Here is a 114322-nt window from a genome sequence, read left to right as displayed (position 1 = left end):
ATGTTAAGTTCGTTAATCTTGACACATAAAGCCTCATCTTTTAACCTTTGACCGTTGCATCTTTCACATTTTGTATCAGATTGATATTGAGCTATTTCCTCTCTTTTCCAATCACTATCAGTCTCTAAATATCTTCTCTCTAAATTATTAACAACACCTTCAAAAGTTTTCTTGTGAGAATATTTTTCATAACCATCATCATAAGTAAATTTTATCTCCTCATCATCAGATCCAAAAAGTATTACATCTTTTATTTTTTTTGAAAGTTTTGACCATTTTTCATCAAGTGAAAATCCATAATGTTTTGCTAAAGATGCTAAAGTTTGGGCGTAATACATAGATGAAGATTTTGACCAAGGTTCAATTGCTCCATCTGCTATACTTTTTTTTTCATTAGGAACCACTAATTTTGGATCTACATTAAGTTTTACACCAATACCTTCACACTCTTCACAAGCACCGTAGGGACTATTAAATGAAAAAAGTCTAGGCTCAATTTCTTCAATGGTAAATCCACTTTCTGGACAAGCAAATTTTGTAGAAAAAATTAGTTTTTCTACTTTTCGGTATTTTTTTGGTAATGTTTCGTTTTCATATTCAACAAACAATAAACCATTTGCTAAATTAACAGCAGTTTCTACACTTTCAGCTAATCGATTTCCAAGTGATGAATTAATAACAATTCTATCTACTAGTATAGATATATCATGTTTAACTTTTTTATTTAATTCTGGTACATTGTCAATTTCATAAAGCTGGTCTTCTATTTTAATTTTTCTAAAACCTCTTTTTTTATAATTTAAAATATCTTTTTTATACTCACCCTTACGACCTCTAACGACTGGAGCATATAAGAAGATTGTAGATTTTTTTGGCAGTTCTTTAATTTTATCAACAATTTGGCTTATAGTTTGAGATGTAATTGGTTTACCAGTAAATGGCGAATAGGGCACGCCAGCTCTTGCATAAAGTACTCTCATATAATCATAAATCTCAGTTACAGTAGCAACGGTTGATCGTGGATTTTTTGATGTATTTTTTTGTTCAATTGAAATTGCTGGACTTAATCCTTCTATCAAGTCAACATTCGGTTTTTTCATTTTATCTAAAAACTGTCTTGCATATGCAGATAAACTTTCCACATATCTTCTTTGACCTTCTGCATATATAGTATCGAATGCTAGAGATGATTTTCCAGAACCAGACAGACCAGTAATAACAACAAATTTATCTTTTGGAATCTCTAGTGAGATGTTCTTTAAATTGTGCTCTTTTGCACCCTTAATAACTATCTTTTTAAGCATAATTTTTGTTGCTTTAGATTAATAAAATTAATATTCAACTTAATAAGTGATATAAATAAACATATCAGATATAAAATATTATGGCAGGTAGTTTAAATAAAGTACTTTTAATCGGTCGATTAGGCGCAGATCCAGAAGTGAAACAAATGGTAAATGGCAAAAGTGTTGCAAGATTAAGCCTTGCAACTAGTCAATCCTGGAAAGATAAAAACACAGGAGAAAAAAAAGAGAAAACAGAATGGCATAGAGTGGTTGTATTTAACGAGGGACTAGTTAGTGTCGTTCAACAGTATCTCAAAAAAGGCGCACAAGTATACGTTGAAGGACAACTTTCAACACGAAAATGGAAAGATGAACAGTCTGGTCAAGATAAGTATTCGACAGAAATTTTAATACAAGGTTATAATTCTTCTTTAACAATGTTAGGTGGTGGAAATCAAAATTCGATCCCTTCTCAAGATAATAAACAAAATTTTGAAGACAATAGCATTGCTCAAAACGATATGGACGATGATATTCCATTCTAGTTTTTATGCAAAAAAACGAGGCACCTAAAGATTTAAATATCAAACCAATTTCAATGTATGATGAAATGAGTTCGTCATACTTGTCTTACGCAATGAGCGTTATAATAAGTAGAGCTCTACCTGATGTAAGAGATGGTTTAAAACCAGTACATAGAAGAATTTTGTATGCAATGCATAAGGGAGGTTTTGATTGGTCAAAACAATTTAGAAAATCTGCAAGAATAGTCGGAGATGTAATTGGTAAATATCATCCACATGGTGATCAAGCCGTATATGACGCTTTAGTTAGAATGGTTCAAGATTTTTCAATGAGCCTTCCATTAATTGATGGTCAAGGAAATTTTGGTTCAATTGATGGTGATCCACCAGCTGCTATGAGATATACAGAAACAAGATTAGCAAAAATAGCTCAATTTTTATTAGACGACATAGAAAAAGATACAGTTTCATTCAAAAGTAATTATGATGAAACAGAACAGGAACCAGATGTCCTTCCCGCACAGTATCCAAATTTATTAGTTAATGGAGCAGGAGGAATTGCTGTCGGTATGGCAACAAGTATACCTCCTCATAATTTAGGTGAAGTTGTAGATGCTACTTTAGCTTTAATCAAAAATAAGGACATAAAATTAGGTGAATTGATGAAACATGTCCCTGGTCCAGATTTTCCAACTGGTGGTATTATTATTGGCAAAGATATTATTAAACAAGGTTATAAATCTGGCCGAGGTTCTTTTAAAATCAGAGGCGATATTAAGATTGAGCAAGCTAAAGGGGGTAGAGAAAGATTAGTAATAACCTCCATACCTTATCAAGTAAACAAATCTGTTTTAAATGAGAGAATAGCTGAATTAGTAAGAGAAAAAAAAATTGAAGGAATTAGAGATATAAGAGACGAGTCTAATAGAGAAGGAATTAGAGTTGCAATTGATTTAAGATCAAGTGTTGAACCTGAAACAATTAAAAGACAATTATATAAATATACATCCATTGAAAGTTCATTTGGTTTCAATACTTTAGCTATTGTAGATAACAAACCAAAGACTTGTAATTTAAAAGATTTTTTAGAAAATTTTTTAAAATTTAGAGAAGATGTAGTAATAAAAAAAACTAAATATGATCTAAAAAAAGCAGAAGATCGTGTTCATATTTTAATCGGATTATCGGTCAGTGTTGAAAATATAGATAAAGTAATAAAAATAATAAGACAATCCAAAAATCCTGAAGAGGCTAAGAATTCACTATTAAAAACAAAGTGGAAGATAAACAAGTCAGCAAAATTGATTAAATTAGTTGATAATAAAAATTATAAAGGAACTTATAGTTTATCTAATGAGCAAGTTGTATCTATTCTTGAGTTAAGATTACAGAAACTTACTGCTTTAGGAATAAACGAAATTGAAGTAGAAATAAAAAAATTAGCTGAATTAATAACTCAATATAAAAAAATTATTAATTCTAAAGCAGAGTTACTAAAAGTTATTAGTGCTGACTTGCAACAAATCAAAGATAAATTTTCTGAACCAAGAAGAACACAAATAATTGATGCCGTATTAAATTATGATATTGAAGAAACTATTCAAAAAGAGGCTGTAATCATTACAATTACGTTACAAGGATATATTAAACGTGGTGCATTAAGTAATGTAAAACAACAAAAAAGAGGTGGAAAAGGAAAAACAGGTATTAAAACTAGAGATGAAGACTCAGTAGTTCAAACCTTATCAGTCAATACACATACTTCAGTTCTATTTTTCTCTACAGAGGGATTGGCATACAAAATTAAAGCTTGGAAGATACCTGAAGGATCTGCATCATCAAAAGGTAAATCTTTATTCAACATTCTACCACTTAAAAATCACCAATCTATTAGCTCAATTATGCCTTTTCCAGATGAAAATGTTGATACAAAAGGAATGCATATTATTTTTGCTACAGCCAAAGGAAAAATTAGAAAAAATAATTTAGAGGATTTTAGTTCTATTAATCAATCAGGTAAAATTGCTATGAAATTAGATAGTGATGACAAAATTATCGGTGTAAAAATTTGCAAAGATGATCAAGACATTATTTTAAGCACAAAGTTTGGAAAATGCATCAGATTTGAATCTAAAAAATTGAGAGTATTTAAAGGTAGATCGTCTAAAGGCATTAAAGGTATAAATTTATCTGACAAAGATGCAATCGTATCATTATCTATAATTGATCATGATCAAAAAATTCCAAAAAAATCCTCAAAAGATGGATTATCAGAGGTAAAGGCTAAAGAAAAATTTATACTCTCAATTACAGAGAATGGTTATGGAAAAAGAACTTCCCATTATGATTTTCGAGTAACCAATAGAGGTGGAAAAGGTATAATTGGTATTGTCAACTCATCAAGAAATGGAAATGTATCATCATCTTTCCCAGTTTTTGAGGGTGATCAAATATTAATATCAACTGACAAAGGTAGAGTTATCAGAACTACTGTTAAAGAGATAAGAGTAGCAGGAAGAAACACTCAAGGAGTTAGAATTATTAAACTTTCTGGTGATGAAAAAGTAGTTTCGGCTATTAAATTAGATGATAATTTAATTTAATGAAAAATATTGCAATATATCCTGGTACTTTTGATCCTATAACCTTTGGTCATATAGATGTAATTAAAAAAGCTTTAAAATTTGTAGACAAAGTTGTTGTAGCAATTTCTGATGGAAACCAAAAAAATTTTTTATTTCCAATCGATGAGAGAGTAGATATTGTTAAGAAAGCTTTGTTCTCTGATCTTAAATTTACCAAAAAAAATATCGATGTTATTACATTTAATTCACTAACAACAGATTTGTGCAAAAAATATAAATCAAATATTATTCTAAGAGGTCTTAGAGCTGTTTCAGATTTTGAATATGAGTTTCAATTAGCTGGAATGAATAGAAAACTTTACAATAAAATAGAAACAATATTTTTAATGTCTGATGTTGAGAATCAAATTATTTCCTCAAGATTTGTAAAAGAAATCGCTCAACATAATGGAGATTTAAAAAAATTTACAACTAAGAGTACAATCAAATCTTTAAAGGAGAGATATGCTTAAATATATAAATATATTATTATTTATTTTATTAACTTTAACCTCAAAACTAAATGCAAAGGAGAATATAATGATTTTAAAATTAAAAGATGGAGATGTTAAAATAGAAATGTTTCCAGATGTTGCCCCTAATCATGTAAAAAGAATTACTGAGTTAGCTAACAGTGGTAAATATGATAATGTAGTATTTCATAGAGTTATTGATGGCTTTATGGCTCAAACAGGAGATGTAAAATTTGGAAATTCCTCATCATCCGATTTTAATCTGCAAAGAGCAGGAATGGGCGGATCTGACTTACCTGATTTAAAACAAGAATTTAATGATTTGCCCCATGAACGCGGCACTGTATCTATGGCAAGATCTTCTGATCCAAACAGTGCTAATAGTCAATTTTTTATTTGTTTTGAGTCAGCCTCTTATTTAGATAGAAACTATACAGTCTTTGGTAAAGTTATTGAAGGAATGGAGTTTGTAGATAAAATTAAAAAAGGTGATGGTCCTAATGGATCAGTTTCTGAACCAGATAAAATAATTAGTTTTAAGTCTGAATAAAAATGAATGGCATTAAAAAAATTTAATTTTAATGTTAATCATACTGAAAACCATTCACGAGTAGGAGTTATTGAAACCCATAGAGGTGATATTAATACACCTGCTTTTATGCCTGTTGGTACACAGGCGACCGTAAAAGGCGCATTCATAAAAGATGTAGTTCAAACTGGAAGCGAAATAATATTGGGAAACACCTATCACCTAATGTTAAGACCAGGTGTTGATAGAATTTCAAGCGTTGGAGGTTTGCATGAATTTATGAATTGCAACCTTCCTATATTAACTGACTCTGGTGGATTTCAAGTAATGTCATTATCAAAATTTAATAAAATTGATAGAGAGAAGGGTGCTATTTTTCAATCTCATATTGATGGTAATAAGTTTATTTTAAGTCCTGAGGAGAGTATTAGAGTTCAAAAGTGCCTCAACTCAGACATAGTAATGGTAATGGATGAATGTCCAAAAAAAACTGATGATTTTGAGAAAATTAAAAAATCAATGGATTTATCTATGTATTGGGCAAAAAGATCAAAAAATGCATTTGGCGACAATCCTCACAAAGGTTTATTTGGAATAGTTCAAGGCGGTCTGTTTAATGACTTAAGATTAAAATCACTAGAGCAGCTTATAGATATTGATTTTGATGGGTATGCGATGGGTGGTTTGGCGGTTGGAGAAACCCAGAAAGAAATGTTTGATGTATTGGATGGAGTTAAAGATTATTTACCAAAAGATAAACCTAGATATCTTATGGGCGTTGGTACTCCCTCAGACATTATTGGTGCAGTTAAAAGAGGTATTGATATGTTTGATTGTGTATTACCAACACGATCTGGCAGAACTGGTTTGGCATTCACATGGAATGGAAGAGTACAAATAAGAAATGCAAAATATCAAAACGATAATTCGCCTCTAGATTTAAATGTTTCTAAATTTGACTTAAATAAGTACTCAAAAAATTATTTGAATCACTTATTTAATACTAATGAAATGTTAGCATCTATGCTGTTAACTTTAAATAATATTAACTTTTATCAGGAGTTGATGAGTGAGATTAGAAAAAATATTAAAAATGGAACTTTTGAAGAATTTCACGATAAGTATATTAACATTCTGTAAAAATTATCCATTGATAAATGGATAAAAATCAATATAAGGACCCCCGTTGGGCCGTTAGCTCAGTTGGTAGAGCAATTCCCTTTTAAGGAATGGGTCGATGGTTCGAGTCCATCACGGCTCACCAATTTTAAGAAATTGGTGGATATTCTAAAGTTACCTCATTTATCCAAGAGGTGATGTTATTTATTCTATTGGTTGAGGAAGGATGTGTACTCATGAATTCCGGTGGTTCCTTACCTTTATTAGCTTCTCGCATTCTCTCCCAAATTTTTACTGTCTCTCTTATGTCATAGCCAGATAATGACGCAAATATTAAACCTAAGTAATCAGCTTCACTCTCTTGTTTTCTATTAAAAGGATTCATAATTCCAATTTGAGATAACAAACCAACTGTATCCATCCCAGTTGTTCTATTTACATTAGATACAGCACCTTTAGTTGCAATATCTAAAATTTTTGTACCCACATTTAATAACGTTCCTCTACTTGCTCTTTCAACTGAGTGTTTTGCTACTGCATGAGCTATTTCATGACCCATTACAGCAGCTAATCCATTATCATTTTTTGTAATATCAAGCATACCTGTATAAACCGCAATTTTTCCACCAGGCATACACCATGCGTTTTTTACTTTTTTGTTTTCTATTAAAATATACTCCCATCTAAAATTAGCTGTTGGATCCGGTTGATTACTTCTTGCAAAATATTCAGTTATTGAATTTTCAATTTTTGAGCCGATATTTTTTATTTTATTTAAAGTTGTAATATCTTTGCTAAGCTTTTCTTTTTCTTTCACTTTTTCGTATAATTGTTCTGCTTGAGCGTTAAGTTTTGCCTCAGGTATAAGTCTTAACTGTTTTCTTTCTGTTATAGGAACACTTGTACAGGCATGAAGACCAAAAGATGCACATCCACACCCCATTAAATATATGAAATTTCTTCTATTCACTTTTACTCACAATTATATTACATGTAACTAATAAACAACTATATGATTTTAAATAACAAGATTTTAGTTTTCTTATTTGTTCTTGCAGTATCATTTGTAATTTATTCAAGTTATAATTAAAATATGGCAAAATTTAAAAGAAAAAGCATATCTTTATTTGCTAAATTAAGAAATTATTTTATCACAGGAATAGTCGTATTAATTCCAATTGGTATTACACTCTATTTAACAAAATTTTTTATCTCTGTTTCTTCTAAACTAATACCTTATGAGCTAAACCCAAATACTTATTTGCCATTTGCTATCCCAGGTCTTGAAATAGTTCTTGCAATTATTTTTATAACCTTAGTTGGAAGTTTATCCTTATCATTTATAGGAAAAAAAATTTTACAATTCGTAAACGATTTATTTAAAAGAATTCCTATTCTTCGAACTATTTATTCAGCGATAGGACAGATGACAGAGTCGTTAGCTCCTAAAAAGGGAGATAGAAAAAGTGTAGTTTTAATTGAATATCCCAGAAAAGGAAGCTGGGCAGTTGGATTTGCAACTAAAGACAATGAAGGAGAAATCTCAAAAAAAACAAACAAAAATCTTGTTAATGTATTTGTTCCAACAACACCAAATCCAACTAGTGGATTTTTACTAATGTTTCCAAAAGAAGAGGTTTTATATTTAGATATGAGTTTTGAGGAGGCGTCTAAGTTTATTGTTTCTGCAGGTACCTCAAACCCTCAAGCTAAATAATATCATTTAAGATTGAAGCACGATCATAAAGTTTAAGTAATTTATAATACTCACCAATCTGTTTATCTTTTAGCTCAATTTTTTTAACCTCTTTTTCTGCTAATATAAAAAGATCTTTATGTAAAATAGGATCTGCCAATTTAAATTTTTTTAAACCACTTTGTTTAAATCCTAATACATCTCCATAACCTCTTAAAACCATATCTTGTTCTGAAATTTCAAAACCATCATTTGAGCTTTTTAAAATATTTATTCTTTTTTTTGCATTTTCACTTAAATTTGACTTAAACATTAAAATACATGTACTTTGTTTGTCACCTCTTCCAACTCTACCTCTGAGTTGATGCAATTGTGATAACCCATATTTATTTGCATTTTCAATGATGATTACATTTGCATTTGGGAAATCAATTCCTACTTCAATAACAGTTGTTGACACCAATACATCAATTTTTTTATTTAAAAAATCATCAAGAACTTTATTTTTTTCATCCTTTTCCATTGATCCATGAATTAGGCCAATTTTGTTTTTAAAATATTTTTCTAAAAATTTACTCTTTTCAACAGCAGACTGATGATCAAGTTTCTGTGATTTTTCAATAAGTGGGCAAACCCAAAATATCTGATTACCAGAGGAAATTTCTTTTTTACAAAATTTTATAATTTCATCTACTTTTGTTTCTAATTTACTATAAGTGGTTATTGCTTTTCTATTTTTTGGTTTTTCTTTAATTAAAGTAACATCCATATCTCCATAGATTGTCATTATCATAGTACGAGGTATCGGGGTTGCTGACATGACAAGTACATCGCAATTATTGCCACCTTTGTCTGACAATTCTTTTCTTTGTCTTACACCAAATTTATGTTGTTCATCGATAATAATTAAACCAAGATTTTTATAATCTACCTTTTTTTGAAAAAGGGCATGTGTGCCAATGATCAATTTTATTTTATTTTGTTTTATATTTTCTAATGTGCTTTTTTTTTGTTTATATTCAGTTTTTCCTGTTAATAGTTCAATTGATATATCTTTTCCAAATAAATCTGATGCAAAATTATAGTGTTGTTTAGCTAGTATTTCAGTAGGAACCATCAAAGCTACTTGAAAACCTGATTTTATAACATTCAACGCAGCAATTAGTGCAATTATTGTTTTTCCTGATCCTACATCACCTTGAAGTAGCCTAAACATTCTTTGTTTTGATTTGAGGTCATTATTTATTTCTTTCATTGCCTTTATTTGATCATTTGTAAGTATAAATTTGAATTTTTTTAAATATTTCTGACAAATATTTGGATCAAAAATCTTTTCTTTTTTTTTTATTTTCTTAATTTTTTTTCTTATTTCAGATGAGATTAAAAAGTTTGAGATAATTTCATCAAAAATTAATCTTCTTAGGTAATCTGAATTCTGAAGATTTTCAATTTCCTCACTGTGTATCTTTCTAATGGATTGATCCCAACTTACATTATTGAAATAGTTTAAAATTTCTGCGTTATGCCATTCTTTAAGTACAGGCATATTTTTAAATATGATTTCAATAGTTTTATTATATTTTGAAGCTGTGAGTCCTTCCGTCAGACTATAAGTATTTATATCTTTTATATTTCCATCCTCTGTCTCTGACACTAATTTTGGATTAGTTATTTGATATTTACCCTTATAAAAACCTACTTTTCCATAAATAATTATTTCTTGATCCAGAGGAAGTATTTTTTTTATGTAGCCTTCAAAACTATTAAAGAAAATACAATCTATTTTCTTTTCAGAAGATAAACAGTTAACCCTATTGGGCAAATTTCTTATTCTAGGAAAATTATACTTTTTCGGGACTAGTTGTATTGATTGAGTTTTGCCTATTTGTAATTGATCAATGTTTACTGTTTTTGAAGTTTCTATTTTTGAAATAGGTGCGTGCCACAATAGATCAAAAATATTTAATATTTTTTTTTTTAAAAATAATTGTGTTGTTTTTTTACCTATCCCTTTAATACTACTAATTTTTGATAAAAAATATTCATAATCCTGCATAAAGTATATATAAATCTTTATTATATGGATTCAAACAGGCAAAATCTTATTAATAAAATAAAATATAGAGCTCAGTATAGAGGCACTAAAGAAATGGACTTATTTGTTTATAAGTTTGTAAATGAAATTGTTGAAAATTTAAATTTAGAAGAATTAGAAGATTTGAATAAATTAATTAACCTTGGTGATGAAGAATTAATTAAAATTTCTGAGTCAAAAGATAACCAAAATTTATCTAAAGTCATAATAAAATTGCGAGAATTTAAAGAAAAATATTAATGGCGGAGAGACTGGGATTCGAACCCAGGAAAGAGTTGCCCCTTTGCCGGTTTTCAAGACCGGTGCTTTCAACCGCTCAGCCATCTCTCCGTGAGCTAGGTTTTATAAGTATTAATATATATTTCAACAATAAAATAGATAAGATATTAATCAAAATCTTTTTAATAATAATTTCATTATGGATAAAAAAAGTTTTAACCAAGGTTTGTTCTTAAGTGCAGTTGGATCTTTCTGGTGGGGCTTTTTTGGTGTTTTATATTTTAAGTATATTTCTTTTGCAGGTCATATAGAAGTTGTTGTGCATAGAAGTTTGTGGACTGCAGTTACACTTTTAGTAACAACAATTATTTTTTCAAAATGGAAGATTTTTAAGGAAATTATATCTAATAAAAAACAATTATTTATTCTATTTTTATCTGGGGTATTAATATTTTTAAATTGGGCAGTTTGGATTTATGCAGTTTCATCCAATCAAGTTATTAATGCAAGTTTTGGATATTTTATCATGCCGATATTAAGTGTTTTTTTAGGATATTTTTTTTTTAAAGAAAAATTAAATAAGAAAAGATTTGTTTCTATTTTGTTAGTTTTAGTTTCAATATTTTATATCTTTCTGATTGACTTTAAATCTATACCATGGGTTGGAATATCAGTTGCTTTAAGTTGGGGTTTTTACAACTTACTCAGAAAAAAAATATCAGTATCAACAGATATTGGTTTATTTATAGAAAGTTTATTTATCTTGCCTTTTATACTAATAGTTTTTTATTTTATTACTCAAAATAACTTTAATGACTTCTCACTATCAAATCCTATTTTGATGTTAATTCTTATGATGGCAGGCCCAATGACAGTGATTCCATTATTTTTATATGTAAGAGGTGTAGAATTGTGTGGTCTTGGACCTACAGGTATGATTTTTTATATTACACCCACATTACAATTTATTTTAGGGTATTTTTTGTTCAATGAGCCTTTCAATATTAACCAGTTAGTTAGTTTTATTTTAATATGGATTGCTGTATTCATTTATATTAGAGATTTATATGAAAATAACTAAATTATTTATAATAAATATAATCTTTTTTTTATTTAGCTTTAAATTTTTATCTGCCTCAGATTTTGAAAATTGGAAAATTGACTTTAAAAAAAAGGCTCTAGATGAAGGTATTAGTATAAAAACACTAAATAGAGTAATAGATAATACAAGATTTCTTCCTGATGTAATTAAATATGACAGATATCAACCTGAATTTTATGAGGATACTTATACTTATATATCAAAACGAACATCTCAAAAAAAAGTTGCTAAGGGCAGAAATCTTTATAATTCAAACCAAAAATTAATTGAAATTGTATCTAACGAGTTTTTAGTTGATAAAAATCTTTTATTAGCATTGATGGGTATAGAAACTAATTTTGGAACATATCTTGGAAAAATGGATATTGTTTCTTCGTTAGCTACACTAAGTTTTGATAAAAGACGTAGCAAATTTTTTACATCGGAACTCATAACTTTATTAAAATTAGTTGATGCAAATATAATTGATCCTGACACTTTATTTGGATCTTGGGCTGGAGCTTTTGGAAATTTTCAATTTATGCCATCAACAATTACTAACCACGCAATTGATTATAACAATGATAAAAAAATTGATTTAAAAAATATTGAAGATTCATTTGCATCAGCTGCTAATTATATAAAAAATTTAGGGTGGAAAAATGATATTCCATGTTTTTATAAAATAAATCTAAAAGATGATATCCCATTAGAATTTTTAAATACTTCAGCAAAAAAACTAAATAATAAAAGAAAAGTAAAGTATTTTTCAAAGTACATTGAAAATAGTGATTATTTAAAACAATTTAATAATCTTAATTCAGCAATTATTACACCTGATGTTGACATTGTTGAAAATGCAAAAAAGTTTTCACCTGCTTATATAGTTTTTGATAATTATGATTTAATATTAAAATGGAACAGGTCATTAAGATTTGCATTAGCTGTTTGTACCTTAAGAGATAAATTCAAAGATGAATTATAAAATTCCTCTTATACTTCTTTTAACTTTTTTATTTGCATGTGAACAAAGGTATACTAATTTAGAATATAACAGTAATTTTGAAAACTTTTCAAACAAAGGTTTTGCCTTAATTTTTGATGAGCAACTTTATAAAAACAAAATTGTTAATAAAAAAATAGATGAAAGATCGCTTATAATTTTTAATAATAAATTGAAATATGATACTCCAGTAAAAGTAACAAATTTATTAAATGGAAAATATATTTTAGCTAAAATAGGTAAAAAATCTAAATATCCTTTTTTTTATAATGCTGTTATATCTAAAAGAATAGCAGAAGAATTAGAAATTGATCTATCAGAGCCTTATATTGCCGTTCAAACAATAAATACCAGTGGTGCATTTGTTGCAAAGAAAGCTAAAACATTTAAAGAAGAGAAAAAAGTAGCAGATAAAGCTCCTGTAGATGGCATTACTATTGAAAATTTGGGCGATGAAACAAATAAAATAAAAAAAACAAATAAATTAAAATTAAAAAAGAAGGAGTTTAATTATATCATTAAATTTGCAGACTTATATTTTGAAGATTCGGCTCTAATTCTTAAAAAAAGATTAATTGATGAGTACAACTTAAGTAATATTTCAATAGATAAAATAAATAATAATGTTTATAGGGTTTATAAAGGACCCTTTGATAATATAAAGTCTATTAAAATTGAGTTCGATAAAATAAATCTAATGGACTTTGATAATATAGATATAATTAAATTATAAAATGCAAAATTCTATAAAACTTATTTTAATCTTATTTTCTTTAATTTTATTTTCATCCAAATCAAATGCAATAATTAGCGTAAATGCTAAAACTGCAATACTACAAGATTATTTATCTGGTGAAATTCTTTATGAAAAGGATGCAGACCTTTCAATATATCCTGCGTCTATGACAAAAATTATGACTTCAATTATTGCTTTTGATTTAATTAAAAAAGGAGAACTTACACTAGATGAAAAATTTATAGTATCTGAAAATGCTTGGAGGCTATCTACAGCAGGATATTCGTCTATGTTTATAATGGTTGGAGATGAAGTATCAGTTGAAAATCTTTTAAGAGGTATAATAGTTGCATCAGGTAATGATGCCTGCATTGCATTGGCAGAGGGTATCGCAGGTACAGAGGAGGAATTTGCAGTATTAATGACTGAAAAGGCGCTTGAGATAGGGATGGAAAATACTAACTTTTCAAATTCATCAGGTATCAATGACCCAAATAATTACTCTACAGTTCGAGATATTTTAATAATGTCTAATTACTTAATCAAAAATTACCCAGAATATTATCATTACTACAAAGAAAAAGAATTTACATGGGATAGAACTGGTGGTGATCCTATTACTCAAGGAAATAGAAATCCTTTATTGTATAAAAATATGGGAGCTGATGGAATTAAAACTGGTTATCTTGCAGTTGAAAAATATTCATTAGCATCCTCAATAAAAAAAAAGAACAGAAGATTAATTGCAGTTGGAAGTGGCTTTAATTCAAAAAATGATAGATCTAAGCAATCCGCAAAGTTGTTGACTTGGGGATTAACAAAATTTGATACAATTTTAATTGGCAAAAAAAACGATGTGATATCAGAGTTGGATGTATGGCAAGGTAGACAAAAAAAAGTTAAAGCATATATTTCATCGGATATCTATAAAACAATTCCTAAGGCAAAAAAAAAATATCTAAAAGTAACAGTTAATTATGACGGACCTCTGGAGGCACCGATAGAAAAAAATGATGTCATTGGAAAAATGAAGATTACTTATAAAGATGAGGTAGTTGGTAACTATGATTTATTTGCATCGGAAAGTGTTCAAAAACAAAATATAATTTCCCGTATCTTAAGCTCAATAAATTTTTTAATATGGGGCGATGTATAAAAAAAAATACCCTGTAATTATTTTTGAAGGAATAGAAGCCTCAGGAAAATCAACAAATATTAATAATTTTTCAAAATTTTTAAAAAAAAATAAATATCAATTTATAAAAATAAGAGAGCCCGGGGGTACAAAATTTTCAGAAAAACTAAGAAAAATAATGTTATCAAAGAGCAATAAATTAGATAAAAAAACTGATTTACTGTTAATCTTAGCCTCTAGATCTGAAAACGTTTCAAAAATTATTTACAAAAATTACCAAAAAAAAATAATCTTAATAGATAGGTTTTCAGATTCTACCATAGCTTACCAGCATTACGGTATGGGTTTAAATTTGAATATAATAAAAAATTTAAATTCCTATATAATTGGTAAATTTAAACCAGATCTTACCTTTTTATGTACTGTAAATAACAAGAATATGAATAACAGACTAAAAATAAGATCAAATAACAATAGATATGATAATTTTAAAAATAGCTTTTACAATAAAGTTCAAAAAGGTTTTCTTAAATTATCAAAAAATAAAAAAAAATATGTTTTATTAGATTCGAATAATTCGACACCTGCTGAAAATTTAAATAGAATTATCAAAGAATTTAAAAAAATAACAAAATAATTAAATGTCAAATACACTAATAGGCTTAGGCGATGTTTTGAATGATTTAATTAACTTACATAATTCAAATAGACTTCCAAATAAATTATTATTAAGTGGGACACAAGGAATAGGGAAAGGAGTATTATCCAAACACCTTCTAAATTATATTCTGTCTAAAAACGAGCCGTTTGAATATGATCTAAAAAAACTCCAAATAAATCCTAGTAATAAATCTTTTAAATTACTTGAAAGTAATGCACATCCCAATGTTTTTAAAATTCATAAAAAAAAGGATAAAAAAAATATTGATATAGGCCAGATAAGAGAAATGATTAAATTTCAAAATAGTTCATCATTTAATAATAAAACACGATTTGTATTAATTGAGGATGCAGATCTGCTTAATGTAAATTCTATAAATGCATTATTAAAATCTCTTGAAGAGCCAAATAACAATTTTTCTTTTATTTTAACATATAATTCAAATAAAACCGTCTTAGAAACTTTAAAATCAAGATGCATAGAATTCAAAGTAAATTTAAAAAATGAATTTGTAGAAAATATTGTTAACTCTTACTTTTCTGAAAATGTATATGATCAAATTTCTTTAGATTTTAAAAATTACTATCATAATCCAGTTTTTTTAATTAATTTGTCAATTTATTTTAATGAAAATAACTTAGATATTCAAAATTTTAGCATTGAAGATTTATTATATGAAATCACAATAAACCCATCACATTTAAAAGATGAATTTATATTATTAAATCTTAATCTTTTTATTGAATTATACTTTTATAAAAATATAAATGCTCAAAAAAAAAATATTTTTAAAGCAAAAGAATATTTTCTAAAAAAATTATCAAACGTCAAAAAATATAATCTTGATATCGAGACTTTTTTTTTAGAATTTAAAGATTTATTAAAATGAGTAAAAATTTCTATATAACCACACCTATTTATTACCCTTCAGCAAAACCACATATGGGACATGCTTATTCTAGTATTGTTTCAGACTTTTTTGCAAGGTTTAAAAGAAATGACGGTTATTCTGTTCAATTTTTAACTGGTACCGACGAACACGGTTTAAAAATTCAAAGAACTGCAGAAAAAAACAATATGAAACCACAAGATTTTTGTGATCAAATATCTAAAACTTTTGAAAATTTGTCTAAGACTCTAAATTTATCAAATACTGATTTTATTAGAACTACCGAACAAAGGCATATTAAATCTGTTCAACACTTATGGAAAATTCTAGAGGATCAAAATCAAATTTATATGTCTAAATATGAGGGCTGGTATTCCGTTTCTGACGAAGCATTTTATCAACCTGATGAAATAGAAAGTAAAGAAAATAAACATTTTGTAATAAGTTCTGGTTCCCCAGTTGAGTGGGTTGAGGAGGAATCCTTTTTTTTTAAATTATCTGAATGGGAAAAACCATTACTAAAATTTTATGATGAAAATCCAAAATTTATCTTACCAGAGGGAAGAAGGAATGAAGTCATTAGTTTTGTTAAAAATGGTTTAAAAGATTTGTCTGTTAGCAGAAAAACATTTTCCTGGGGTATTAAAATTCCTTCAAATAATGACCATATTATTTATGTATGGCTAGATGCACTTACCAATTATTTAAGTGCTTTAAATTATCCAAATACTAAAGACGAATTATATAAAAATTTTTGGCCTGCTGATGTTCATATAATTGGAAAAGATATATTAAGATTTCATGCAATTTATTGGCCAGCTTTTTTAATGGCAGCCAAATTACCTTTGCCTAAAAGAGTTTATGGCCATGGTTGGATATTATCTGGTGATGAAAAAATGTCTAAGTCAAAGGGGAACATACTCGATCCATTAGAAATTATAGATGTATATGGGCTAGATACACTTAGATATTATCTTTTAAAAGAGGTTTCCTTTGGCAATGATGGAAATATATCTCAAGAAAAGCTTGAAAGTTGTATAAATAGTGATTTAGCAAATAATTATGGAAATTTATGTCAAAGAGTTTTGGCTTTTTGCGAAAAAAATTGTGGTTCGAAAATCCCAACTAATGATTTTATAAATGATGATTTGGAGATTTTGAAAAATTTCGAAAATCTAGCATATTTGAGAGATTTAATAGACAATCAAAACATCAATGATTATATGAAATTTATTATAGATATGCTTTTTTCATCAAATAAATATTTTAATGATCAAGAACCTTGGAAGAAAAAAAATGATAAAAATAGATTGAATACAATTGTTTATACTGCTTTAGATCTAATTAGAAAAATTTCTATACTATTAAATCCTGTTATACCTGATACAACTTTAAAAGTTCTAAAAATATTTGACATTAATGACGACAAACTAAAATTTGAAGATATTGATAATCATAAATTTCTGGAAAGTGGAAAAAATATAGGAAAATTAAATATACTTTTTAAAAAGATAGAAAATGATTGATTCACATTGTCACTTAGATCACGAGCCTTTAATAAATAATCTAAACGATGTTTTAGAAAGATCTAAAAAGGTTGGAATAGATAAACTTTTAACTATTTCAACTAATGTTAACAGTTATAAAAATATTTTAAATTTAATAAAACAAGATCCTATGATTTATGGATCAATAGGAATTCATCCACACGAAGTTCAAACCTCAAATTTTGAGAAAAACTATATTGTTCAGGAGTTTAAAAAATATCAAAAAATAATTGGAGTAGGGGAGACGGGATTAGATTATTATTATGAAAATAGCCCAAAAGAAACTCAAATAAAAAGCTTTAAAATTCATATAGAGGCTTCAATTGAATGCAATTGTCCACTAATAGTTCATTCTAGAGATGCAGAAAATGAAACTTTTTCAATTTTAAATGATTATAAAAATAGCAATCCTAAAATACTTATGCATTGTTTTACTGGTTCAAAAGAGTTTGCAAAAAAACTTCTTGATCTTAATGCATATTTTTCAGCAAGTGGAATTATTACTTTTAAAAATAGTGTTGAATTACAAGATACATTTAAGTTTTTACCAAATGATAAAATATTAATAGAAACTGATAGTCCTTTTTTAGCACCTATTCCTATGAGAGGAAAAAAAAATGAGCCAAGTTTTATTCAATATACCCTTCAACACTTATCTAAACTAAAGGAGATTGATAAATCTAGCATGGATCATATTACTACCCAGAACTTTGAAACACTATTTTTCAATAATGAAAACTAGATTTACAATATTAGGGTCAGGTAGTTCTCTAGGTATACCAAGAATTGATGGATATTTTGGTAAATGTAATCCTAAAATAAAGCAAAATTTTAGATCAAGATGTTCTGCTTTAGTAACTCATGATAAATTCAATATATTAATTGATACATCTCCTGATCTAAAAACCCAATTACTAAAAAATAAAATTAAAAATATAGATAAAGTTTTTTACACACATCTACATGGTGATCAAACTCACGGTATTAATGAATTAAGAGTTTTTTTCTTAAAAAATAGAAAAAAATTAGATGTCTTTGCAGATAAAATGACTTCTAATTATTTATTAAAGTCTTTTAGTTATTGTTTCAAAAATAATCATGGTTATCCCGCAATTTTCAATCTTAACAAGTTAAAAAAAAAACATACTTTCAAGGTAAAAAAATCAAAGGTTCAAATTGAGTCTTTTCCTGTCAAACATGGAAAAATTAATAGTATATTGTATAAAATTAATAACTCATGCGCTTATGCTAGTGATGTAAGCAAAATCATTGAAAAAGACTACTCAAGACTTAAAAAATTAAATTACTTAATAGTCGATTGTCTAAGATACGATCCACATCCATCCCATTTTAATTTAGATCAAGTTTTAAATTTAGTTAAAATTATCAAACCAAAAAAAACAATTTTAACAAATATGAATAACGAAATTGATTATGTTAAGATACAGAAGCATCTGCCTAAATCTGTTGTTCCTGCCTATGATGGTATGAGCTTTCTAATATAATGGAAATATACTTAAAACTGTTTGAAGTAGTATTTCCCGTCTTTTTTATTGTAGGTATTGGCTACTATTTAGGTAAAAAAGACAAGAAATTTGATACTTCTTTCATTACAAATTTTGCGTCTAACATAGGTACACCTGCCATGGTAATATACGCTATTACCTCAACTGGAATAAATTTTCAGATTTTTAAAGACTATTTTTTCTTTTATCTTCTTGCAATTTTAGGTTTTATTATACTTGGAATTGTCATCTTATTTATGTTGAATACTAAGGATATAATAAGAGAACTTCCTCCTCTAATCCTACCTAACACTGGCAATATGGGTATACCTATATGTTTATTTGCTTATGGTGCACAAGGACTTGGGGTTGCGGCTGCAATATCATCTTTAATTGTATTACTCCATTTTACACTTGGAATTTTTTTAGCTGATAGAAAATTTAACTTTACTGTGTTGATTAAAAGTCCACCATTTTATGCAATTGTTATATCAGTGCTATTTTTGTATTTTGAAATTAATATGCCACAAGTAGTAATTAATTTGACTGAGTTATTAACATTTGCAACTATCTTTTTAATTCTTATGTCCTTAGGAATTGCTTTAACGAAATTAAAAGTTTTTTCTTTAAAAAATGCAATATTTGCATCAATAGGAAGAGTTATTTTAGGTCCATTAATAGGTTTTTTAATTATTATTTATTTTGATTTATCTGGTTTTGCAGCTGGAGTACTTCTAATTCAAGCATCAATGCCTAGTGCTGTCTTAAATTATCTTATAGCTGCCATTTATTCTCCAAAAACCATAACGGATAGTGTTGCAAGCACTATAGTTGTCTCAACAATAATGTCATTTATAACTTTACCTATTGTAATTTTTATATCGTTAAAATATTTTCCTCTATGAGGGGTGCAATAATAAATCTTTCAGCTTGGCTAATTCTGCCATTTATGGATGCAATTGCAAAATATCTTTCTTATTCTTTACCTGTATTGCAAGTAACGTGGTTTAGATTTTTTTTTAGTACTCTAATCACTTTGTTATTTATTTTTTTTTTTTCTAGAAATTCTTTAGTTTCTTCTAAAAATTTAAAGTCTCAAATTATAAGAGGTTTACTACTATTAACTTCAAGTGTATTATTCTTCTATTCAATATCGATAATCTCTTTAGCTAAAGCATTAACAATAGCTTTTATTTGTCCATTAATGGTCACTGCTTTATCACCTTATTTTTTAAAGGAGAGGGTGGGGCCAAGAAGATGGACAGCCGTTATAATAGGTTTTATAGGAGTTTTGATTGTAATTAGGCCAGGAATTGTAGAATTTAATTGGGCTAGTTTTGCAGCGCTAGGTACTGGTTTTTGTTACGCTCTATATTTAATTGTTACTAGAAAATTAAAAAACACAGATAATGGTTTATTAACATTACTAATCACAAGCACTGTTGGAACCCTAATTTTAAGTTTATATTTACCCTTTATTTGGGTTAAACCAACTTTTTCTGAATATTTATTTGCTATAAATATGGGCTTAATAGCTGCCTTAGCTCATGGTATGATTATCTTTTCCTACAATTATTCAGATGCAAGCAAACTGGCACCTTTGGGTTATTTTGAGATAATTACTAACATTTTAATTGGTTATATTTGGTTCTCTGATATTCCTGATAAGTACACTTTTATTGGCCTTTTAATTATCATTATTTCAGGTGTTTATGTGTTTAGAAGAGAGCAATCTAATAAAATGTAAAGTATACATTTATATAAAGTAGATTATTAATATATTATTGTAAACTATTGTAATTGTTATATTATTTTAATTACTTAAGGTAAAATATAATAAAGAAATATATCTGACCTATCATCTTGTCATTAAAATTTTAATTTATATTTGGAGATTTCATCCTGATAAATGACAAAACTTAATTAAAATCCTTAAAAATAAAGATAAATTAAACAATGTAACCCAATAATCTCATAAATTAATGGCATTAATTTGAGAAAGGCGAGAGTATACAATTTGAAAAATTAAATTTTTCTTAAATATTTAAATAAATACTAGATGAAAACTGGTAATTTCTATTAGTAATGCATTTATCGAATATGGCATTTAATGAGCCATAGAGGGGTCAATTTTAATGATTTATTGATATATAGTGCAACTTATAGGTGTAATATAAATATAACAACTATATATGGGTAAAAATAAAAAAACGTTGATTTTGCTTACTTTTAAACGAAAATTCCCTCTTTTTTTAAGAGTTTTTTCTTGGTTTTAATGCCTCCAGGACCTGAATATCCACCTAGGGACCCGTCAGATCTGATAACTCTATGACAAGGTATTTTAGGTGCATTTGGGTTTTTTCCAACCGCATTTGCTACAGCTCGAGCAGCTTTTGGCTTATTTATGGCTTTTGCGACATCTAAATAGGTTCTAACTTGTCCTTTTGGAATAGTTTTTAGATAATTCCAAACTTTTAACTGAAACTTAGTACCTTTTAGGATCATTTTAAAGGAAAACCCTGTTACCTTGTGCCTATTCAGGCACAAAGAACAGTAGTTTTTGGCACGTCGTTGTATGCGCTACCGCCATGCCTTCCACCTCGCTATTTTAGCGCTACTCAGCGAAGTTTTCTGCCCTCTAGGCTTGAATCTCTCGATTTTTCCCTAGATGGTCAGTTAAGAGTTGCCTCTTAATTCACCATGACGATAACATACGACCAATTTTGAGGGTATCACTTTATCGTTGAATTTAATGGTTTTTTAACACCTGTGAATAGCGTTAATAACTAAATTGGCTTAGCAATTATTAATATAAAATATGAAATATAAAACAGAACAGTCATGATACCTAAGAAATAAACCTCTATAGATTTGCCATTTTTCTTAAAGACCAAATAAGTAAGCAATGTTAATCCAAAAGATATAATCAAAAAATATATTGGCTCAATTGAGCCATCCATAGACACCATGATTATAGATTTTAAACTATTGACATTTAAAATCACTTAATATATTACTAGTGATAATTAATTGTTATCAATAGTAATAATATGAATGAGCTAACCACAGACCTAAAATTACTACATGAAGCAACTTTAAATAATCTTAAAAATTCAAAAGCTAATAATACTTTAAGAGCTTATAAATCTGATTTTAAGGATTTTGGAGCTTTTTGTGCAAAAAATGGATTGAATTCATTGCCAACCGAACCAAAAATAGTTTCTTTATACCTTACACACCTTTCAAAAAATTCAAAAATAAGCACTTTAAGAAGAAGGTTAGTATCAATAAGCATGGTTCATAAGATGAAAGGGCATTATCTAGATACTAAACATCCAATTATAGTTGAAAATTTAATGGGAATAAGAAGGGTTAAAGGAAGTATTCAAAGAGGTAAAAAACCATTACTAATCAATCATTTAAAATTACTTATTGATACAATAAATGAACAAAAAACTGAGGAAATAAAAAAATTTAGAGATAAATCATTGATATTAATTGGCTTTGGAGGTGGTTTTAGAAGAACAGAGCTAATTTCAATTGATCATGAAGATTTAGAATTTGTACCTGAGGGTCTTAAAATTACTATTAAAAAGTCAAAAACTGATCAATATGGTGAGGGAATGATAAAAGGAATACCCTACTTCTCCACTGAAAATTACTGCCCTGTTAAAAACCTAAATAAATGGCTTGAAATATCTAAGATCAAGTCTGGACCTATTTTTAGACGGTTTTCCAAAGGCTTATCGTTAACAGATAAAAGACTAACCGACCAATCTGTGGTATTATTGATGAAAGAATATTTAAATTTAGCAGGTATCGAAAATACAAATTTTGCAGGCCATAGTTTAAGATCAGGATTTGCAACTGTTGCAGCAGAATCGGGAGCAGATGAAAGAAGTATAATGGCTATGACAGGTCATAAAACCACTCAAATGGTAAGGAGATATATAAGAGAAGCAAATATTTTCAAAAATAATGCTTTAAACAAGGTTAAGTTTTAAAATATCTTTAGTTACCTGTTTTATATCATTTCTAAATACAGTTTTGATATTACCCATATGTCCAATCCAAAAATTAGTTGAAATTAACCTATCTTTTTGAATAAGAGCAATAGTTTTTTTGTTTAAAGAATGCGACACATGACTAATTGCACCTTCACAACAAATTAAAAATTTTGAATTAAGTACTATGTTTTCAAGATCTCTAAAAGAACTTTGTTCAATAAATCTTACAGTTTTTTTTTCAATTTTGATTTGAGGATCTTTTATATTTTTGAAATATTTAATTTTAAATTCATTCATAATTTTAACCTTTTTGAAACCTTGGGTAATAATAATGTTAAATTTAAATTTATTAATTAAAGATTTCAAAAAAAAGTAAATAGAGTCAGGTTTGAGATTCATGTAATCAAAATCGTGAAAATAATAGTCTTTAAACCATTTTTCATCTAAATGAAGATGCACATAAGGTTTATGCAATTTAAATTTATTTTTAGTAAAGTTATAATTCTTATAATAATTTATATATTTTGGAGATTTGATATCTAAGTAGTTTAAAAGTATCTGAAAATTTTTATATTGGGTGTTTGTCTCAGTATTTTTTAGATATTTAGTATAAAAAAAGGAGATTAAAAACTTTGGATAAAAATCTTTCAAGAAACAAATTTTAATTGATGAATTAATAAAAATACCACTCAGAAAAGATCTTCGTTTACCATCAAGAACAATTAAATAATCATATTTTCTATTTTTAATTTGAAGAAAAAGGTTAAAAAAATCTAAAATTTTATTTTGTGTTTTATCAAAAATAAAAATACGATTTATGTATTTAAAATTTTTAATGTATTTCGAATTGTATCTTGATGCTACAATATCAACTTGATTTTTTTTTGATACCTCCGATATTGAATTAGTAACTACTTGAGATGTGATAAAATCTCCTATTCTATCAGTCCTAAAAATTAAAAATTTAGCCATTGTGCCAGACTTGTTTATTTGTAATTTTTTCTCCTAAGGTTTTTTTCACCATAAACTCTGCTATAATTTTATTATTAAATATTTTGTGTGCTTTTTTATATCCATTTCTAGCGATTTTTTTTCTCAATTTATTATTTTTTTTATAAAATAAAATTTTTGAATTAAGGTCTCTGGCATTATCAAAAAAGATCATTTCGTTATGATTGAAAAAATCTTGATATTGATAATCTTTATGCTCAAAAGTAAGTATACCATTGCCTAATAATGTAGCCATTCTTTCGCTAGAATAGTATTTAATTGGTTTGCCTCTGGTAATATTAATACCCATATTGCATTTACTTATTTCCTCAAAATATTCAGCACCCCAAACAGGATTTTTTTTATATCCAAAAAAATTGTTTTTAGTTTTTTCAGTAATTTTTTTTATAAATTCAACACGATCGTCATAATGATTTTTTTTTAACACACCTCTATGTACCCCATGGCTTATTGCTAAAAAAACATCATATTCATTATTTTTCATATAATTTTTATATACATCAATCGATGGATCGATCGCATTTGGAATAAAATAACAATTCTTATCTGCAAAACTTAACTTAGATGGTGATGTTGTTAAAAAATTTGCATCTGCAAATTGATATTTAAGATAAAATCTTTCTTTATTCTTTTTATAATCTGGTCCTTGTTTTACCAAAGGATCAATAAACCATTGTGCAATCTTAATATTTTTAAAATTTTCTTTTATTTTAAGCAAATCTAAATAATTCAATCTATCAACATGCCCAAAAAAAATTATATCAGGTTTAAAATTATTTATATTTTCAATAATTTTACGAAATAAATGTCGTTTTGATCCTATATCAAATAAACTTTTTTTCTCCTTTTGTATATCTCTATCACTTATGTGCAACACAGAGTAATTGTTAAGAATAAAACCATTATTAATTTTTTTTGTTGTAGAATAATATAATCTTCCATTATGTCTAAAATGAAGATCTGAAATGTGTAATATCTTAGGTGGTCTTCTCATACTTTAATAAATAATTATTTTTAATTTTTTTTCTTTTTTTATAATCTTTTTTCAATTTATATTCTTCTTTTAACGCTTTTGATTTGCTGTCATATTTTTTTGAATAAATAACCTTCCATTTTCTACCTTTTGTAAATTTTGCACCATTTGAACTATTATGCTTTTTTAATCTATTAATTAAATTGCTTGTATAACCTACGTAGGAAATATGGTTTTTTCCAGATTTTGTTAATAACAAATAGACATAATAATTCATATCAAGATATTACATTAGAATATTTTTAGAATAAATGGCGGTCCCTAGGGGAATCGAACCCCTCTTTCATGGATGAAAACCATGTGTCCTAACCGATAGACGAAGGGACCAGAAAGAAGGTCTTTTAGTTGAAAATATTTACATAATCAAGGCTATATTATTTCCTCTTTTTTACTAATAACCTCAAAAGTATTGCTATTTTTATGTGTAACAAGTGTCTCAGAAAAATACTCCTTTCCTGTGATTTCAATACCTTTAACTAAATCTCCATCTGTAATTCCTGTGGCAGAAAAAATTGAATCACCAGATATAATTTCATTCAACTCATACTTTTTGTCTAAATCTTTTATACCCATTTGTTTGGCTCTTTTAATATCACCACTTTCTTTAAAAATAAATCGTCCTTGAAAAAAACAATTACTAGCATCAAGTGCAGATGCAGCCAATACTCCTTCTGGCCCACCACCTATTCCAATAAACATATCTACACCAAATTTACTATCTGTAACATATAAAGCGCCAGAAACATCTCCATCTGTAATTAATTTTTTATTTACTTTTAAATTATCTAAAGTATCTATTATTTTACTATGTCTCTCACGACTCAATAAGCAGACAGTTAAATCACTCAATTTTTTATTCGACGCATCAGCTAAATTTTTCAAATTTTTTTCTAAGGTAAAATCTAAGTCTACAGTTCCTTTCTCTATATTTCTACCAACAGCTATTTTTTCCATATATGTCTCTGGAGCGTGAAAAAGATTATTTTTTTCTGCTATTGCTAGAACAGATATTCCTCCAGGAAGATTTTTTGCGACAAAATTAGTACCCTCAACTGGATCAACAGCGATATCAATTTCTGCTCCGTCTTTTGTCCCCAACTTTTCACCTATATATAGCATAGGTGCTTTATCTAGTTCACCCTCGCCTATTACAACACGTCCATTAATATTAAGATCATTTAATTCAGCTCTCATAATATCAACAGCAGCTTTATCAGCTCCTATTTTATCATTTAAACCCTTGAACTTTGATGCAGCTAAAGCAGCTTTAGATGTAATTCTTCTCATTTTTTCTTTTAGTGAATTATCTAAAGCCATTAGGATTTTATTAAAATCTTCTCACTTGTCTCTATTTTTTTTTCAAATTCTCTTAGTCTTTTATAAACACTTGCAAGTTCAATAATTGTTGGCCAAGCTTTCAGGATATATTGCATTGATCCCTCCACTCTTCCAAAGGCTCTTATTATTTGCTGCATCACTCCAAGAGTTACTACACCAGCTACTATTGCAGGAGCTAAAAAAACATAAGCCGATAAGACGTTTGCTTGTAAATATGCTATTCTTCCAATATTAAAATACAAATATCTAATATAACTTAAAAAATGAATGTTTCTTACATCATCAAATAATTCTTCAATTGTTTTTGGTCTCACTGTTCCATCATCTTCTGCAATAACAAGTATTTTTCTATAAGCCGCTTCCTTTTTTTGAAGATCATATTCAACTCCAACTAATCTTAAAATCAATCCAAGTATAATTAGAAATATTGTTCCTCCAACAGACCAAATGAATGCACCAACAATTAAGCCATAATCCCAATCCCCGAAAAAAAATATTGGTATACCTATACTTAAGCCAAACAATATAGGTGTGAATTGAACCAACACCATTATTGCCTCAATAAGACTTGTACCTAAAGATTCCATAATTCTTGTGAACTTAATAGTATCCTCTTGAACACGTTGGGATGCACCTTCTATCAATCGTGCCTTTTCATATACACTGTGATACCATTCAACCATAGCTGTTCTCCATCTGAATAAATAGTGAGCTGTAAAGAAACTTATTATTACACCAAGAGATACAGCCATTGCTGCTAATTTTATAAATGACAACAGACTCATCCAATATTCGCTCATTGTGATTGAATTTGGAGCAGCCAAAGCCTTTTGTATCATGTCATAAAATTCACCGAACCACTCATTTATTTTAACATCAAGTTTTACTTGAATCCAAAGTGATGATAAAATAACAGCTGAACCAATCCATGACCAAATAAACCAATTTTTCTGTGTAAAGAATCTAAACATTTAATTATTTAGTAAAATTATCAGCATAAGATTTTTTAACTATTTTTCTTATCTTTGGTTCTATAAGTTCGAAGTTAATCTTATTTTTTTTAGCATATTCTATTGCAAGTTCTTTTGAGGAAAATTCTAATTTTAGTTCTGAGCTCGTATCTGTTGAACTTTCCCAGCCCATAAGTGGATTAATACCAGGTTTTTCTGTTATAAACTCAATGATCCATTTATCAAATTTTTTGATACCTGATTGCATGGCTGTTTTTGAGGGTTTATATATTTTAGCTTTTTTCATAAAGATGGTCGGAGTGGCAGGATTCGAACCTGCGACCCTCTGGTCCCAAACCAGATGCGCTACCAGGCTGCGCTACACTCCGAATGCAGTACTAATACAGTAGAATAATTAAATTTCAAAGTATATTAATGTCGATTATTAATAAAAAACTATTTATTTATTATATATTCTAACTTTTATGATTATAAGTTGTCCTGAATGTGCTAAGAGATTTAACATTGATCAAAATCTTATTCCCAAGCATGGAAGATTATTACAATGTAGTAATTGCATGCACAAATGGCATTTCATAATTAAAAAAAATGAGGAAATAATTAATGAACCGTTTAAATCAGAAGAAGTAATTTTAGAAAATAAAAATCAAGAAAAAAAAATTAACCCATCGAAAGAATTTATACCCATTGAAGACGAAACTGTTGAAAAAGAATTAAAAAAAGAACAAAAAGTAACTAATAAAATAAAAAAAAAAGAGCAAAAAAGAAAAAAAAAAGACAAACCAATAAAATTATTAAATATGATTATTGTTATAATTATTTCTGTAGCAGCATTAATAATTATTATAGATACTTTTAGGATTGAATTATCTAAGTATATGCCTTTTTTAAATCCAATGCTTGATAGCTTTTATACAATTATTGCTGACATAAACTCATTTATTAAAGATTTAATACGATAATGATAAACAATATAACTAAACCATTTAGATGGTTTTTTAAATTAGAGGCAGCAAGTGGTTTAGTGCTATTATTTAGTGCTATAATTGCTTTAGTAATTAGTAATTCGGAATTATCAAATTTATATTTTAAAACTTTAGAAAAGTATTTGTTTATAGGTATAAACAACTTTGGTATTAAGTTATCTGTATTACATTGGATAAATGATGCTTTGATGGCAATATTTTTCTTTTTTGTAACTTTAGAAATTAAAAGAGAATTTTTACAGGGCGAATTATCAAATATTAAGCAAGCTATGCTCCCTATAATTGGGGCTGTGGGCGGGATGTTGGTACCTGCACTTTTTTACATATTTATAAATTATGGAAATTCGGAAACAATTGTTGGGTGGGCAATACCATCTGCTACAGATATTGCATTCTCACTTGGTGTTTTATCTTTACTAGGCTCAAGGGTGCCAATATCTCTAAAAGTTTTTTTAACAGCTCTTGCAATAATAGATGATTTAGGCGCAATTGTAATTATTGCATTATTCTACTCAGGAGATTTAAGCATAAAATATTTATCTTTGATGCTTATAGCATTCATAATCTTGCTAATTTTAAATAAATTAGATGTTAAAAAATTCTTACCATACTTAATTGTAGGTTTATTTCTGTGGGAGTTTACTCATCAATCAGGAATCCATGCTACTATAGCCGGTGTTTTGTTAGCTTGCACCATACCTCATAGAAAAAAAGAGAAAGATTTTTCACTTTTGATTAAATTAGAGCATGCAATTAGCCCATATGTTGCATTTGGTATTATGCCACTTTTTGCGTTTGCAAATGCTGGAGTATCACTTGAAGGTTTAACATTTGCTTCACTTTTAAATAAAGTACCTCTTGGTATCTTATTAGGTTTATTTGTAGGAAAACAATTAGGTGTTTTTGTATTTTCTTACATCTCGATTAAACTTAAATTTGCACAAATGCCAACTAATTCAAATTGGATTAATTTTTATGCTGTTGGGGTATTAACAGGTATTGGTTTTACTATGAGTTTATTTGTTGGGAATCTAGCTTTCGTAGATAGTACGCAATATATGGATGGGGTTAAAATTGGAGTCTTGTCGGGATCTTTGCTTTCTACTGTTTTTGGTTATTTGTTACTACTTATTTTTTCAAAAAATAAATGAAAAAAAAAGTAAATTTTAAGCTAATTTTTATAATAATATTAATAAGTATGTTTAATTTAAAAAGTGTATTTGCAAAATATGATAAAGTATTTTTTGACTTTAAATTAAAGTCGATTTCAGGTGATGAAATAAATTTATCTGATTATAGAGGTAAAACTGTTCTTCTAGTAAATGTAGCTAGCAGATGTGGTTTTACAAAACAATATGATGATTTACAAAAAATTTGGGATACTTATAAAAATAAAGATTTTGTAGTTATAGGAATGCCTTCAAATCAATTTGGTTCACAAGAACCAGGCACAAATGATGAAATTAAAGAATTTTGTGAAGTTAATTTTAATATAACTTTTCCAATGATGGAAAAAACTGACGTTAAAGGAGATAATGCGCATGAAGTTTATAAATGGGCATTTAAAAATCACGGTAAATCAACTATTCCAAAATGGAATTTTCATAAAATACTAATAAATCCAAATGGTAAAATTGAAGATACATTTATGTCTTTTACAAGACCGACCTCGAAAAAAATAATAAATAGTATTGAGAATTTACTTAATTAAATAGCCTTATTAAATTAGGTTCTTTAAGTATATTTGAATCCTTTTTTAACATTTTTATACATTTGTTTGAATTTATCTCTTTGCATTTATGAGTGATAATTATGATTGAAGCAGTTTTTCTTTTATTATCTGGAATTTGTATTAGTCTTTGAACAGAAATATTATTTTTAGCTAGTATATTTGTTATGGATGAAAGTACACCTGGTTTATCTTTTACTTCAACTCTTAAATATAAAGAATTTTCATATGAATTATAATTATAACTAATTGATAAATTCCTTTTTTTATTTGATATACCAAATGGAAACTTAATATTACCTCTTAAAATTGATAATAAATCAGACATTAATGCTGATGTGGTTGGCCCTGGTCCTGCCCCCTCACCTTGCATCACACTTTCACCAACAGGTTTACCCTCTAAAATAACAGCATTCATTACATCAGTTACATTTCCAATATAAGAATCTCTTGAAACTAAACATGGGTGTACACGTTCAAAAATTTTATTATTAATTATCTCTGTAATACCTAATAGTTTAATTCTTAGATTTAATTTTTCAACAATATCAAAATCAGTAGCTTCAATTTTTTCAATTCCTTCCATCAAACTTTGTGATTTTGAAATTTTACAATTAAAAGCTAAAGCAGATAAGATTTTAACTTTTGCTAACGCATCGTAACCATTAAGGTCAAGTTTTGGATTTCCAGGTTCAGCATAACCTAATTTTTGAGCATTTTTTAAAACATTTTTAAAACTATCTTTTGTTTTCTCCATTTGAGAAAGTATGTAATTACATGTACCATTTAATATTCCATAAACCTTTGTAATTTTATTTGTCGCCAATCCCTCTTTAATAGTTCTGACAATCGGTATGCCACCTGCAACTGCAGCCTCAAATTCGAGATTAACTTTATTTTTTTCAGCTAAAAAAGATAAATAATCACCATGTTTGGAAATTAGTGCCTTGTTAGGTGTTATGACATGTATTTTATTTTTTAAAGCATTTTCAACAATTTTTTTAGACAAACCATCAGCAAAACCTATTGCTTCTATTAAAATATCAACTTTTTTATTATTAATTATATCTAAAGGATTTTTATAAAATATTTTTTTATTTATTTTGAACTTTCGTTTCTTATTTTTATTTTTAGCAGATATAGCAACTATTTGTATTCTTTTTCCTGTTTTAATCTCTATATCTTTTTTCTTTGATAAAAGTTCATTGTATAAATAATTACCAATTTGCCCTAAACCAACTATTGCAATATTAATTTGCCTCATAACTTTATTCCATTAATTTTGGATATTCGCTTTTTTTACCATAAATAATTACATTATTTTTAAATTCATCAAATGTTAAATTTTCATCAAAACTTAATGAAGATAGCTCTGTATCAGTTGATATCTCTTTTTTATTCTCCCAAATACCTGTTTTTGTATCAATAGAACAGTTAGTAACAAAAATTAAAATAATCACTAAATTTAATAGTTTAAACATTTAAAGCCTCATCTTCTTTAAATCCGTAATAGATGTTCATACTTTGCACGGCCTGACCTCCACCCCCTTTTATAAGATTATCTATTGCAGATAAAATTATTAATTTATTTTTATTCTTACTATTACAAATAGATATCAAACAATTATTAGTATTTATAACCTCATTTGTGCTTAACAAAGAATTAATTTTTTTAATTTTAACAAATTTACTTTTTTTATAAAATTTACTTAGGTATCGATGTATTTTTTTTGTATCTATTTTTTTTTTTAAATCGACATTAATAGTTGTAATAATTCCTCTAAACATTGGTGATAGATGAGGAGTAAAATCAAAATAATTTTTTTTTTTAGTATATAAATCTAATTCTTGTTGAATTTCTGAGTTGTGTCTATGATTTGCAATACCATAGGCGCTAAGAGACTCATAAAGATTTTTATTTTTATATTTTTTATGAACATTACGACCAGCTCCTGAATAGCCAGATTTAGAATCTATCACTATGTTTCTATTTGAAATAAAATTTTTTTGAATTAGTGGTGCCAAAGGCAATAAAATGGAAGTAGGATAACATCCAGGTGAAGATATTACTTTTTGATTTTTTAACTGATTTTTTTTTAATTCTGGCAATGAATAAATTGAATTTTTAATTAATTTTTGGGCACAATGTTTAATTTTATACCACTTTAAATATTCATTTTTATTTTTTAATCTAAAATCTGCTGATAAATCAATAAGTAAGTTTTTGTCTAATAAAAATTTAGAAAGTTTTTGAGCTGCGCCATTTGGCTGTGCTGAAAAAATAACATCAACTTCTTTCAATAATTTTTTTTGAAATTTTCTTATGATTGGTAATTTTTTTTTAGATAATGATTTATCATAAAATGAGATGTTTTTACCTGCAGAACTATTTCCACATAAGTATTTGATATGAATTTTTTTATGTCTTGCTAAAATTTTAACTAACTCAATTCCAATATATCCTGTAGATCCGCATACCAAAACATTTAGCTTAGACATAAAACAATATAACAGTTGTGATGTAAAAAGATATTATCTTTTAGAAAATTGAAAACTTCTTCTAGCTTTTGCTCTACCAGGTTTTTTTCTTTCCACAGATCTAGAATCTCTTGTTGTAAGTTTTTCTTTTCTTAATGTAGGTTTAAGATTTTCATCAAATTGAAGGAGTGCTCTTGATATACCATGAACCAATGCCCCTGCTTGACCAGTATGACCACCGCCTACAACTTTTGATTTAACATCGTATTCTGTGGATTGATTGATTATATCAAACGGTCTCATGATCTGCATCCTATGGGATGAGCTTGTGAAATAATCGTCTAATGTTTTCCCATTTACATAAATCTTGCCAGTACCTTTCTTTAACCAAACTTTCGCAATAGAAGTTTTTCTTCTTCCAGTCGCATATTTGCTATCTTTAAAATCTAATTTAATTTTTGGTGATTGATTGGTATTTTCCATTTTAATTTCTAACTACATTTTTAATATTTAATTTTGATAACTCAATTTTTTCAGGATTTTGAGCTTCATGAGGATGATTTGATCCTGCATAAATTTTTAATTTACCTAATTGTTTTTTTGCTAGCGCTCCACCTGGCAACATTCTTTTCACCGCTAATTTTAAAACTTCACCAGGTTTTGTATCGTGTAATTTTTCAGGGGTAGTTTCTTTGATTCCTCCAGGATGACCTGTGTGTCTAAAGTATTTTTTGTCTTGAAATTTATTACCAGTAAATTTTATTAAATCTACATTTTTTACTACTACAAAGTCACCATGGTCCATATGTGGTGTGAAAGTAGTTTTATTTTTGCCTCTAATTATCTTTGACACTACGGTAGCAATTCTTCCAACAACCGCATCTGTCGCATCTATCTCGAACCATTTTGATTGAATATCAGCTTTTTTAACAAATTTTGTCATGATGTGCGGGATTAATACTTACAAAAACGTTTATTGTCAATTTATTAGAAGGCAAAAAAGTCTATTATAATCGATATTTTATGCTAGTTTCCGAGTTTCAAAGTCTAATTAAAAAATTATAGGAGAATTAATGAGTGATAAAAAAAAAGGTGCTGAGCCCAAAACTTATAAATTTGATACTTTAAGCTTACATGCTGGATATCAGCCACATAAAAATGCTGGTTCAAGGCAGGTGCCAATTTATCAAACTACCTCATATTTATTCGATGATGTCGATCATGCTGCTGCTCTTTTTAACTTAGAGAGAGGCGGACACATATACAGTAGAATTTCAAATCCAACAGTTGCAGTTCTTGAGGAAAGAGTTGCTGCATTAGAAGGTGGTACTGCTGCACTAGCAACTTCGTCTGGCATGAGTGCTATATTTTTAACAATAATGACTTTGTGCCAAGCTGGAGACCATTTAGTAGTATCATCTCAATTATATGGAGGTACTGTAAATTTATTTAGACTTACTCTTCCTAAATTTGGTATCAAATGCACTTTTGTAAAACCAAGAGATACAGAAGGATTTAAAAAAGCTATTCAGGAAAATACCAAAGGAATATTTGGCGAATTAGTTGGTAATCCAGGTAATGAATTAATGAATATGCCTGAGATTGCTAAAATTGCTCATGAAGCTGGAATACCTTTAATGGTTGATGCTACTTATCAAACACCTTACTTATGTAAGCCAATTGTACATGGAGCTGATATAGTAGTTCATTCATTAACTAAATGGATGGCTGGGCATGGATCATCTATGGCTGGTATCTTAGTCGAAGGTGGTAAATTCGATTGGATGCAAAACGATAAATTTCCAACAATGACAACCCCATATGAGGGATATCACGGACTTTCATTTGCAGAAGAATTTGGACCCACTGCATTTACAATGAAAGCGAGAGCAGAAGGAATGAGAGATTTTGGTCCATGTTTAAGTCCTCAGAATGCTTGGAATGTTTTACAAGGAATTGAAACTTTATCTGTAAGAATGCAAAAACATTGTTCTAATGCAGAAAAAATGGTTGAATATTTATCTAATCATGAAAGTGTTGCGTGGGTTTCACATCCAAGTGTTCCTGATCATCCTGATCATGAATTAGCAAAAAAATTATTACCTAATGGGAGAGGATCAATGATAGCATTTGGTATTAAAGGAGGAAAAGAAGCTGGCGAAGCATTTATTAACAACGTAAAACTTGCTTCACATTTAGCAAATGTAGGTGATACAAGAACTTTAGTAATACATCCTGCATCTGCAACACATTCACAAATGGATGAAGCTACTTTAAAATTTGCTGGGTTGTCTCATGATATGATTAGATTATCTGTTGGTATTGAGGATATAGATGATATTAAAAATGACTTTGAAGCAGGATTTAGAGCTGCAAGAAAACCAAGATTAGTTTCAAATCAATGAAATTTGAGGTAAATGGTTCAGAGGTTTTTGCCTCTACTGGTGGAAGACCTTTTGACAAAAATAAACCTCTAATAATTTTTGTCCATGGTAGTGGTTTAACTCATATGACATGGGTTCTACAAACAAGGTATTTTGCTTTTCACGGATACAGTGTTTTAGCTCTGGATATGCCTGGACATGGCTTATCTGGTGGAGAAAGTTTAAAATCAATTGAAGATATGGCAGATTGGGTGAGCGATGTGATAGATTCAGTTGGTTATAAAGAGGCATCTTTGGTTGGTCATTCACAGGGATGCTTAGTGACAATGGAATGTGCTTCAAGATATCCTGAAAAGATTAAAACATTAAGTTTAATGGGAGGTGCTGGAGCAATACCTATGAATCCAGAATTATTGTCACTTGCTGAAAACAATAACCCAAAAGCAGTTGATTTAATGATGGATTGGGCTCATGGCCCAGCTGGACACTTTGGTGGTCATCCTGTTCCTGGACTGTATCATATTAATACAGGTGGTATGTTAGCAAAATCAAGAACAATTAAAAATACTCTTGGAGTAGATTTTAGAGCTTGTGATAATTATAAAAATGGTTTCGAAGCCGCAAAACAAATAAAAATACCTACTCTATCTATTCTTGCAACAGGAGACAAAATGTGCCCTGTTAAAGAGGGAAAAAAATTAGCCGACTTAATAGATAACAGTCGAGTAGAAATTATTGATAACTGTGGTCATATGATGCTTCTTGAGGAGGCAGATAGAGTATTAAAGGTGCTTAAACAATTCATATTAGAACATTATCCAGCAAAAAAATTAAACTAATGAAAAAAAATTTTAGATTCTTTGATAATAGGCAAAAATATCTGCTATTTGTAACAACTACTAACGAAAAAAATAAAATTTCAGACGCACTCAAACCAATAGTTCAAAATCTAAAACCAAAATTTCCTGCTCTTAAAATATTTGATGCAGGCATGGGAGATGGATCATTATTAATGAATGTTATGAGACAATGTCATCAAAAAATGCCAAACGTACCTCTTTTAGTAAATACAAAAGAAATTAGCATGGAAGATGTTAGATTAGGTCTTGAGAAACTTCCTGATAGATTTGTTGAACATAAAAATACAGTTTTTGTAATTTCAAATTTAAATTATGTCGAGTCAACATCTCTTAAATCAAATGATGTAAAAAAACAAAAAAAAATGAATTGGAAAATTGTAAAATTAAAAGGTAATTCATCTTTAGATTTCAATATACAGTTAAGAAAACTTAATCAGGAATTTTTAAGCAAAAAATGGCAAATTGAAAGAAATCCTAAGACTGGAAATCCAACATACAAAGAACCTTCTGTAATTGTAATTTATAGAAAAGATCAAGAATTTTCATTGAAAAATGTTATTCCAAAGAAAAATGATGGAAAAACATATTATGATTTTATTATTGCCTCACAACCTTACAGATCCAGAATTTCAGCTGAAAAAAAAGTAAAGTATGTAATTGATCCAATGATAAAATCTTTAGATAAAAACGGAAAATTAGTTGTTGTACACGCGTGTGGTGGAGATCCCGGAAATCAAATAGTAAAAAAAATATGGCCTAAAGAAAAGCCATTCCCATCTCTTCACGATTCTATTGTAAAATATATTAAAAATAATACTGATAAAGAATTTTTAAGAGACTTAAAATTTCATAAAAAACAAAAAATTAAATATATTTTGAGAGCTCTACCAAATGAAATATCAGGAGGTATTGCAACTTCGCTTATATTTTCTGCTTGGAATGCTGCAGTTTATGTTAACCAAATATCAGATGAACAAATTATGATAGCAGAAAGACAAAAAAATTATCAAAAAATTGTTCAACAAATTGTGAATAAGCATCAGGGAATATATTTTAACAACGAATTATTTGTTATTGAAAAAAAATAAATAACACAATTTTCTATTATTAATTGAATCTTAAAGATAGAATTTATTTTTTTTTAATAAATACTATTGTTTTTTTTCATAGTCTTTCATGTAACCCAAATTTTATCTTGATTGTAAATTCTCATTACAGTTAAATAGTCAAATTAAGGGGGAAATTATGACAAAATCAAAAAATCCAGAAACAATTGCTCTTCATGGAGGAGATTATAGAAGTGATCCAGCTACAACATCAGTAGCAGTTCCTGTTTACAGAACTACTTCATATCAATTTAATGATACAGATCATGCAGCAAATTTATTTGCACTAAAAGAATTTGGTAACATTTATACAAGAATAATGAATCCAACAAACGATGTTCTTGAAAAAAGAGTTGCAGCATTAGAAGGTGGTTTGGCTTCAGTAACTGTGGGATCAGGTCAAGCAGCATCAACATTTGCAATAATGAATGTTTGTCAATCAGGGGACAATTTCATTAGTTCAACAGATTTATATGGAGGAACTGTTAATTTATTTACTCATACTCTCAAAAAATTGGGTATTGAGTGTAGATACGCTGATCCTTCAGATCCAAAAAATTTTGAAAAACTTATAGATGAAAAAACTAGATGTTTTTATGCTGAAACATTACCAAATCCTTATTTAAGAGTTTTTCCAATTAAAGAGGTTTCAGATATTGGAAGAAAACATAACATACCATTAATTATGGATAACACGGCAGCTCCAGTTATATGTAAACCTTTAGAACATGGTGCGGCTGTTGTAGTTCACTCACTTACTAAATTTATAGGAGGCCATGGAACTGTTATTGGTGGTGCTTTGGTAGATGGAGGTAATTTCGACTGGACTGCTGATCCAAAAAGACAGCCATTATTTAATGAACCGGATGCGAGTTATGGAGGAGCTAAATGGGGTGAGGTTGTTCCTCAGTTGACTGGTGCAAATGTATCATTTGCGGTAAGAGCAAGAGTATGTTTGTTAAGAGATTTAGGCGCACCTTTAGCTCCTGATAATGCTTGGGGAATTATTCAAGGACTTGAAACTGCACCTTTACGAATGAAACAGCATTGTTCTAATGCTCAGAAGGTTGTTGATTTTTTAACAAAACATAAAAGTGTTGAAAGAGTTATTTACCCTACTCTTCATAAAGGTGAAATTGCCGAGAGATCCAAGAAGTACTTAAAGGGAGGCAATGGAGCATTAGTTGGTATTGAAGTAAAAGGTGGAGTTGAGGCTGGTAAAAAATTCATAGAAGCTCTTAAAATGTTTTATCATGTAGCAAATATTGGCGATGCAAGAAGTTTAGCAATTCATCCTGCTACAACTACACATAGTCAATTAACAGAGGAAGAATTACTAGCAGCAGGAGTAACGCCTGGATATGTTAGACTTTCAATAGGTATAGAACATCCTGATGATATTATCGCTGATTTGGATCAAGCATTAGGTGCCTCGGGCAAACCTAGTTTGAAGGCTGTAAGTTAGAATTTGTATTTATAAAATAAAAATATATACAAGCACTTACTAAGAAAATTGAACTTATTTGGTGTACAGATGCAATATATATCTGTGCACCATATATAACTGTCACAATTCCTAAAATAATCTGAAAAATAAGTAAAATACCTAATACATTTACCGATTTATATAAACCAAACATCTTTGCTTTATAAATTTTATAAACAATAAATAAATAAAAAATTACTATAACGTAAGCTAAGTTTCTGTGAATAAATTGGACTAATGATGGATCGTTAAATGCAGATAATTTAAATAAATTAATTATATTATTATCATCTGGAAAATATGAATTACCCATTAAAGGCCAAGAATTATAAATTTTACCTGCATCCATCCCTGATACAAATGCACCAATAACTATTTGAGTAAAAATTAAAATAATAAATAAAAGAGGAATTATAGGATTTAACTTGTTTAATGTGCTTTTAATTTTTATTAATTTTAAATAATTCCATAAAATTAATGATAAAATTAAAAAAGCAATCAATAAATGGGCAGATAACCTGTAATGACTTACGTCCACTCTATCGACTAAACCACTACTTACCATATACCATCCAATAAAACCTTGAAAACATATTAATAAGAATATCAAATAATAATGAAGTAGATTTATTAATTTGATTTTAAAAGAAAAATATATCAAAGGAAGTAAAAAACATAAACCAATCAATCTTCCAAAAAATCTGTGAAACCATTCCCACCAAAATATTACTTTGAACTCACTGAGAGACATGCTGAAGTTCTGTAATTGAAATTCAGGAATTTTTTTATATGCTTCAAAATATTCATTCCAAGTACTTTTACTCACTGGAGGGAAGAAACCTTTAAAAAACTCCCACTCAGTTATTGATAAACCTGAATCTGTTAACCTAGTTAAGCCACCAATAATTATCATTATAGAAACTAATAAAAACATTACTAATAACCATTGAGCAATATAGGGTCTATATTTATTATTAATTTCTATGTACATGCTTATTTAAATATAATATTTATATAGAATTCCAATTGTTGAAATGTCGCCAGAAAATAGAAAAAAATTAAATGCACTTAGAAAAAGGTTAGATATCTTAGATAATAAATTATTAAGTCTAATAAGTATAAGAAGCAATATAGTCAAAAATGTCCTTAAGCTTAAAGATCACAAAAGTGAAATAGTTGATAAAAAAAGAATCGCAAAAATCCTTAATAATATAAAAAAAAAATCACTAAAAAAAAAAATCGATCCCAAAATAACTAATCGGATATGGAAAAATATGATTTTCGCATATATCGATTACGAGAGAAGAAATTTTAAAAAAAAATAATTATTTACTGTGTGGTGGAAGTTTTTTTTCAACAAAAACTTCATGTTTTCTCGTAGCAGGATTATATTTCTTTGCCTTTAGTTTTACCTTCGCTTTTTCACCACCAGCAGGTTTTTTTACATAATAGAAAAATGGACTATCTGGTTTAGCTTCTGGAACAAGTCTAACTTTTACGTGTGTTTTTTTTGCCATTCTATTTTTTTATTTCTTTTATCAGTTTAGAAATTTTGTTTAGTTTAGTTTTTAAAATATTTTTTGTGTTTATAGATATATTAACTGTTTCGTCAAGATCTGTTTCATCATTATCTAGTCGCTTTTTAACTCCTTCAATTGTCATACCTTTGTCTTTTAATAAAAATTTTATATTTTTAATTATCTCTATAGTTTTAACATCATAGTATCTTCTATTGCCTGCTAAAATTTTCGGTTTAATTTGTTTAAATTCTTTTTCCCAATATCTTAGTGTATGTGTTGATAATGATCCATTTTTTGAATTAACTAAATTCAGAATTTCAGCTACTTCACTAATTGTTTTATATGCATCAAAAGTTTTTTTAGTCATTATTTATGTAATTTTTTAATTCTTTTGAAGGTTTGAATAAAACAACTTTTCGTGATGAAATTATTTTAACTTCTTTTGTCTTTGGATTTCTCCCAATACGTTCATTTTTATTTCTTAATGAAAACGTACCAAATTTTGCAATCTTTACTTTTTTGTTTGAAATAAGATTTTTTAATATTATTTGAAAAACATCCTCAAGTAAACTTTCTGAAATTTTTTTTGAAAACCCAATTTGCATATAAATTGAATTAACAATTTGTTTTTTTGTCAGGTTGATTCTCATTGATTAATTTATATTTTCTTTAATTTTATCAATCAATCGTCCTTTTATAACTTTTTCACTAACTTTAAGAGAATTTGCAAATCCAATTGCATCTGTTGATCCATGGCTTTTTATTACTGGCTTGTTCAATCCAAGTAATATAGCGCCATTATATAATCTGGGATCTAGTTTATTTTTGAATTTTTTAAAATTTTTTATATTTAATAAAGATGAAAATTTTCCTATGAAATTTGATGTCATAGATTTTTTAAGTTCAGATGTTATAAAATTCGCTGTGCCTTCTGCTGTTTTCAAGGCAATATTACCGGTAAAACCATCTGTTACTATTACATTTACATCTCCATCCATAATATGATTTCCTTCAATATAGCCACAAAATTCAAATAAATTATTTTTTTTATCATTTAGGGCTTGGTATGTATTTTTAATAATTGTATTTCCTTTTATTTCTTCAGAGCCAATATTAAGTAACGCCACTTTGGAGATTTCTTTTTCAAATAATGATTTATGTAAAGCTGAACCCATTACACTAAAATCAATTAAATTTTTTTCATTACATTCTATGTTTGCTCCTAAATCAAGAACCACATTCATTCCATTTTTATTTGGCCATAAAGCTGATAACGCGGGTTTGTCAATGTTTGTTATCATTTCAAGATTAAGTTTTGCTATAACAAAAAGTGCACCAGTATTACCAGCTGAAACTACACAATCGGACTCTCCTTTTTTTAAGCTTTCCATTGCGAGCCAAAGACTTGTATCTTTCCCTTTTTTAGCTGCGCCTAAAGCTGAATCTGTATCCTCTATAATTTTCTCTGTGTGAATTATTTTGTATTTATCCGAGTTTATTTTATATTTTTTAATAAGTGGGTTTATCAATTTTTCATTTCCAAAGATTAAATAAAATGAATTATCTGAGTTTTTAAGATGATGTGAAATACCTTCTATGGTTTTATCAGGTGAATTTTCACCACCCATTGCGTCAATAGCAATGGTAATATGATCTGTCATAAAAAACTACTCTTTAGGATCTAAAACTTGTCTTCCTTTGTAAAATCCAGTTTTTAAATCTAAGTGATGAGATAATCTGTACTCACCGGATTTTTTATCTTCAATTATATTTTTAGATGAAACTTTAATATGAGATCTTCTCATACCAGCTCTAGATTTTGTCGTTTTACGTTTAGGTACAGCCATATTTAAAAATTATGGTTTATTATATCTTTTGTAAAGTTATTTAAAGTATTATTTGAAAGGTATTCATTATATTTTTTATAATAATTCGCGTAAAACTTAATATTTTTATCTAAATTGAATATTTTTCTGAAAAAATTTGCAATATTTTCGTCAATTGACATATCAGTGACTTCGATTTTATCAAGTATAGCATAAAACATATTTACGTATTCTTTCATTTTTTTATTAACAGATACATCACCATAACCTATTTCTCTAATAGAAAGTTCAATTTGTCTTACAAAAAAATCGAATAATTCTTGTGATTTTTTTTTATTAATTTCTGATTTAAATTTTTTCAAGAATAATGCAAAGTGAAACATAAGAAATAATAGTCGATCAGAGAATTCATCATTTCTCTCAAGGTTTAAGTATAGATTTTTATTTCTAGTTAATTTAATTAAATTGTTGTAAATATTTAAATATTCGGAATTCATATGCGTTTTTTATTATTACTGATTGTTTTTTTTATCACCGCTTGTTCTTCAAATAAAGTATCAAAAAACCACGGTTTTATTTCTCTTGAGAATAAATTAGAAAATATAGTAATTAATAAATCAAATAAAAATGATATAATTGAAGTTATTGGACACCCCTCCTCTATTAGTAAATTCAATTCAAATAAATGGTTCTATATAGAAAGAAAGCAAACAAACCAATCTTTATTTAAGCTGGGTAAAAAAAAAATTAATAAAAATAATATTTTAGTTATTGAATTTAATAACAAAGGCTTAGTAAAAAATAAGAAATTGGTTAATCTCAATGATATGAACGATTTAAAATACGTTAAAAAAATTACTACAAAAGAATTTGAACAAGATAATACTATATATAATATATTTTCAAGCCTGCGGGAGAAAGTTAACGCCCCCGCAAGAAATAGAACTAACCAAGACTAATGACCACCGGCGATTACTGCTAGTAGCAATAAAGCAACAATATTTGTAATTTTAATCATTGGATTTACAGCTGGACCAGCTGTATCTTTGTAAGGATCTCCAACTGTGTCACCTGTGACTGCAGCTTTATGAGCCTCAGATCCTTTTCCGCCGAATTTACCATCCTCTATGTATTTCTTTGCATTATCCCAAGCTCCACCACCTGCTGTCATAGAAACAGCAACGAATAATCCAGTTATAATTACTCCAAGCAGCATTGCTCCAACTGAGGATAAAGCAGCGACTTGACCGCCTATTGGTAAAATTATTATATATAAAACAATTGGAGATAAAACTGGCAACAATGAAGGTATCACCATTTCCTTAATTGCTGCTTTAGTTAATAAATCAACAAGTCTACCATAATCTGGTTTTGCTTTACGTTTCATTATTCCGGGAATTTTTTTAAATTGTCTTCTAACCTCAATTACAACAGCACCACCTGCTCTACCAACTGCTTGCATTCCCATTGAACCAAATAAATATGGAAGCATTCCACCAATTAATAAACCAACAACTACAAATGGATTTGACAAATCAAAAGAGACAACTATTCCCTCTAGCTTTGAACCAGCCTCTTGTGAAAAATACTTAATATCCTCTGTGTATGCAGCAAATAAAACCAAAGCACCTAAACCAGCAGATCCTATAGCATATCCTTTAGTTACGGCTTTTGTTGTATTACCTACCGCATCTAATGCATCTGTTGTTTTTCTAACATTTTTTGGCAGATTAGACATTTCTGCAATTCCTCCAGCGTTATCTGTTACAGGTCCGTATGCATCAAGTGCTACAACCATTCCAGCTAATGCAAGCATTGTTGTTACAGCAATAGCAATACCAAATAAACCAGCAATTGCATTTGTTATTAGTATTCCAGCAACAATTATTAATGCTGGTACAGCTGTTGCTTCCATAGAAATAGCTAAACCCTGAATAACATTTGTACCATGACCGGTTGTTGAAGAAGCTGCTACAGTCTTAACGGGACGATAATCTGTACCTGTGTAATATTCAGTAATCCATATGAGTAATCCAGTTATAATTAAACCAACAACGCCACAATAATATAAACTCATTCCTGTAAATGTAGTATCGCCAAAGCTATAATTGGCATCTAAACCAATCACATAATCTGTAACAGGATATAATACTACTAAAGATAAAATTGCTGTTGCTATAAAACCTTTATATAAAGCATTCATAACATTTTTCGAATTTCCTAATTTAACAAAGAATGTACCGATAATTGAAGTAATTATACATGCTCCACCGATTGTTAAAGGGTATATCATCATACTAATATCTGATTGAAAAAAAATAGATGATAAAACCATTGTAGCTACTATTGTAACGGCATAAGTCTCAAATAAATCGGCAGCCATACCGGCACAATCACCAACATTATCTCCAACATTGTCTGCAATCACTGCTGGATTTCTTGGATCATCCTCAGGAATACCTGCTTCAACTTTTCCAACTAAATCAGCTCCAACATCTGCTCCTTTTGTAAAAATTCCACCGCCTAATCTTGCAAAGATAGAAATTAATGAAGCACCAAATCCTAAAGCAACTAAAGCATTAACGATTTCTCTTTCATCAACACCAGACTTTAGAAGTATGTAATAATAAACTGCAATTGATAATAAAGCTAAACCAGCAACCAACATACCAGTTATTGCACCAGACTTAAACGCTACTGACAAACCCTCTGCTAAGCCTTTTCTTGAGGCCTCCGCTGTTCTGACGTTAGCTTGTACTGATACAAGCATACCTACGTAACCTGCTATTCCAGATAAGGCTGCACCAATTAAATAACCAATCCCCACTAATATTGAAAAAGCGAAACTAATTATTACTAAAACAACTACTCCAACTATAGCTATAGTTTTATATTGTCTATTTAAATATGCTTTTGCCCCAATTTGTATAGCAGATGCAATCTCTTGCATTTTGCTATTACCTGCACTTGATTTTAAAATATTTGAACCAGTTACAAATCCATAGACTATAGAGAGTAAACCAGCAAATATTGTATAGAGTAATATTGTTTCGATAGATGAGTTCATAATTTCCTTAAAATTCTTTTGGTTTGTTTTTTAAAATGCGGACATTACAAAAATAAAGCTAAAAGGCAATATTTAACTTATTTAAACTTGTGCAAATAACCTTTATTTTTAATACTTTTTAGATAATTTCCATTAGTATTTATAATTTGATTGGGCTTATTCGTGATACTACCTATTTTTGTAATTTTTATATTGATTCTCTTTGATAATTTTTTTATTTGCTCAACTTTCTTTAAAGAAGATGTAAAAAGTACTTGGTAATCATCACCATTAGAAACAAAATTTTTCTTTTGAAAATTATTTAACCCTATTAATTTTTGAAGATTTTTAGATATTGGAACATCTTTAATTGATAAAATATATCCTAAATTTTGATTATTAATCATTCTTTCAAGATCTAAAATAAGGCCATCAGATATATCAATTGATGAAGATGCAATTGAAGGCAAATATTTGTATATTTTGAAAGCAATATCAGGGATATAATATTTTTTTATAAAATAATTTTCTAAACTTTTAGTAGATTTAATGTTTTTATTTAAAATTTTTAATCCAGCATAGGCATCACCTATATTACCAGTAACAAAAATCGCATCACCAATATCTGAATTATTTCTTTTTACAATTTTTGTTGCAAAGCCAATTACAGTAACTGTGAATGATGTGGTACTAGAATATGTTGTGTCTCCACCACTAAGTAATAGTTTATATTTTTTTAATTCTTCTTTTAAAGATTTCACAATTAATAAAAAATTAGGTTGATTAGACAACCTATTATTTATTGAAGCTGATAAAAAAATATATTTAGGTTTAACACCTTTGCAAATTAAATCGGATATAGAGGAACGAATAATTTTTTTTATTATTAAATCTGGTTTTTTAGTATTTTTAAAGTGAATTTTTTCATTATATGTATCTGTTGATACGACAAGACGTCTCTTTTTATCAAAAAAAACATCATCATTAAGCTTAAGAGAACTAGGATTATTAGCGGCTAGATATTTTAAATATTTTGATATTATTTTATCATCATCCATTAGGTGATCGCACTTTTTTAGAAATCTTATCAAGCAAAGCGTTAAGATATTTTGTTTGAGAAATATCTATAAAAAAATTTGAAGCATTTAAGTATTCCTTAATAATAATTTTAGTTGAGGTTCTTGGCTTATATAAAAATTCAAAAATTGCACTTTTTATTATTACTTGAAATACTTTGTCTAATCTAATCATATTAAGATCAGTGTTTAAATGATTATTAATCTCATCTGTAATTACTTCATCTCTTTCTAATGTACCATTCACTACGTCTTTAATAAATTTTTTAAATCTGTGTTTTGGAAAAGCTAATTTTTCTTCTTTATTAAAAAATTGACCATATAATTTTTGAATAATTATTACCCTTGGGTTATTTTTAGGACTATAAATTATTGACATTTATTTATTGGTTAACACAACTTTTACAGCTTCAGAAGCTTCTAGTCCTTTTTTCCCTCTAGCAATAGCTTGCTTTTTATTAAGGCAAGTAATAATGCCGTTTCCAATTGGTTTTTTTGAACTTATGGATAATTTCATTATCGCATCTGTTGCAGATTGAGAAATAAAATCAAAGTGTGGCGTTTGTCCTTTAATTACACAACCTAAAGCAATGAAACCATTGTATTTATTTATATTTCTTGAAATAGTTACTGGTATCTCAAATACTCCAGGCACTTTAAGAATCTTAATAGAATAATGTTTTTTGTTTAAATTATTTAAAGTGCTTTTCAACAAATCATTTGAAATATCTTTATAATAATCTGCGATAATGACTAATATTTTCTTTTTCATTTTATTATTTCTTGTTTTTGTATTCTAATTCCATATCCTTCTAAACCAACAACCTTTTTGGTTGATCTTGTTACTAAAATCATATTTTTTATTTTAAGACTTTTAATTATTTGAGCACCTATACCATAATTTTTTATGAGTTTATCAAACCCTTTTTTATAAAATTCCTTAGATTTATATTGTTTAAGAGTTTGTGAGACAGATTTTAAATTTGGATCTCTTATAAAAACCAAAACACAGTTATTATATTTTTTAAAGTAAGATAATGTTTTATTAAATGAGTTTGGTAATTTTTGATTAATTAAATAATTTTGAACTACGTTGGATGAAATAACCCTAACTCTTGGTGTAGAGTTTAAATTAATTTTTCCTTTTAATAATGCAAAATGTTCTGATCCATCTAAAACACTTTCAAATACTTTAATAATATATTTTTGATTTTGTACAACTATACTCGATGTATTTTTTAATTTAATTAACTTTTCTTTTTTCAATCTAAATGAGATCAAATCATCGATTTTTGCAATTGCAAGTTTATGCTTTTTTGCAAATTTAAATAAGTCTTCACCTTTTGCCATAGTTCCATCCTCATTCATAATTTCACATATAACTGCAGCTGGAAGTTTATTGGACAGTTTAGCTATATCTACGGATGCCTCTGTATGGCCTGCTCTTACAAGAACTCCTCCGTCTCGAGCAATAATAGGAAATACATGTCCGGGGGAAACTATTTCTTTTTTATTGGGATTTTTTTTAGTAGCAACTCTAATTGTTTTAGCGCGATCCTTTGCTGATATACCTGTTGTTATTCCTTTTTTTGCTTCAATAGAAACTGTAAAAGCAGTTTTATTTCTAGATTGATTAACAGGTGCCATATAATTAAGTCCCAATTTTTTTGCATGTATATTATTTAATGTTAAGCAGATTAATCCTCTTCCGTACTTAGCCATAAAATTTATTTTTTTGTAATCAACATCTGACGCAGAGAAAACTAAATCTCCCTCGTTCTCTCTATTTTCATCGTCAACCAAAATATACATTCCTCCCTTTTTTGAGATAGAAATAATTTTTTCAATGTTACTGAATTTATTTTTTTTCATTTAAAAATTTTTTTACATATTTTGATAGAATATCTATCTCAATATTAACTAAATCATTTTTTTTTAAATAATATAAATTAGTTAACTTTAATGTGTGAGGAATAACCCAAATTTCAAATGAATTTTTTTTTATTTTTGCAATTGTTAAAGAAACACCATTGATTAATATAGAGGCTTTTTCGACTAAAAATTTCTTCAATTTACTCTCAATTTTAAATTCATAAATTTTTGATTTATCAATTTTTCTAATCGATATTGTTTTCGAGACTGTATCAACATGACCTTGGCAAATATGACCAGATATATTTTGTTTATATTTAAGAGGAAGTTCTAAATTTATAATTGATCCTAATTTAATATTTTTAAACTTAGATTTCATAATAGTTTCATTAGAAAGATAAAATTCTAAAGTTTTATTTTTGTATGAAATTAGTGTGAGACAAACTCCATCACAAGCGACAGATATTCCAAGATTTTTATTATTAACTTTAATTGAGGATTTAATAAAAATATTAATACCTTTATCCCTTTTAACAATTTTACTTATTTTTCCTTGATTGAATATTATTCCATTAAACATATTAGTTAAAACAGGTAAGTTTATCTTTATCTATAAAAGTATTAATTTTATTTTTTTTATAATTTGTATTTAAAATTTTTAAAAGTTTTTTTACATAAATCGTATCTTTAATTTTGATGCTTTTATTTGACTTAAAAAGATAAAATTCATTTACTAGACCATTGTTAATAAAATTTTCTAAAAGAGTTGGTCCACATTCAATTAATACTTGATGTAAGTTTTTCTTGTGAAGAGTACTAAGGACATATTTCAAGTCAAATTCTTTACCTAAAGTTCTAATATTAAATATTTCTGTATTAGTATGTCTTAATTTTTTAATTTTATCTTTATTATTGCTTTTAGAAAATATTATTTTTTTTAAGTCTTTATTTTTAAATATTTTTGAAGATGATTTAACTTTTAAATCTTTATCAATAATCACAATTGTTGGTGAACATTTTTCCAAACCATTTAGTCTGCAAGTTAATTCAGGATTATCATTATTAATAGTCACATAAGATGTCAACAATGCTTGGCACCTATACCTTAAGATATGCGTGATGTCTTTTGAATAGAAATTGGATATTGGTGTTTTATCTCTATAGATTCTATTATTCTGTGAAATCGCAAGTTTTCCAATTACATAAGGGAAATTATTTTTTCTTATAAAATCATATTCAAAATACAATTTTTTGGTTTTATTATTTATAAAATTATTTTTTACATTTATTTTATGTTTTTCTAATATATTTTTAGCAGTATTTTTTGTTCTCTTATCTTCATCTGTATGTGAAAAAAAAACTTTTTTAAATTTTTTTTTAATCAAAGTATTCGTACAAGGTGGAGTTTTCCCATAGTGAGTACATGGTTCTAGTGACACATACATGGATGAATTATATAAATCTTTAGATTTATTTTTATTAATTGCATTTATTTCCGCATGAGGTCTTCCATTTTTACCTGTTACACCATATGAAATTATTTTATTGTTTCTAGTAATAACACATCCAACAGAGGGGTTTGTGCCTGTAAAATATTTTTGATTTTCAGCAAGACTAATTGCAAGCTTCATTAATTTTTTATCAGATAATTGAAAGTTATCTTTTTTTGTAGACATCAATTTTATCTACAAATTGAACAAAATCTTTTTCTTCTCTAAAATTTCTATAAACAGATGCAAATCTTACATAAGCAACTGGATCTAAATCCTTTAATCCCTCCATAACCATAGTCCCAATTGTATTGGAAGATATTTCACTCTGACCTAGTTCTTCAAGCGATCTAGATATTTTAGAAATGAATTTTTCAGCAGTTTCTGTATCTATTGGTCTTTTCTTTAAAGCTACATAAATGGATTTAGATAGTTTTTCTCTATCAAATGTAGATTTTCTTCCATTTTTTTTGACTACCGTTAACTCTCTAAATTGAACTCTTTCGAATGTTGTAAATCTCTGTCCACATATGCACAATCTTCTGCGTCTAATTGCTGTGCCGTCTTCCGTTGGTCTTGAGTCAACAACCGAGGTTTCCCCTTTTTTGCAGATCGGGCATATCATGTTTTAATTATCCTAAGTGTTTATATATAGGAAAATTCGAACATAAATCTACAACTTCTTTTCTAACCTCTTCTTCAATTTTTGAATTATCATTTGGATTATCTGATAAACCCTTAATAACTTTTGTTATTAATTCACCAACTAATTTAAATTCATTTAATCCAAATCCTCTTGTTGTTGCTGCTTGTGAGCCTAACCTTATACCAGACGTAACCATTGGACTTTCCGTATCAAAAGGTATTCCATTTTTGTTACAAGTAATATTTGCTCGAGATAAACTTTCAGCTGCAAGATTACCTTTCACATTAAATGGTCTTAGATCAACTAACATCAGATGTGTATCAGTACCACCTGAATAAATTTTAAAACCGTTATTTTTTAAAGTTTCGGCTAATATTTTAGCATTTGCTAAAACTTCTTTTATATAATCTTGGAACTCTGGTTTTAGAGCCTCTTTAAATCCTACGGCTTTAGCAGCAATAATATGCATTAATGGACCACCTTGGTAACCTGGGAAAACTGCAGTATTGAATTTTTTTGCAAGATCCTCGTGATTAGTTAAAATTATACCACCCCTCGCACTTCTAAATACCTTATGCGTGGTTGATGTAACAACATGAGCATGGTCAACTGGATTTGGATACCCTTTACCAGCAACCAAACCTGAAAAATGTGCCATATCAACCATGAAATAAGCACCAATTTTATCAGCTATTTCTCTAAATCTTTTAAAGTCAATTACTCGTGAATAAGCACTACCACCAGCAATAATCAATTTAGGTTTATGTTCTAAAGCTAATTTCTCAACATTATCATAATCAATCAATTCAGATTGTTTATCAACATCGTATCCAATTGCATTAAACCATTTTCCCGACATAGATATTTTTAATCCATGTGTAATATGTCCACCAGAATTTAAACTCATTCCCATGAACGTATCGCCTGGTTTTAGTAGAGCTAAAAATACAGCACCATTAGCCTGAGCTCCAGAGTGAGGTTGTGCATTTGCAAATTTACAATTAAAAAGTTTTTTTAATCTTTCTATTGCCAAATCCTCAGCTACATCTACATGCTCACATCCATTATAGTATCTTTTTCCTGGATAACCTTCAGCATATTTGTTTGTTAAAACAGAACCTTGTGCTTCAAGTACTGCTTGTGAAACTATATTCTCGGATGCAATTAATTCAATATGATTTTGTTGTCTTATCAATTCATCATTAATTGCTTTATAAATATCTGGATCACTTTGTTTTAAACTTTTTTCAAAAAAATCTTGGTATTGATTATTTATATATTTACTTTCACTAGACATATTAAATCCTTTTAACTCTTTTTAAGTGTCTTCCCCCTTCAAAATTAGTTTTTAAAAAGGTGTTAACACATTTCATTGCTAAACTTTTATTAGTTAGTCTTTCACCTAATGTAATAACATTTGCATCATTATGCAATCTTGATAATTTCGCATTTTTAATGGAATAACATAATGCAGCTCTGATCTTCTTATGTCTATTTGCAGCCATAGACATTCCTAATCCTGAACCACAAATCAATATACCAACATTAGATTTTTTTTTTGACACCATTTTGCTCAACTTATGTGCATATGTTGGATAATTTACTGAAACAGATTTCTTGTTAGTTCCTAAATCCATGATATCGAATTTCGTTTTAAGTTTTTCAAAAATGAAGTTTTTAAGAGAATAACCTGCATGATCTGAAGCAATATAAATTTTTTTCAAACTAATTAAATTTGTAATCTAAAACGCATGCAACTAGGTGAACTCTATTTTCTTCACCTCCGTTAAAAGCATTATGATACTTTGTATTGTTTGTAATCCAGACAGAACCATCAGCAGGCATGTGTTGAGCAACTTTATCAACAACCATAATTGCACCAGGATTAGTATATATTGGTATATGCAGTCTTGGCTCTGGGTCTCTATGCCAACTTAAAGTTGATCGAGGTTCTTTTAACAATAATCTCATTCTCCCAAGTTTGTATCTTTTGCTTAATACATCGTAAACTTCTTTGAAATAAGTGTGTTCGAAATCTTTTACAAATTCAGTATATTTTTCTTCCTCTATTGCAACATCACGGCTAACTTCTTTCCCAGTTGAATCTGGCTTTGTCCAGTATACTCCTCTAACCTTGCTTCCTTTAATTGAGTCAGGGTCGCCTGGTATTTGATTTAATGATATACCTGCAAAGTGGGGTATTCCTAAACTTGTGTCAAAGCCTTTCATGTTCAATACTTCATCACAAGCAGCTTGTAATTTTTCAATGTCAAAACTTACGTCTTGTAAGTGAAAATCACTATTAGAATTACTTTTTTTTACTTCTTTAAGATAAGATACGTTGTTCATGCGCTAAATAAATACTTTATTATTTTATATATAACATATAACTTTTGTCGCATCATACATATAATTAATAATGATTATCACAGGAAAATATCCAAATTTAAGGATGAGAAGATCAAGAAAAAATAGTTGGTCACGTAGGCTTGTACAGGAAAATAGTCTTTCTTATAACGATCTGATTCTTCCAATTTTTTTAACAGATGGCTCTAACCAAAAAATTCCTATTAAATCTATGCCTAATATTTATAGATATTCAATAGATAGACTTTCAAAGATAATAGACAAATCAATTAAAAAAAAAATTCCTATGGTTGCACTGTTTCCTCAAACAAAAATTAAGTTAAAAAATCCATTAGGCTCTGAAGCATTAAACGAAAATAATTTAGTATGTAAGGCTATTAGATACATTAAAAAAAGATATAAAAATGAAATTGGTATAATGTGTGATGTTGCTCTTGATCCATATACTTCTCACGGTCATGACGGATTGTTAAAAAATAGTAAAATTGTTAATGATGAAACAATAAATGTTTTAGTTAAACAATCACTATTACAAGCATCAATGGGCTGTGATGTAATAGCACCATCAGATATGATGGATGGAAGAATTGGAAAAATAAGAAAAGAGTTAGATAAAAACAAATTTGAAGATGTTCAGATAATTTCTTATGCTGTAAAATATGCATCAAGTTTCTATGGACCATTTAGAGATGCTGTAGGATCAAAAGGTGCTTTAAGAGGAGATAAGAAAACTTATCAAATGGACTTTAAAAATACCAATGAAGCATTAAGAGAAGTTTCAATCGATATTAAAGAAGGTGCAGATATGGTAATGGTAAAACCAGGTTTACCTTATCTAGATATAATTAAAAACGTTAAAGAACATTTTAAAATTCCAGTTTTAGCGTATCAAGTTTCAGGAGAGTACAGTCTTATAGCTAATGGTATTAAACAAGGAATAATAGACGATAACGTCATTTATGAAACCCTTATGGCATTTAAAAGAGCTGGATCAAACGCTATAATTTCATATTTTGCTGATCAAATAAACTTAGATTTTTAATAGACGTATATAGGTTAGATCTTGAACTTGGATAGTTTATGCCAATTGTTTTTAGTATAGTTTTTTCTAAATAATCACCTACAATTTTAAAGCCGATCAATAACTCATTATAGTTATCGATTTCAAAATTTTTATCAATTAGGAAGTTTGGAACATTTTTTTTTGTAGATTTTACAAAATATTTTTTGTTACCATTAGATCCAATTTCTTCACTCACATAATCTTTAAATTCAATATCATAACCAACACATTTGTAAAAACTAAGCTCCCAAAAAATAAATTCTAAAAGCCATTTGTTATGATTTAATATATTTTTTAAATTGTCAGTAAGATAAAAAACATTTTCATTTTGTTGATCCTCAACAGTTAATAATTTAATTAAACTCATTGCATAGGAAATAGATAATAATTTATTTTTATCGTCCATAAATAATGGTGTAACTACTTGGTCAATCTCTAATTTAAAGTAACCAACCTTCGAGTCATTCTTAGAATTAAAGTTCAAATGAAATTTATTACCTATTAATAAGTAGTTTTTTATTTTCTTTGATGTGGATCCGTAAATTACACCAGTAACTTTTCCATGATTTTTGGTATAAAATTCTGCTATAGAATTATTTTCACTATACTTATTTTTTGAGAGTAAAAAACCTGTATCCTGCCAATTCATTTTTTATTAAGTGATTTTAGTAATTCATTTGCAGCAGATTGCTCTGCTTTTTGTTTAGAAGATCCAGTAGAAAAAATATAATTTGTGTTACTAATTTTTACTCCAACTTTAAAAGTTGGTTTATGTCTAGGGCCTGTATTCGATATTAGTTTGTAACTAGGAAGAGTTTTGAATTTTTTAAGTGAATATTCTTGTAATTTGGTTTTTGCGTCCACAACATTATCAAAAGAAGATTTCAAATAAGTGCTCCAATTGTTTAGTATAAATTTTTTTGCTTGATCCAAATTTGAATCTAAAAAAATTGCACCTATCAATGCCTCACAACAATCTGAAATTATTTTATTTTCAATTTGTTTTCTGCTTTTATCCTTTCCAATATTTATAAAATTATCTATTTTCAATTTTTTACCAATTTCTAGACACATATTTTTATTTACTAAAGATGCAAATTTTTTATCAAGACTACCAACTTTTTCATTTGGATATAATTCAAGTAATTTTTTTGAAATTACTATTCCTAAAACTCTATCACCAAGAAATTCTAGTCTCTCGTAATTATTTTCAGAGTCTGAACTTTTATGTGTGAATGCAGTTATTAAAAAAACCTTATTTTTAAATACATAATTTATTCTATTTTCTAAATTTTTAAATTTGCTTTTCACTATTTAATTTTTTTAAATAATCTGCTGAATCTCATTATTTCGTTCCATTTCCAAATCAAAAAAATACTACCTTTTCTCGGATCAGAAGAAAAAAACAATATTTGTGCTTTACCAACTAAATTATTTTTATGCACATAACCAACTTCAGATAAAAATCGACTATCTTTTGAGCAATCTCTATTGTCACCTAAAAAAAAATAATGATCTTTTGGGACTATAAATTTGTCAGAATTTTTAAAGGATATGTCATTTCTATATGATGCAAAATATTTTTTTCCATTTGGTAATTTTTCCTCGTATGTTGAAACACTTATTTCATTGTTTCCACAAAATAAATAATCATTTTTATTCTTTATGGTTTTAACTATTTGATTATTATTTAAATACAGATCTCCATCGATAAACTGTAAAACATCACCTGGTAATCCTATTAATCTTTTAATATAGTCAGTTCTGTTATCAGCAGGAGTTTTAAAGACAACAACATCTCCTCTTTCTGGATTATCACTTAATACACGCCCATTTAATATAGGTGGGCTAAAAGGAAAAGAATGTTTACTATATCCATATGAAAATTTTGTCACAAATAATCTGTCTCCCACAAATAAATTAGGTTCCATAGAAGAAGATGGTATATAAAAAGGTTGTATAAGAATTGACCTAATAAAAACTGCAATTATTAATGCAAAAATAAGGGTTTTAGTATTATCTATTATAAATTTTTTCATTAAGTGTTTTCAAGTATTACGTAAGCAATAGAATGCTTATTTTCGTCGGATAATGAAACATAAATTTTTGGTTTATCTAATTTAAATTTTTTTTTTATAAAAGTTCTTACCTTTTTAGAAATATTTATTTTAGGTTTTCCTAATTTATTATTTATTACCTCTATATCTGAAAAATTTATATTATTTCTAAAACCAGTGCCTAAAGCTTTAACGAATGCCTCTTTAGCCGCAAATCTTTTTGCATAATAATTCGTTTTATTTTTTATATTTTTTGAAAATCTTATTTCTTTGTTTGTAAAAACTCTTTTGATAAATTTCTTATCGTCGATTAATTTATTAATTCTTTTATTTTCAACAATATCAACACCATTTCCTATGATATTCATGTTATCTTATTATTTTCTTAAAATTTTTAATTACTTTATTCATTCCAAACAAAACTGACTCCCCAATAATAAAATGACCAATATTAAATTCTTTAATAAATTTGACTTTTTTTAATATTTTTGCTGTTTTATAATCCATGCCATGACCAGCATGTACTTCAATATTAAACTTATTTGCTAATTCTGAACATTTTTTAATTTTTTTGAGTTCATTAAAATAATTTATTTTATTTTTAACTTTAAAAGATAATTTACCAGTGTGTAATTCAACACAGTGTGTGCCGATTTTTTTAGAAAACTTTATATCTTCAATATTTGGATCAATAAACAGACTTGTACGAATTTTAGAATTATTCAATTTTTGAATAATTCTCTTAATTTTTTTAAAATTTTTTTTTAGATTTAATCCACCCTCAGTCGTTATTTCTTGTCGTTTTTCAGGAACTATGCAAACAAAGTTAGGTTTTGATTTGATTGCAATTTTCAACATTTCTTCGTTTGCAGCCATTTCTAAATTAGTTGGTATTTTTTTATTTTTTGTAATTTTTTTCAAATCAATATCATTTATGTGTCTTCTATCCTCCCTCAAATGAATTGTAATTGAATCAGCTCCATATTTTAAGGCTGATAGTGCTGCCGAGTATGGATCAGGATGTTTTTCACCTCTTGCATTCCTTAAAGTTGCTACGTGATCAATATTTACACCTAATCTTATACTCATCTCAAAAATCTACTTCCTGGTTTTGTGATAGGAATTTTTTTTAGAAAATTTGGTAAATTTTTTTTACTGTATGTAGGAACATCTAATTTAATCTGTGATATGATTTTTCCTTTTTTAATTTTTAATGTTTTCTTATTTGATCTATTTATCAAACATGCATAACCTATAACTTTAGCCTTTTTTTTTTTAATAAGTTTAAAACATTCTAAACTCGATTTTCCTGTTGTTATGACATCTTCAATTATCAAAACTTTTGAATTTTTTTTTATATCAAAACCTCTTCGTAATTTGAATTTCCCCTCTACTCTCTCACAAAAAATTGTTTCCTTTTTAAGTATTCTTCCTATTTCAAATCCTATAACAATGCCACCCATAGCTGGTGCAAGTATAAGGTCAAATTTTTTAAAATTTTTTTTAATTTTTTTACTTAATGAATTACAGAAATTTTTTGATAGATGTGGATAGCTTAGAAGTTTTGCGCATTGTACATATTTTGGTGAATGAAGACCTGAAGATAATACAAAATGACCTTCTAAAAGAGCATTAGTTTTTCTTAAAACCGCTAAAGAGTCTTTTAAAGAAAGCATATTTTTTGTTCTTATGTCTTATAATTTTAAAATTGTAATCTTTCTGTTTTAGTTCACTAATAAGTTTTGTAAAGTTTTTCAAATCATGGATTATTAAATTAAATCTAAAATTAATATTTTTTTTTGTCTTCTCCACCATTTCGACACTTGAAATATTAACATTATTAATACCTATCATAGTTGTCACATCACCTAATTTACCTGGCTCATCTTCTAAGGAAATCCACAGTGTAGTATTATATCTTTTCTGTTTTAAAGGTTTTGTGTTTTCTCTATATTGCCAATATCTTCGTATTGCTGCCCTAGCCTTACCTGTTTTAGTACTAGTTAACCAATGCAATGATGGAGAAACTTTTTTAGATGTTATAATTTTAACGACATCTCCATTTCTAAGTACAGATTGCAAAGCTTGCTCATTACCATTTACTTCACAACCTACCGCTGTATCACCAACTTGAGTATGTACAGCATATGCAAAATCAATTGGTGTTGCATTTTTTGGTAGTTTAATAACAGAACCCTTTGGAGTAAAACAAAATACATTTTCTTGGAACATTTGTAGTTTTGTATATTCATAATAATGTTCTGGATTTTCATTTTTATCAATTATCTCGACAAGATCTGCTAACCAATCATACTCTTTCCATGTAAGTGAATTAAATTTTTCTGATGATTTATATTTCCAATGTGATGCTATACCTCTTTGTGCAAATTCGTGCATTTGACTTGTTCTTAATTGTATTTCAATTGGTCTTTGATTGGGACCAATGATTGCAGTATGAATAGATTTATAGTTGTTAATTTTTGGTGATGATATGTAATCTTTAAATTTACCTGGTATACAGTTCCATTTACTGTGTAAAGCTCCTAAACATCTGTAACAGTTTTCAACATCATCAAGTATAATTCTAAAACCAATAATGTCAGTTATTTGCTCTAATGAAGTTCTTTTCTTTTGAATTTTTCTCCATATTGAAAAAGGTGTTTTCTCTCTACTAAATATTTTAAATTTTAAATTATTTTCATTTAATAAATTTTCAAATTCAGACAATACATTATTATAATTAACTAAATTGCTATCTTTGATTTGGTTTAATCTATCTTTAATTAATTTTCTTGCCTCTGGATTCAAAACCTCAAAAGATAAATCCTCAAGTTCATCTCTTATTCTATTCATACCCATTCTATCTGCTAACGGTGAATAAATTTCCATAGTTTCTTTTGCTATTCTTTGACGTTTTTCAATTTTATCGATTGCTTTTAACGTTCTCATATTATGTAATCTGTCAGCGAGTTTTACTAATAAAACTCTTATATCTTTAGAAGTAGCTAGAATAAGCTTTCTGAAATTTTCAGCTTTTGAATTTGATATAGCCTGATTTTCAAACTCGGAAATCTTAGTTACACCATCAACAAGATCTGCAACTTCTTTACCAAACTCTTCCTCTATAGTTTTGTAAGTAGCATGAGTATCCTCTATGGTATCATGTAACAAACCAGTTGCTATTGTAGCACTATCAAGTTTTAAATCTGTTAATATATTAGCCACTGCAACTGGATGAATAACGTATGGATCGCCAGAATGTCTTTTTTGGTTTTTATGCGCCTTCAAGGCGAATTCATAAGCCTTTGACAATGCATCAGGATTTAGAAATTTGTTATAAGATTTAACCTTATTAATGAGATCTTCAGAATTAATCATATTTATATTATATCATTTTTTTTAGATTAATTTAATAGTTCTTAGTTCGTCTGTGGGCAAAGAAAATATTAAATCTTTAATATTTCTTTTTAAAATTGGATGAGACCAGTTTTTTGATATCTCAAATAGTGGAAATAAAACAAAATTCCTTAAATGCATTGACTTATGCGGGATTGAAAGGTTTTGATTATTTTTTTCTAAATTATAAACTTTCCCATTAAAATCAATAATATCAATATCACAAACTCTAGGATGATTTTTTATAGCTTTTTTTCTACCAATCTTTATTTCTATTGATTTAATGATGTTAAATAATTTAATAGGATTAAAAGACGTTTTCACCAATATCACTGAGTTTACATAAAAAGGAAATTTTTTGTTAGGCCAGGACTCAGTTTTATAAAGGCTTGAAGATTTCAAAATTTGAATGTTGCTCTCTATGATTAATTGTTGGGTTTTAATTAAATTGCTAATTTTATTTCCAAGATTTGAACCTAGTGCTAAATACACATAATTAGCTCGATTTTCTAAAGTACCTTGCTTTTTCACGGTTCCAATCTCTAGTTTTTTTTGTATGTCGTTTATCATGCTGTTTTTTTCCCTTTGCAACGGCAATTTCTAGCTTTGCTTTTCCCTTTTTAAAATACATTTTTGTGGGAACCAATGTAAATCCTTCTTCATTAATTCTACCAATCAATTTATTAATTTCCTTTTTATTTAATAATAATTTTCTTTCAGAATATGGGCTATGATTTGAATAACTAGCTTGTTTATAAACAGGAATATGAGAATTAATTAAATAAATTTCACCATCTTTTTCAACAGCATATGAATCTGCAATATTAACTTTACCGTCTCTTATAGATTTTATTTCAGATCCTCTTAATACAATTCCAGCCTCAAAGAGTTCTTTAAAGAAATAATTAAAAGAAGCTTTTCTATTTAATGTTATGATTTTTAAACCACTTAAGGTTTTTTTATTCATTAATTAATTTTGCGATTTTAAGTGCCTTCTCTACCTCTTGTTTGGTAGTATCCATAATTTTAACTAGTGGTAATCTTACAGCATCATCACATAAGTTTAATAGTTTAGCAGCATATTTTACAGGTGATGGATTACTTTCAATAAAAAGTGACTTGTGAAGAGGTTGTAATGAGGCATCAATTTTCTCTGCTTGACTAATTTTATCTTGATCTCCAGAAGTAGATAATGATTGCATCTCAGAACAAAGTTTAGGGGCAACATTGGCAGTGACAGAAATACATCCAACTCCTCCTCTTTTGTTGTATTCAAAAGCTAAACCATCCTCTCCTGTTAGCTGTATAAATTCAGATCCCATTTTATTTTTGTGTTGGTCTACTCTTTCAAGAATTCCAGTTGCATCTTTTACTCCAGCAATATTTTTAAGTTCAAACATTCTCGCCATAGTATCAACTGAAACATCAATTACAGATCTTCCTGGAATATTATAAACAATTATAGGTATTCCACAGTTATCGTTAATGGCTTTGTAGTGTTGATATAAACCCTCTTGAGTAGGCTTGTTATAATATGGTGTAACTACTAGTGCACCATCAGCACCAGCTTTTTCCGCGTGCTTTGTAAGATTTATTGCTTCTTCAGTTGAATTAGATCCAGTTCCTGCAATAACTGGTATTTTTCCTTTTGCTTCATTTATACAAAGTTCGATAACTTTTTCATGTTCTTTATGACTTAAGGTTGGAGATTCACCTGTTGTACCAGCAGGAACTAGTCCATGTGTACCATTTTCCAGATGAAAATTAATTAACTTTATATAACTTTCTTCATCTAATTTGTTATCCTTGAACGGTGTAACTAAAGCAACATTTGAACCTTTAAACATAATTATTTATATCATAAGTTGTCGTTTATTTTAAAAATGAAGAAAAAATCATTTAAAATCTGTACTACAATTATCTTCTTTTTGTTCAGTATTCAATCGGCATTTTGTGAGAATTTAATAATTCCAGGGCCAAAACCTAATTTAGCGAAGGAAAAAAAAGACAAATATATTTCGGGAATAATAATACCAAAATTTAAACCAGGAACATATGCATCAGAGGATCAATTAGAGCTTTTAAAAGAACTAGATAAGGAAAAAGAAATTGTTGTCAAAAGAGTTGATGGAATAATAATTCCAAAAAATAAACCTCTTATTGTTCACAAGAAAAGGTTAAGTACTACAAAAAAATCAAAATATTATAGTGATAGAGATCTTAATTACGCAAGACAAGCAATTGCTTTTATGGAGAAAAGTAACTGGAAAGATGCATTAAAAGTAGCAAAAAAAGCTAGAGCTAAGTCAATATATAATTTTATACAATGGCGACATTTGCTAACGCCAGGCAATAGAGCAACATTTTACGAGTATAAAAACTTTATTGAAAGTGTGCAAACATACCCACGATTAAGTCGTGTTAAGTACTTAGCAGAACATAAAATATCTACAAAAAATCAATCACCTAAAGAAATAATTAAATGGTTTGAAAAACATCCATACATAAGTGGTTTTGGTGAGATGGTTTTAGGAGAAAGCCTAATTAAATCAGGTAATAAGCAAAAAGGAATTCAATTAATAAAAAAAGGATTTATAAGAGCTGATTTAACAAAAAGTGATCTGATTAATTTTAGAAAAAAATTTAAAAAATATCTGACATCTGAAGATTATATAAAAAGAGCTGATCATCTTGCTTGGGAAAACAAACATTGGGACCTAAAAAGAATGTTAAGATATTTGCCAAAAGATTACCAACTTTTATACACAGCAAGACAAATACTTATGAGTAATTCATATGGTGTTGATACTGCTATATCTAAAGTACCAGCAAAATTAAAAAATGATGCAGGTTTAAATTATAACAGATTAAAATGGAGAGTAAAAAGAGGAAGACTCGATAGCTCATTAGATATTTTATTTAATATAAAAAATACTAAAGAATATATGGTTAGACCCGATAAATGGTGGGGTGAAAGATCTAAAATCGCAAGAAAATTAATCTATAAAAAAAGATATGAAGAGGCGTATAAAGTAACTAGCAAGAATGAATTATCTAAAGGACCAGAACTTGCTGAAGCTGAATGGTTAAGTGGATGGATAGCTTTAAGTTTTTTAAACGATCCAATTTTAGCAAAGGATCATTTTATTAAATTTTATGAAAATGTCAGCTACCCAATCAGTCTATCCAGAGGTGCTTATTGGTTAGGAAGAACTTATGAAAAATTAAAGGACAAAGAAAATTCAAAGAAATGGTATGTAATTGGTTCTAAATATCTAACAACATATTATGGTCAATTATCTCACATGAAAGCAAAGCCTAGAGAGAAATTTGAATTATCAGAATTAATGCAAATTGATAAAAATTATGCTGAAAGTTTTTATAGAAACAAAATTGTTGCTACTGTCCATTTATTAGATGAACTTAATAAAGATAAGTATACTAAGCATATTTTAAGGTATTTAGCTAATGACAATATTGATAAAGGTAGTGAAGTGCTTGCCGCAAAGTTAGCAACAGATATAGGTAGATTTGATTTTGCAATTCAGGTTTCTAAGATTGCATCGTATCAAAAGAGATTTCACAATAAATATAATTATCCAATTATAAGTACTCCTACAAAAGTTGGTGGAAGAAAAATACCAGAGTCAGCTTTAATACTTTCCATCATTAGACAAGAAAGTGAGTTTGATACGAGCGCAAATAGTAGAGTTGGTGCTCAAGGTTTAATGCAGTTAATGCCATACACTGCAAAAACAGTTGCTAAGCAGGCAAAACTTTCATATTCAAAATCAAGATTAACTAAAAGCCCTGAGTACAACATAAATCTTGGTTCATTTTATATAGCTGGATTAATTCTTGAATACGATGGATCCTACCCTTTCTCAATGGCTGCTTACAATGCAGGACCTAAGAGAGTAAAATATTGGAAAAGATTAAATAAGAACCCACAAAAAAAACAAACTGATTATATAGATTGGATTGAATTAATACCTTTTAAAGAGACTAGAAATTATGTCCAAAGAGTATTAGAGAATTATAATGTCTATAGATATGTATTGTCGCAAAAACCAATATATTTAAAAGATTTTTTCAAAAACAACCCATTATATTGATGGCGGAAGGAGAGGGATTCGAACCCTCGGTACACCTTTTCAAGCGTACGGCGGTTTAGCAAACCGCTGGTTTCAACCAGCTCACCCATCCTTCCAGTTAATACACCAATTAGCAGAAATTTTTAAATTTATAAAGAAAAAACAATTAATTTAATAGCAATACAAAGAGTTAAGATTTGCTTGAAACTGTAAACGTAACTTTATTATCATTAAAATCTAAACCTTTTCCAGTTACAGATCCATCTTTAATCCATTTCAGTGTGCCAGAAGCACCCATATTATTTGAACAGGAAAGCTGCCAAGTGCCTTTACCGCTTTTTTGAAGTATATAGTTGCCTTCGCAGGAACCATCATTGTTTGGTAAATCTAAATTAATGTTACCTTTATAATTTTTTTCGTCAAAATCTATAATTCCAGCAATTAAATCAGAGTAACCTTTCCAGCTTAATGCTATAGCTCTTTCACCCTTCAATGAATAAGAATTGCTTGCAGATGAGTTGTCAGTATTTTTTTTTTGTGTGGTATCTTCATTTGACGATGTAATATTAAAATTATTTTTATAAAATCCTAGCTTGTTTAGTTTGTCTCGAAATTCTTGATCTGACATTTTTTTACTAAATTTTGCTGCTTTTCCTTTTGCTGGGTTAATTCCATTTTTCCATTTAACAGTCCTTAATCTTGCAAATTTTTTACATTTTTTACCTGTTAAACTTTCACATTGTTTAATATCAGTTTTTGCACTTCCTGGAGCACAATTTGCTCCTTGTGAACAAGTCCAGTAGGTTCCATCAGTTCCATCAATTGTTACATAAAAATCGGAAGGATATTTTCTACCACCAGGATTACTTATATATTTAATAAAATAATCTACCATTCCTTCAGTTAATTGAAGTTGACCTTCTCCATACGGTGAATCGGATTTTGATATATTTGGGTTAATAATCGATACAAAAAATATAGATAAAGCAGCTATTAATTTTTTCATTTTAATAATTTAGCATATTTTAACGTGACTGTGTGTAGTATTTGAAAAGATTGAATATTCAATATTTATCAAGTATTTTCTGACAAAATGAAAAACAAATATTCAATTTTCTCTTTAATAAAAAATGCATTCTCAGACCATGAGAATTGGCAACAAGCTTGGGGTGATCCTGAGCCTAAGAAAGAATATGATGCTGTTATAGTTGGAGGCGGCGGTCATGGTCTTGCTACTGCTTATTATTTAGCAAAGAAACATAACCTAACAAATATTGCTGTAGTAGAGAAAGGTTGGATCGGTGGTGGCAACACTGGAAGAAATACTACAATCATAAGATCAAACTATTTATGGGATGCAAGCGCAGGTCTATATGATCATGCACTGAAAATTTGGGAGAATTTATCTCAAGAATTAAATTATAATGTAATGTTCAGTCAAAGAGGTGTAATGAACCTTGCTCACAATTTACAAGATGTTAGAGATTTAAAAAGAAGAACACATGCAAATAGATTAAATGGTATTGATGCTGTTTGGCTTGAAACTGATGAAGTAAAAAAATTCTGTCCAATTATAAATACATCGCAAGATATAAGATATCCTGTTTTAGGTGGAACATTACAAAGAAGAGCAGGAACAGCACGGCATGATGCTGTAGCTTGGGGATATGCACGTGGTGCGAATGAAATGGGTGTTGATATCATTCAAAATTGTGAGGTTAAAGGAATAAAAAGAAATGGTGATAAGGTTGAAGGTTTAGAAACTACAAAAGGTTTTATTAAAACAAAAAAAATTGGAGTAGTAGCGGCAGGTCATTCTAGTGTTATTGCAAATATGGCAGGTATTAAACTTCCATTAGAAAGTAAACCTTTACAAGCTTTGGTATCTGAACCAGTAAAACCAATTATTGATACGGTTGTTATGTCTAATGCAGTTCACGCTTATGTAAGTCAATCAGATAAAGGTGAGCTAGTTATTGGTGCTGGGACTGACTCGTATGTTTCATACACACAAAGAGGAAGTCACAATATTGTAGAAGATACATTAAAGGCCATTTTAGAGCTCTACCCTATTTTTAGTCGAATGAAGATGTTAAGACAATGGGGAGGAATTGTTGATATATGTCCAGATGCAAGTCCAATAATAAGCAAAACCAATATAAAAGGTTTATATTTTAATTGTGGATGGGGTACTGGAGGATTTAAAGCAACACCAGGTTCAGGGGATTTATTCGCTCACACTATTGCAAATGATGAACCACATAAATTAAATGCAGCGTTTAATTTAAATAGATTTGTAAGTGGTGATCTTGTAGATGAACACGGCGCTGCAGCAGTCGCACACTAATAATGTTTTTAATTAATTGTCCTTTTTGTGGTGAAAGAGATCAAAGTGAGTTTTCATCTGGTGGTGAAGCACATATTGTTCGTCCAAAACAGCCAACGGAATTAAGTGATGATCAATGGGCTGAATTTCTTTTCATGAGAAAGAATATTAAAGGAGTTCAATTTGAAAGATGGAACCACTCACATGGATGTAGAAAATGGTTTAATGTTGTAAGAGATACCTCGAATGACAAAATACATTCTGTATATAAAATGGGTGAAAAACCACCAGTAAAATAAATATTTATGTCAGATTTAAGAGTACATAAAACTAAATATATAAATGAGACTAAAAGAGTGTCATTTAAATATGATGGTAAAAATTATTTTGGATACGAAGGTGACACACTTGCCTCTGCTTTATTGGCAAACGGTGTTCATTTAATAGGAAGAAGTTTTAAATATCATAGACCTAGAGGTATAATGTCGTGTGGTTCTGAAGAACCTAATGCTATTTGTCAGATTAGTGACAAAAATGATTTAACAGAACCAAATGTTAGAGCTACAGAATTAGAGATATATGATGGTTTAGAGGCATTTTCACAGAATTGTTGGCCAAATGTAAAGTTTGATATTGGAGGTATAAACAATTTAATATCCCCTCTTATACCAGCAGGTTTTTATTATAAAACTTTTATGTGGCCAAAAAGTTTTTGGAAAAAAGTTTATGAACCATTAATCAGAATGTCTGCTGGACTTGGAAAATCACCAACCGAACCTGATCCAGATATATATGATCACAAATATGTTCACTATGATGTACTTGTAATTGGTGGTGGATTATCTGGAATAATATCAGCAAAAATAGCTGCAAAAAGCAATTTAAAAACCTTATTAGTAGATGATAAAAAAACACTTGGTGGTTCAACTATTTTTCAAAATAACGACAGTTTTAAAATCGATGATCAGCACTCTAGTAAATGGTTAGAAAAAGAAATTAATGAAATTTCAGAAATTGAGAATTTAACTGTTAAGACAAGAACAAGTATTGCTGCTTATCATGGATATAATTATCTTTTAGCAAGAGAAAACTTAACTGATCATTTATCAATTAAAGATAAGAAAGATAAAATCAGACAAAGATTGTGGAAAATTAGAGCAAAAAAAGTAATCATAGCGACAGGCGCAATTGAGAGACCTCTTGTTTTTAATAACAACGATAGACCTGGGATATTATTATCAAACTCTATAAATAAATATTTAGATTATTATGGTGTTGCATGTGGTAAAAATATTATTGTCTTTACAAATAATGACAGTGCATACGAAACAGCAATTTCACTTCATAAAAAGGGAATAAAAAATCTAATAGTCGATTTAAGAAAAAACTCTCAATCTGAAATAGCAAAACAAGCACAAAACCTAGGAATTAAGATTTACTTTAATCATGTTGTTACGAATACATTTGGCTATAGAAGAATAAATTCGGTAGAACTGATGGAGTTATCAGATGATGGCAATACAACCATAGGAAATAAAATTAAATTAAATTGTGATTGCTTGGGTATAAGCGGAGGTTGGACTCCAATGGTCCATATGCATACTCAATCAGGTGGTAAGCTTGATTTTAAAAATGATGATCAAGTTTTTATTCCAAAAGAAATTGATAATGATCAAATAAGTGTTGGTGCATGTAATGGTGATTTTGATTTAGAAACCATTATAGATAAAACAGTTAATAAAATAAATATTTTTTTAGAAATAAATAATCAGGATTATAAAAATACTAAGGTTGATTGTTCTATTGAAAAAGAAAAAAGAAATATTTGGTTACTGCCAAATAAAATACCATTAGGTAAAACTAAATGCTTCATTGATTTTCAAAATGACTCTACTGCCAAAGATATAAAATTAGCCCTTAAAGAAGGTTTTAGATCTATTGAACATGTTAAAAGATATACCACAACCGGTATGGCCACTGATCAAGGAAAGCTTTCAAATATGCATGCATTAGGAATTATCGCTGATACAGCTGGAGTTAAAATGGGTACATTAGGAACTACAACCTTTAGACCTCCTTTCACACCTTTGACTTTTGGAACAATAGTTGGCAGAAATGTAGGAAAATTTTTTGAGGTTGTAAGAAAAACCTCAATTCACGATTGGCATGTTGATAATAAAGCTAAATTTGAAAATGTTGGTCAATGGAAAAGGCCTTGGTACTATCCAATAAATGGCGAGACTATGCATGATGCCGTTCAAAGAGAAAGCAAAGCAGCTAGAGATAGTGCTGGTATTTTGGATGCTTCAACATTAGGAAAAATTGATATTCAGGGTACAGATGCATCAGAGTTTTTGAATAGAGTATATACAAATGCATGGTCAAAATTATCAATTGGAAAATGCAGATATGGATTGATGTTAAATGAAGATGGGATGGTTTATGATGATGGAGTTACAACTAGATTAGCTGAAAATCACTATTTAATGACCACTACTACTGGTGGCGCAGCTAATGTTCTTGGAAAACTTGAAGATTATTTGCAAACAGAATGGCCTGAACTAGACGTTTACCTGACATCAGTAACTGATCATTATTCAACAGCAAGTTTATGTGGACCTAATTCAAAAAAAATAATTAACAAAATATTTCCTGAACTAGATTTAAGCGATGAAAACTTTCCACATATGTCTTTTAAAAATACAAAACTTGATAACGTAAATTGTAGAGTGATGAGAATAAGTTTTACCGGTGAGCTTAGCTATGAGATCAATATAGAGTCAAAATATGGCAAATCTTTATGGGAAAAATGTATTTCTGTTGGTCAAGAGTTTAATATAACTCCTTATGGCACTGAAACTATGCACCTTTTAAGAGCTGAAAAAGGTTTTATAATTGTAGGGCAAGATACAGACGGAACGATGACTCCGTCTGATCTACAAATGGATTGGATTGTAAGCAAAAAAAAATATGATTTTATAGGTAAAAGATCTTTATACAGAAGTGATACTATAAGAGAGGATAGAAAACAATTAGTTGGATTATTAACGGATGATCCTAAAGAGATTTTAGAGGAAGGTGCTCAAATAGTTTCAGATACAAATACAAAACCAATCGATATGTTAGGGCATGTCACATCAAGTTACTTTAGTCCAAATCTTAACAAGTCTATAGCCTTAGCAGTAGTAAGAAGTGGTAAAAATATGAAAGGTAAAAAACTAATTATTCCGATGGAAAATAAAAATATCAACGTAACAGTTTCTGACACAATATTTTTAGATAAGGAGAATAAAAGATTAAATGCTTGATACACACTATCCACAAATTACTGATAACAAATTAAATGATGTGGAAATATCATTGCAAGAACCAATTAGCAAAATTAATTTAAGAGGAAAATCTAAAGAATTTTTTGCAAAAGCTGGAAAAGTATTATCTTTAATTTTACCAAATGAAGCTAATACAAGTTCATTTAGTGAAAATTTTAATGCAATATGGCTCAGTCCTGATGAATGGATGGTTTATTTTAAAAATGACGATGAAAAAGTAATATTTAACAAGTTATACTCTGAAATATCTAAAGTTAATTATGGATCTGTAACTGATATCTCAGATCAATGGATATGTATAAATTTAAAAGGCAGTAAGATTTATGATATTCTCTCAACTGGATGTTCGTTTAATTTTGATCAATTTTTAAAAACAGATGGTTTAACAACACAAACAATAGTTAATCATATTGATGTAATATTACATAACAAAAATACTTATAATATTAATTTATTTGTAAGAAGATCTTTCTCAGAACATTTATGTCTATGGCTAAACGACAGTGCTAAATTTGTCTAACTTAAAGTTCAAATAAAAAAAAGTATATCCTAAATAACTAAGTGAAAAAATCCAATTATATATCACCCATAGCCAAAAGAAATTTTCAAAGTTAGAGTTATAAAATACAGCTGTATAAAAAACTAGAAATGGAAATATTACATTTCTAAAAACATTTGCAATCAAAGCTTTTTCTGATTTTTTTAGTGCCATAAAAAAACCATTTGATAAGAAAAAAACTGGATAAGCTGGCAATACAAATGCTGATATTTGTAAATACAATTTTCCAAATTCAATAACGTTTAAATCAGTGGAAAAAAGACCTGTTAACAATTCAGCTAAGGAATAAACTAATAATGAAGATAAAATCATTATTACAAAAGCATATTTTATTGCGGTTAAATATGTTTGTTTAATTCTCAATAAATTTTTAGCACCAAAATTTTGTGCTATAATTGTTATAATTGCAGTGTTAATGCCAAGTATAGGTAAAAGTACAACTTGCTCAATTCTCGTGCCCGCACCATATCCAGCAGCCGCATACTCTCCTGAAAAGCCAGCATATTTAAAAACAATAGCAGATGCCACAGAGTAACCACATATAGAGATAATGATTGGCATAGATTGAAAAAAAATATTTTTTAAAAAATAAATTTTAGGAAAAAAATTATTAATAATTATATTTTTTGTAAGTTCACTTTTAATTACTTTATTGAAAATTATTATAAACGAAATTGATTGTGCAATTATTGTGGCAATACCAATGCCCTTCATGCCAAAAGCTGGAATAAATAAAAAACCAAAGATTAAAATTGGATTTAAAAATATATTTAAAAGAAAAGATATAATTAGGGCATTTCTGTATGTTTTGGTATCACCTTCTGCATGTAACAAAGAATTCATCGCAACGACTATTATAAAAAGGAAAGATCCATAGAAAATTATATTAGTATAGTCTAAACCTAAATTCATAACTTCATCTGTTGAACCCATAATCTTAAAAACATCATCAGAAAAATTAAGACCTATTAGTGTTATAAAAATTATTAAAATAATTGAAAAAAAAATTAACTGGCAAAAATAAGTTGAAGCTTTATTAAATTTTTTTTCACCTATGCTATTACCAATTAACGAAGTACCAGCAACTGTCACACCAATAGATGATGCGATTAATATAAAATATATAGGAAATGATTTGGTAAGTGCAGATAATGCCTCGGGTGAGATTTTACCTGCAAAATAAGTATCTACTATATTATATAAAGTCTGGAATAAAGTTCCTACACTTGCAGGTATTGCAAGCTTCCTAATTAATATCTTAACATCATCAGACAAAATATTCATACAAATTTATTTTCTTTTATAAATGAGGGGAATTTTTTTATTTAATAATTGTTTATGTCTTACAGTAAATCTAGTTATTTGACTTGATGTCAACTTGTCATAACACTTAGGACAAGATAATCCAATTTTGTAATATTTAGACTTTTTATCTTTTTTACTAATAGGCAATCTACAAGCGTTACAAATACCATAATTTCCAACTTTAGTATTTTTTTTAATTGTAACTCTATTGTCAAATACGAAACATTCTCCTTTCCAATTACTTTTTTTTGGATCAGTTTTATTAAAATAATTTATAATTCCACCTTTAAGCATATAAACATTTTTAAAACCATTATTATGTAAATAATTTGATGCTTTTTCACATCTAATACCACCTGTACAAAACATTCCAATTTTTTGTTTTTTATCTAAATTAGATAAATATGTTTTGAACTGTCTAAAATTATATGTATTTGGGTTAATGGCTCCTTTAAAGGTACCAACTTCATATTCAAATGGTTTTCTAGCATCTACAATTTTTACATTTTTTTGAGATAATAAATTATCCCATTTCTTTGGTGATAGATAATTTTTGGTAATTTTATTTTTAAATGAGAAGTTATAATCCATCGGTACAACCTCATTTTTAATTTTTACTTTAGCTTTAAGAAATGGAATGAATGAAGAGTATGTAATATTTTCAATATCAAATTTTTTAATATTCAGAATTAATTTTATATATTTAACAATATTTGAAATATCTTTACTATTTCCAGCTATCGTTGCATTAATACCTTCTTTGGATAAAATTACTAATCCTTTAATATTATTTTTTTGTATTTCTTTAATTATTTTGATTTTTAAAGATTTAAGATTTTTAATTCGTTCTATTTTATAAAAAGAAAATATCTTCATTATTTTTTCCAACAAATTAAAAAGCCATCTCCAATTGGAATAATATATTTATTAATTTTTAATTTCTTTATGTAGTTATTAAAATTTTTAATTAATTTGGTTAGCTTGTCATTAGCTAATGGATTAACTACTTCGCCTTTCCATAAAATATTATCAACTAATATTACTCCACCTTTGTTTAATAAAGATAATGATAAATCGAAGTAATTTATGTAATTTTCTTTATCTGCATCAATCAATATAAAATCAAATTTTTTTGCATTTTTTTTTAATTTTATCAAACTTTCTTCAGCATTTGATATATCAGTAAATATTTTTTTATTTACCCTTGCTTGCTTAAAAAATTTTTTAGCAATATTGAGTTTTTCTTCATTTTTATCTATGCAATATAACCTTCCATTTTTTGGTAAAGATAAGGCTATTGATAAAGCACTGTAACCAGTAAAAGTTCCTATCTCTAAACAAGATTTAAACTTTTTAAATTTAATTAAAAATTCAATAAAGTTAGCTTGTAATACTGAAATTTGTAATTTTTTTATATAACCAAGTTTTTCATTAAATTTGATTATTTTCTTTTGTACTGGATGAAGTTCAGAGGTGTGTGAAAATATATAGTCGATCATTTTTTGATCGATATCCATATATTTATCCATTTAGTTTTTCTTTTAATATTTTATTAATTAATTGAGGATTCCCTTTGCCCTTGCTTTCTTTCATAACCTGACCAACAAAAAAACCAAACAATTTTTCTTTACCTGACTTATATTCTTCAACTTTAGAAGTATTATTTTTAATTACTTTATTAATAAGCTCTTCAAGTGCTTTGGGATCACTTTCTTGTTTTAATCCTTTTTGATCAACAATTGTCTGTGGATCTTTATCACCATCAATCATTTCTTCAAAAACTGTTTTTGCTATTTTTCCAGATATTGTACCGTCTTTAATCAAATTTATTAGTTTTGATAAATTATAAGAACTCACAGGACTTTCTGATATTTCTAAATTTTTCTCATTTAATACTGCAAAAAGTTCACCAGTAATCCAATTAGTTGCAAGTTTAACATCTGAATTTTTAATTACTTCTTCAAAATATTTAGATGTATCAATATCTGAAACCAAGATATTAGCTTCATATGATGATAAATTAAATTTATCTATAAATCTTTTTTTCTTCTCATCTGGTAATTCAGGTATTTCATCTTTAATTTGACTTATAAACTCATCACTTATTTCTAATGGCAGTAAATCTGGATCTGGAAAATATCTATAGTCATGAGCGTCTTCTTTAGATCTCATAGATCTTGTTTCATTTTTTTTTGTGTCGAATAATCTTGTTTCTTGATCAATGCTCTTCCCTTCTTCTATAAGATCAACCTGTCTGTTAGCTTCATAAATTATAGCCATCTGCATAAATTTTATTGAATTCACATTTTTAATCTCACATCGTGTGCCAAAATTATCATCACCTTGTCTTCTTACTGAAACATTTACATCTGCTCTAAGTGATCCTTCTTGCATATTGCCATCACAAGTTCCGAGATATCTCATAATAGATCTTAATTTTTTTATATATGCATTTACCTCGTCTGGAGATCTTAAATCAGGTTTGCTAACTATTTCCATTAAAGCTACACCAGATCTATTCAAATCTACAAATGTATTTGTTGGATCTATATCATGAATACTTTTGCCAGCATCTTGTTCTAAATGAAGTCTTTCGATACCAATTTCTTTTTGGCCATCTGCCATATCTAAAATAACTTTACCTTCACCAATTATTGGATATTTATACTGAGAAATCTGATAACCCTGCGGAAGATCGGCATAAAAATAGTTTTTTCTATCAAATATAGACTTTTTATTTATTTTTGCTTTTAAACCAATTCCAGTTTTAATTGCTTGTTTGACACAAAACTCATTTATCACTGGAAGCATTCCAGGAAAAGCTGCATCTACTAAACTAACTTGAGTATTTGGTTCAGCTCCAAATTTTGTTGGTGAAGATGAAAATAATTTTGAAGCTGAAGTTACCTGCGCATGAACTTCCAGGCCAATAACAACTTCATATTTGTTTTGTTCTCTTTCAATAAAAAATTGGTTAGTTTCAGCCATCACATCCACCAATCAGTTATATTATTCTTAAAATTAATCTTTTCTTCCATTGAATAGGCAATATTTAATATTGTTTGTTCATCAAAAGGTTTGCCTATTATTTGAAGTCCTAATGGGAACCCTTTATTGTCTATTCCTGCGGGTATAGAAATACCAGGTAATCCAGCTAGATTTACAGGTACAGTAAAAATATCATTTAAATACATTGAGACTGGATCATCAGTTTTTTCCCCAATTTTAAATGCAGAACTTGGTGTTGAAGGTGTTAGTATAGCATCAACATTATTATAAACATTATCGAAATCTTTTTTAATAAGTTGTCTTACTTTTTGTGCCTTTAGGTAATATGCATCGTAATAACCTGATGATAATACATAAGTGCCAATTAAAATTCTTCTTTTAACTTCTTCTCCAAAACCTTCAGATCTTGTTTTTTCATACATATCAATCAAGTTTTCACCTTCAGATCTAAAACCATATTTTACTCCATCATACCTTGCCAAATTTGAAGAAGCCTCAGCTGGAGCAACTATATAATAAGTTGGTAATGCATACTTTGTAGTAGGTAGAGAAATATCAACAATTTCTGCTCCACAATCTTTTATAATTTCAATACCTTTTATCCAAAGATCTTCAATTTCTTTAGGCATACCTTCAACTCTATATTCATTGGGAATACCTATTTTTAGTCCTTTAATATTATTTGTAAGCTCAGATGAATATTTATTTCTTTTAAAATCTATGGAGGTTGAGTCTTTGCTATCAAATTTTGAAATAACTTCTAATAATAATGCAGCATCTTTGACATTCTGACTCATTGGACCAGCTTGATCTAAAGAAGATGCAAATGCTACAATACCATATCTAGAGCAACTTCCGTAAGTTGGTTTTAGACCAACTGTACCAGTAAAAGATGCAGGTTGTCGAATTGATCCTCCTGTATCGGTTCCAATAGTAACTGGGGTAAGATTTGCAGCAAGAGCTGCCGATGAACCGCCTGATGAGCCACCTGGTACAAGATTTTCACCAATTGGATTTTGTACATTTCCAAAAAAACTAGTTTCGTTAGAAGAACCCATTGCAAACTCATCACAATTTAATTTGCCAAGTAAAATTGCACCTTCATCCCACATACTTTGCGTTACTGTAGATTCGTAAGGTGGAATAAAATTGTTTAAAATGTTACTTCCTGCCGTCGTTCTTACTCCATTAGTACAAAATAAATCTTTTACTGCTATTGGTATACCAGGAAGTTTTAAATGCATATTAGGTTTTTCATCAAATATTTTTGCCGCTTCTAAAGCGCTTGAAAAATTATCTGTGACATAAGTATTTAATTTTTTTGATTTTTCCGATCTTTCAATAAATGAATTTGTTATTTCTGTTGAGGATAATTTTTTATTTCTAATATTTTGTATTAGTTCATTTAAAGATAGTTTTGTAATATCAGACATTATTCAACAACCTTTGGTACTACAAAATAATCTTTATTTTCATCAGGAGAGTTTTTCAGGATTTTATCTCTTATATTATTAGCTTCAAACTTGTCTTCTCTGAGCCTTAATTTTGTGTCTGCAACCGATGTCAAAGGTTCAACTTTTTCTGTATCAAGCTCATTTAATGCTTCAATGAATTTAAAAATAGAATTTAAATCATTAGCTAGTTTATTGGCTTTTTTCTCATCTGTAGAAATTCTGGCTAACTTAGATATATGTTTTACAGTTTTAAGATCTATTGTCATATGGTAATTAAAATTTGCTGCAAAGTATCATTTAAGTAAAAATTATACAATATGATCACTATTGAAGAACTAAAAAACAAACAAAGTGTTAAAACAAGATTGATTGGCTTAGATTTAGGATCAAAAAGAATAGGTGTTTCTATATGTGATGAATATCAAAAAATAGCAACCCCTTTTACAACCATAGAAAATAGGGGAATTAATTATTTGATATCGAATTTAGAAGTAATAATTAAAGAAAACAACATTAAAGGTATTATTATTGGAAATCCTTTGAACATGGATGGATCTTATGGAAAAGCGTCTCAATCAGTGAATGATATTTCAAAAAATATTTCAAAATTTATCAATGTTGATATTTGCTTATGGGATGAAAGATTATCTACTGTGGGCGCTTTTAATATTACTAGTCAATTGGATGTAAACGTTAGTAAAAGAGAAAAAAATATCGATCAAAATGCAGCAACGTTTATTCTACAGGGTGCTATTGATTTTTTGAATAATTAGTACTTGCATTGTTTATAATATATAGCTATAGAGTTGGTTTTAATGGCCATCAAATCAAAAGCTATTAAAATTTCTCAAAAACATTTATTAGGAATTCAGGATTTATCCATTTCTGATATCAATCTTATATTAGAAGAAGCTAGCAGCTTCATTAATTTAAACAAAAGTAAAAATAAAAAATTAGATATTTTAAAGGGTAAAACTCAAATTAATCTTTTTTTTGAACCATCAACAAGAACACAAAGCTCTTTTGAATTAGCAGGTAAAAGATTAGGTGCTGACGTAATGTCAATGAATATTACAAATTCAGCAATTAAAAAAGGTGAAACATTAATAGATACTGCCATGACCTTAAACGCCATGCATCCTGATATAATAGTTATAAGACATCAAGACTCAGGTGCATGTAACCTACTTTCTCAAAAGGTAAATTGTGCAGTTTTAAATGCAGGAGATGGACGAAGAGAACATCCAACACAAGCATTATTAGATGCACTTACAATACTTAATAGAAAAAAAAAAATTCAAGGTTTAAAAATTGCAATTTGTGGTGACATTCAACACTCAAGAGTAGCTAGATCAAATATTTATCTTTTAAATATGTTGGGTGCCGAAGTTAACATTGTTGCACCCTCAAATCTTATGCCAAAAGAAATTGAAAAATTTGGGGTAAATATGTTTTCAGATATGAAAAAAGGAGTAAAGGATTGTGACATTGTAATGATGTTGAGATTACAAAATGAAAGAATGACAAGTTCCTTTCTTTCCTCCAACAGAGAATATTATGAATACTATGGTTTAACACCTGACAAACTTAGATATGCTAAAGAAGATTGTATCATTATGCATCCAGGACCAATGAATAGAGGAATTGAAATTGACACAAAGTTAGCTGATGACACAAATATGAGTGTTGTAAAAGAGCAAGTTGAATTAGGTGTAGCTATTAGAATGGCATGTTTGAAAATTTTTTGTGAATAATGAAAAAACAGTACTTTATTAATGGTAATATTATAGATCCACACAATTCAATTAATGAAATTGGAGGATTAATTATTGGTGATAAAGGTCAATTAGAGGCTGTAGGCAAAAAAGTAAATACAAATAATATACCATCCCGTGAAAAAGTAATTGACCTAAAAGGAAAATATATATTTCCAGGGTTAGTTGATATGAGGGTTTTTGTTGGCGAACCTGGTTTTGAATACAAGGAGAATTTTAGAACTTTAAGTAATGCAGCATTATCAGGAGGTGTAACTTCTGTTGTAACAATGCCAAATACTGATCCAATTATTGATAATGTATCTATAGTTGATTTTTTAAAAAGACGTGGAAGAGACAAATCGAAAATTAACATATATCCAACAGCGTCATTAACAAAAGGCACAGAAGGCACCAATATGACAGAATTTGGATTACTTCAAAGTAAAGGAATAATTGGTTTTACAGATGGTACAAAAACAATACAAAATACCAGAGTAATGAGTAGAATAATGAATTCTGCCAGTGATTTAGATACTTTAATTATGCAGCATGCTGAGGACTATGAACTGGCAAAAGATGGAATGATCAACGAAGGTATTATTGCAACTAAATTAGGCCTTCAAGGAATTCCTGAAATGGCAGAATTAATAATAATTGATAGAGATCTAACATTATTAAATTATATAAATTGTAGGTATCATATTTCACAAATCTCATCTGGTAGATCTGTAGAACTTATAAAAAATAAAAAAAATAATTTAAAATTTACATGTGGAGTATCAATTAATAATTTATCATTAAACGAAAATGATATTGGAGATTTTAGAACTTTTTTAAAATTATCTCCTCCATTACGTACTGAAGAGGATAGGATTAGTTTGGTACAAGGATTGAAAGATGAAACTATTGATGTGATTGTTTCAGACCATAAGCCTGAAGATGAAGAGCAAAAAAGACTTACATTTGCTCAAGCAGCAACAGGTGCATCAGGTATTGAGACACTTTTATCTTTAAGTTTAGAATTATATCATAATGGATCGTTAAAACTTGAAACAATTATTAAGGCCCTAACATCAAATCCAGCAAAAATTTTAAAAATTAATAAAGGAAATTTAAGCATAGGAAATGATGCAGATTTTTGTATTGTTGATATTAATAAACCGTGGATAGTAAAACAGGAAAACTTAATTTCAAAATCAAAAAATACATCAATTGAAAATAAAAAACTTCAAGGAAAAGTTACAAACACGTTTGTAAAAGGTGAAGAATTATTTAAATTAAACTAATGGATTACTATTTAGTTGCATTATTTTCATATTTATTGGGATCAATTCCTTTTGGTTTTTTATTAACTAAAATTTTTTTAAAAAAAGATATTAGAGATATAGGGTCAGGTAATATTGGAGCAACAAATGTATTAAGAGGTGGAAATAAGGTAATAGGATTTGCAACACTTATATTGGATATTTCAAAAGCTATGTTACCAGTTATTTTTGTAAAATTTAATTATCCAAATTTAATATATATAGCTTCCTTATGTGCATTTTTAGGACATCTATTTCCAATTTGGTTGAAATTTAAAGGTGGAAAAGGAGTTGCAACATATGTTGGGATACTTTTTTCAATAAATATTTTATTTGGAATTATTTTTGGTTTAGTTTGGATTATTACATATTTTATATCTAAATATTCATCACTTTCATCAATATTAGGATCCTTGTCTATACCGATTTATATTTTTTATGTTAGTGGAAATAATATTATTTTTTTTATAATTATGTTTGTACTAATTTTTTATACCCATAGAGAAAATATTAAACGCCTTATAAATAAACAAGAAACTAAGACAAAAATTTATTAATTTGACACGACTATTACTATGAGTAGTTTGTGGAATAATGAATCTTGTGATTGTTGAAAGTCCTGCAAAAGCAAAAACTATTAACAAATATTTAGGTTCTGATTATACTGTTTTAGCTAGTTATGGTCATATAAGAGACCTTCCTTCAAAAAATGGATCTGTAGATCCAGAAAATGATTTTAAAATGATTTGGGAAATTGATAGTTTCTCCAAAAAATACCTTAAAGAAATAACTGACTCAGCAAAAAATTCTTCAAAAATTATTCTTGCAACCGACCCCGACCGAGAAGGAGAAGCAATAGCATGGCATGTAAGGGAATTTTTAGAGGAAAAAAAACTTTTAAAGGATAAAAAAGTAGAAAGAGTTGTTTTTAATGAAATTACTAAAAAAGCCGTCACGTCTGGTATAGACAATCCAAGACAAATAGAGCCACAACTTGTAGATGCCTACATGGCAAGAAGAGCTTTAGATTATCTTGTTGGTTTCAACATATCTCCAATATTGTGGACCAAATTACCTGGTTCAAAGTCTGCGGGTAGAGTCCAATCAGTGGCATTAAGATTACTGACTGAAAGAGAACATGAAATTGAGATATTTAAGCCAGAAGAATTTTGGACTTTAAATGTTATTTTCGAAGACAAAAATAAATCTATAATAACATCAAATTTAAATCAGTTGGATGGTAAGAAAATAGAAAAATTTACATTCAAATCAAAAGACGATGTTAATAAGGCAATAAATGAAATAAAAAAAAAAGAGTATCAAATCTCAGATATTAGTTCAAAAATTTATACAAGAAACCCATCTGGTCCATTTACAACATCTACATTACAACAAACTGCATCTAGTAAACTTGGTTTTGGTGCTTCACGTACCATGCAAATAGCACAAAGATTGTATCAAGGAATTGACATTGAAGGAGATACTATAGGTTTGATTACCTACATGAGGACAGATGGAACTAATATATCAAAAGATGCTATTGAAACATTTAGAAGCTATATAAGTGATAATTTTGGAAAGAATTATCTACCACAATCATCATTGAATTATTCTGGAAAAAAAGCAAAAAACGCTCAGGAAGCTCATGAAGCAATTAGACCAACAGAAATATCAAGAAATCCAGAAAGTTTAAAAAAGTATTTAAGTTCAGATCAATATAAACTTTATAATTTGATTTGGTCAAGGGCACTATCCTCTCAAATGGAGTCTGCTAAATTCGATAGAAAAACAATTACTATTACTTCAAAAGACACAAAAAATATTTTTAAAGCAAGTGGGTCTGTTTTAAAATTTGATGGATATTTAAAATTAACAAGTGTTGAAGGTGAAAATGAAAATGAGAAAATTTTACCTGATGTAGAAAAAGGAAATATAAATATAAATGAATTTATTGATGAGCAACATTTTACACAGCCACCACCGAGATATTCTGAAGCAAGCCTGGTTAAAAAACTTGAAGAATTAGGAATAGGAAGACCTTCTACATATGCAAGCATAATTTCTGTAATCACTAATAGAGGTTATGCAGATATTGAAAACAAAAGATTTTTTCCCACTGATAGAGGTAAATTATTATCAGCTTTTTTAGAGAAACTTTTTACAAAATATGTTGATTACGATTTCACAGCTAAATTGGAAGATCAACTCGATGATATAACTTCTGGTAAAGAAAATTGGATCAAAGTTTTAGAACAATTTTGGAAAGACTTTAATTCAAATGTTTCAAATGTGAAGGAAAAAAGAACAAGAGAAGTTTTAGATCTCTTAAATGAAAGTCTTGGAAGCTTAATTTTTGAAGTAGATAAAGAGGGAAAAATTGATAGAAAATGCCAACTTTGTGATCAAGGTCAACTAAGTCTTAAAAATAGTTTTAGAGGTGGAGCATTTATAGGGTGTTCAAATTATCCTGAATGCAAGTTTACAAGACCATTATCTAAATCAAAAGCAGCACAACAATTAACCTTAGCTGAACCAAAGTTAATAGGCCAAAATGATTTTGGCAAAGATATTTTTTTAAAAAATGGAAGATTTGGACCCTATTTGCAATTTGAAAAAGAAATAATTGAGGAAGAAAACAAAATTAAAAAAAGAAGAAAAGTTAAAAAAAAAGATGATAATATAAAAAATGTCTCAATACCAAAAGGAATTGACTATAAAGTTATAGACTTAGATAAAGCTAAATTTCTTTGCTCATTGCCTATTTCTCTAGGGAAAAATCCTGAAAACGATAAAGATATTACACTTAATGTTGGAAGATTTGGACCATATTTAAAGTGTGAAAATAAGTCAGCAAGATTAGAAAATGTAGATGAATTATTTTCAATTGGTTTAAATAGAGCAATAACATTAATAGCTGAAGCAAAACCAGGAAGAATATCCTCTGCATTAATTAAAGATTTAGGAGAACATCCTGAAGATAAGAAGCCTGTTAGAATAATGAAAGGTCAGTATGGGCCTTATATAAAATACAAGTCCTTAAATGCAACGATACCTGAAGAAAAAGATCCAACAGAATTAACTATGGAAGAAGCTTTGATTTTGATTGAGAAAAGAAAAGAATACGATAAAAACAAAAAGAAAAAAAAATAAATGTCTATAGATAATAAAATTAAAGAGCTAGGTTTTGAACTTCCAAATGCAGCTGATCCAGTTGGGTCATATGTTGCAGCAAAGATAGTCGGTAAATTACTTTATATATCTGGTCAAATTTCCATAGATAAAGATGGTAAACTTATTAAAGGTAAAATTGGAAAAGATTTAACAGTAGAAGATGGATACAAAGCTGCTGAAAGGTGTGCCCTAAGTATTGTTTCGCAGGTAAAAAAAGCTTGTGAAAATGATTTATCTAAAATTAAAGAATGTGTAAAATTAACTGGATTTGTTAATTCAACAGATGATTTTACGGACCAACCAAAAGTTATTAATGGTGCCTCTGACATAATAGCTAAAATTTTTTCAGAAAAAGGTATGCATACCAGAGCAGCCGTAAGTACTAATAGTTTGCCTTTAGGTGTAGCTGTAGAGGTTGATGCAATATTTGAATTAAATTAATTTATCTTCCAATTCCAAAATAATCGATTTTTAATTTTTTCATTATCGAAGGTGAGTACATATTTCGCATATCATATATTTTGAATTTCTTTTTTTTCGTTAATTTCTTAAAATTCAATAATTTAAAATCATTCCATTCAGTGTGTAGAATAATCAAATCAGCCTTAAAGCAAGCAGAGGAAATCGAACTACAATAATTAACATTCCTTAGTCCTTTAAAGTCAATTTTTTCACCTGAAGGATCATAATATTTGATTTTACTATTTTTTTTATTCAGATATTTGATCATTGGTATGCTTGATGCCTCACGCATATCATCAGTGTTTGGTTTAAATGTTACCCCTAAAAAAGTAATAATTTTATTACTTAAATTACCCTTCAGAATTTTTTCAACTCTTTTAATTAGTAATGTTTTTCGTTGATCATTTGAGTTAACTACAGTTTTAACAATAGATAAATCAGTTTTATATTTATTTCCAGTATCAATCAATGCACGAGTATCTTTTGGAAAACATGATCCACCATAAGCGGGTCCTGCTCTTAAAAATCTACTTCCTATTCGTTCATCTGAACCCATGCCTAAAGATATATCTTTAATGTCAATATCAGCTTTTTCACATAAATTAGCCATTTCGTTAATAAAAGAAATTTTTGTCGCTAAAAAAGCGTTTGAAGCATATTTAATAAGTTCTGCCCCTCTCCTTGATGTATTAAAATATCTGTTTGTTTTTTTAATAATTGGTAAATAAAGGGATTTTAATATTTTATTAGCTTTTTTGCTATCTGTTCCAATAATAATTCTGTCAGGATAAATAAAATCTCTTATTGCCTCACCCTCTCTTAAAAATTCAGGATTTGATACGATATCAACTAATTTTTTTTTCTTTAAATTAATTAAAATCTTCTCAATCTCATCTCCGGTTGATACGGGAACTGTAGACTTGGTTATAATAATTTTATATTGTTTTTTTATAATTTTCTTTAAATCTTTTACTACACTAAAAACATGTTTCAAATTGGCTGAGTTAGTATTTCTTTTAGTGGGTGTACCAACGCAGATAAAAATTATATCTGAATTTGTTACTGCTTTATTTAAATCTGATGTAAAAATTAACCTTTTTTGTTTAAAATTTTTTTTTAAAATTTCCTCAAGACCTGGTTCATATATAGGAACTATACCTTTATTTAATAAATCAATTTTTTTCTGATCTTTGTCTACACAGTAAACTGTATTTCCAACATCTGAAAAGCATACTCCACTTACAAGCCCAACATAGCCAGTGCCTATCATGCAAAGTTTCATAATTTTCCAATTTCAATGTTAGATTTTATAAATCCACTCATAGTACCGCAGTCTAAATATTTTCCTGCAAAGTTGTGTGCGATAAATTTTTCATTTTCATTAATTAAAGATTGTATTGCATCTGTTATGTGAATTTCACCACCTTTACCAGGTTTTTGGTGTAATAATTTTTTAAAAATTGTCTTAGGTAAAATATATCTTCCAATTACAGCTTTGTTTGAAGGCGCATTCTTGATAGATGGTTTTTCAACTACCTCTTTTATAAGAAAGTTATTTTTAGACACTTTTTTACTTAAATTATAAATACCCCACCTTGATACAGTTTTTTTGTTAACATTCATGCTCGCCATTACAGATGATTTATATTTTTTGTGGGTAGAAATCATTGATTTTGAGCAATTATATTTCATTATCAAGTCATCAGGTAACAGCATTAAAAAATATTTGTCTTTAATATATTTTTTTGTTTTAAGAACGGCATCGCCTGTTCCTTTTGGTTTATTTTGATAAACAAATTTTATCATTTTTTTATATTTAAGAATTTTTTTATATTCCTCAATAACTTTTGGATCTTTTTTCTTTTTAATAATTTTTTTGTAAAAAGTATCGCTATAAAAATATTTTTTAATCATTAGTTTTTTTTGTGAAATAATAAAAATAATTTCTTTGATACCTGCTTCAATACATTCATCCAGAATATACTCAACACCAGGTCTACCATTGATTGGTAATAATTCTTTTGCAAATACGCTTGTCAAAGGTAATAATCTTGTACCTTGACCAGCCAATGGTATTATTGCTTGTTTAATCATGTAAATGTTTTACTTATAAATCGTTTTATTACAAATGAAAATTTTAAAGACAAAAGATGATCTAAAAGAGGCAATTCTAAATTGCAAACATTTAGGTTTTGTTCCTACTATGGGTAGTTTACACAAAGGTCATATTTCGTTAATCAAAAATTCTCAAAAAAAATCTAACAAAACTATTGTAAGTATATTTATAAACCCAACACAATTTAATGATAAAGATGACTATAAGAAATACCCAAAAAATATTATTCGGGATATTCAAATATTGAAAAAGTTAAGAGTAAATTTTGTTTTTATACCCACAGTTAAAGATATCTATAAAAATAAAATAAATTCAAAATTTAAGCTGAAGAAAAGTGAAAAAATATTGTGTGCTAACAAAAGAAAGGGTCATTTTGAGGGAGTTTTAGAGGTAATGGATCGACTCTTAAATTTAGTAAAACCTAAATTTTTATATTTGGGAGAAAAGGATTTCCAACAACAATATTTAATTAACAAATATTTACATAAAAAACATAAGTTTAAACTCATTATTTGTAAGACGATAAGACATAATAAAATGGCACTATCATCAAGAAATCTTAATCTCAAAAAAAAATCATTGAAAACAGCACAACTAATTGCTGGGGAATTATCTCGTATTAAAAATAAATACAAAAATTATAATTTTAGAATAAAAAATAATAAACTTTCTTTAATTAAATATTTAGAAAATAAATATTTAATTAAAATAGAGTATTTAGATTTTAGAAATATAAAGAATTTAAGTATTTCAAAATTTAAAACTAAATTTAAATTATTTATCGCTTATTATATTGATAATGTAAGGTTAATAGATAATTTTTAGGTTATAAAAAATATGCTCCAACACCTAAAAATGAAACAAAGCCAATTACATCAGTAATAGTTGTTACAAATACACTTGAAGCAATGGCAGGATCAATGTTCATTTTCTTTAGAGTGAATGGTACTAAAATTCCAAATAAACCTGCAATAATCATTGTTAGCACCATTGAAATTGAAATAATTATCGATAGCATACTATCTTGAAACCAAATTTGTACAATAAATGCACTTATAGCTGCAAATATAACTCCATTTAAAATACCAATTGAAAATTCTTTAAAAACGTTTGATGAGAAATTATTTTGTGTTAAGTCATTTGTTGCAATTGTTCTTACTGTAACTGCTAAAGTCTGCATACCAGCATTACCACCCATAGATGCAACTATTGGCATTAAAAAAGCTAAAACAACCATTTGCTCTATCGTAGCACCAAATAGACTTATGCACCAAGTTGCTAGGAAAGCAGTAAATAGATTTAATAACAACCAATTAAATCTTCTTTTAGTTTTTTTTACAATTCCATCTGTAATTTCTTCATCACCTACTCCAGCAAGTCTTAATGCATCTTCTTCAGCTTCTTCTTTTAATACTGTTAGAACATCGTCATTCATTATCATTCCAACTAATTTATTATTTTTATCTACAACTGCTGCAGAGTTTAGATTGTAATTTTCAAATAAATTTGCAACCTCCTCTTTGTCCATTTCAACAGGAATTAATAATTGGGATTCGGACATAATAGTTTCCATTTTTGTATCTCTTGGTGTTGTTAAAACTCTTGATGATGGAACTGTTCCGATTGGTTTAAAATCTTCATTAACTATAAAAATTTCTAAAAATTCCTCTGGTAAATCTTTATTTTCTCTTAAATAATCAATAGTCTGCCCAACAGACCAATTGCTAGGAATAGCAGTAAACTCACGTTGCATTAATCTTGCTGCAGTGTCTTCTGGATAACTCAAACTTTCAAGTAGAGCAAATCGGTCTTTAGGCGGTAGAGAGCTTAAAATTGAGTTTTTGTCCTCCTCAGGAACATTCTCTAAAATAGAAATTGCATCATCTGACTCTAAACCTTTAAGTATACCAACTATAGAATCTGAGGATAAATAAGTAATAATTTCAGTTTGGATTGCCTCATTTAGCTCAACAAAAACTTCAGGATCTATATTAAAATTATTTAATTTTATTAAACTTTCTCTATCATTTTGGCTTAAATGTTCAATTATATCTGCTGCATCTGCAGGATGCATCTCATTAAATGAATTGTTTATAAATTGAGTATCGTTATTAGCAATTTTTGATGTGACAACTCTTAAATATTCTTTGTTAAATTCAAAATTAACTTTTTTATCTTTAGTTTTTTTGTTTAAAGACATAAATCTACCTTTAATTGTGATTTGCACTATTAATACATAATTAAGATAATACAAATTATAAATGAACTTAGAGATCAAAAAGTCAGCAAAACCAGTAAAATATTCTGAAGCAATTAACGTATTGGAAAATAGGTTAAAAGATTTATATGAGAATAATGGTAAAGAATTGATTTGGACTTTAGAGCACGATGAAATTTTCACTGCAGGAACGTCATATAGTGAAAATGAAATAATTGATAAATCAATAGAGATATTTCAGACAAATAGAGGTGGTAAAATAACCTATCATGGACCAGGACAATTAATTTGTTATTTCGTTTTAGATTTAAGAAAAAAAAAAGATATTAGAAAATTTATTAATGTAATTGAAAAAACTATTATTCAAACCTTGAAATTATACAATATTGAAACTTTTCCAGATAAAGAAAACATAGGTATCTGGTATAAAGTAAACAATGAAGTAAACAAAGTTGCAGCTATAGGAATTAGAGTTAGCAAATGGATTGCATATCATGGCTTTGCAATAAATATAAATAATAATTTAGAGAAATATAAAAAAATTATACCATGTGGTATTAAAGATAAAGGGATTACGAATTTAAAAAATATTATAAATCAGGATTATTCGAAACTTGGTGATAAATTAATAGAAAATTTTGTTTCTAATTTGAAAATCTAAGTCGTTTTGATTTTAACAATCTTTTAAAATAATCTGGTAATAACGCAGAATAAGTATGCTTAATATTATTAATTTTAAATTTTATTTGATAAGAATGTAACATTAAATTTTTATTTATTCCCTTATTGGAATTTGATAATTTATATTTTGTATCTCCAAATATAGGATTACCTATTGCATACAATTGTTTACGTAATTGATGCTTTCTTCCAGTGATAGGTTTTAATTCTAATAAACTAGCTTCGGAATTTTTATCTAATACTTTGTAAATTGTTTTTGCATTTTCAATAACTTTTTTATCACCGTCATATCTAATTAAATCATCTTCCCAAGTGCCTGAGTTATTAGTTATTTCACCTTGACAGATAGCCAAATAAGTTTTGTGAACTTTTCGTAACCTAAATAAAGAAGTTAACAATTGAGCACTTTCTCTGTTTTTTGCAATTATAAATACACCTGATGTGTCTTTGTCTAGTCTATGAACAGAGTATGGTTTAGATCCTTCAAAAATTTCGCTTTTAGTAAATATATCAACTAGATTTTTTTTTGATTTAGTTCCACCTTGTACAGAGATTCCTGAAGCTTTATTTAATACTATAAAGTTATCATTGTTTTCAATAATCAAATCTTCATTCTGTTTAACAATTTCTTTATTAGGATTAAATTTTGTTTTGGATTGTTTAATGTTTTGTTCAAAATTAAAGTTAAAAAAACTTATTTTATCATCTGTTATAACTTTTTGAGAACTTTTGACTTTTTTTTGATTTAACTTAATTTTTCCATTTCTTAAATTTTTTTCTATTAATCCTTGCGGTATTTTTCCTAAATAATTTCTTAAAAATCTATCTATACGCATATTATTATAAGATGCTTTGACTAATATTATTTTTTTCATAAGGATAAATAAAAGTATCAATTATTGATTTTAAAAATCAAAGATAATACTGTTGTATATTTTAATTAAGCAGTGGCTTGTTTTTTGTCTTCTGATTTAGGTGATGCTGTTGCTGCATCTTTTTTCTTTTTATCTACTCTTTTCGCCTCAACGTCTCTGTCTACAAACTCAATAACAGCCATTGGTGCATTATCACCATATCTAAAGCCAGCCTTAATTATTCTTGTATAGCCACCTTTTCTATTTTCATAACGTTTTGAAAGTGTTTTTTTTACTTTATTTGCAGATTTTGTATCTTGGAGTTTTGAAATTAGAGTTTTAGTATTTTGTAAGTTATCTTTTTTTCCTAACGTAATTATTTTATCAGCCTGAGGTTTCAGCACTTTAGCTTTTGGCAGTGTTGTTGTAATTTGTTCGTATTTAATTAATGAATTCAACATATTTTTAATTAAAGCTTTTCTATGTTCTGAAGTTCTGTTTAATTTTTTATAACCAAACTTATGTCTCATTAAATAGCTTCCTCAAGTTTTTTAGATAATTCGGCAATGTTATCTGGAGGCCAATTAGGTATTTCCATGCCCAAATAAAGTGACATCCCAGTTAATACCTCTTTAATCTCATTTAATGATTTTCTCCCAAAATTGGGTGTTCTTAACATTTCACCTTCAGATTTTTGAACTAAATCACCAATATAAATAATATTATCATTTTTAAGACAATTCATTGATCGTACAGACAATTCTAATTCATCTACCTTTCTCAATAAGTTTTTGTTAAATTCTGGTTCAGTTGGTTGTTCTCTAACTATAACTTCTTGTGGTTCATCAAAATTAACAAACATTCCTAGTTGATCTTGGAAAATTCTAGCTGAGTAAGCAACTGCATCTTCGGCAGATATAGAACCATTAGTTTCAACTTCCATCGTTAGTTTATCATAATCTAAGGCTTTTCCTTCTCTAGCGGTGCTTACAGAGTATGAAACTTTTTTAACAGGACTAAACAATGAGTCTATGGGTATTAAACCCAAAGGTGGTTCCTCAGGTTTATTCATTTCTGCTGATATGTATCCTTTTCCAGTACCTACAGTCATCTCCATATGAAAATTGGTATTTTCATCTAAATTACAAATAACTAAATCTGGGTTTAAAATTTCAATATCAGTTACAGGTGTTATATCTGAAGCTTTGATTTCACCTGGTCCTTTGGCATCTAATATAAGCTTTTTTGAAGTTTCAGAATTACTTTTAAGGGCTAAAGATTTTATATTTAATACTATATCTGTTACGTCTTCTCTCACACCTTTTATAGATGTAAACTCATGAAGAACTCCATCAATTTGGATTGCAGTAACTGCTGTCCCTCTTATAGATGATAGTAAAATTCTTCTAAGAGAATTACCCAAGGTTAAGCCATATCCTTTCTCCAAAGGTTCAGCGATTATTTTTGCGTGTGATTTATCATCACTAAGCTGAACATCCAATTTTGCAGGCTTAATCAATGATTTCCAATTTTTTGAATTTACTTCTGTTTGTTCCATTTATACTCTCCTTTTCTTTGGTGGTCGCGTACCATTATGAGGCATTGGTGTTGTATCTTTAATTGAAATAATTTTAAATCCTCTAGCTTGTAGTGCTCTAAGGGCTGTTTCTCTTCCAGATCCAGGTCCTTTTACTTCTACAGATAAAACTTTCATTCCTACCTCTAATGCTTTAGCTGCAGCTGCATCAGCAGCAACTTGAGCGGCGTAAGGTGTAGATTTTCTTGATCCTTTAAAACCTTTTTGACCTGCAGATGCCCATGAAATTACATTTCCATTTGTATCTGCAATAGATACAATAGTATTATTAAATGTAGATTGGACATAGGCAATTCCGTTTAAAATATTTTTTTTTCCTTTTTTCTTTTTTGAATACGAGCTTTTCTTACTTTTTGACGAGGAATCTTTTGATGCAGATTTATTTTCTGTTGTATCTTTTGTCATTTATTATTTTTTAAGTGGTGTTAATTTTTTACCTGCAATAGCAATAGCTTTACCTTTTCTAGTTCTAGCATTGCATCTTGTTCTTTGTCCCCTTACAGGTAATTTTTTTCTATGTCTTGATCCTCTGTAAGTAGCTAAATCTATAAGTCTTTTTATACTGAGTGAATTTTCTCTTCTTAAGTCACCTTCAACAGTAAACTTTTGATCAATGTATTCTCTTATCTTCAAAATTTGATCATCTGTTAATTCATTCACTCTTTTTGATTTTGGAATTTCTAAAGATTTACATATTTCGTTAGAAAATTTGTTACCTATCCCATAAATATAAGTTAATCCAATATGAACTAATTTATTTTGTGGTATGTTTACACCTGCAATACGAGCCATAGTTTTTGTGATAAAATTGTGCCTTTTATATAAGAGAATTAGTCAAAGTCAACGCATTAAACATTGACAAAAGTGTCTATTTTCCTTGTTATTTCAGTGATATTCTCAGATCCATCAATCTCATGAAAATTATTTTTTTTTGAGTAAAAATCTAAAACCGGTTTTGTAGTCTCCATGTATGTATCGTACCTTTTAAGGATAGTATCTAAGTTATCATCAGTTCTTTTTTCTAATAACTTTCTTTTTTCAAGTCTTTTAACAATGGTCTCTTTATTAACGTTTAAATAAAACACAAAATCAATTTTTTGTTCAGAATCATTTAATAAATTATCTAAGTTTTTTGCTTGATCTAGTGATCTAGGGTATCCATCAAATATTAATTTATTTTTTTTTTGAGGATCAAAGATAAATTTTTTGATTATTGTATTTACAATCTCATCACTTACAAACTTTCCATCATTCATATTATTTATTATTTGCTTACCTAAATCTGTATCTTTTTTGATTTCATCTCTAAGAATATCACCTGTGGAAATTTGAAAACCTTTCAATTTCTCAACTAAATATTTGGCCTGAGTACCTTTGCCAGCTCCAGGAGGGCCAAATAATATGATGTTCACTTATCTACCAAATTTTGTTTTTTTAATTAGTTGCTCATATTGAGAGCTCATTAAACGTGTCTGTATCTGAGTAACCGTATCTATAGCTACAACAACAACAATTAACACTGATGCTCCACCTAAATAAAAAGGTATTGGATAATTTGCTATTAGAAATTCAGGCATTAAACATACTAATGTAAGATATAAAGCACCTATAGTCGTTAATCTTGTAAGTATGGTATCTATGTAGATTGCTGTGCTTTCACCTGGACGAATGCCAGGAATAAATCCGCCATATTTTCTTAAATTTTCAGCTGTTTCGTTTGGATTAAATGTGATTGACGTATAAAAAAAAGTAAAAAATATTATTCCACTGGCATATAGGATCATATAGAGCGGTTGGCCTTGAGAAAAATATGAGGATATATTTAAAAAAGTTTCGTTCTGAGAAACATTAAAATTTGAAAATGTTACAGGTAAAAGTAATAAAGCTGATGCAAAAATAGCAGGTATTACTCCTGCAGAATTTATTTTAAGCGGAAGATGCGAAGAATCTCCACCATACATTTTGTTACCCATTTGTCTTTTTGGGTAATTTATTAAAATTTTACGTAAAGCTCGCTCCATAAAAACAATAAATAGTATAGTTAAAACCAATAAAACAAAAATACCTATAATCATAATTGTAGAGATCGCACCAGTACGGCCAAGTTCAAACGTAGTTACTAAAGCCCTTGGAATTTCTGCAACGATACCAGAAAAAATTATTAAGGAAATACCATTTCCAATACCTCTTTGTGTGATTTGTTCTCCTAACCACATCAAAAAAATTGTACCAGCAACAATTGTTGTTACTGTAGATATTTTAAAAAACATGCCAGGATTTATTACCAAATTTGCAGATGATTCCAATCCAACCGCTAAACCATAACCTTGAATAGTTGCTAATAAAACTGTTCCATATCTTGTAATTTGTGTAATTTTTTGTCTACCTATTTCGCCTTGGGCTTTTAAATTTTTGAAGTAGTCAGAAACTCCTGTCAATAACTGCACAATGATAGATGATGATATATATGGCATGATACCAAGTGCAAATATTGCCATTCTGCTTACAGCTCCGCCAGCAAAAACGTTAAACATACCTAATAAACCTTTTTGATTACTTTCCATCATTATTTGAAGCTGCTCTGGATCAATTCCAGGGAGTGGGACAAACGTACCTAGTCTGTAAATAGCAAGTATAAGTATTGTAAATAATATTCTATTTCTTAAATCGTGAGATTGAGTTGAAGAGCTCATTAATCTTTATTTGATTTTACTAAAATACTTCCGCCTGCTTTCTCAACTTTTTGTATTGCTGATTTAGAGGAAAAATCAGCCTCTATATTTAACTTTGAATTTAATTCACCATTTCCTAAAACTTTAAATTGAGTTACAGATTTAGATATAATTTTATTTTTCTTTAAATATTCTAGATTAATTTTCTCAGATGAACTAATTTTATTAGAATCTAACAATTTGTTTAATAAATCTAAATTTATCTTAGCAATTTTATCTCTTCTAATTGGGTTAAAACCTCTTTTTGGAAGTCTTCTATATAATGGCATTTGACCTCCTTCAAAACTTTTAATTGCTACACCTGATCTTGATTTTTGACCTTTTACACCTCTTCCTGAAGTTTTGCCTTTTCCTGAACCTATTCCTCTACCTACTCTAATCTTTTTAATTTTTACTGAGATTGTAGTATTTAAATAAGTCATTATCCTCTTTTTTCAATTATTTCTGATATTTTTTTATTTCTTAAAGTTGAAATATTCTTTGGTGAATTTTGTTTAGACAATGCTTTCATGCAGGCCCTAATAACGTTATGTGGGTTAGCTGTACCAAGAGATTTTGCTACTATATCTTTAATACCTAAAACCTCACACACAGCACGAACGGGTCCACCAGCAATTATACCTGTACCTTTCGGTGCTGCTCTAAGTTTTATTTTTCCTGCACCATCTTTACCAAAAATATCATGATGTATCGTTCTTCCTTCTCTTAATGGAACTTGAACTAAATTTCTTCTTGCAAGTTCGTTTGCTTTTTTAATAGCATCTGGAACTTGTTTTGCTTTAGCATGTGCAATGCCAATCTTGCCATTTTGATTTCCAACAACAACTAATGCTGAAAATCCAAATCTTCTTCCACCTTTAACGACTTTTGTTATTCTGTTAATGTGAACAAGTTTTTCTAAAAATTCTGTATTTTTTTCCATTTTTTAAAATTCCATCCCATTTTTTCTTAACGTTTCTGCAAATATTTTTACTCTACCATGATACTTATAGATGCCTCTGTCAAAATAAACCTTTTTTATTTTTTTATCTTGTGCTTTTTTAGCAAGAGTTTCAGCAACTAAAGTGGAAAGCTCTGATTTAGATTTTTTTTGTTCTCTAATATTTTTTTCAACTGATGAAGCGGAAACTAAAGTTATTTTATTAACATCATCAATAATTTGAGCACTTATATTTTTAGTCGAACGAGAAACGCATAGCCTAAATCTATCTTTGCTTGAAACTTTTTTTAATTTATTTCTTACTCTAAATTTTTTTCTATCTAATGTACTAATTTTCATTATTTCTTTTTACCTTCTTTTCTTAAAATATACTGACCTTGCTCTTTTATACCTTTACCTTTGTAGGGTTCTGGTGGTCTAATACTTTTGATTTGAGAAGCAACCATTCCAACTAATTGTTTATCTGGTCCACTTATTTTTAATATTGTTTGCTTTTCAACAGCAATTTTTATTCCTTCTGGAATATCAAAATTTATGTCGTGACTGAAACCTAATTGCATATTTAATTGTTTTCCCTTTAATGCGGCCCTAAATCCAACTCCAACTAATTCAAGAGTTTTTTCATAACCCTTACTTGCTCCAATTATAGCGTTATTTAATAAACTCCTGTTCATTCCCCATAATCTTTTTGAGTTTTGATCAATTTTTTTTGGTTTTATAGATACTTCTTTACCTTCGTCTATTTTCAAATCGAAAACATCTAAATCAATATTTAGTGATTTTTTACCTAATGGACCTTCAATATTCACAATATTTCCACTAAGTAAAACTTTAACTTTATCAGGAATTGGAATATTTATTTTACCTATTTTAGACATTAAAATACCTTACAAATTATTTCTCCACCAATTTTTTGCTTTCTTGCATCTATATCAGTCATAACACCTTTTGGAGTAGAGACTATTGCTATACCAAGACCATTATTTATTTTTGGAAGACTTTCTGCACTTGAAAATATCCTTCTACCTGGCTTTGATACTCTTTCTATTGTACTTATAACTGGGTTTCCTGAATTATATTTTAGGTTTATTTCTAAATTAGGTTTTTTATCCTTCTCAGTAACTTTGTAATCAATTATATAACCCTCAGATTTTAAAACTTCTGCTATTTTCACTTTAAATTTTGATGATGGAAGTTGTACTTTTTTATGATTTCTCATTTGAGAATTTTTAATTCTCGCCAACATATCTCCTATTGGATCACTTAAACTCATATTATCCTTTCTACCAACTTGACTTTACCATACCAGGAATTTTCCCCTCTAAACCTAATTGTCTAAGAGCTATTCTTGATATTTTTAATTTTCTATAAACACCATGCGGTCTGCCTGTAATTTGACATCTATTCCTTACTCTCGTTTTTGCAGAATTTCGTGGCAATTTTGATAATTTTTGCTGTGCTTTAAATCTTTCTTCTAGAGGTAATTTTTTATCCATAATTATTTTTTTAAGCATTTGCCTTTTCTTAAATAATTTGTCTGATAATTTAATTCGTTTATTATTCTTATTTACTGCACTCATTTTAGCCATATTAATTGCTCCTCTTTTGAAAAAATGGAAAATTTAGCTGTTTTAACAACTCAAAACTATGTTCCTTATCTTGGTTTTTAATCGTTATTGTAATATCTAAGCCTCTAATTTTATCAACTTTATCAAAGTTCACCTCTGGAAAAACAATATGTTCTTTTATTCCAAAAGAATAATTACCAAATTTATCAAATCCATTTGGGTTTAATCCTCTAAAGTCTTTAATTCTAGGTAATGCAATATTTACTAGTCTGTCAATAAACTCGTACATCTTATTTTTTCTTAAAGTGACCTTCAGTCCTGCATTTGTATTTTTTCTAGTTTTAAAATTTGCAATTGATTTTTTAAATTTTGTTGTGACTGGTTTTTGTCCTGTTATGTTTGCTAAATCCTCTTCACATGATTTCAAAATTTTGGCATCGTTACCGTCTAGACCTAGACCCATATTTATAACTACTTTTGAAATTTGTGGCCCCATATACAAATTCTTGTAACCAAATTTTTCTTTTAAGTTTGGTTGTATTTCTTTAACAATTAAGTCTTTTAATCTAGGTTGCATTACTTCTTAGCCTCAATTTTTTTTGATTTTTTATTATCAAGTATGGATAAATTTGAAAGATGTATAAAATTTTCCTTTGAAACAATTCCACCTTTTTTTTCTTTTGTTGTTTTTACATGTTTCTTGACCATATTAATCCCTTTTACCTTTGCACGATTATTAGAACGGTCTATTTCCATTACTTCACCATCTTTATTTTTATCTTTGCCCACTAATACTTTTACTTTAGTTCCTTTTTTGATCATTAAAGTACCTCCGGAGCTAAAGATATTATTTTCATTTGTCCTCTACTTCTTAACTCTCTTGTTACAGGACCAAAAATTCTAGTTCCAATTGGTTCACCTTTATCATCTGTTAGAACTGCAGCATTATTATCAAATCTTACTTTTGATCCATCGTTTCTATGAATGCCTTTTTTTACTCTAACCACTACTGCTTTGTGAACAGCGCCTTTTTTAACTTTACCTTTAGGTATGGCCTCTTTAACGGCTACAACAATGGTATCACCAATGCTAGCGTATCTTCTTTTTGAACCACCTAAAACTTTAATACATTCAATTTTTTTTGCACCTGTATTATCAGCTACGAATAATTCTGTTTGAACTTGTATCATTTAACGTCTCCTATAACTTCAAATTTTTTTGACTTCGAATATGGTTTGCACTCTCTTATTGATACTTTATCTCCATTTTTAAATTTGTTTTCCTCGTCATGTACACTGTATTTTTTTCTTGCCTTAATTACCTTTTTTAAAACAGGATGTTGATACTTTCTTTCAACCATCACAGTAATTGTTTTATTTGGTTTATCGCTAACAACTATTCCGTTTAGTATTTTTTTAGGCATTTTTTCCTTCTAATAATGTTTTTAAACGTGCTATGGTTTTTTTTGTTTCATTAATTTTAGCTGGGCTCTTGACTTGTCCATTTACTTTTTGAAATCTAAAATTAAATAGATCTTTTTTTAATTTCTCTAAGTCTTTAAGCGCTTGTTCTTTAGTTAATTTTTTTATGTCCTTTTGCTTCATCTTATATTCTTTTAATAAATTTACATTTAATAGGGAGTTTTGCAGAAGCTTTGTATAATGCCTCTTTTGCTATTTGCTCAGATACACCATCAACTTCAAACAAAATTCTTCCTGGTTTAACTCTACACGCCCAAAACTCTGGAGAACCTTTACCTTTTCCCATTCTCACTTCAGTAGGTTTTTTTGATACCGGTATATTAGGAAACATTCTAGTCCAAACTCTTCCTTGTCTTTTCATATGTCTTGTTAAAGCAACTCTCGCTGCCTCTATTTGCTTTGAAATCACTCTTTCAGGCTGTATAGCTTTAAGTCCGAATGATCCATAATTCATTACATTACATCTGGACGCATTACCATGTATTCTTCCTTTATGAGCTTTTCTGAATTTTGTTCTAGTTGGTTGCAACATAATTAAGCTTTATTCCTCTCCTGACTAAATTCTTTTGTGAATATTTCACCTTTATAAATCCAGACCTTAATTCCAATTATTCCATATGTAGTCAATGCTTCTGCTTCAGCGTAATCAATATCAGCTCTTAAAGTATGCGATGGAATACTACCATCCCTTAGCCACTCTGTTCTTGCAATCTCATTTCCACCAAGTCTTCCACTAACAGAAACCTTAATTCCTTTAGCACCCAATCTTAAAGCTGATTGCATAGCTCTTTTCATTGCTCTACGATATGAAACTCTTTTTACTAATTGTTGAGCAATATTTTCCGCAACTAAATAACCATTTGTCTCAGGTTTTTTTACCTCTTTGATGTTTAGGACAACTTCATTCGTTGTAAGATTTGAAAGCTTTCCTTTAATTTTTTCTATATCACTTCCTTTTTTACCGATCACAAATCCAGGTCTTGAAGTATATATTGTAACAAAACATTTCTTTGAAGTTCTCTCAATCATAACTTTAGAGACACCAGAGTTAATTACATTTTTTTTTATGTATTCTCTGATTTTAAAGTCTTCAATTAAATAGTTACCAAAATCTTTTTTCTTAGCATACCAAACAGAGTCCCATCCCCTGTTTATACCTAGTCTTAAGCCTATTGGATTAACCTTTTGCCCCATCTCTCTCCGTTTGTTTTGTTTGTTCAGTTAAAATAATTGTCACATTTGAATAAGGTTTCATAATTTCAGCAGCTCTTCCTTTTGCTCTTGCTCTAAAACGTTTCATTATTATTTGTTTTCCACAATATGCTTCCTTTACGATTAAATTATCAATATCATATTGATAATTGTTTTCCGCATTTGCAACTGCAGATGAAATGGTTTTTTTGACATCTTTAGAAATTCTTTTTTCAGAAAAAGTAAGATCTCTCATAGCTACGTCTACCTTTTTACCAACTATAGATTTTAATATTGGTTTAAGTTTTCTTACACTTGATCTCACGTTTTTATTTACAGATTTAACTGTTTTGATATCAATTTTTTTATCTTTTTTACTCATTTTATTTATTTACCAGTACCCTTTGCGCCACCCTCAACTTTTGCTTTTTTATCAGCTGGTGTATGTCCAAAAAATTGTCTTGTTGGTGCAAACTCACCAAATTTGTGACCAACCATATCCTCTGAAACTGTAATTGGGATGAATTTTTTTCCATTATAGATTAAAAAACTAAAACCCACAAAATCAGGTATAATTGTTGATTTTCTTGACCATGTTTTAATTGGTTTTCTGTTTGGATCATTTTTAACTTTTTCAACTTTTTTAATTAAACTTTCTTCTACAAATGGTCCTTTCCAAACTGATCTTGCCATAATTTATGCTCTCTTCTTCTTTCTTCTTCTTATTATAAATTTATCTGTTCTCTTATTATCTCTCGTTTTAAGGCCTTTAGCAGATTGTCCTGTAGGTGAAACTGGATGTCTACCACCAGCTGTTTTTCCTTCACCACCACCATGAGGGTGATCAACTGGATTTTTGACAACACCTCTTGTATGAGGTCTTCTTCCTAACCATCTAGATCTACCTGCTTTTCCTATTTTAATATTTTTCTGATCTGGATTTGATAAAACACCAATTGTTGCTAAAGATCTTGAGTCTATTCTTCTTACTTCACCAGAACTCATTTTTATTATTGTATAATTTCCATCAATTCCTGAAATAGTAACAGATGAACCTGCGGCTCTTGCAATTTTGCCACCTGCTCCTGGCTGTAATTCTACATTATGTATATTTATTCCTACTGGGATATCCTGAAGAGATAAACAGTTACCAACTTTTATCTCAGAATTAGGACCATTTTGTATTTTATCTCCAATCTTAACATCTTGGGGTGCTAAATAATATGCTCTCTCTCCATCTTCGAATTTTACCAACATGATATGACATGATCTATTTGGATCATATTCAATCCTCTCTATTTCTGCTGACATATCGAATTTTTTTCTATAAAAATCAATCTTTCTGTATTTATGTTTGTGACCACCTCCATGGTTTCTAGAGGTAATTCTTCCATAGTTATTTCTTCCTTTTGAAGCATTATTTGCAGAAGTAAGTGGTTTATAAGGTTTACCCTTCCATAGGCCTTCTCTGCTTACTAATACAGTGCCTCTTGTTGATTTTGTGTATGGTTTAAATGTTTTTAAGGCCATATTTTAAATTCCTGTTGTTAGGTCAATGTTTTGACCTTTTTTAAGTGTTATAATTGCTTTTTTAAATCCTCTTACTTTTACTTTTTTTCCTCGAGTAACTTTAGTTCTAGTTTTTTTATTTATAATATTAATTTTAGTTACGTTTACTTTAAAAATTTTTTCAATATTTGATTTAAGGTTTTTTTTGTTTGCCTTAGATGGAACTTTAAAAATTATTTTATTTTGCTCTGAAAGATTTGTTGATTTTTCAGTTACAATTGGAGCCAAAATTTTATCGTAAAGATGAACTTTATTCATTATTGATACCTTTTTTCTAATTCTTTAACTGAGCTTTCTGTAAAAATTATTTTTTTATATTTTACAAGATCAAATGCACTAAAGTGTCCAATGTCTGTAATCTTTACATTTGGAATATTTCTTGTAGCTTTTTCAATATTCTCTTTTGATTTTTTATCTACGATCAGAATTGAATTTTTTGCATCAAACTTCATTAAAATTTTATTTACATCTTTTGTTTTTTGAATTTTTTCATTAAAATCATTAAATACTAAAAGATTATTACTCTTATTTTTTTCAGTGATTATTGAGGCAATGCTTAATTTTTTTTCACTTTTATTTAATTTTCTAATCTTATAGTTGCTTTCACCTTTTGGACCATGTGCAACACCTCCTCCAACAAATATAGGTGCTTTTTTACTAGCATGTCTCGCATTTCCAGTGCCTTTTTGGGAATATATCTTTGCTGTAGATCCAATAATTTCATTTTTTTGTTTTGTTTTAGCTTTTCTCCCTTTGTAATTTGCATTGGTTTTATACAATACATTGCTTACAAGTTGCTTATTAATTTTAGCAGAAAATATTTTATCCAAAACTTCTATTGAAACTTTCTTTCCATCTAGGTTTAATTTATCTATTTTCATTTATTTCTTCTTTTTGTCTGCAGATTTTTTCATTTTTTCAATCTGTTCTATTTTTTCTGACATTGTTAGTTTTCTTAAATTTTTAACAGCCTTTTTAATGACTACCTCAGCATTTTTTGCGCCAGGTATAGAACCTTTTAAATACAATAAGTTATTGTCTTTATCTGATTTAATTATTTCAATATTTTGCATTGTTCTGATTTTATCACCCATGTGACCAGCCATTTTTTTTCCTTTAAAAACTTTTCCTGGATCTTGTCTTTGACCTGTCGATCCGTGTGAACGGTGAGAAATTGATACACCATGTGATGCTCTTAAGCCTCCAAAATTGTGCCTTTTCATAGCTCCAGCAAAACCTTTTCCTATTGTTTTTGATTTAACATCAACAAATTTAATATCGTTAAATATCTCAAGACCAAATTCGTTACCCTCTTTATAATTCTCTGTTGAATTTACTTTGAACTCTTTTAGTAATTTTTTTGGTTCAGTATTCTTTTTTGCAAAATAACCTTTCATAGCTTTTGATAATTTATTATTTTTAATTTTACCAAAGCCAATTTGAACTGCTTTATATCCTCTCTTATCTTGTTCAATTACCTGTATCACTCTCCCAGTTTCCATTTTAAGAACTGTTACAGGAACTGATTGACCAGTTTTATAAAACTCTCTTGTCATTCCAATTTTTTTTCCAACTAGTGCTATCTCGGACATTAAATTTTTATCTCCACATCTACACCTGATGCTAAGTCTAATTTCATCAAAGCCTCTACAGTCGCAGGTGTTGGTTCAATAATATCAATTAATCTTTTGTGAGTTCTGGTCTCAAATTGTTCTCTACTTTTTTTATCAATATGTGGCGATCTTAACACGGTATAGCGTTCAATTTTTGTTGGAAGAGGTATAGGTCCTTTTATATTTGCACCTGTTCTTTTTACAGTATTTACAATTTCTTCAGTAGATTGATCTAAAACTTTATTATCGTAAGCTCTAAGTTTAATTCTAATATTCTGTTTTTCCATTTTAACCTGTTTTCTTTGTTACTTCGTCTTGAACATTTTGTGGAACCTTGTCGTAATGATCAAAAAACATTGTGTATTGAGCTCTACCTTGTGACATTGATCTTAAATTATTTATATAACCAAACATGTTAGCTAATGGTACCATTGCTGTAATGACAGTTGCATTACCTCTTTGCTCTTGTGTATTTATTTGCCCTCTTCTACTATTTAAATCACCAATTACATCACCCATGTAATCTTCTGGAGTAACAACCTCAACTCTCATTATAGGTTCAAGTAATTTTAAAGTACCTCTAGTGCATGCTTCTTTAAAACACTGTCTAGAAGCTAATTCGAATGCAAGAACACTTGAGTCAACATCGTGATGTAGTCCATCTAAAATTGTAACTTTATAATCTATCAGTGGAAATCCAGCTAATATTCCACCATCTGCAACAGTCTCTACACCTTTTTCTACGCCAGGTATAAATTCTTTTGGAATTGCTCCACCTTTTATTTTACTTTCTACTTCTCTTCCTTTTCCTGGTTCAAGAGGCTCTACAGATAATTTAACTCTAGCAAATTGACCTGCTCCACCACTTTGTTTTTTGTGTGTATAATCAAATTCTGCTGCACTTAATATAGTTTCTCTGTATGCAACTTGTGGAGCTCCAACATTTGCCTCCACTTTAAATTCTCTTTTCATTCTATCTACAATTATGTCTAGGTGTAATTCTCCCATACCTTTAATGATGGTCTGTCCCGACTCTTCATCAGATGTAACTCTAAAAGATGGATCTTCTTTCGCTAGTCTGCCCAAAGCTTCACCCATTTTTTCTTGGTCAGCTTTAGTTTTTGGTTCAACTGCTATTTCAATTACCGGATCAGGAAATTCCATTGGCTCTAACAATACTGGAGTGTCTTTATTCGCTAAAGTATGGCCAGTAATAGTATTTTTTAGTCCAGCTAAAGCAACTATATCTCCAGCGTTTGCCTCTTTAATATCTTCTCTGGAATTAGCGTGCATTAGTAGCATTCGACCGACTCTTTCCTCTTTATCTTTTGATGTATTATAGATCCCTGTTCCAGACTTAACTGTCCCAGAATAAATTCTAATAAATGTTAAACTTCCCACAAATGGATCATTTGCAACTTTAAACGCTAGTGCTGAAAAAGGTGCACTATCTTCAAATTTCATTTCCATTTCGTCATCAGATCCTTGTTTTGTACCAGTTATAGAGCCTATATCTTTAGGGCTTGGTAAGTAATCAACAACAGCATCTAAAAGTGGTTGAACACCTTTATTTTTAAATGCAGAACCAGTAAGAACTGGAACAAAATCAAAATTTAAACATCCTTTTCTAACACATTTTATTAGATCCTCTTGGCTAATTTCCTCACCACCTAGATAAGCTTCCATTAGTTTTTCATCCTGTTCTACTGCAGTTTCAACTAGTTCTTGTCTATACTTGTCGCAAATTTCTTTTAAATCTTCTGGAATATCTTGTTCTTCCCACTCCGCACCTAAATCTTCATTTTTCCAAACGATAGCTTTCATTTTAATCAGGTCAACAACACCTTTTAAAGATGCTTCTATACCAATTGGAACCTGCATTACGAGAGGTTTGGCGCCTAATCTATCTTTTATCATTCCAACACATCTAAAAAAATCAGCACCAGTTCTATCTAATTTATTTACAAAACAAATTCTTGGTACTTTGTATTTATCAGCTTGTCTCCATACTGTTTCAGATTGAGGCTCTACTCCAGCTACACCATCAAAAACAGCAACAGCGCCATCTAAAACTTTTAATGATCTTTCTACTTCAATTGTAAAATCTACGTGACCAGGTGTATCGATAATATTAATTCTATGTTCTCTCCAAAAACAAGTCGTTGCAGCAGACGTTATTGTTATGCCTCTTTCTTGCTCTTGTTCCATCCAGTCCATTGTTGCAGCTCCGTCATGAACCTCACCTATTTTATGACTTTTTCCTGTGTAATATAAAATTCTTTCAGTTGTTGTGGTTTTGCCTGCATCTATGTGAGCCATGATGCCTATGTTTCTATATTTGTCTAATGTGTGAGTTCTTGCCATTAATTACCACCTAAAATGTGCGAATGCTTTGTTAGACTCCGCCATTTTGTGAGTGTCCTCTTTCTTTTTTATTGCTGATCCTCTGTTTTGATATGCATCAAAAATCTCATTAAACAATTTATCAGACATATTTTTATCTTTTCTTTTTCTTGATGCATCAATAATCCATCTTAAAGCTAAAGCTTGAGATCTTTTTGCTTTTACTTCAACAGGAACTTGATATGTGGCACCACCTACTCTTCTTGATCTAACTTCAACAGTTGGTCTAACATTATTTATAGCGTCGTTAAAAACAGTGATTGGTTCATCTTTAGATTTTGATTTAATTTTATCAATTGCATCGTAAACAATTTTTTCTGCTACAGTTTTTTTTCCATCATACATGATTGAATTTATTAATTTTGGAATAATTACAGATTTATATTTAGGATCTAAAACAGGAATTTTTTTAGGAGCTTTTCTCTTTCTAGACATATGTTATTTTCCTTTTTTGGTTCCGTAAAGTGATCTTCTTTGTTTTCTGTTTGCCACACCTTGCGTATCAAGATTACCTCTTAGAATATGGTATCTCACACCTGGTAAATCTTTTACTCTTCCTCCTCTGATTAGAACAACTGAGTGTTCTTGAAGATTATGTCCTTCGCCTGGGATATATGCTGTAACTTCAAAGCCATTTGAAAGCCTGACTCTTGCAACTTTTCTTAATGCTGAATTTGGTTTTTTTGGAGTTGTTGTGTAAACTTTAACACACACACCTCTTTTTAAAGGTTGTTTTTGTAAAGCTGGAACTTTGTTCCTTGCTAAAGGTCGTGTTCTACTTTTTCTTAACAACTGGTTTATTGTTGGCATAAATTTAATTTTTATTTTTGATGAAATAACTGACAGGTTATTTGTGGCAGCGTTTAGTGATCAAGTCACTACATTCCAACCAAAAACATGGCCAAAATACATTAGAAATTGTATTTGTCAAACTAAAAGCAGTTAAATTTTGCCCAATTTTATTGATTAATTTGAGCTTCTGAGGGTTCTAAGGTCTCTTGTTCAGTTAGGAATTTTTTATCATCATCTAGCGCTTTTCTATTCCAATTGTTCTTAATTGAACCTGTGCCAGCAGGAACTAGTCGTCCAACAATAACATTTTCTTTCAATCCAACTAATTTATCAACTTTACCCTTTATTGCAGCATCAGTTAATACCCTTGTTGTTTCTTGGAATGATGCAGCAGATATAAATGACTCTGTTTGTAGTGATGCTTTAGTTATTCCCATCAAAACTCTTTCACCAACCGCTGGTTTTTTATTTTCAGCTTTTAAATTTTCATTAATTTGTTCGAATCTAATTCTATCTATTACTTCTCCAGGTAACAGACTGCTATCACCTGGTTCTTTAACCTCAATTTTTTTAAGCATTTGTCTTAAAATTACTTCGATATGTTTATCGTTAATAATTACTCCTTGAAGTCTATAAACATCTTGAACTTGGTTAACAAAGTATTCAGTTAATTCCTCAATACCTAAAATTCTTAAAATATCATGGGGTAAAGGTTGACCATCTAACAGATATTCACCTTTTTTAATTTTTTCACCTTGGTTAAAATTAATATGTTTTCCTTTAGGAATTAAATAACTTGAAGTTTCACCGTTCTCAGATTCAATTGTTACTCTTTGTTTGCCTCTTACCTCTTTTCCAAAAATTACTTTTCCATCATTTTCAGCAATTATGGCACTGTCTTTCGCTTTTCTTGCTTCAAATAATTCTGCTACTCTTGGCAAACCTCCAGTAATGTCTTTTGTTTTAGTAGTTTCCTTAGGTAATCTTGCAATAACATCACCTGCTGAAATTTTCTGTCCATCCTTTACTGATAAAATTGAGTCTGGAACTAAATAATATCTAGCCTCATTATCATCTGCTTTTTTAATTACATTACCTTTTGCATCTCTAAGCGTAATTCTTGGTTTTAGATCGGTATTTTTTGATTGTGTTTTCCAATCAACAACTGCTTTTGTTGAAATCCCCGTAGCATCATCAACAGTTTCAGCAAGTGATACTCCATCGATCAAATCAACGTAATTAGCGACTCCATCTTTTTCAGCAATTACAGGTGTTGTGTATGGGTCCCATTCGCATATCTTTGCACCTTTTTTAATTTTATCGTCGTTTTGAAAAAATAGTTTTGAACCATAAGGAACTTTGTAAGAAGCAACCTGTAATCCATTTCCATCTTCTATTGAAAGCTCAGTATTTCTTCCCATAACTATTTGATTTTTCTTTGAGTCTTCTAATAGGTTAGTATTTACAATTTTCAATATTCCATCTGAACTTGATACAATTTGTGAGTCTTGTTTTACAGAGGCAGTTCCACCAACGTGAAACGTTCTCATCGTTAATTGTGTGCCTGGTTCCCCAATTGATTGAGCAGAAATCATTCCAATAGCCTCACCAACGTGTACCATTTTACCTCTAGATAGGTCTCTTCCATAGCATGTTGCGCAAACTCCTTCTTTAAGACTACAGGTCATTACTGAATAAACACTCAATGTTTTAACCCCAGCCGCATCTATTTTTTCACATGCAGCTTCATCTATCATCTGACCTTTTTTAATTATAACATCACCAGTTAAAGGATTTTTTACATCTTTTGCTGTAACACGTCCTAATGATCTTTCTGAAAGGCTTACCATAATATTTCCACCCTCCAATACTTCAGATAGCTTGATAAAACCTGGCTTATCACATTTTTGTTTTGTAATTGTTAAATCTTGGGCAACATCACATAACCTTCGTGTCAAATATCCTGAGCTTGCAGTTTTCAAAGCTGTATCAGCTAAACCTTTTCTAGCACCGTGTGTTGAATTAAAGTATTCGAGAGCTGTTAGACCTTCCTTGAAATTTGAAGTAATCGGCGACTCGATAATTTCACCTGATGGTTTCGCAATCAAACCTCTCATTCCAGCTAATTGCTTCATTTGTGCAGCAGATCCTCTTGCTCCACTATCAGCCATCATGAATACTGAGTTGATTTTAAGACCGTCTTCTGTAACTTCTGTTGCAGAAATTCTCTTCATCATCTCAGATGCAACTCTATCTGTACATTTAGACCATGCATCAATTACTTTGTTATATTTTTCACCTCTAGTGATCAATCCTTCAGCATATTGGTTTTCATAATCTGAAATTAATTTTTTTGTCTCATCAATTAATTGTTGTTTATTATCCGGTATTACCAAATCATCTTTTCCAAATGAAATTCCAGCTTTAAACGCGTGTTTAAAACCTAAATCTTTTAACTTATCACAGAATATAACCGTACTTTTTTGTCCTGAGAACCTGAACACATGATCAATAACTTCTGAAACAACTTTTTTTGGTAAAAGTCTATCTACTAATGAAAATTTGTTATTAACATTTTTTGGTATTAAATTTGACAATAAAAATCTTCCTGCTGTACTGATGTGTTTTTCAAATTTAGTATTTCCTTTCTCATCAACAGTTTCAAATCTTGAAACTATTCTTGAGTGAACTTTGATTTGACCAATTTCAAGTGCATGTTCTATTTCTGATGTGTTAACAAAATATCCTTCTACTCTGTCTTTTTGATAAGGTGGCTGAGATAAATAATAAATCCCTAAAATCATATCCTGACTAGGAACAATAATCGGTTTACCATTAGATGGACTTAAAATATTATTTGTAGACATCATCAATACTCGTGCTTCTAATTGTGCTTCTAAACTTAGTGGAACGTGTACTGCCATTTGATCACCATCAAAGTCAGCATTAAATGCAGCACAAGTTAATGGATGAAGTTCTATGGCATTTCCTTCAATAAGTTTTGGTTCAAAAGCTTGTACTCCTAATCTATGAAGTGTTGGAGCTCTATTTAAAATGACCGGATGTTCTCTAACTATTAACTCTAATGCATCCCAAACTTCATTTCTCTCTCTTTCGACTAATTTTTTTGCTTGTTTAATTGTTGATGCCAAGCCTAATTTATTTAATCTTGCGTAAAGAAATGGCTTAAATAATTCAAGAGCCATTTTTTTTGGAAGACCACATTCATGTAGTTTTAAATCTGGCCCAACGACTATCACTGATCTTCCAGAATAATCTACTCTTTTACCTAATAAATTTTGTCTAAATCTTCCCTGTTTACCTTTTAACATTTCAGCTAAAGACTTTAATGGTCTTTTGCCTGTTCCGGTAATAACTCTGCCTCTTCTTCCATTGTCAAATAATGCATCGACAGACTCTTGGAGCATTCTTTTTTCGTTTCTAACAATAATATCTGGAGCTTTGAGATCCATTAATCTCTTTAGTCTGTTATTTCGATTTATCACTCTTCTATATAGATCGTTCAAATCTGAAGTTGCAAATCTGCCACCATCTAATGGTACTAAAGGTCTTAATTCTGGAGGAATAACTGGAATTGTTGTTAAAATCATCCATTCAGGCTTATTTCCAGTTTCTATAAATGATTCAATTAACTTTAATCTTTTTATTGATCTTTCCTCTGATACTTTTGATTTAGTCTCTTTTATTGTTTTTATTAAATTATTTTTTTCCTCTTCAAGATTAATAGATTTTAAAATTTCAAGAATTGCCTCTGCGCCAATGCCTGCTGTAAAAGATTCTTCCCCATATTCATCTTGATATTTTATTAATTCCTCTTCACCAAGTAATTGATTTTTCTTTAATCCAGTTAATCCAGGCTCAATAACTATAAAATTTTCAAAATAAAGAACCCGTTCAACCTCTTTAAGTTTCATATCAATCGCCAATGATATTCTGCTAGGAAGAGATTTTAAAAACCATATATGAGCAACAGGGGTAGCAAGGTTTATGTGACCCATTCTTTCTCTTCTTACATTTGATTTTGTTACTTCAACACCACATTTCTCACATATAATTCCTCTAAATTTCATTCGTTTGTATTTTCCACACAAACATTCATAATCTTTTATTGGTCCAAAAATTCTTGCACAGAACAAACCATCTTTTTCTGGTCTAAATGTTCGATAATTTATTGTTTCTGGTTTTTTAATCTCACCATATGTCCAAGATTTAATTTTTTCAGGGCTAGCTAGTGTAATTTTAATACTATTAAAATTTTGAGCCTCTGAAATTTCAGACCCTTTAAATAAATCTGTTAATTCTTTACTCATATTAATTTAACTCCACATTTAGTGCTAAAGACTTTATTTCTTTTACTAAAACGTTAAATGATTCTGGTATTCCAGACTCAAAGTTTTCTTCACCTTTAACTATCGTTTCATAAACTTTTACTCTACCAGCAACATCATCTGATTTTACTGTCAGTATTTCTTGTAAAGTATATGAGGCACCATATGCTTCTAATGCCCAAACTTCCATTTCACCAAATCTCTGTCCACCTAATTGTGCTTTTCCGCCAAGTGGTTGTTGAGTAACTAAACTGTATGGTCCTGTTGATCTTGCATGAATTTTATCTTCAACAAGGTGATGTAACTTGAGCATATAAATTGTTCCAACAGTTACTGGTCTATCAAATTTTTCACCTGTTCTTCCATCCCATAAATGTGTTTGTCCAGAGTTTGGGAGTTCTGCTAGATCTAGCATGTTTGTTACATCTTGCTCTTTAGCGCCATCAAAAACTGGTGTCGCTATAGGAACACCATTTTGAATGTTATCACATAGATCTTTAAATTCTGTATTTGATAATTTATCAATGTTTTCTTCATAAACATCATCACCATAAACAGATTTCAAAAATGTTTTCATTTTTTCATTTTTTTCTATCTTTTTCTGATTTTCGTTGACTAAATTTTTTAATTTTTCACCAAGTTCAGTGCAAGACCATCCTAAATGAGTTTCTAAGATTTGACCTACATTCATTCTACTAGGTACTCCTAATGGATTTAAAACTATATCAACTGGTTTTCCATTTTCTCTATATGGCATATCCTCTACTGGAACAATTTTACTAACTACTCCTTTATTGCCATGTCTTCCTGACATTTTATCACCTGGTCTAAGTCTTCTTTTGATAGCTACAAAGACTTTTACCATTTTCATGACGCTTGGTAATAAATCATCACCTTGTCTGATTTTTAATACTTTATCTTCAAAACGATCCTGAATATCTTTTTTTGCACTATTATATTGATCTTTAAGCTGTAATAATAAGTCTGAATTTTTTGTATCATTTGTAGTTATTTTAAATAAATCAGAAATTAATAAACTATTGATTTTATCATCATCTAATTTAGTTCCAGCATCTAGATCTTTTATTCTTTTATCTAATGAAGAGCCCGCTAAAAATGTTGCTGCTCTTTGTTTAATACTTCTCTCTAAAATTTCTTCCTCAACTTTTTTGTCTTCTTGAACGCTTTCTATCTCAGCTCTTTCTATTGTAATTGACCTTTCATCTTTTTCTATACCATGCCTATTAAAAACTCTTACATCTACAACAATACCACCGCTTCCACTTGGCATTTTTAAAGATGTATCAGTAACATCGATTGCTTTTTCTCCAAATATTGATCTTAATAACTTTTCTTCAGGTCCTGAAGCTGAGTCTCCTTTTGGCGTTACTTTTCCAACTAGTATATCTCCTGGTTTTACTTCTGCTCCTATATAAACAATTCCGGATTCGTCTAAATTTTTCAAAGCTTCTTCATTTACATTCGGTATATCTCTTGTGATGTCTTCTTCACCTAATTTTGTATCACGAGCCATCACTTCATACTCTTCTATATGTATTGAGGTAAATACATCATCAGTTACACATCTCTCAGAAATAAGAATTGAGTCTTCAAAATTGTAACCTTGCCATGGCATAAATGCTACGGTAACATTTTTACCTAGAGCCAGTTCACCAATTTTAGTTGATGGTCCATCTGCTATAATATCTCCTGATTTAACTTTGTCACCGACTCTAACTAACGGCTTTTGATTAATACAAGTATTTTGGTTTGATCTTTTAAATTTTTGTAAATTATAGATATCAACACCTGATTGAGAATAATCTTTTTCATTGGACGCTTTAATTACAATTCTTTTTCCATCAATTTTATCAACAACTCCATCTCTTCTTGCAACAATTGTAACACCAGAGTCTAAAGCTACATCACTTTCAATACCAGTTCCAACTAGAGGCGCTTCAGGTTTTAATAAAGGCACAGCCTGTCTCATCATGTTTGATCCCATTAATGCTCTGTTGGCATCATCATTTTCTAAAAATGGAATTAAAGATGCAGCAACTGAGACTAACTGTTTTGGCGATACATCTATGTAATCAATATTTTCTGGTTTTGATAAAATAAAGTTTAGATTTTCTCTACAAGATACAAGGTCTTCTTTAAATTTACCGTTTTTATCAATAACAGAATTGGCTTGAGCAATTGTAAATTTCGTCTCTTCCATTGCAGACAGGTATTCAATTTTATCTTGAACAACTCCATTTTCTACTTTCTTGTATGGACTTTCTATAAAACCATATTTATTTATTTTTGAATAAGTAGAAAGACTATTAATTAAACCAATGTTTGGTCCCTCAGGTGTTTCAATTGGGCAGATCCTCCCATAATGTGTTGGATGAACGTCACGAACCTCAAATCCCGCTCTTTCTCTTGTAAGACCACCTGGTCCTAAAGCAGAAACTCTTCTTTTATGAGTAATTTCTGACAACGGATTTGTTTGGTCCATAAATTGAGAAAGCTGAGAAGTTGCAAAAAAATCTTTTAAAGAAATCGTTAAAGGCTTTGCATTTATAAGATCCTGGGGCATTGCAGACTCAACATCTAAAGTGGTCATTTTTTCTTTAATCGCTCTTTCCATTCTATAGACACCTATACGAGCTTGGTTTTCAACTAATTCACCAACTGACCTTACTCTTCTGTTGCCAAGATGATCGATATCGTCAATTTCGTCCTTTCCATCTCTCAAATCTAACATTTTTTGAACAATTGCAAGTATGTCATCGTTTCTAAGAATTGTTATTTTATCTGAACAATTAAGATTTAATCTTGAATTCATTTTTACCCTACCAACATCTGATAAATCATACCTGTCAGAACTAAAAAATAGGTTATTGAAAATCTGAGTAGCAATCTCAATAGTTGGTGGCTCACCTGGTCTTAAAACCTTATAAATTTCAGTGATAGCATCATTTTTAGTTTCATTTTTATCATTTAATAAAGTCAATAATAAATATGGTCCTTTAGTAATAGAATTTGTTTTAGAAATTTCGACAGATTTGATGTTTGCTTCAATTATTTTTTGAACAATAGTATCATTTAACTCCGTACCTATTTTAAATACATCTTCACCTATTTTGATATCTTTATGAAGAAACTTTCCAAATAAAGACTCGCTAGATACAAATATTTCTTTTAGTCCATCGTTTGAAAGTTTTTTTGCAGTTAAAAAATTAATTTTTTCACCTTGTTTGACAACAACTTTATTATTTTTGGCATCTATTACTTCCTCTGAAAAATTTTTGGATTTGTAATTTTCAGGATCAAATTTAGTTTTCCATTTATTTAGTTTTTCATCAAAATTGTAAATATCTCTTTCATAAAATTCGTTGACTATATCGTTCTTTGAAAATCCAAGTGCCTGAAGTAAAGTTGATACTAAAATTTTCTTCTTTCTATCAATTCTAAAATAAAGAAAGTCTTTAACATCATATTCAAAGTCTAGCCAAGAACCTCTGTTAGGTATTACTCTGCAATTAAATAACAGTTTTCCACTTGCATGAGATTTACCTTTATCATGATCAAAAAATACGCCTGGGCTTCTATGCATTTGATTTACAACAACTCTTTGAACCCCATTAGTTATAAAAGTTCCACTGTTAGTCATCATTGGAACCTCGCCCATATAAACTTCTTGTTCTTTTGCTGATAAAATATCTTTAGTATTATTTTCCTGATCTATTTCATAAACAACTAACCTTAATGTACATTTAAGAGCTGCAGAATAAGTTAAGCCTCTTGTTATACATTCCTCAACATCAAATTTTGGTTTTTCTAATTTGTATGAAACATATTCTAATGTTGCTTTATCGTTTAAATCCTCAATTGGAAAAATGCTTTTAAAAACTCTATCAAACCCTTTAATTAAATGTTGTTCAACATCTTGTTTGAATTCTGTTAATTCTTTATAAGAGTTTTTTTGAACCTCAATTAAATTTGGAATAGATAAACTCTCTTTAAGTTTACCGAAACTTTTCCTTATGTTTTTCTTTTTTGTAAAAGATAACTGCATCACACCTACTGATTTAAAAAATTTAAATCAGCAAAAAATCCTGTTTAAATTACTTAAGTTCTACTTTTGCGCCAGCTGCTTCAAGTTTTTGCTTGATTTCCTCAGCCTCTTTTTTGTTAACACCCGATTTAACTTCTTTAGGTGCTCCTTCGACTAAATCTTTAGCTTCTTTTAATCCTAGAGCAGTGATAGCTCTAACTTCTTTAATTACATTTATTTTTTTATCACCTGCTGCTGTAAGCATAATTGTAAAATCGTCTTTTTCCTCTGCTGGCGCCGCACCTGCTGCTGCCGCTGGTGCTGCTGCAACTGCTGCTGCTGCTGTTACACCCCATTTTTCTTCAAGTTGTTTTGAAAGTTCAGCTGCTTCTACAACAGTCAAACTTGATAAATCTTCTATAATTTTATTTAAGTCAGCCATATTAGTCTAATGTCCCTGGTTATTTTTTTGATTTTTCGAGCGCTAAAATAGCGATTTTTGACGCCGGCGCAAGTAAAATACTTGCAATTTTTTGTGCTGGAGACCTTAAAATACCTACTATTTTTGCTCTTGCTTCATCTAGAGATGGTAATGTCGCAACATTTTGAACTCCTGCAACATCTAAAACGTCAGAACCCATTATACCACCTAAAATTTTTAAATTCTGATTCTCTTTAGAAAATTTTGTTAGTATTTTTGCAGATGTAATTGCATCCTCAGACATTGCTACAGCTGTTGGGCCACTGAATAAATCTGACAAATCTTTACATCTAGTTTTTTCTAAAGCTAATTTTGTAATTCTATTATTAGTTATTTTAAATTTAATACCATGTTCTCTCATTTGTTTTCTTAATTCATCTAACTGAGAAACTGTTAAGCCTTGATAATGAGTAACTATTACAGCCTCCGATTTATCAAACTGAGTTGACATATCACTAATGTACTGCTTCTTTTGCTCTTTATTCATCATAATTAAATGCTCTTACCTAATTTTACTTTATAAGAAATTCCCATAGATGATGTTACAAAAGCTTGTTTAACCAAATCACCTTTAAGAGTATTGTTTGCTTTTTCTTTCTCTAATGCATCAATGATTGCATTATAATTTTTAACTAATTTTTCATCATCAAAAGATTTTTTTCCTATGCTGACACCAATATTTCCATCTTTATCGTTTCTAATCTCCACTTGTCCAGACTTTGCATCAGAAACAGCTTTTGCTAAATCATTTGTTACTGAACCAAGTTTAGGATTTGGCATTAAACCTTTTGGACCTAAAACTTTACCTAATTTCGATAGTTTTATCATCATACCAGGCGTACAGATTAATTTTTCAAAATTTAATTCACCACCTTTTATTTTTTCTACAAACTCATCTCCTCCAACAATATCTGCACCGGCGTCTTTTGCTTCCTGAGATTTATTATCCTCACACACAACTGCAACTTTTACGGTTTTTCCAGTTCCACCGGGTAGATTAACAGCAGTTCTTATATTAATTTCGCTTTTTTTTTGTTTGTTATTAATTTGAAAACTTAAATCAATTGACTCGTCAAATTTAGTTGTACAATTCTGTTTAACTAATGATACTAATTTCTCAAAACTCTCAGAAGGTAGAGTGTTAGTATTCTCTGGTAATTTTTTAAATCTTTTTGATGGCATTATTCTTTTACCTCTATTCCCATTGATCTTGCAGATCCTGCAATAATTTTTGATGCTTCTTCTAAGTCATGTGCATTCAAGTCTTCCATTTTCTTTTTAGCAATTTCTTCAAGTTGTTTCTTTGAAATTGAAGCAACTATATTTCTCCCAGGTTCTTTTGAACCGCTTTTAAGTTTTACTGCTTCTTTGATAAAATGTGAAGCTGGTGGTGACTTTAAAACAAAGTCAAATTTTTTATCTTTATATACTGTAATTATTACTGGCACTGGTTTACCTGCAAAAGATTTTGTTTTCTCATTAAATGCTTTACAGAATTCCATGATATTAATTCCTCTTTGACCCAAAGCAGGACCAACAGGTGGTGCAGGATTTGCTTGTCCACCATTAATTTGTAACTTTATGTATCCACTAATTTCTTTTTTTGCCATTAACTTGCTTTCTCTACTTGGTTAAATTCTAAATCAACAGGTGTTGGACGACCAAAAATTGAAACCGAAACTTTAAGTCTTAGCTTCTCTTCATCAATATCTTCTACAAGACCACTAAAGGATGCAAAAGGCCCATCGATCACCTGAACTTTTTCACCAACGCTGTACTCTATAGCAGATTTTGGTTGTGCTACACCATCTTTTATTTGACCTAAAATTTTCTCAATTTCTTTATCTGAAACTGGAATTGGCATTCCTTTTGAACCTAAAAATCCACTCACTCTCTTAATGCCTTTAATCATATGATAAAGTTCATTATCCATTTCACTTTTTATGAGCACATAGCCAGGAAAATACTTCTTTTTTCTTTGAATTCTTTTCCCTCTTTTAACTTCAGTAATGTCATGGGTTGGCACAATAATTTCCTCAATTTTATCGGAAA

General features: G+C 28.9%; 132 protein-coding genes and 5 tRNA genes (2 of these 137 only partly in view). 43 read left to right on the top strand and 94 right to left on the bottom strand.

Translation table 11 applies throughout. The features are described 5' to 3' along the window. Nucleotides 1-1304 carry the 5' portion of an excinuclease ABC subunit UvrA gene (uvrA, locus tag B8063_RS07040; RefSeq protein ID WP_085070771.1) on the bottom strand. Its footprint begins 1573 nt before the window's first position, so the window shows 1304 of its 2877 coding nt (coding positions 1-1304); the start codon lies at nucleotides 1302-1304; its stop codon lies off the left edge, out of view. Nucleotides 1305-1384: 80 nt separating this feature from the next. Between uvrA and ssb the strand changes: the two genes are divergently transcribed. The 6 genes from ssb to B8063_RS07010 all read left to right on the top strand — a co-directional run bounded on the left by ssb (nucleotide 1385) and on the right by B8063_RS07010 (nucleotide 6700). Then, nucleotides 1385-1831 carry a single-stranded DNA-binding protein gene (gene ssb, locus B8063_RS07035; protein WP_085070769.1) on the top strand — a complete coding sequence of 149 codons (447 nt, stop codon included), beginning with the start codon at nucleotides 1385-1387 and terminating at the stop codon, nucleotides 1829-1831. A 5-nt stretch (nucleotides 1832-1836) separates the two neighbouring features. Further along, nucleotides 1837-4413 carry a DNA gyrase subunit A gene (gene gyrA, locus B8063_RS07030; RefSeq protein WP_085070767.1) on the top strand — a complete coding sequence of 859 codons (2577 nt, stop codon included), beginning with the start codon at nucleotides 1837-1839 and terminating at the stop codon, nucleotides 4411-4413. Beyond that, a complete protein-coding gene (coaD, locus tag B8063_RS07025) occupies nucleotides 4413-4907 on the top strand; it encodes a pantetheine-phosphate adenylyltransferase (protein WP_075521452.1) in 495 nt (164 codons plus the stop codon). Before gyrA ends, coaD begins: the two co-directional genes overlap by 1 nt. Continuing rightward, nucleotides 4900-5457: a peptidylprolyl isomerase gene (locus B8063_RS07020; protein ID WP_085070765.1), complete on the top strand. Its 558-nt coding sequence runs from the start codon at nucleotides 4900-4902 to the stop codon at nucleotides 5455-5457. Before coaD ends, B8063_RS07020 begins: the two co-directional genes overlap by 8 nt. A 6-nt stretch (nucleotides 5458-5463) precedes the next feature. After that, nucleotides 5464-6576, top strand: coding sequence for a tRNA guanosine(34) transglycosylase Tgt (gene tgt / locus B8063_RS07015; protein WP_085070764.1), 1113 nt, complete (start codon nucleotides 5464-5466; stop codon nucleotides 6574-6576). A 48-nt stretch (nucleotides 6577-6624) separates the two neighbouring features. Then, nucleotides 6625-6700: transfer RNA gene (locus B8063_RS07010), tRNA-Lys, on the top strand. A gap of 3 nt (nucleotides 6701-6703) precedes the next feature. On the opposite strand, the gene B8063_RS07005 is transcribed toward B8063_RS07010, so the two are convergent. After that, a complete protein-coding gene (locus B8063_RS07005; protein ID WP_085070762.1) occupies nucleotides 6704-7525 on the bottom strand; it encodes a M48 family metallopeptidase in 822 nt (273 codons plus the stop codon). Between the two features lie 123 nt (nucleotides 7526-7648). Here B8063_RS07005 and B8063_RS07000 point away from each other — a divergent pair, with 123 nt between their 5' ends. Next, nucleotides 7649-8272, top strand: a complete 624-nt coding sequence (locus B8063_RS07000) for a DUF502 domain-containing protein (protein WP_085070760.1) — start codon at nucleotides 7649-7651, stop codon at nucleotides 8270-8272. Here the strand turns inward: B8063_RS07000 and B8063_RS06995 are convergent. Beyond that, the gene (locus tag B8063_RS06995) at nucleotides 8265-10307 is read right to left on the bottom strand and encodes an ATP-dependent DNA helicase RecG (RefSeq protein WP_085070757.1); all 2043 of its coding nucleotides are present in this window, start codon (nucleotides 10305-10307) and stop codon (nucleotides 8265-8267) included. The genes B8063_RS07000 and B8063_RS06995 overlap by 8 nt on opposite strands. 24 nt (nucleotides 10308-10331) lie before the next feature. On the opposite strand from B8063_RS06995, the gene B8063_RS06990 reads away from it, so the two are divergent. Continuing rightward, a complete protein-coding gene (locus tag B8063_RS06990; protein WP_075521458.1) occupies nucleotides 10332-10586 on the top strand; it encodes a succinate dehydrogenase assembly factor 2 in 255 nt (84 codons plus the stop codon). Here B8063_RS06990 and B8063_RS06985 read toward each other — a convergent pair. Beyond that, a tRNA-Ser gene (locus tag B8063_RS06985) sits at nucleotides 10587-10676 on the bottom strand. A gap of 88 nt (nucleotides 10677-10764) precedes the next feature. On the opposite strand from B8063_RS06985, the gene rarD reads away from it, so the two are divergent. Genes rarD through B8063_RS06930 form a run of 11 tightly spaced genes read left to right on the top strand, consistent with a single transcriptional unit; the run spans nucleotide 10765 to nucleotide 20869 of the window. After that, on the top strand, nucleotides 10765-11646 hold the full coding sequence (gene rarD / locus B8063_RS06980) for an EamA family transporter RarD (protein WP_085070755.1): 882 nt from the start codon (nucleotides 10765-10767) through the stop codon (nucleotides 11644-11646). Then, entirely contained in the window at nucleotides 11633-12631 is a 999-nt protein-coding gene (locus B8063_RS06975) for a lytic murein transglycosylase (protein WP_085070753.1), read from the top strand. Before rarD ends, B8063_RS06975 begins: the two co-directional genes overlap by 14 nt. Beyond that, nucleotides 12621-13382, top strand: a complete 762-nt coding sequence (locus B8063_RS06970) for a hypothetical protein (protein WP_085070751.1) — start codon at nucleotides 12621-12623, stop codon at nucleotides 13380-13382. Before B8063_RS06975 ends, B8063_RS06970 begins: the two co-directional genes overlap by 11 nt. A 1-nt stretch (nucleotide 13383) precedes the next feature. After that, nucleotides 13384-14541: a D-alanyl-D-alanine carboxypeptidase family protein gene (locus tag B8063_RS06965; RefSeq protein ID WP_085070749.1), complete on the top strand. Its 1158-nt coding sequence runs from the start codon at nucleotides 13384-13386 to the stop codon at nucleotides 14539-14541. After that, complete coding sequence (tmk, locus tag B8063_RS06960; protein ID WP_085070747.1) at nucleotides 14534-15157, top strand: dTMP kinase; 624 nt, start codon at nucleotides 14534-14536, stop codon at nucleotides 15155-15157. The genes B8063_RS06965 and tmk overlap by 8 nt, the downstream gene beginning before the upstream one ends. Before the next feature lie 4 nt (nucleotides 15158-15161). Next, nucleotides 15162-16070, top strand: a complete 909-nt coding sequence (locus tag B8063_RS06955) for a hypothetical protein (protein WP_085070745.1) — start codon at nucleotides 15162-15164, stop codon at nucleotides 16068-16070. Continuing rightward, entirely contained in the window at nucleotides 16067-17596 is a 1530-nt protein-coding gene (metG, locus tag B8063_RS06950) for a methionine--tRNA ligase (protein ID WP_085070743.1), read from the top strand. The genes B8063_RS06955 and metG overlap by 4 nt, the downstream gene beginning before the upstream one ends. After that, nucleotides 17589-18359: a TatD family hydrolase gene (locus B8063_RS06945; protein ID WP_085070741.1), complete on the top strand. Its 771-nt coding sequence runs from the start codon at nucleotides 17589-17591 to the stop codon at nucleotides 18357-18359. Before metG ends, B8063_RS06945 begins: the two co-directional genes overlap by 8 nt. Continuing rightward, nucleotides 18349-19122 (top strand): MBL fold metallo-hydrolase, encoded by a 774-nt coding sequence (locus tag B8063_RS06940; protein ID WP_085070739.1) that lies wholly within the window; start codon nucleotides 18349-18351, stop codon nucleotides 19120-19122. Before B8063_RS06945 ends, B8063_RS06940 begins: the two co-directional genes overlap by 11 nt. Next, the gene (locus tag B8063_RS06935; RefSeq protein WP_085070737.1) at nucleotides 19122-20027 is read left to right on the top strand and encodes an AEC family transporter; all 906 of its coding nucleotides are present in this window, start codon (nucleotides 19122-19124) and stop codon (nucleotides 20025-20027) included. The genes B8063_RS06940 and B8063_RS06935 overlap by 1 nt, the downstream gene beginning before the upstream one ends. Next, nucleotides 20024-20869, top strand: a complete 846-nt coding sequence (locus B8063_RS06930; protein WP_085070735.1) for a DMT family transporter — start codon at nucleotides 20024-20026, stop codon at nucleotides 20867-20869. Before B8063_RS06935 ends, B8063_RS06930 begins: the two co-directional genes overlap by 4 nt. Nucleotides 20870-21351: 482 nt before the next feature. On the opposite strand, the gene B8063_RS06925 is transcribed toward B8063_RS06930, so the two are convergent. After that, nucleotides 21352-21627 (bottom strand): methylated-DNA--[protein]-cysteine S-methyltransferase, encoded by a 276-nt coding sequence (locus B8063_RS06925; RefSeq protein ID WP_075521470.1) that lies wholly within the window; start codon nucleotides 21625-21627, stop codon nucleotides 21352-21354. 545 nt (nucleotides 21628-22172) lie between these two features. On the opposite strand from B8063_RS06925, the gene B8063_RS06915 reads away from it, so the two are divergent. Next, complete coding sequence (locus B8063_RS06915; RefSeq protein WP_085070731.1) at nucleotides 22173-23126, top strand: site-specific integrase; 954 nt, start codon at nucleotides 22173-22175, stop codon at nucleotides 23124-23126. Here the strand turns inward: B8063_RS06915 and B8063_RS06910 are convergent. The 8 genes from B8063_RS06910 to B8063_RS06875 form a co-directional block, all read right to left on the bottom strand. Next, on the bottom strand, nucleotides 23106-24101 hold the full coding sequence (locus B8063_RS06910; RefSeq protein ID WP_085070729.1) for a glycosyltransferase family 9 protein: 996 nt from the start codon (nucleotides 24099-24101) through the stop codon (nucleotides 23106-23108). The genes B8063_RS06915 and B8063_RS06910 overlap by 21 nt on opposite strands. Beyond that, on the bottom strand, nucleotides 24094-25134 hold the full coding sequence (locus B8063_RS06905; protein ID WP_085070727.1) for a glycosyltransferase family protein: 1041 nt from the start codon (nucleotides 25132-25134) through the stop codon (nucleotides 24094-24096). Before B8063_RS06905 ends, B8063_RS06910 begins: the two co-directional genes overlap by 8 nt. Beyond that, nucleotides 25118-25390, bottom strand: a complete 273-nt coding sequence (locus B8063_RS06900; RefSeq protein WP_085070725.1) for a GIY-YIG nuclease family protein — start codon at nucleotides 25388-25390, stop codon at nucleotides 25118-25120. The genes B8063_RS06905 and B8063_RS06900 overlap by 17 nt, the downstream gene beginning before the upstream one ends. Nucleotides 25391-25425: 35 nt before the next feature. Next, nucleotides 25426-25500, bottom strand: a tRNA-Glu gene (locus tag B8063_RS06895). Between the two features lie 42 nt (nucleotides 25501-25542). Beyond that, nucleotides 25543-26490 (bottom strand): class II fructose-bisphosphatase, encoded by a 948-nt coding sequence (gene glpX / locus B8063_RS06890; RefSeq protein ID WP_085070723.1) that lies wholly within the window; start codon nucleotides 26488-26490, stop codon nucleotides 25543-25545. Continuing rightward, nucleotides 26490-27482 (bottom strand): putative transporter, encoded by a 993-nt coding sequence (locus B8063_RS06885; RefSeq protein ID WP_085070721.1) that lies wholly within the window; start codon nucleotides 27480-27482, stop codon nucleotides 26490-26492. The genes glpX and B8063_RS06885 overlap by 1 nt, the downstream gene beginning before the upstream one ends. A gap of 4 nt (nucleotides 27483-27486) precedes the next feature. Then, nucleotides 27487-27768: an ETC complex I subunit gene (locus B8063_RS06880; RefSeq protein ID WP_085070719.1), complete on the bottom strand. Its 282-nt coding sequence runs from the start codon at nucleotides 27766-27768 to the stop codon at nucleotides 27487-27489. Nucleotides 27769-27773: 5 nt separating this feature from the next. Next, nucleotides 27774-27850, bottom strand: a tRNA-Pro gene (locus B8063_RS06875). 96 nt (nucleotides 27851-27946) lie between these two features. On the opposite strand from B8063_RS06875, the gene B8063_RS06870 reads away from it, so the two are divergent. The 3 genes from B8063_RS06870 to B8063_RS06860 are packed head-to-tail and all read left to right on the top strand — an operon-like array spanning nucleotide 27947 to nucleotide 30179. After that, a complete protein-coding gene (locus B8063_RS06870) occupies nucleotides 27947-28444 on the top strand; it encodes a zinc-ribbon domain-containing protein (RefSeq protein WP_085070717.1) in 498 nt (165 codons plus the stop codon). Continuing rightward, nucleotides 28444-29619 (top strand): Na+/H+ antiporter NhaA, encoded by a 1176-nt coding sequence (gene nhaA, locus B8063_RS06865; RefSeq protein WP_085070715.1) that lies wholly within the window; start codon nucleotides 28444-28446, stop codon nucleotides 29617-29619. Before B8063_RS06870 ends, nhaA begins: the two co-directional genes overlap by 1 nt. Further along, nucleotides 29616-30179: a glutathione peroxidase gene (locus B8063_RS06860; RefSeq protein WP_157101726.1), complete on the top strand. Its 564-nt coding sequence runs from the start codon at nucleotides 29616-29618 to the stop codon at nucleotides 30177-30179. Before nhaA ends, B8063_RS06860 begins: the two co-directional genes overlap by 4 nt. Here B8063_RS06860 and B8063_RS06855 read toward each other — a convergent pair. From B8063_RS06855 to rplM, 5 genes are read right to left on the bottom strand one after another with little or no spacing between them, the layout of a single operon-like run. Then, complete coding sequence (locus B8063_RS06855) at nucleotides 30172-31461, bottom strand: homoserine dehydrogenase (protein WP_085070713.1); 1290 nt, start codon at nucleotides 31459-31461, stop codon at nucleotides 30172-30174. The two genes, B8063_RS06860 and B8063_RS06855, sit on opposite strands and share 8 nt — an antisense overlap. Before the next feature lie 4 nt (nucleotides 31462-31465). Continuing rightward, nucleotides 31466-31678, bottom strand: a complete 213-nt coding sequence (locus B8063_RS06850) for a hypothetical protein (RefSeq protein WP_085070711.1) — start codon at nucleotides 31676-31678, stop codon at nucleotides 31466-31468. After that, nucleotides 31671-32696: an N-acetyl-gamma-glutamyl-phosphate reductase gene (gene argC, locus B8063_RS06845; protein ID WP_085070709.1), complete on the bottom strand. Its 1026-nt coding sequence runs from the start codon at nucleotides 32694-32696 to the stop codon at nucleotides 31671-31673. Before argC ends, B8063_RS06850 begins: the two co-directional genes overlap by 8 nt. Nucleotides 32697-32729: 33 nt before the next feature. Further along, nucleotides 32730-33158, bottom strand: coding sequence for a 30S ribosomal protein S9 (gene rpsI, locus B8063_RS06840; protein WP_085070707.1), 429 nt, complete (start codon nucleotides 33156-33158; stop codon nucleotides 32730-32732). Nucleotide 33159: 1 nt separating this feature from the next. After that, on the bottom strand, nucleotides 33160-33618 hold the full coding sequence (gene rplM, locus B8063_RS06835) for a 50S ribosomal protein L13 (protein WP_085070705.1): 459 nt from the start codon (nucleotides 33616-33618) through the stop codon (nucleotides 33160-33162). Between the two features lie 130 nt (nucleotides 33619-33748). On the opposite strand from rplM, the gene B8063_RS06830 reads away from it, so the two are divergent. The 4 genes from B8063_RS06830 to B8063_RS06815 all read left to right on the top strand — a co-directional run bounded on the left by B8063_RS06830 (nucleotide 33749) and on the right by B8063_RS06815 (nucleotide 38490). After that, nucleotides 33749-35080, top strand: a complete 1332-nt coding sequence (locus tag B8063_RS06830) for an O-acetylhomoserine aminocarboxypropyltransferase (protein WP_085070703.1) — start codon at nucleotides 33749-33751, stop codon at nucleotides 35078-35080. Next, nucleotides 35077-35898: an alpha/beta fold hydrolase gene (locus B8063_RS06825; RefSeq protein ID WP_075521487.1), complete on the top strand. Its 822-nt coding sequence runs from the start codon at nucleotides 35077-35079 to the stop codon at nucleotides 35896-35898. The genes B8063_RS06830 and B8063_RS06825 overlap by 4 nt, the downstream gene beginning before the upstream one ends. Next, entirely contained in the window at nucleotides 35898-37007 is a 1110-nt protein-coding gene (locus B8063_RS06820; protein ID WP_085070701.1) for a hypothetical protein, read from the top strand. Before B8063_RS06825 ends, B8063_RS06820 begins: the two co-directional genes overlap by 1 nt. Nucleotides 37008-37161: 154 nt before the next feature. Then, a complete protein-coding gene (locus tag B8063_RS06815; protein WP_075521489.1) occupies nucleotides 37162-38490 on the top strand; it encodes an O-acetylhomoserine aminocarboxypropyltransferase/cysteine synthase family protein in 1329 nt (442 codons plus the stop codon). Here the strand turns inward: B8063_RS06815 and B8063_RS06810 are convergent. After that, nucleotides 38468-39502, bottom strand: coding sequence for a COX15/CtaA family protein (locus tag B8063_RS06810; RefSeq protein WP_085070699.1), 1035 nt, complete (start codon nucleotides 39500-39502; stop codon nucleotides 38468-38470). The genes B8063_RS06815 and B8063_RS06810 overlap by 23 nt on opposite strands. A gap of 43 nt (nucleotides 39503-39545) precedes the next feature. Here B8063_RS06810 and B8063_RS06805 point away from each other — a divergent pair, with 43 nt between their 5' ends. Then, nucleotides 39546-39836: a chorismate mutase gene (locus B8063_RS06805; RefSeq protein WP_085070697.1), complete on the top strand. Its 291-nt coding sequence runs from the start codon at nucleotides 39546-39548 to the stop codon at nucleotides 39834-39836. Here the strand turns inward: B8063_RS06805 and B8063_RS06800 are convergent, their stop codons facing one another. The 6 genes from B8063_RS06800 to B8063_RS06775 are packed head-to-tail and all read right to left on the bottom strand — an operon-like array spanning nucleotide 39837 to nucleotide 42354. Continuing rightward, nucleotides 39837-40028: a 50S ribosomal protein L33 gene (locus tag B8063_RS06800; protein ID WP_075521492.1), complete on the bottom strand. Its 192-nt coding sequence runs from the start codon at nucleotides 40026-40028 to the stop codon at nucleotides 39837-39839. A 1-nt stretch (nucleotide 40029) separates the two neighbouring features. After that, complete coding sequence (locus B8063_RS06795; protein WP_085070695.1) at nucleotides 40030-40398, bottom strand: MerR family transcriptional regulator; 369 nt, start codon at nucleotides 40396-40398, stop codon at nucleotides 40030-40032. Beyond that, a complete protein-coding gene (locus B8063_RS06790) occupies nucleotides 40391-40681 on the bottom strand; it encodes an integration host factor subunit alpha (RefSeq protein WP_085070693.1) in 291 nt (96 codons plus the stop codon). Before B8063_RS06790 ends, B8063_RS06795 begins: the two co-directional genes overlap by 8 nt. A gap of 3 nt (nucleotides 40682-40684) precedes the next feature. After that, complete coding sequence (gene plsX, locus B8063_RS06785) at nucleotides 40685-41692, bottom strand: phosphate acyltransferase PlsX (RefSeq protein WP_085070690.1); 1008 nt, start codon at nucleotides 41690-41692, stop codon at nucleotides 40685-40687. 6 nt (nucleotides 41693-41698) lie between these two features. Then, on the bottom strand, nucleotides 41699-41878 hold the full coding sequence (rpmF, locus tag B8063_RS06780) for a 50S ribosomal protein L32 (RefSeq protein WP_075521496.1): 180 nt from the start codon (nucleotides 41876-41878) through the stop codon (nucleotides 41699-41701). A 2-nt stretch (nucleotides 41879-41880) separates the two neighbouring features. Next, nucleotides 41881-42354 carry a ubiquinol-cytochrome C chaperone family protein gene (locus B8063_RS06775; protein WP_085070688.1) on the bottom strand — a complete coding sequence of 158 codons (474 nt, stop codon included), beginning with the start codon at nucleotides 42352-42354 and terminating at the stop codon, nucleotides 41881-41883. On the opposite strand from B8063_RS06775, the gene bamE reads away from it, so the two are divergent. After that, the gene (bamE, locus tag B8063_RS06770) at nucleotides 42355-42816 is read left to right on the top strand and encodes an outer membrane protein assembly factor BamE domain-containing protein (RefSeq protein WP_085070683.1); all 462 of its coding nucleotides are present in this window, start codon (nucleotides 42355-42357) and stop codon (nucleotides 42814-42816) included. Here the strand turns inward: bamE and B8063_RS06765 are convergent. The 11 genes from B8063_RS06765 to B8063_RS06715 all read right to left on the bottom strand — a co-directional run bounded on the left by B8063_RS06765 (nucleotide 42813) and on the right by B8063_RS06715 (nucleotide 52336). Further along, the gene (locus tag B8063_RS06765; protein WP_085070681.1) at nucleotides 42813-44924 is read right to left on the bottom strand and encodes a sodium-translocating pyrophosphatase; all 2112 of its coding nucleotides are present in this window, start codon (nucleotides 44922-44924) and stop codon (nucleotides 42813-42815) included. The genes bamE and B8063_RS06765 overlap by 4 nt on opposite strands. A gap of 77 nt (nucleotides 44925-45001) precedes the next feature. After that, complete coding sequence (thiL, locus tag B8063_RS06760; protein WP_085070679.1) at nucleotides 45002-45961, bottom strand: thiamine-phosphate kinase; 960 nt, start codon at nucleotides 45959-45961, stop codon at nucleotides 45002-45004. After that, entirely contained in the window at nucleotides 45954-46358 is a 405-nt protein-coding gene (locus B8063_RS06755) for a transcription antitermination factor NusB (RefSeq protein ID WP_085070677.1), read from the bottom strand. The genes thiL and B8063_RS06755 overlap by 8 nt, the downstream gene beginning before the upstream one ends. Further along, on the bottom strand, nucleotides 46359-46751 hold the full coding sequence (gene ribH / locus B8063_RS06750) for a 6,7-dimethyl-8-ribityllumazine synthase (RefSeq protein ID WP_075521502.1): 393 nt from the start codon (nucleotides 46749-46751) through the stop codon (nucleotides 46359-46361). Beyond that, on the bottom strand, nucleotides 46748-47851 hold the full coding sequence (ribB, locus tag B8063_RS06745; RefSeq protein WP_085070673.1) for a 3,4-dihydroxy-2-butanone-4-phosphate synthase: 1104 nt from the start codon (nucleotides 47849-47851) through the stop codon (nucleotides 46748-46750). Before ribB ends, ribH begins: the two co-directional genes overlap by 4 nt. Next, on the bottom strand, nucleotides 47838-48431 hold the full coding sequence (locus tag B8063_RS06740) for a riboflavin synthase (RefSeq protein WP_085070671.1): 594 nt from the start codon (nucleotides 48429-48431) through the stop codon (nucleotides 47838-47840). Before B8063_RS06740 ends, ribB begins: the two co-directional genes overlap by 14 nt. A 1-nt stretch (nucleotide 48432) precedes the next feature. Next, nucleotides 48433-49527, bottom strand: a complete 1095-nt coding sequence (gene ribD / locus B8063_RS06735) for a bifunctional diaminohydroxyphosphoribosylaminopyrimidine deaminase/5-amino-6-(5-phosphoribosylamino)uracil reductase RibD (RefSeq protein WP_075521505.1) — start codon at nucleotides 49525-49527, stop codon at nucleotides 48433-48435. After that, nucleotides 49508-49966 carry a transcriptional regulator NrdR gene (gene nrdR, locus B8063_RS06730; protein ID WP_075521506.1) on the bottom strand — a complete coding sequence of 153 codons (459 nt, stop codon included), beginning with the start codon at nucleotides 49964-49966 and terminating at the stop codon, nucleotides 49508-49510. The genes ribD and nrdR overlap by 20 nt, the downstream gene beginning before the upstream one ends. A gap of 7 nt (nucleotides 49967-49973) precedes the next feature. Next, nucleotides 49974-51284, bottom strand: coding sequence for a serine hydroxymethyltransferase (gene glyA / locus B8063_RS06725; protein WP_085070669.1), 1311 nt, complete (start codon nucleotides 51282-51284; stop codon nucleotides 49974-49976). A gap of 1 nt (nucleotide 51285) precedes the next feature. Next, complete coding sequence (gene rpiB / locus B8063_RS06720; protein ID WP_085070667.1) at nucleotides 51286-51711, bottom strand: ribose 5-phosphate isomerase B; 426 nt, start codon at nucleotides 51709-51711, stop codon at nucleotides 51286-51288. Between the two features lies 1 nt (nucleotide 51712). Then, on the bottom strand, nucleotides 51713-52336 hold the full coding sequence (locus B8063_RS06715) for an aspartyl/asparaginyl beta-hydroxylase domain-containing protein (protein ID WP_075521509.1): 624 nt from the start codon (nucleotides 52334-52336) through the stop codon (nucleotides 51713-51715). 73 nt (nucleotides 52337-52409) lie between these two features. On the opposite strand from B8063_RS06715, the gene hemB reads away from it, so the two are divergent. Beyond that, entirely contained in the window at nucleotides 52410-53396 is a 987-nt protein-coding gene (gene hemB, locus B8063_RS06710) for a porphobilinogen synthase (protein ID WP_075521574.1), read from the top strand. On the opposite strand, the gene recO is transcribed toward hemB, so the two are convergent. The 10 genes from recO to dapA are packed head-to-tail and all read right to left on the bottom strand — an operon-like array spanning nucleotide 53353 to nucleotide 60717. After that, on the bottom strand, nucleotides 53353-54066 hold the full coding sequence (recO, locus tag B8063_RS06705) for a DNA repair protein RecO (RefSeq protein WP_085070664.1): 714 nt from the start codon (nucleotides 54064-54066) through the stop codon (nucleotides 53353-53355). The genes hemB and recO overlap by 44 nt on opposite strands. Further along, the gene (gene rnc, locus B8063_RS06700; RefSeq protein ID WP_085070662.1) at nucleotides 54063-54728 is read right to left on the bottom strand and encodes a ribonuclease III; all 666 of its coding nucleotides are present in this window, start codon (nucleotides 54726-54728) and stop codon (nucleotides 54063-54065) included. Before rnc ends, recO begins: the two co-directional genes overlap by 4 nt. Next, nucleotides 54728-55456: a signal peptidase I gene (lepB, locus tag B8063_RS06695; protein ID WP_085070660.1), complete on the bottom strand. Its 729-nt coding sequence runs from the start codon at nucleotides 55454-55456 to the stop codon at nucleotides 54728-54730. Before lepB ends, rnc begins: the two co-directional genes overlap by 1 nt. Next, on the bottom strand, nucleotides 55456-55842 hold the full coding sequence (acpS, locus tag B8063_RS06690) for a holo-ACP synthase (protein ID WP_085070658.1): 387 nt from the start codon (nucleotides 55840-55842) through the stop codon (nucleotides 55456-55458). The genes lepB and acpS overlap by 1 nt, the downstream gene beginning before the upstream one ends. Before the next feature lies 1 nt (nucleotide 55843). Next, nucleotides 55844-56557, bottom strand: a complete 714-nt coding sequence (locus B8063_RS06685; RefSeq protein WP_445082352.1) for a pyridoxine 5'-phosphate synthase — start codon at nucleotides 56555-56557, stop codon at nucleotides 55844-55846. 2 nt (nucleotides 56558-56559) lie between these two features. Next, on the bottom strand, nucleotides 56560-57150 hold the full coding sequence (pyrE, locus tag B8063_RS06680; RefSeq protein ID WP_085070652.1) for an orotate phosphoribosyltransferase: 591 nt from the start codon (nucleotides 57148-57150) through the stop codon (nucleotides 56560-56562). Further along, nucleotides 57107-58852: a RelA/SpoT family protein gene (locus B8063_RS06675; protein ID WP_075521516.1), complete on the bottom strand. Its 1746-nt coding sequence runs from the start codon at nucleotides 58850-58852 to the stop codon at nucleotides 57107-57109. Before B8063_RS06675 ends, pyrE begins: the two co-directional genes overlap by 44 nt. A 21-nt stretch (nucleotides 58853-58873) precedes the next feature. Further along, a complete protein-coding gene (gene folK, locus B8063_RS06670) occupies nucleotides 58874-59401 on the bottom strand; it encodes a 2-amino-4-hydroxy-6-hydroxymethyldihydropteridine diphosphokinase (protein ID WP_232311389.1) in 528 nt (175 codons plus the stop codon). After that, nucleotides 59367-59837, bottom strand: coding sequence for an SsrA-binding protein SmpB (gene smpB / locus B8063_RS06665; RefSeq protein WP_085070647.1), 471 nt, complete (start codon nucleotides 59835-59837; stop codon nucleotides 59367-59369). Before smpB ends, folK begins: the two co-directional genes overlap by 35 nt. Continuing rightward, complete coding sequence (gene dapA / locus B8063_RS06660; RefSeq protein ID WP_075521519.1) at nucleotides 59830-60717, bottom strand: 4-hydroxy-tetrahydrodipicolinate synthase; 888 nt, start codon at nucleotides 60715-60717, stop codon at nucleotides 59830-59832. Before dapA ends, smpB begins: the two co-directional genes overlap by 8 nt. A 36-nt stretch (nucleotides 60718-60753) precedes the next feature. Between dapA and B8063_RS06655 the strand changes: the two genes are divergently transcribed. Further along, entirely contained in the window at nucleotides 60754-62985 is a 2232-nt protein-coding gene (locus B8063_RS06655; protein WP_085070645.1) for a transglycosylase SLT domain-containing protein, read from the top strand. On the opposite strand, the gene B8063_RS06650 is transcribed toward B8063_RS06655, so the two are convergent. Both B8063_RS06650 and B8063_RS06645 read right to left on the bottom strand, forming a co-directional pair. After that, nucleotides 62986-63080, bottom strand: a tRNA-Ser gene (locus tag B8063_RS06650). Nucleotides 63081-63154: 74 nt separating this feature from the next. Beyond that, on the bottom strand, nucleotides 63155-63970 hold the full coding sequence (locus tag B8063_RS06645; RefSeq protein ID WP_085070643.1) for a hypothetical protein: 816 nt from the start codon (nucleotides 63968-63970) through the stop codon (nucleotides 63155-63157). Between the two features lie 87 nt (nucleotides 63971-64057). Between B8063_RS06645 and B8063_RS06640 the strand changes: the two genes are divergently transcribed. Genes B8063_RS06640 through B8063_RS06625 form a run of 4 tightly spaced genes read left to right on the top strand, consistent with a single transcriptional unit; the run spans nucleotide 64058 to nucleotide 69139 of the window. Continuing rightward, entirely contained in the window at nucleotides 64058-65311 is a 1254-nt protein-coding gene (locus B8063_RS06640; protein ID WP_075521521.1) for a sarcosine oxidase subunit beta family protein, read from the top strand. 2 nt (nucleotides 65312-65313) lie between these two features. Next, nucleotides 65314-65589: a sarcosine oxidase subunit delta gene (locus B8063_RS06635; RefSeq protein ID WP_075521522.1), complete on the top strand. Its 276-nt coding sequence runs from the start codon at nucleotides 65314-65316 to the stop codon at nucleotides 65587-65589. 6 nt (nucleotides 65590-65595) lie between these two features. Beyond that, on the top strand, nucleotides 65596-68598 hold the full coding sequence (locus tag B8063_RS06630; protein ID WP_085070641.1) for a sarcosine oxidase subunit alpha family protein: 3003 nt from the start codon (nucleotides 65596-65598) through the stop codon (nucleotides 68596-68598). After that, nucleotides 68591-69139, top strand: a complete 549-nt coding sequence (locus B8063_RS06625) for a sarcosine oxidase subunit gamma (RefSeq protein WP_085070639.1) — start codon at nucleotides 68591-68593, stop codon at nucleotides 69137-69139. Before B8063_RS06630 ends, B8063_RS06625 begins: the two co-directional genes overlap by 8 nt. On the opposite strand, the gene B8063_RS06620 is transcribed toward B8063_RS06625, so the two are convergent. The 6 genes from B8063_RS06620 to gatC are packed head-to-tail and all read right to left on the bottom strand — an operon-like array spanning nucleotide 69113 to nucleotide 75212. Continuing rightward, nucleotides 69113-70462, bottom strand: coding sequence for an MATE family efflux transporter (locus B8063_RS06620; RefSeq protein ID WP_085070637.1), 1350 nt, complete (start codon nucleotides 70460-70462; stop codon nucleotides 69113-69115). The two genes, B8063_RS06625 and B8063_RS06620, sit on opposite strands and share 27 nt — an antisense overlap. 6 nt (nucleotides 70463-70468) lie before the next feature. After that, a complete protein-coding gene (gene trhO, locus B8063_RS06615) occupies nucleotides 70469-71362 on the bottom strand; it encodes an oxygen-dependent tRNA uridine(34) hydroxylase TrhO (protein WP_157101730.1) in 894 nt (297 codons plus the stop codon). Then, on the bottom strand, nucleotides 71359-72012 hold the full coding sequence (locus B8063_RS06610; protein ID WP_085070635.1) for an O-methyltransferase: 654 nt from the start codon (nucleotides 72010-72012) through the stop codon (nucleotides 71359-71361). The genes trhO and B8063_RS06610 overlap by 4 nt, the downstream gene beginning before the upstream one ends. Then, complete coding sequence (gatB, locus tag B8063_RS06605) at nucleotides 72005-73471, bottom strand: Asp-tRNA(Asn)/Glu-tRNA(Gln) amidotransferase subunit GatB (RefSeq protein ID WP_085070633.1); 1467 nt, start codon at nucleotides 73469-73471, stop codon at nucleotides 72005-72007. The genes B8063_RS06610 and gatB overlap by 8 nt, the downstream gene beginning before the upstream one ends. Beyond that, complete coding sequence (gene gatA, locus B8063_RS06600) at nucleotides 73471-74925, bottom strand: Asp-tRNA(Asn)/Glu-tRNA(Gln) amidotransferase subunit GatA (protein WP_085070631.1); 1455 nt, start codon at nucleotides 74923-74925, stop codon at nucleotides 73471-73473. Before gatA ends, gatB begins: the two co-directional genes overlap by 1 nt. After that, nucleotides 74925-75212 carry an Asp-tRNA(Asn)/Glu-tRNA(Gln) amidotransferase subunit GatC gene (gene gatC, locus B8063_RS06595; RefSeq protein WP_075521529.1) on the bottom strand — a complete coding sequence of 96 codons (288 nt, stop codon included), beginning with the start codon at nucleotides 75210-75212 and terminating at the stop codon, nucleotides 74925-74927. Before gatC ends, gatA begins: the two co-directional genes overlap by 1 nt. A 51-nt stretch (nucleotides 75213-75263) precedes the next feature. On the opposite strand from gatC, the gene ruvX reads away from it, so the two are divergent. The 6 genes from ruvX to B8063_RS06565 are packed head-to-tail and all read left to right on the top strand — an operon-like array spanning nucleotide 75264 to nucleotide 81619. Then, complete coding sequence (ruvX, locus tag B8063_RS06590) at nucleotides 75264-75719, top strand: Holliday junction resolvase RuvX (RefSeq protein ID WP_085070629.1); 456 nt, start codon at nucleotides 75264-75266, stop codon at nucleotides 75717-75719. Nucleotides 75720-75761: 42 nt separating this feature from the next. Then, entirely contained in the window at nucleotides 75762-76700 is a 939-nt protein-coding gene (locus B8063_RS06585) for an aspartate carbamoyltransferase catalytic subunit (RefSeq protein WP_085070627.1), read from the top strand. Then, on the top strand, nucleotides 76700-77989 hold the full coding sequence (gene pyrC / locus B8063_RS06580; RefSeq protein ID WP_085070625.1) for a dihydroorotase: 1290 nt from the start codon (nucleotides 76700-76702) through the stop codon (nucleotides 77987-77989). The genes B8063_RS06585 and pyrC overlap by 1 nt, the downstream gene beginning before the upstream one ends. Further along, nucleotides 77989-78564 carry a glycerol-3-phosphate 1-O-acyltransferase PlsY gene (plsY, locus tag B8063_RS06575; protein WP_085070623.1) on the top strand — a complete coding sequence of 192 codons (576 nt, stop codon included), beginning with the start codon at nucleotides 77989-77991 and terminating at the stop codon, nucleotides 78562-78564. Before pyrC ends, plsY begins: the two co-directional genes overlap by 1 nt. A 37-nt stretch (nucleotides 78565-78601) precedes the next feature. Further along, complete coding sequence (topA, locus tag B8063_RS06570; protein WP_085070621.1) at nucleotides 78602-81157, top strand: type I DNA topoisomerase; 2556 nt, start codon at nucleotides 78602-78604, stop codon at nucleotides 81155-81157. Then, nucleotides 81158-81619 carry a RidA family protein gene (locus B8063_RS06565; RefSeq protein WP_085070619.1) on the top strand — a complete coding sequence of 154 codons (462 nt, stop codon included), beginning with the start codon at nucleotides 81158-81160 and terminating at the stop codon, nucleotides 81617-81619. 1 nt (nucleotide 81620) lies between these two features. Here the strand turns inward: B8063_RS06565 and B8063_RS06560 are convergent, their stop codons facing one another. Together B8063_RS06560 and B8063_RS06555 are read right to left on the bottom strand one after the other, a co-directional pair. Continuing rightward, the gene (locus B8063_RS06560) at nucleotides 81621-82922 is read right to left on the bottom strand and encodes a UDP-glucose dehydrogenase family protein (protein ID WP_085070617.1); all 1302 of its coding nucleotides are present in this window, start codon (nucleotides 82920-82922) and stop codon (nucleotides 81621-81623) included. Further along, a complete protein-coding gene (locus B8063_RS06555; RefSeq protein WP_085070615.1) occupies nucleotides 82919-83734 on the bottom strand; it encodes a sugar phosphate nucleotidyltransferase in 816 nt (271 codons plus the stop codon). Before B8063_RS06555 ends, B8063_RS06560 begins: the two co-directional genes overlap by 4 nt. Before the next feature lie 34 nt (nucleotides 83735-83768). Between B8063_RS06555 and panC the strand changes: the two genes are divergently transcribed. Next, nucleotides 83769-84581 (top strand): pantoate--beta-alanine ligase, encoded by an 813-nt coding sequence (gene panC, locus B8063_RS06550; protein ID WP_198150958.1) that lies wholly within the window; start codon nucleotides 83769-83771, stop codon nucleotides 84579-84581. 1 nt (nucleotide 84582) lies between these two features. Here the strand turns inward: panC and mgtE are convergent, their stop codons facing one another. Next, nucleotides 84583-85956, bottom strand: a complete 1374-nt coding sequence (gene mgtE, locus B8063_RS06545) for a magnesium transporter (protein WP_085070613.1) — start codon at nucleotides 85954-85956, stop codon at nucleotides 84583-84585. 61 nt (nucleotides 85957-86017) lie between these two features. Here mgtE and lipB point away from each other — a divergent pair, with 61 nt between their 5' ends. Continuing rightward, entirely contained in the window at nucleotides 86018-86635 is a 618-nt protein-coding gene (gene lipB / locus B8063_RS06540) for a lipoyl(octanoyl) transferase LipB (protein WP_085070611.1), read from the top strand. Here the strand turns inward: lipB and B8063_RS06535 are convergent. The 37 genes from B8063_RS06535 to nusG all read right to left on the bottom strand — a co-directional run. Further along, nucleotides 86619-87530: an RluA family pseudouridine synthase gene (locus tag B8063_RS06535; protein WP_085070609.1), complete on the bottom strand. Its 912-nt coding sequence runs from the start codon at nucleotides 87528-87530 to the stop codon at nucleotides 86619-86621. The two genes, lipB and B8063_RS06535, sit on opposite strands and share 17 nt — an antisense overlap. A gap of 65 nt (nucleotides 87531-87595) precedes the next feature. Next, nucleotides 87596-88039, bottom strand: a complete 444-nt coding sequence (rplQ, locus tag B8063_RS06530; protein ID WP_085070607.1) for a 50S ribosomal protein L17 — start codon at nucleotides 88037-88039, stop codon at nucleotides 87596-87598. Next, nucleotides 88039-89067, bottom strand: coding sequence for a DNA-directed RNA polymerase subunit alpha (locus B8063_RS06525; protein ID WP_075521543.1), 1029 nt, complete (start codon nucleotides 89065-89067; stop codon nucleotides 88039-88041). The genes rplQ and B8063_RS06525 overlap by 1 nt, the downstream gene beginning before the upstream one ends. Then, nucleotides 89068-89511, bottom strand: a complete 444-nt coding sequence (rpsK, locus tag B8063_RS06520) for a 30S ribosomal protein S11 (protein WP_085070604.1) — start codon at nucleotides 89509-89511, stop codon at nucleotides 89068-89070. Nucleotides 89512-89514: 3 nt separating this feature from the next. Beyond that, a complete protein-coding gene (gene rpsM, locus B8063_RS06515) occupies nucleotides 89515-89898 on the bottom strand; it encodes a 30S ribosomal protein S13 (RefSeq protein WP_085070602.1) in 384 nt (127 codons plus the stop codon). Between the two features lie 56 nt (nucleotides 89899-89954). Further along, nucleotides 89955-90518 (bottom strand): adenylate kinase, encoded by a 564-nt coding sequence (locus B8063_RS06510; RefSeq protein ID WP_085070598.1) that lies wholly within the window; start codon nucleotides 90516-90518, stop codon nucleotides 89955-89957. Further along, nucleotides 90519-91799, bottom strand: a complete 1281-nt coding sequence (secY, locus tag B8063_RS06505; RefSeq protein WP_075521547.1) for a preprotein translocase subunit SecY — start codon at nucleotides 91797-91799, stop codon at nucleotides 90519-90521. After that, a complete protein-coding gene (gene rplO, locus B8063_RS06500; RefSeq protein WP_085070596.1) occupies nucleotides 91799-92260 on the bottom strand; it encodes a 50S ribosomal protein L15 in 462 nt (153 codons plus the stop codon). Before rplO ends, secY begins: the two co-directional genes overlap by 1 nt. Then, entirely contained in the window at nucleotides 92260-92760 is a 501-nt protein-coding gene (gene rpsE, locus B8063_RS06495; protein ID WP_075521549.1) for a 30S ribosomal protein S5, read from the bottom strand. Before rpsE ends, rplO begins: the two co-directional genes overlap by 1 nt. Before the next feature lie 3 nt (nucleotides 92761-92763). Next, nucleotides 92764-93117, bottom strand: a complete 354-nt coding sequence (rplR, locus tag B8063_RS06490) for a 50S ribosomal protein L18 (RefSeq protein ID WP_085070594.1) — start codon at nucleotides 93115-93117, stop codon at nucleotides 92764-92766. After that, nucleotides 93117-93656 (bottom strand): 50S ribosomal protein L6, encoded by a 540-nt coding sequence (rplF, locus tag B8063_RS06485; RefSeq protein ID WP_075521551.1) that lies wholly within the window; start codon nucleotides 93654-93656, stop codon nucleotides 93117-93119. Before rplF ends, rplR begins: the two co-directional genes overlap by 1 nt. Beyond that, nucleotides 93656-94051, bottom strand: a complete 396-nt coding sequence (rpsH, locus tag B8063_RS06480; protein WP_085070592.1) for a 30S ribosomal protein S8 — start codon at nucleotides 94049-94051, stop codon at nucleotides 93656-93658. Before rpsH ends, rplF begins: the two co-directional genes overlap by 1 nt. A gap of 10 nt (nucleotides 94052-94061) precedes the next feature. Then, the gene (gene rpsN / locus B8063_RS06475) at nucleotides 94062-94367 is read right to left on the bottom strand and encodes a 30S ribosomal protein S14 (protein ID WP_085070590.1); all 306 of its coding nucleotides are present in this window, start codon (nucleotides 94365-94367) and stop codon (nucleotides 94062-94064) included. 1 nt (nucleotide 94368) lies between these two features. Continuing rightward, on the bottom strand, nucleotides 94369-94923 hold the full coding sequence (gene rplE, locus B8063_RS06470) for a 50S ribosomal protein L5 (protein ID WP_085070587.1): 555 nt from the start codon (nucleotides 94921-94923) through the stop codon (nucleotides 94369-94371). Beyond that, nucleotides 94923-95168 carry a 50S ribosomal protein L24 gene (gene rplX / locus B8063_RS06465; RefSeq protein WP_085070585.1) on the bottom strand — a complete coding sequence of 82 codons (246 nt, stop codon included), beginning with the start codon at nucleotides 95166-95168 and terminating at the stop codon, nucleotides 94923-94925. Before rplX ends, rplE begins: the two co-directional genes overlap by 1 nt. Next, nucleotides 95168-95536 carry a 50S ribosomal protein L14 gene (gene rplN, locus B8063_RS06460; protein ID WP_075521555.1) on the bottom strand — a complete coding sequence of 123 codons (369 nt, stop codon included), beginning with the start codon at nucleotides 95534-95536 and terminating at the stop codon, nucleotides 95168-95170. The genes rplX and rplN overlap by 1 nt, the downstream gene beginning before the upstream one ends. Next, nucleotides 95533-95769, bottom strand: coding sequence for a 30S ribosomal protein S17 (gene rpsQ, locus B8063_RS06455; RefSeq protein ID WP_075521556.1), 237 nt, complete (start codon nucleotides 95767-95769; stop codon nucleotides 95533-95535). The genes rplN and rpsQ overlap by 4 nt, the downstream gene beginning before the upstream one ends. Beyond that, complete coding sequence (gene rpmC / locus B8063_RS06450; protein ID WP_075521557.1) at nucleotides 95762-95950, bottom strand: 50S ribosomal protein L29; 189 nt, start codon at nucleotides 95948-95950, stop codon at nucleotides 95762-95764. The genes rpsQ and rpmC overlap by 8 nt, the downstream gene beginning before the upstream one ends. Before the next feature lies 1 nt (nucleotide 95951). Beyond that, nucleotides 95952-96359 carry a 50S ribosomal protein L16 gene (gene rplP, locus B8063_RS06445; RefSeq protein WP_085070583.1) on the bottom strand — a complete coding sequence of 136 codons (408 nt, stop codon included), beginning with the start codon at nucleotides 96357-96359 and terminating at the stop codon, nucleotides 95952-95954. A 2-nt stretch (nucleotides 96360-96361) separates the two neighbouring features. Beyond that, nucleotides 96362-97021: a 30S ribosomal protein S3 gene (gene rpsC / locus B8063_RS06440; protein ID WP_075521559.1), complete on the bottom strand. Its 660-nt coding sequence runs from the start codon at nucleotides 97019-97021 to the stop codon at nucleotides 96362-96364. Then, entirely contained in the window at nucleotides 97005-97400 is a 396-nt protein-coding gene (gene rplV, locus B8063_RS06435; protein WP_075521560.1) for a 50S ribosomal protein L22, read from the bottom strand. Before rplV ends, rpsC begins: the two co-directional genes overlap by 17 nt. A 5-nt stretch (nucleotides 97401-97405) precedes the next feature. Then, nucleotides 97406-97711: a 30S ribosomal protein S19 gene (gene rpsS / locus B8063_RS06430; protein WP_075521561.1), complete on the bottom strand. Its 306-nt coding sequence runs from the start codon at nucleotides 97709-97711 to the stop codon at nucleotides 97406-97408. 3 nt (nucleotides 97712-97714) lie between these two features. Beyond that, nucleotides 97715-98548 carry a 50S ribosomal protein L2 gene (gene rplB / locus B8063_RS06425; protein WP_075521562.1) on the bottom strand — a complete coding sequence of 278 codons (834 nt, stop codon included), beginning with the start codon at nucleotides 98546-98548 and terminating at the stop codon, nucleotides 97715-97717. 3 nt (nucleotides 98549-98551) lie between these two features. Further along, nucleotides 98552-98845, bottom strand: coding sequence for a 50S ribosomal protein L23 (gene rplW / locus B8063_RS06420; RefSeq protein ID WP_075521563.1), 294 nt, complete (start codon nucleotides 98843-98845; stop codon nucleotides 98552-98554). After that, the gene (gene rplD / locus B8063_RS06415) at nucleotides 98845-99468 is read right to left on the bottom strand and encodes a 50S ribosomal protein L4 (protein WP_085070581.1); all 624 of its coding nucleotides are present in this window, start codon (nucleotides 99466-99468) and stop codon (nucleotides 98845-98847) included. Before rplD ends, rplW begins: the two co-directional genes overlap by 1 nt. Then, complete coding sequence (gene rplC, locus B8063_RS06410; RefSeq protein ID WP_085070579.1) at nucleotides 99469-100179, bottom strand: 50S ribosomal protein L3; 711 nt, start codon at nucleotides 100177-100179, stop codon at nucleotides 99469-99471. Then, nucleotides 100179-100487: a 30S ribosomal protein S10 gene (gene rpsJ, locus B8063_RS06405; protein ID WP_075521566.1), complete on the bottom strand. Its 309-nt coding sequence runs from the start codon at nucleotides 100485-100487 to the stop codon at nucleotides 100179-100181. The genes rplC and rpsJ overlap by 1 nt, the downstream gene beginning before the upstream one ends. Nucleotide 100488: 1 nt before the next feature. Then, nucleotides 100489-102564: an elongation factor G gene (fusA, locus tag B8063_RS06400; RefSeq protein ID WP_085070577.1), complete on the bottom strand. Its 2076-nt coding sequence runs from the start codon at nucleotides 102562-102564 to the stop codon at nucleotides 100489-100491. A gap of 3 nt (nucleotides 102565-102567) precedes the next feature. After that, a complete protein-coding gene (rpsG, locus tag B8063_RS06395) occupies nucleotides 102568-103038 on the bottom strand; it encodes a 30S ribosomal protein S7 (protein ID WP_075521568.1) in 471 nt (156 codons plus the stop codon). Nucleotides 103039-103041: 3 nt separating this feature from the next. Next, nucleotides 103042-103413: a 30S ribosomal protein S12 gene (gene rpsL, locus B8063_RS06390; RefSeq protein ID WP_075521569.1), complete on the bottom strand. Its 372-nt coding sequence runs from the start codon at nucleotides 103411-103413 to the stop codon at nucleotides 103042-103044. A gap of 149 nt (nucleotides 103414-103562) precedes the next feature. Then, nucleotides 103563-107726 (bottom strand): DNA-directed RNA polymerase subunit beta', encoded by a 4164-nt coding sequence (rpoC, locus tag B8063_RS06385; RefSeq protein WP_085070575.1) that lies wholly within the window; start codon nucleotides 107724-107726, stop codon nucleotides 103563-103565. Nucleotide 107727: 1 nt separating this feature from the next. Next, nucleotides 107728-111810 carry a DNA-directed RNA polymerase subunit beta gene (rpoB, locus tag B8063_RS06380; protein WP_085070573.1) on the bottom strand — a complete coding sequence of 1361 codons (4083 nt, stop codon included), beginning with the start codon at nucleotides 111808-111810 and terminating at the stop codon, nucleotides 107728-107730. A 49-nt stretch (nucleotides 111811-111859) separates the two neighbouring features. Beyond that, the gene (gene rplL, locus B8063_RS06375) at nucleotides 111860-112231 is read right to left on the bottom strand and encodes a 50S ribosomal protein L7/L12 (RefSeq protein WP_075521572.1); all 372 of its coding nucleotides are present in this window, start codon (nucleotides 112229-112231) and stop codon (nucleotides 111860-111862) included. A 19-nt stretch (nucleotides 112232-112250) separates the two neighbouring features. Next, nucleotides 112251-112757 carry a 50S ribosomal protein L10 gene (gene rplJ, locus B8063_RS06370; protein ID WP_085070911.1) on the bottom strand — a complete coding sequence of 169 codons (507 nt, stop codon included), beginning with the start codon at nucleotides 112755-112757 and terminating at the stop codon, nucleotides 112251-112253. Between the two features lie 5 nt (nucleotides 112758-112762). Further along, nucleotides 112763-113452 (bottom strand): 50S ribosomal protein L1, encoded by a 690-nt coding sequence (rplA, locus tag B8063_RS06365; RefSeq protein ID WP_085070571.1) that lies wholly within the window; start codon nucleotides 113450-113452, stop codon nucleotides 112763-112765. Then, a complete protein-coding gene (rplK, locus tag B8063_RS06360) occupies nucleotides 113452-113880 on the bottom strand; it encodes a 50S ribosomal protein L11 (RefSeq protein ID WP_085070569.1) in 429 nt (142 codons plus the stop codon). The genes rplA and rplK overlap by 1 nt, the downstream gene beginning before the upstream one ends. After that, on the bottom strand, nucleotides 113880-114322 hold the 3' portion of the coding sequence (gene nusG, locus B8063_RS06355; protein ID WP_085070563.1) for a transcription termination/antitermination protein NusG. The gene runs 88 nt beyond the window's last position; the window shows 443 of its 531 coding nt (coding positions 89-531); the start codon falls outside the window, past its right edge; its stop codon occupies nucleotides 113880-113882. The genes rplK and nusG overlap by 1 nt, the downstream gene beginning before the upstream one ends.

Origin of the sequence: Candidatus Pelagibacter sp. RS40, from assembly GCF_002101295.1 — a bacterium.
Classification (GTDB): domain Bacteria; phylum Pseudomonadota; class Alphaproteobacteria; order Pelagibacterales; family Pelagibacteraceae; genus Pelagibacter.
The sequence above is the reverse complement of the archived record's forward strand: the minus strand, read 5'-3'. Positions and strand labels throughout refer to the sequence as shown.

What these genes read in the sequence shown, in the direction of transcription:
- ssb (WP_085070769.1), top strand. Translation starts at nt 1,385, where the DNA reads ATGGCAGGTAGTTTAAATAAAGTACTTTTAATCGGTCGATTAGGCGCA.
- gyrA (WP_085070767.1), top strand. Translation starts at nt 1,837, where the DNA reads ATGCAAAAAAACGAGGCACCTAAAGATTTAAATATCAAACCAATTTCA.
- coaD (WP_075521452.1), top strand. Translation starts at nt 4,413, where the DNA reads ATGAAAAATATTGCAATATATCCTGGTACTTTTGATCCTATAACCTTT.
- B8063_RS07020 (WP_085070765.1), top strand. Translation starts at nt 4,900, where the DNA reads ATGCTTAAATATATAAATATATTATTATTTATTTTATTAACTTTAACC.
- tgt (WP_085070764.1), top strand. Translation starts at nt 5,464, where the DNA reads ATGGCATTAAAAAAATTTAATTTTAATGTTAATCATACTGAAAACCAT.
- B8063_RS07000 (WP_085070760.1), top strand. Translation starts at nt 7,649, where the DNA reads ATGGCAAAATTTAAAAGAAAAAGCATATCTTTATTTGCTAAATTAAGA.
- B8063_RS06995 (WP_085070757.1), bottom strand. Translation starts at nt 10,307, where the DNA reads ATGCAGGATTATGAATATTTTTTATCAAAAATTAGTAGTATTAAAGGG.
- B8063_RS06990 (WP_075521458.1), top strand. Translation starts at nt 10,332, where the DNA reads ATGGATTCAAACAGGCAAAATCTTATTAATAAAATAAAATATAGAGCT.
- rarD (WP_085070755.1), top strand. Translation starts at nt 10,765, where the DNA reads ATGGATAAAAAAAGTTTTAACCAAGGTTTGTTCTTAAGTGCAGTTGGA.
- B8063_RS06975 (WP_085070753.1), top strand. Translation starts at nt 11,633, where the DNA reads ATGAAAATAACTAAATTATTTATAATAAATATAATCTTTTTTTTATTT.
- B8063_RS06970 (WP_085070751.1), top strand. Translation starts at nt 12,621, where the DNA reads ATGAATTATAAAATTCCTCTTATACTTCTTTTAACTTTTTTATTTGCA.
- B8063_RS06965 (WP_085070749.1), top strand. Translation starts at nt 13,384, where the DNA reads ATGCAAAATTCTATAAAACTTATTTTAATCTTATTTTCTTTAATTTTA.
- tmk (WP_085070747.1), top strand. Translation starts at nt 14,534, where the DNA reads ATGTATAAAAAAAAATACCCTGTAATTATTTTTGAAGGAATAGAAGCC.
- B8063_RS06955 (WP_085070745.1), top strand. Translation starts at nt 15,162, where the DNA reads ATGTCAAATACACTAATAGGCTTAGGCGATGTTTTGAATGATTTAATT.
- metG (WP_085070743.1), top strand. Translation starts at nt 16,067, where the DNA reads ATGAGTAAAAATTTCTATATAACCACACCTATTTATTACCCTTCAGCA.
- B8063_RS06945 (WP_085070741.1), top strand. Translation starts at nt 17,589, where the DNA reads ATGATTGATTCACATTGTCACTTAGATCACGAGCCTTTAATAAATAAT.
- B8063_RS06940 (WP_085070739.1), top strand. Translation starts at nt 18,349, where the DNA reads ATGAAAACTAGATTTACAATATTAGGGTCAGGTAGTTCTCTAGGTATA.
- B8063_RS06935 (WP_085070737.1), top strand. Translation starts at nt 19,122, where the DNA reads ATGGAAATATACTTAAAACTGTTTGAAGTAGTATTTCCCGTCTTTTTT.
- B8063_RS06930 (WP_085070735.1), top strand. Translation starts at nt 20,024, where the DNA reads ATGAGGGGTGCAATAATAAATCTTTCAGCTTGGCTAATTCTGCCATTT.
- B8063_RS06925 (WP_075521470.1), bottom strand. Translation starts at nt 21,627, where the DNA reads ATGATCCTAAAAGGTACTAAGTTTCAGTTAAAAGTTTGGAATTATCTA.
- B8063_RS06915 (WP_085070731.1), top strand. Translation starts at nt 22,173, where the DNA reads ATGAATGAGCTAACCACAGACCTAAAATTACTACATGAAGCAACTTTA.
- B8063_RS06910 (WP_085070729.1), bottom strand. Translation starts at nt 24,101, where the DNA reads ATGGCTAAATTTTTAATTTTTAGGACTGATAGAATAGGAGATTTTATC.
- B8063_RS06905 (WP_085070727.1), bottom strand. Translation starts at nt 25,134, where the DNA reads ATGAGAAGACCACCTAAGATATTACACATTTCAGATCTTCATTTTAGA.
- B8063_RS06900 (WP_085070725.1), bottom strand. Translation starts at nt 25,390, where the DNA reads ATGAATTATTATGTCTATTTGTTATTAACAAAATCTGGAAAAAACCAT.
- glpX (WP_085070723.1), bottom strand. Translation starts at nt 26,490, where the DNA reads ATGGCTTTAGATAATTCACTAAAAGAAAAAATGAGAAGAATTACATCT.
- B8063_RS06885 (WP_085070721.1), bottom strand. Translation starts at nt 27,482, where the DNA reads ATGTTTAGATTCTTTACACAGAAAAATTGGTTTATTTGGTCATGGATT.
- B8063_RS06880 (WP_085070719.1), bottom strand. Translation starts at nt 27,768, where the DNA reads ATGAAAAAAGCTAAAATATATAAACCCTCAAAAACAGCCATGCAATCA.
- B8063_RS06870 (WP_085070717.1), top strand. Translation starts at nt 27,947, where the DNA reads ATGATTATAAGTTGTCCTGAATGTGCTAAGAGATTTAACATTGATCAA.
- nhaA (WP_085070715.1), top strand. Translation starts at nt 28,444, where the DNA reads ATGATAAACAATATAACTAAACCATTTAGATGGTTTTTTAAATTAGAG.
- B8063_RS06860 (WP_157101726.1), top strand. Translation starts at nt 29,616, where the DNA reads ATGAAAAAAAAAGTAAATTTTAAGCTAATTTTTATAATAATATTAATA.
- B8063_RS06855 (WP_085070713.1), bottom strand. Translation starts at nt 31,461, where the DNA reads ATGAGGCAAATTAATATTGCAATAGTTGGTTTAGGGCAAATTGGTAAT.
- B8063_RS06850 (WP_085070711.1), bottom strand. Translation starts at nt 31,678, where the DNA reads ATGTTTAAACTATTAAATTTAGTGATTATTTTAATTTTTGTTACTAAC.
- argC (WP_085070709.1), bottom strand. Translation starts at nt 32,696, where the DNA reads ATGTCTAAGCTAAATGTTTTGGTATGCGGATCTACAGGATATATTGGA.
- rpsI (WP_085070707.1), bottom strand. Translation starts at nt 33,158, where the DNA reads ATGGAAAATACCAATCAATCACCAAAAATTAAATTAGATTTTAAAGAT.
- rplM (WP_085070705.1), bottom strand. Translation starts at nt 33,618, where the DNA reads ATGACAAAATTTGTTAAAAAAGCTGATATTCAATCAAAATGGTTCGAG.
- B8063_RS06830 (WP_085070703.1), top strand. Translation starts at nt 33,749, where the DNA reads ATGAGTGATAAAAAAAAAGGTGCTGAGCCCAAAACTTATAAATTTGAT.
- B8063_RS06825 (WP_075521487.1), top strand. Translation starts at nt 35,077, where the DNA reads ATGAAATTTGAGGTAAATGGTTCAGAGGTTTTTGCCTCTACTGGTGGA.
- B8063_RS06820 (WP_085070701.1), top strand. Translation starts at nt 35,898, where the DNA reads ATGAAAAAAAATTTTAGATTCTTTGATAATAGGCAAAAATATCTGCTA.
- B8063_RS06810 (WP_085070699.1), bottom strand. Translation starts at nt 39,502, where the DNA reads ATGTACATAGAAATTAATAATAAATATAGACCCTATATTGCTCAATGG.
- B8063_RS06805 (WP_085070697.1), top strand. Translation starts at nt 39,546, where the DNA reads ATGTCGCCAGAAAATAGAAAAAAATTAAATGCACTTAGAAAAAGGTTA.
- B8063_RS06800 (WP_075521492.1), bottom strand. Translation starts at nt 40,028, where the DNA reads ATGGCAAAAAAAACACACGTAAAAGTTAGACTTGTTCCAGAAGCTAAA.
- B8063_RS06795 (WP_085070695.1), bottom strand. Translation starts at nt 40,398, where the DNA reads ATGACTAAAAAAACTTTTGATGCATATAAAACAATTAGTGAAGTAGCT.
- B8063_RS06790 (WP_085070693.1), bottom strand. Translation starts at nt 40,681, where the DNA reads ATGAGAATCAACCTGACAAAAAAACAAATTGTTAATTCAATTTATATG.
- plsX (WP_085070690.1), bottom strand. Translation starts at nt 41,692, where the DNA reads ATGACAGATCATATTACCATTGCTATTGACGCAATGGGTGGTGAAAAT.
- rpmF (WP_075521496.1), bottom strand. Translation starts at nt 41,878, where the DNA reads ATGGCTGTACCTAAACGTAAAACGACAAAATCTAGAGCTGGTATGAGA.
- B8063_RS06775 (WP_085070688.1), bottom strand. Translation starts at nt 42,354, where the DNA reads ATGAATTCCGAATATTTAAATATTTACAACAATTTAATTAAATTAACT.
- bamE (WP_085070683.1), top strand. Translation starts at nt 42,355, where the DNA reads ATGCGTTTTTTATTATTACTGATTGTTTTTTTTATCACCGCTTGTTCT.
- B8063_RS06765 (WP_085070681.1), bottom strand. Translation starts at nt 44,924, where the DNA reads ATGAACTCATCTATCGAAACAATATTACTCTATACAATATTTGCTGGT.
- thiL (WP_085070679.1), bottom strand. Translation starts at nt 45,961, where the DNA reads ATGGATGATGATAAAATAATATCAAAATATTTAAAATATCTAGCCGCT.
- B8063_RS06755 (WP_085070677.1), bottom strand. Translation starts at nt 46,358, where the DNA reads ATGTCAATAATTTATAGTCCTAAAAATAACCCAAGGGTAATAATTATT.
- ribH (WP_075521502.1), bottom strand. Translation starts at nt 46,751, where the DNA reads ATGAAAAAGAAAATATTAGTCATTATCGCAGATTATTATAAAGATATT.
- ribB (WP_085070673.1), bottom strand. Translation starts at nt 47,851, where the DNA reads ATGAAAAAAAATAAATTCAGTAACATTGAAAAAATTATTTCTATCTCA.
- B8063_RS06740 (WP_085070671.1), bottom strand. Translation starts at nt 48,431, where the DNA reads ATGTTTAATGGAATAATATTCAATCAAGGAAAAATAAGTAAAATTGTT.
- ribD (WP_075521505.1), bottom strand. Translation starts at nt 49,527, where the DNA reads ATGTCTACAAAAAAAGATAACTTTCAATTATCTGATAAAAAATTAATG.
- nrdR (WP_075521506.1), bottom strand. Translation starts at nt 49,966, where the DNA reads ATGATATGCCCGATCTGCAAAAAAGGGGAAACCTCGGTTGTTGACTCA.
- glyA (WP_085070669.1), bottom strand. Translation starts at nt 51,284, where the DNA reads ATGTCTAGTGAAAGTAAATATATAAATAATCAATACCAAGATTTTTTT.
- B8063_RS06715 (WP_075521509.1), bottom strand. Translation starts at nt 52,336, where the DNA reads ATGAACAACGTATCTTATCTTAAAGAAGTAAAAAAAAGTAATTCTAAT.
- recO (WP_085070664.1), bottom strand. Translation starts at nt 54,066, where the DNA reads ATGAATTGGCAGGATACAGGTTTTTTACTCTCAAAAAATAAGTATAGT.
- lepB (WP_085070660.1), bottom strand. Translation starts at nt 55,456, where the DNA reads ATGAAAAAATTTATAATAGATAATACTAAAACCCTTATTTTTGCATTA.
- acpS (WP_085070658.1), bottom strand. Translation starts at nt 55,842, where the DNA reads ATGAATATCATAGGAAATGGTGTTGATATTGTTGAAAATAAAAGAATT.
- pyrE (WP_085070652.1), bottom strand. Translation starts at nt 57,150, where the DNA reads ATGCTTTCTTTAAAAGACTCTTTAGCGGTTTTAAGAAAAACTAATGCT.
- B8063_RS06675 (WP_075521516.1), bottom strand. Translation starts at nt 58,852, where the DNA reads ATGATTAATTCTGAAGATCTCATTAATAAGGTTAAATCTTATAACAAA.
- smpB (WP_085070647.1), bottom strand. Translation starts at nt 59,837, where the DNA reads ATGAATAAAAAAACCTTAAGTGGTTTAAAAATCATAACATTAAATAGA.
- dapA (WP_075521519.1), bottom strand. Translation starts at nt 60,717, where the DNA reads ATGTTTAAAGGTTCAAATGTTGCTTTAGTTACACCGTTCAAGGATAAC.
- B8063_RS06655 (WP_085070645.1), top strand. Translation starts at nt 60,754, where the DNA reads ATGAAGAAAAAATCATTTAAAATCTGTACTACAATTATCTTCTTTTTG.
- B8063_RS06645 (WP_085070643.1), bottom strand. Translation starts at nt 63,970, where the DNA reads ATGAAAAAATTAATAGCTGCTTTATCTATATTTTTTGTATCGATTATT.
- B8063_RS06640 (WP_075521521.1), top strand. Translation starts at nt 64,058, where the DNA reads ATGAAAAACAAATATTCAATTTTCTCTTTAATAAAAAATGCATTCTCA.
- B8063_RS06635 (WP_075521522.1), top strand. Translation starts at nt 65,314, where the DNA reads ATGTTTTTAATTAATTGTCCTTTTTGTGGTGAAAGAGATCAAAGTGAG.
- B8063_RS06630 (WP_085070641.1), top strand. Translation starts at nt 65,596, where the DNA reads ATGTCAGATTTAAGAGTACATAAAACTAAATATATAAATGAGACTAAA.
- B8063_RS06625 (WP_085070639.1), top strand. Translation starts at nt 68,591, where the DNA reads ATGCTTGATACACACTATCCACAAATTACTGATAACAAATTAAATGAT.
- B8063_RS06620 (WP_085070637.1), bottom strand. Translation starts at nt 70,462, where the DNA reads ATGAATATTTTGTCTGATGATGTTAAGATATTAATTAGGAAGCTTGCA.
- B8063_RS06610 (WP_085070635.1), bottom strand. Translation starts at nt 72,012, where the DNA reads ATGGATAAATATATGGATATCGATCAAAAAATGATCGACTATATATTT.
- gatB (WP_085070633.1), bottom strand. Translation starts at nt 73,471, where the DNA reads ATGGCTGAAACTAACCAATTTTTTATTGAAAGAGAACAAAACAAATAT.
- gatA (WP_085070631.1), bottom strand. Translation starts at nt 74,925, where the DNA reads ATGTCTGATATTACAAAACTATCTTTAAATGAACTAATACAAAATATT.
- gatC (WP_075521529.1), bottom strand. Translation starts at nt 75,212, where the DNA reads ATGACAATAGATCTTAAAACTGTAAAACATATATCTAAGTTAGCCAGA.
- ruvX (WP_085070629.1), top strand. Translation starts at nt 75,264, where the DNA reads ATGATCACTATTGAAGAACTAAAAAACAAACAAAGTGTTAAAACAAGA.
- B8063_RS06585 (WP_085070627.1), top strand. Translation starts at nt 75,762, where the DNA reads ATGGCCATCAAATCAAAAGCTATTAAAATTTCTCAAAAACATTTATTA.
- pyrC (WP_085070625.1), top strand. Translation starts at nt 76,700, where the DNA reads ATGAAAAAACAGTACTTTATTAATGGTAATATTATAGATCCACACAAT.
- plsY (WP_085070623.1), top strand. Translation starts at nt 77,989, where the DNA reads ATGGATTACTATTTAGTTGCATTATTTTCATATTTATTGGGATCAATT.
- topA (WP_085070621.1), top strand. Translation starts at nt 78,602, where the DNA reads ATGAATCTTGTGATTGTTGAAAGTCCTGCAAAAGCAAAAACTATTAAC.
- B8063_RS06565 (WP_085070619.1), top strand. Translation starts at nt 81,158, where the DNA reads ATGTCTATAGATAATAAAATTAAAGAGCTAGGTTTTGAACTTCCAAAT.
- B8063_RS06560 (WP_085070617.1), bottom strand. Translation starts at nt 82,922, where the DNA reads ATGAAACTTTGCATGATAGGCACTGGCTATGTTGGGCTTGTAAGTGGA.
- B8063_RS06555 (WP_085070615.1), bottom strand. Translation starts at nt 83,734, where the DNA reads ATGATTAAACAAGCAATAATACCATTGGCTGGTCAAGGTACAAGATTA.
- panC (WP_198150958.1), top strand. Translation starts at nt 83,769, where the DNA reads ATGAAAATTTTAAAGACAAAAGATGATCTAAAAGAGGCAATTCTAAAT.
- mgtE (WP_085070613.1), bottom strand. Translation starts at nt 85,956, where the DNA reads ATGTCTTTAAACAAAAAAACTAAAGATAAAAAAGTTAATTTTGAATTT.
- lipB (WP_085070611.1), top strand. Translation starts at nt 86,018, where the DNA reads ATGAACTTAGAGATCAAAAAGTCAGCAAAACCAGTAAAATATTCTGAA.
- B8063_RS06535 (WP_085070609.1), bottom strand. Translation starts at nt 87,530, where the DNA reads ATGAAAAAAATAATATTAGTCAAAGCATCTTATAATAATATGCGTATA.
- rplQ (WP_085070607.1), bottom strand. Translation starts at nt 88,039, where the DNA reads ATGAGACATAAGTTTGGTTATAAAAAATTAAACAGAACTTCAGAACAT.
- B8063_RS06525 (WP_075521543.1), bottom strand. Translation starts at nt 89,067, where the DNA reads ATGGAACAAACAGAAGTAAATTCAAAAAATTGGAAATCATTGATTAAG.
- rpsK (WP_085070604.1), bottom strand. Translation starts at nt 89,511, where the DNA reads ATGACAAAAGATACAACAGAAAATAAATCTGCATCAAAAGATTCCTCG.
- rpsM (WP_085070602.1), bottom strand. Translation starts at nt 89,898, where the DNA reads ATGGCTCGTATTGCAGGTGTAAACATACCACAAAATAAATTAGTTCAT.
- secY (WP_075521547.1), bottom strand. Translation starts at nt 91,799, where the DNA reads ATGAGCTCTTCAACTCAATCTCACGATTTAAGAAATAGAATATTATTT.
- rplO (WP_085070596.1), bottom strand. Translation starts at nt 92,260, where the DNA reads ATGACTTATTTAAATACTACAATCTCAGTAAAAATTAAAAAGATTAGA.
- rpsE (WP_075521549.1), bottom strand. Translation starts at nt 92,760, where the DNA reads ATGGAAAAAAATACAGAATTTTTAGAAAAACTTGTTCACATTAACAGA.
- rplR (WP_085070594.1), bottom strand. Translation starts at nt 93,117, where the DNA reads ATGAAAATTAGTACATTAGATAGAAAAAAATTTAGAGTAAGAAATAAA.
- rplF (WP_075521551.1), bottom strand. Translation starts at nt 93,656, where the DNA reads ATGTCTAAAATAGGTAAAATAAATATTCCAATTCCTGATAAAGTTAAA.
- rpsH (WP_085070592.1), bottom strand. Translation starts at nt 94,051, where the DNA reads ATGAGTTTAAGTGATCCAATAGGAGATATGTTGGCGAGAATTAAAAAT.
- rpsN (WP_085070590.1), bottom strand. Translation starts at nt 94,367, where the DNA reads ATGGCTAAAATGAGTGCAGTAAATAAGAATAATAAACGAATTAAATTA.
- rplE (WP_085070587.1), bottom strand. Translation starts at nt 94,923, where the DNA reads ATGCAACCTAGATTAAAAGACTTAATTGTTAAAGAAATACAACCAAAC.
- rplX (WP_085070585.1), bottom strand. Translation starts at nt 95,168, where the DNA reads ATGATCAAAAAAGGAACTAAAGTAAAAGTATTAGTGGGCAAAGATAAA.
- rplN (WP_075521555.1), bottom strand. Translation starts at nt 95,536, where the DNA reads ATGATACAAGTTCAAACAGAATTATTCGTAGCTGATAATACAGGTGCA.
- rpsQ (WP_075521556.1), bottom strand. Translation starts at nt 95,769, where the DNA reads ATGCCTAAAAAAATACTAAACGGAATAGTTGTTAGCGATAAACCAAAT.
- rpmC (WP_075521557.1), bottom strand. Translation starts at nt 95,950, where the DNA reads ATGAAGCAAAAGGACATAAAAAAATTAACTAAAGAACAAGCGCTTAAA.
- rplP (WP_085070583.1), bottom strand. Translation starts at nt 96,359, where the DNA reads ATGTTGCAACCAACTAGAACAAAATTCAGAAAAGCTCATAAAGGAAGA.
- rpsC (WP_075521559.1), bottom strand. Translation starts at nt 97,021, where the DNA reads ATGGGGCAAAAGGTTAATCCAATAGGCTTAAGACTAGGTATAAACAGG.
- rplV (WP_075521560.1), bottom strand. Translation starts at nt 97,400, where the DNA reads ATGAGTAAAAAAGATAAAAAAATTGATATCAAAACAGTTAAATCTGTA.
- rpsS (WP_075521561.1), bottom strand. Translation starts at nt 97,711, where the DNA reads ATGGCAAGATCAGTTTGGAAAGGACCATTTGTAGAAGAAAGTTTAATT.
- rplB (WP_075521562.1), bottom strand. Translation starts at nt 98,548, where the DNA reads ATGGCCTTAAAAACATTTAAACCATACACAAAATCAACAAGAGGCACT.
- rplW (WP_075521563.1), bottom strand. Translation starts at nt 98,845, where the DNA reads ATGAATAAAGTTCATCTTTACGATAAAATTTTGGCTCCAATTGTAACT.
- rplD (WP_085070581.1), bottom strand. Translation starts at nt 99,468, where the DNA reads ATGAAAATAGATAAATTAAACCTAGATGGAAAGAAAGTTTCAATAGAA.
- rplC (WP_085070579.1), bottom strand. Translation starts at nt 100,179, where the DNA reads ATGTCCGAGATAGCACTAGTTGGAAAAAAAATTGGAATGACAAGAGAG.
- rpsJ (WP_075521566.1), bottom strand. Translation starts at nt 100,487, where the DNA reads ATGGAAAAACAGAATATTAGAATTAAACTTAGAGCTTACGATAATAAA.
- fusA (WP_085070577.1), bottom strand. Translation starts at nt 102,564, where the DNA reads ATGGCAAGAACTCACACATTAGACAAATATAGAAACATAGGCATCATG.
- rpsG (WP_075521568.1), bottom strand. Translation starts at nt 103,038, where the DNA reads ATGTCTAGAAAGAGAAAAGCTCCTAAAAAAATTCCTGTTTTAGATCCT.
- rpsL (WP_075521569.1), bottom strand. Translation starts at nt 103,413, where the DNA reads ATGCCAACAATAAACCAGTTGTTAAGAAAAAGTAGAACACGACCTTTA.
- rpoC (WP_085070575.1), bottom strand. Translation starts at nt 107,726, where the DNA reads ATGAGTAAAGAATTAACAGATTTATTTAAAGGGTCTGAAATTTCAGAG.
- rpoB (WP_085070573.1), bottom strand. Translation starts at nt 111,810, where the DNA reads ATGCAGTTATCTTTTACAAAAAAGAAAAACATAAGGAAAAGTTTCGGT.
- rplL (WP_075521572.1), bottom strand. Translation starts at nt 112,231, where the DNA reads ATGGCTGACTTAAATAAAATTATAGAAGATTTATCAAGTTTGACTGTT.
- rplJ (WP_085070911.1), bottom strand. Translation starts at nt 112,757, where the DNA reads ATGAATAAAGAGCAAAAGAAGCAGTACATTAGTGATATGTCAACTCAG.
- rplA (WP_085070571.1), bottom strand. Translation starts at nt 113,452, where the DNA reads ATGCCATCAAAAAGATTTAAAAAATTACCAGAGAATACTAACACTCTA.
- rplK (WP_085070569.1), bottom strand. Translation starts at nt 113,880, where the DNA reads ATGGCAAAAAAAGAAATTAGTGGATACATAAAGTTACAAATTAATGGT.